This window comes from Streptomyces sp. NPDC052301, assembly GCF_044593395.1.
Taxonomy (GTDB): domain Bacteria; phylum Actinomycetota; class Actinomycetes; order Streptomycetales; family Streptomycetaceae; genus Streptomyces.
In genome coordinates this window covers 474,484-584,369 of record NZ_JBIUBE010000006.1, presented here as the reverse complement: position 1 = coordinate 584,369, position 109,886 = coordinate 474,484, and the positions used below count along the sequence as shown (strand labels likewise).

Below are 109,886 nucleotides of genomic sequence, written 5' to 3'. Positions count from 1 at the left end.
TGCCGCTCATCGCGCGGCCGATGTAGCCGTCGTCCCCGGCATGGATCGTCTTGGTGACATGCATGTGGTTGGAGATCTGAGCGCACGCGTCCAGCAACGATGTCAGCTGGTCGTCCCAACGCTGGGCCACGTGCTTGAGGCCCTTGCCCAGCGTGAATCCCTGCTTCGAGAGATCGCCCGCGGCTGACTCGCTCGAGGACTGCGCGACCCGGGCCTTGTTCCACAGCTGGTCGTAGAGCGAGTGGGCCTCTTTGCCGATCTCGGCCAGGTCGCCGTTGCTGACCTTGAGGTCACCGTACGTGCTACTGCCTCCGCCGCCCGGATCGGCCAAGTGGTTGAGCTGCATGTGCGCGGAGCCGCGAGCTGCCGCGTCGGCTTTGAGTTGGTCCCACTCTGCCCAAGACATCTGCTCTGCTTCCCCCGTCCTGCGGAGTGCCACTCCGGCACGCCGCCGTTGCGGGTGCCAATGGTAGGGGCATGACAGATTCGTAGGGTGGCGTGTTCGCCATCCTCGTGGGCCGGCCGGTCGGCTCCTACACTGCTGTCCGTAAACGGGCATGCGCTGAGGGGCGGTTGACGGTGCGTAAGGCGTGGATCGTCGGTGGCGCCCTGGTGGGGGGCGGGCTGAGCTTCGTCATGGTGCTCGTCGTCGGTGTCTACGTCGTCGCCGGAAACCTTCTCAACGGGGTGAGCTCGGAGGGCCGGGCCCTCGCCAAGGGGGCTGTGCCGGCTGCCTACACGTCGCTCGTGCAGAAGTGGGGCAATCTGTGCCCGGCACTCAGTCCGGCCCTGTTGGCCGCGCAGTTGTACCAGGAGAGCGGTTGGAACCCGACCGTCGTCAGCCCGGCCGACGCGCGCGGGATCGCGCAGTTCATCCCGAGCACCTGGGCGACGCACGGCATCGACGGCAACGGGGACGGGAAGCGGGACATCTGGGACCCCGATGACGCGATTCCGTCGGCCGCTTCGTACGACTGCGAACTGGCGAAGTATGTGAAGGACGTGCCCGGGAACGTCTCCGACAACATGCTCGCCGCCTACAACGCCGGCGCCTATCGGGTGATCAGGGCCGGCGGTGTTCCGGCCATCAGTGAGACGCAGAACTACGTGCAGCGGATCCGCAGTCTCTCGAAGAGCTTCGCCGCACCCGTCAGCCGGATCGACCCCACCCAGCAAGCCGCCGGTGCCATCGCGTTCGCTCAGCGGAAGCTCGGTACGCCCTATCTGTGGGGTGGGGAGGGGACCGCCGCGCAGGGTGGGCGGTTCGACTGTTCGGGGCTGACGCAGGCCGCGTACTCGAACGTCGGGATCACGCTGCCGCGTGTCGCCAACGACCAGTACAACGCCGGGCCGCACCCCTCGCGGGACCAGCTGCTCCCGGGTGACCTCGTCTTCTTCTCCGACGATCTCACCGATTCGCGGGCCATCCGGCACGTGGGGATCTACGTCGGGGGCGGGTACATGATCGACGCTCCGCGGACCGGCGCCGTGATCCGGTTCGACCCGATCGACACCCCGGACTACTTCGGGGCCACCCGGGTCACCGAAGATGGCGCAAAAGCATTGCCCACGACCGTGTGACCTAGCGTGAACCGACCCCCTGAGCTGGGGGAATGAGTCTCTCTTCGATAACGTCTGCGTGATCATTCCGTGGAGAGTGGAACGTATCAATGGGGGCTGTGCGTTCCTGTTGACGTAGCCGAGCGGACGTCAGTGCGGCAGTGCAGCGGAAGCGGATCTACGCATTACGGGGGGCAGGAGCGACGCACACGAGGTGCGTCCGGGACACCGACGAAGGGGCCGCAGCACCATGGCTGTACTCGCCGAATCCGGATCGAACCCCGACGTCGAGCTGCTCTACGACATCAACGGCCTGGCGAAGGACGCGCCGCACTGGTTCGACCGGGTCATGGAGTTCGTCGGGGAGTACGGGCTGCTGCTCGCCATGGTGCTGCTCGTGCTGTGGTGCTGGTGGTCCGTGCGGCGGCGGGACGGAGAGGACGCGGCGCCCTCGGTGGCCGCACTGGTCTGGGCGCCGTTGGCCGCGGGGATCGCGGTGCTGGTGAACGTGCCGATCCGGGGTTTCGTGGAGCGGCCCCGGCCGTTCGTGGACCATCAGGGCCTGGACGTCCTCGTCTCCGGCAAGAGCGACTTCTCCTTCGTCAGCGATCACGCGACGATCACCATGGCGCTGGGCGTGGGACTCTTCGTCGCCAACCGCCGCTTCGGGCTCGTGGGGATCGGACTGGCGCTGCTGGAAGGGTTCTGCCGGGTATACATGGGCGTCCACTATCCGACGGACGTCGTCGGCGGTTTCGCCCTGGGTACGGCGGTGGCGTTGCTGCTGTCGCCGCTGGCGATGGCACTGCTCACGCCGGTGATGCGGGCCGTGGAGCGGTCGCCGCGGGCGGGGTGGGTCGTGCGGCGGCGGTCGGTGCCGGGGGTGCCGGTCGTGCCGGGGGCCCGGCGCACGGCGGAGTCGGAGGAGAGGGACCTGGCGGCGTAGCCGTCCCGCGGAGTCCCTCCGGTTCCTCGGTTCCTCCAGGCCCGCCGGCTCCTGCTGCCTCGTCAGCCAACCCCCGGGCGGCCCGTCCCGGCCGGTCCCGGGGCGGGCGGGATTTCCTACAGCCCCTGAGCGTAGGAGAAGAACTTCTCCGGGTCGTACTGCTTCTTCACCTTCGTCAGGCGCGCCGACGCGTCGCCGTAGTACGCCGAACGCCAGTTCTTGAGGGTCGGGTCCGTGTAGTTCTGGTACGCCGCGCCGGAGGCGTACGGCTGCATCGCGTGGTGCGCCGCCGTGAGCCAGGACTGGGCCGAGGTGCCGGAGGCCCCCGCGCCCCAGGACGCGATGTACTGCGCCAGCATGCGGGAGCGGCGGTGGACGAAGGCCGTCGCCGTGGGGTTGACCCGGTTGACCGCGCCGCCGAGTGCCGTGAACGCGATGCTGCCCGCGCCGCCGTGCACCGAGCGGATCTGGTTCAGGACCGTCTGGATGCCCGCCGCGGACAGGGAGCGGTCGAAGAAGTCCGAGCGGGCCGCGTAGGTCTCGCGGCCGAGCCGGCCCTGCGATGAGCGGCCCGGGGTCGAGCCGGGCAGGTGGCACTGGGCGTCGGTGGAGAAGGAGGAGCAGCCGGCGTAGATCTCCATCGCCTCCTCGTAGCCGTGCCGGCGCAGGGAGACCGAGGTGGCGTCGGCGCCGGCCTGGTGGGCCAGGCGGTCCACCGCGTTCTGCAGTTCGCCGTACGTGCCCATGGAGAAGCAGGCCACGGAGATGGTCGGGGTCCGGCCCGGCGAGCACGCCAGGTGCAGGGAGGACCAGATCTCGTCGGGCTGGCTCGGGCCCCACGCCTGCCAGGCCTTGAGGACCGCGGCGGCCTTCGCCCACGGCCAGGTCATGTACGCGGTCACCGCCTGCGGTGCCGCGTGGGTCTTGAAGTGCAGTTCGGTGACGACGCCGAAGTTGCCGTTGCCCGCGCCGCGCAGCGCCCAGAAGAGGTCGGAGTGGTTCTTGGCGTCCGCGGTGACCTGGGTGCCGTCGGCGGTGATCAGGGTCGCCTGGGTGAGGCTGTCGCAGGTCAGGCCGTAGGCGCGGGAGGCGACGCCGTGGCCGCCGCCCAGGACCAGGCCGGAGACGCCGACCGTGGGGCAGGAGCCCGCGGGGATGGTCACGCCCTTGGCGCCCAGCGCGCGGTAGACGTCGATCAGCTTGGAGCCGGCGCCCACCACCGCCTGGCCGCCGCTCACCCGGATCCGGTTCAGCTTGGAGACGTCGAGGACGAGGCGGTTGTCGCCGGAGGAGTAGCCCGCGTAGGAGTGGCCGCCGTTGCGTATCGACACCCGTATCTTGTGGGCCCGGGCGTACGCCAGGGTCGTACGGATGTCGGCCGCGTGCGCCGCGTACGCCACCGCCGCCGGCTTCAGGCCGTCGAAGCGGGTGTTGTACAGCTGGTGGGCCGTCTTCCAGGAGGCGTCGCCGGGCCGCACCAGGGTGCCGTCCAGATCACGGGCGAGGGCCGCCCAGTCGGCGGCGGCCGCTGCGCTGGTGGTCTTCAGTGCCGTACCGGAGGATGAGAAGGCACGCCGTTGTGTCACGGACTCGGCGGACGTGCCCGAGCCCGCGCTGCACCCGGCGAGCGCGCTCGCCGCCAGGGCGGCCGCACCGCCCGAGATGAACGTACGCCGTTCCATGCTCATCGTCGTCTCGCCTTTCCTGGGATCTCCTGGAACGAGACGACACCACGCTCGCCGAGGTTCCCACGGGGGAGTGACGAACATCGAATATGTGTCCGCGTAACCCAGTCGCCGGAACCTCCACGTGCTCTCCCCGTGAGCATTCCGTGACCTCACCGGGCCGACGGCAGGGGTTCACCCGTCGTTCACTTCCGGCCATCGGCGGCTTCACCTGTTCTGCCTAATTTCGGCCGTGCACGGTGCGGGGCGGCCAGGTATGCGCCCGCCGCACCCCATGTCTTCGCACGCCGCCGACAGCGGCGGCTCCTGGAAGGAACTTCCGAACGTGATGCTTCAGCGCAAGAACCGGCTGCGGGCCCTCTCCCTCGGTGCTGTCGCCGTGACCGGCGCCCTGGCCCTGACGGCGTGCGGCTCCGACGACAACGGCGGCGGCAGCGCGTCGGGTGGTGCCTCCTCGACGGCCAAGGCCGGCTCGATCAAGTGTGACAACGCCAAGGGTCAGCTGCTCGCAGACGGCTCCTCCGCGCAGAAGAACGCGATCGACGCCTGGGTCAAGCAGTTCTCCCAGGCCTGTGGCGTGCAGATCAACTACAAGGGCGGCGGCTCCGGCGCCGGTGTGACCGCGTTCACCCAGGGCCAGGTCGCCTTCGCCGGCTCCGACTCCGCGCTGAAGCCCGAAGAGGTCACGGCCTCCAAGAAGGTCTGCAACGGCGGCCAGGGCATCGACCTCCCGATGGTCGGCGGCCCGATCGCCCTCGGTTACAACGTCCCGGGTGTCGACAACCTGGTCCTGGACGCCCCGACCATCGCCAAGATCTTCGACAGCAAGATCACCAAGTGGAACGACCCGGCGATCGCCGCGCTGAACAAGGGCGTGAAGCTCCCCGACCTGAAGATCCAGGCGTTCCACCGCTCGGACGAGTCCGGCACCACGGACAACTTCACCAAGTACCTGATCGCCACCACCCCGGCCAACTGGAAGTACTCCGGCGGCAAGGCCTGGCAGGCCAAGGGCGGCCAGTCCGCTCCGCAGTCCGCGGGTGTGGCCCAGCAGGTCAAGCAGACCTCCGGCGCCATCGGCTACTTCGAGCTGTCCTACGTCAAGGACGGCATGAAGGCCGTCTCCCTCAACACGGGTGCCAGCAAGCCGGTCGCCCCGAGCACCGACAGCGCCACCGCCGACATCGCCGCCGCGAAGGTCGTCGGCACCGGCAAGGACCTGTCCCTGAAGCTGGACTACAAGACCAAGGCCGAGGGTGCCTACCCGATCACCCTGGTCACGTACGAGATCGCCTGCGACAAGGGCAACAAGGCGGACACCCTGCCCGCCACCAAGGCCTTCCTCCGCTACATCGCGAGCGAGGACGGTCAGAAGGTTCTCTCCACGATCGACTACGCCCCCGTTCCCGACGCCATCATCAGCAAGGTCCGCACCACCATCGAGGGCCTGAGCTGACCTGATCCGAGTGCGCGGTCCGGGTCCCAGCCACCGCCGGGACCCGGCCGCACACCGTCCGGTGCACCGCCGCCACGAGTCGCCGCCCCCCTGGGCACGGCTCCGCAGACCGGAGAACCCGATGGACATATCGACGACGAAGACGACTGACGCACCTCCCCCCACGCCCCAGCCGACGCTCGGCCAGCAGAAGCGCAACGCCCGTGGCGCGACCCGCCCCGGTGACCGCATCTTCCTCGGCCTGTCCCGCGGCTCCGGCATCCTGCTTCTGGTGATCATGGCCGCGATCGCGGTCTTCCTCACCTACCGTGCGTGCCTCGCGATCAGCAAGGACCACGGCAACTTCCTGACCACCTTCGAGTGGAACACCAACCTCCAGCCGCCGACCTTCGGCATCGCGGTGCTGGCCTTCGGCACGATCGTCTCCTCGGTCATCGCCATGGCCATCGCTGTCCCGGTCGCGGTCGCCATCGCGCTGTTCATCACGCACTACGCCCCGCGCCGCATGTCCAGCCCCGTCGCGTACGTGATCGACCTGCTCGCCGCCGTGCCGTCCATCGTGTACGGCCTGTGGGGCGCCCTGGTCCTCGTACCGCACATGGACGGCCTGTACGGCTGGCTCAACGACTTCTTCGGCTGGACCGGGATCTTCTCCTGGGAGCAGGGCGCACCGCGCTCGATGCTCACCGTCGGCATCCTGCTCGCGATCATGATCCTGCCGATCATCACCAACGTGAGCCGCGAGGTCTTCCGCCAGGTCCCGCAGATGCACGAGGAGGCGGCCCTGGCTCTCGGCGCCACGCGCTGGGAGGTCGTCCGCATGTCCGTGCTGCCCTTCGGCCGCTCCGGCGTGATCTCGGCCTCCATGCTCGGTCTCGGCCGTGCGCTCGGCGAGACGATGGCCGTGGCCACCGTGCTCTCGCCGAACTTCGACATCCAGGCCAGCCTGCTCAACCCGGGCGGCGGCACCTTCGCCCAGAACATCGCCAGCAAGTTCAGCGAGGCGGACGAGTTCGGCCGTGACGCGCTCATCGCCTCCGGTCTGGTCCTGTTCGTCATCACGCTGGTGGTCAACGGCGCGGCCCGGCTGATCATCGCCCGCCGCGCGGAGTACTCGGGGGCCAACGCATGAGCACCGCAAGCCTGACCGACAAGCGCCCCAGCACGCTGCGTGCCGCCAGCCTGCCCAGGTGGACGCCGTGGGCGATCGCCGCGGGCTCCCTCGCCGTGGGCGTCGGCATCAGCGCGGCCGCCGGCCTGCACAGCAAGATCCAGTGGGCGTTGATCGCCGCGGTCCTGTTCGTGCTCGGTACGTACGTCGTCGCCGCGCGCGTCGAGGGGCCCCGCCAGGCCAAGGACCGCATCGCGACCAGCGTCGTCTGGGTCTCCTTCGTGCTCGCCGTGATCCCGCTGGTCTCCCTGATCTGGGTGACCGTCGCGCGCGGCGTGAAGGTCCTGAACCTCTACTTCCTGACCCACTCGATGGGTATCGTCGCCGACACCGAGCCCGGCGGTGGCATCTACCACGCCATCATCGGCAGCCTGGAGCAGGTCGGCCTGGCCACCCTGATCGGTGCCCCGATCGGCGTGCTCACCGCGATCTACCTCGTGGAGTACGGGCGCGGCCGGCTGGCCAAGTCGGTCACCTTCTTCGTCGACGTGATGACCGGTATCCCGTCGATCGTCGCCGGTCTGTTCATCCTCAGCCTGATGCTCATCTTCAAGATGCAGCCGTTCGGCTTCGCCGGTTCGCTGGCCCTGGCCATCCTGATGATGCCGGTCGTCGTCCGCTCCACCGAGGAGATGCTCAAGCTCGTCCCGAACGAGCTGCGCGAGGCGTCCCTGGCGCTCGGTGTGCCGAAGTGGCGCACCATCCTGAAGGTGGTCCTGCCGACCTCCATCGGTGGTATCACCACGGGCGTCATGCTCGCCGTGGCCCGTATCGCGGGCGAGACCGCGCCGGTGCTCCTGCTGGTGTTCGGCAACCCGTTCATCAACAACAACCCCTTCGAGGGTGCGCAGGCGTCGCTGCCGCTGTACATCTACCAGCAGTTCGCGAACAGCGCGGGTTCGGGTGCGGCGTACGACCGGGCCTGGGCGGCCTCGCTGACGCTGATCGCCTTTGTGATGATCCTCAACCTGGTGGCCCGCGGGATCGCCCGCTGGAAGGCCCCGAAGACCGGTCGCTGACGCGGCCAACAGCGACCGAGCCTGAATCTCTGGAAGTGAAGTAGAAGACATGGCCAAGCGAATCGACGTAAGCGGACTGACCGCCTACTACGGCTCCCACAAGGCGATCGAGGACATCTCGATGACCGTCGAGCCGCGTTCGGTGACGGCGTTCATCGGGCCCTCCGGCTGCGGCAAGTCGACGTTCCTGCGCACGCTGAACCGTATGCACGAGGTCACCCCCGGTGGCCGCGTCGAGGGCAAGGTGCTGCTGGACGACGAGGACCTGTACGGCACCGGCGTCGACCCGGTGTCGGTGCGGCGCGAGGTGGGCATGGTCTTCCAGCGCCCGAACCCCTTCCCCACGATGTCGATCTTCGACAACGTGGCGGCCGGGCTGCGCCTGAACGGCAATTACAAGAAGAGCGAGCTGACCGACATCGTCGAGAAGTCGCTCAAGGGCGCGAACCTCTGGAACGAGGTGAAGGACCGCCTGAACAAGCCGGGCTCCGGTCTCTCGGGTGGTCAGCAGCAGCGGCTGTGCATCGCGCGGGCGATCGCGGTCGAGCCGAAGGTTCTCCTCATGGACGAGCCCTGCTCCGCGCTGGACCCGATCTCCACGCTCGCCATCGAGGACCTGATCGGTGAGCTGAAGGAACGGTTCACGATCGTCATCGTGACGCACAACATGCAGCAGGCCGCGCGTGTCTCGGACCGTACGGCGTTCTTCAACCTGGCGGCGGTCGGTCAGCCCGGCCGGCTGATCGAGATCGACGACACCGAGCGGATCTTCTCCAACCCGTCGGTCCAGGCGACGGAGGACTACATCTCCGGCCGCTTCGGCTGACGGACACTGCCGCTCCGGCTGAGCCGGGGTGGCGCCGGACCCCTCGCGGTGCTGCATGGCGGTGCCACCGTGAGGACGCAAGAGGGCCCGCCCCTGGCTCCCGGGGGCGGGCCCGTTGCGTTGCCCGCGGTGTCGCTGCGCTTGGCTTGGGCTGTCCGTGCGTCGCGCTGCGCCACGGGTGCGGTGTCGCTGCGCTTGGCTTGGGCCGGTTGCGTCGGGCTCCGCCATCGGTGCCGCGGTGCCGTTGGGTTCGGCTTCGGCTGTCCGTGCGTCGGGGCTGTGCCCTCGACCCCGTGGTGTGGCTGCGCTTGGCTGGGGCGCCGTATGTTTCGGGGCTCCGCCCTCGACCCCGCCGGGGCTTCGCCCCTGACCCCCTTCGCCCACCCACCCACTCGACTCGGTCGGCTGGGAGGGGGAGGGAGGGGGAGGGAGGGGGAGGGAGGGGGAGGGAGGGGGGAGGGGGCTCAGGCGGCTGGAAGCGGGCGGGCCGGCCCGGCCCGGGGCATCGTTCGAGGCGAGGGGCTTGACCGCGGCGGGGCCGGGGGCGTCGTCCGCGGCGGACTATCCCCGTGGGCCCGCCAGCCCGTGGGCCCGCCAGCTCGCTAGTCCGCTAGCCCCTCGGGCCGCCAGCCCCTCGGCCCGCCAGCCCCTCGGCCCGCCAGCCCCTCGGCCCGCCAGCCCCTCGGGCCGCCAGCCCGCTAGCCAGCTAGTCCGTCAGCCCCTCGGCCCGCTAGTCCGCCAGCCCCTCGGCCCGCTAGTGCGTCGGTTCCTCGGCCCGCTAGCCCGTGGGCCCGCCAGCCCGCCAGCCCGCCAGCCCGCTAGCCCGTGGGCCCGCCAGCCCGCTAGCCCGTGGGCCCGTTAGCCCGCCAGCCCGTGGGCCAGCTAGTCCGTCAGCCCCTCGGCCCGCTAGTGCGTCGGTTCCTCGGCCCGCCAGCCCGTGGGCCCGCCAGCCCGCCAACCCGTCGGCCCGCTAGTCCGTCAGTCCCTCGGCGCGCCAGCCCATGGGCCCGCCAGCCTGTTAGCCCGTCGGCCGCCAGCCCGTGAGCCCGTCAGCCCGCCGAACCTCCGGCCGAGCCCCCGCCGACCTTGCCTCCGGGGTCGTCTGCCGGTGCCGTCGCCGGAAAGCCGAGTGCCCACCCCCTCGGTTTGCCGTTCGGCTGTGCGAGGTGAGTGGGCGGGTGGGGGGAAGGGGAGGTCAGAGGACCGTCAGGTCGATGATTCCGAACGCTGCCGCTGCCACCAGGGCCGCTGCCGGCATCGTGATGAACCAGCCCAGGACGATGTTCTTGGCCACGCCCCAGCGGACCGCGTTGACGCGCTTCGTCGCGCCGACGCCCATGATCGCCGAGGTGATGACGTGGGTCGTGGAGATCGGCGCCTTGAAGAGGTACGCCGTGCCGAACATGATCGAAGCGCCGGTGGCCTCCGCGGCGAAGCCCTGCGGCGGGTCCAGTTCGATGATCTTGCGGCCCAGGGTGCGCATGATGCGCCAGCCGCCGGCGTAGGTGCCGAGGGAGAGCATCAGGGCGGAAACGATCTTCACCCAGACCGGGATCGGGTCGCCGAAGGTCTCGTGGCCGGAAATCACCAGGGCCATCACCACCACACCCATGGTCTTCTGGGCGTCCTGGAGGCCGTGACCGAGGGCCATGCCGGCCGCGGAGACCGTCTGCGCTATGCGGAAGCCCCGCTTGGCCTTGTGCGGGTTGGACCGGCGGAAGAGCCACATGATCGCCGTCATCACCAGGTAGCCGACGATCAGGCCGACCACCGGGGACAGGAACATCGGGATGATGATCTTGTCCACGACGCCGTTCCAGTGGACCGCCGTACCCCCCGCGAGGGCCGCGCCCACCAGGCCGCCGAACAGCGCGTGCGAGGACGAGGACGGCAGGCCGTAGTACCAGGTGATCAGGTTCCAGGTGATCGCGCCGAGCAGGGCGGCGAAGAGGATGCCCATGCCCGTCGAGCCGGAGGGCGTCTCGATCAGGCCCTCGCTGACGGTCTTGGCGACACCGGAGCCGAGGAAGGCACCGGCCAGGTTCATCACGGCCGCCATGGCGAGGGCGGCCCGCGGGGTCAGGGCACGGGTCGACACGGACGTCGCGATCGCGTTCGCCGAGTCGTGGAAGCCGTTCGTGTACGTGAAGAAGAGCGCGACCGCGATGGTCACGACCAGGGCGAAGGTGTCCATCGACGCCTCAGGACTCCTTGACGGCGATGGTCTCCACCGTGTTCGCCACGTGCTCGAACGCGTCCGCAGCCTCTTCGAGGACGTCCACGATCTGCTTGAGCTTGAGGACCTCGATCGCGTCGTACTTGCCGTTGAAGAGGTGCGCCAGCAGCTTGCGGTGGATCTGGTCGGCCTGGTTCTCGAGGCGGTTGACCTCGATCCAGTACTCGGTGAGGTTGTCCATCGTGCGCAGGTTGGGCATCGCCTCGGCCGTCAGGTCCGCCGCCCTGGCCAGTACCTCGATCTGCTGCTCGACGCCCTTCGGCAGCTCCTCGACGTTGTAGAGGACGACCAGGTCGACGGCCTCCTCCATGAAGTCCATGATGTCGTCGAGGGACGACGCGAGGGAGTAGATGTCCTCACGGTCGAACGGCGTGATGAACGAGGAGTTCAGCTGGTGGAAGATCGCGTGCGTGGCGTCGTCACCTGCGTGTTCCGCTGCCCGCATACGCTCTGCGATCTCGGCCCGGGCGGATGCGTCCGCCCCGAGCAGTTCCATCAGGAGTTTCGAGCCGGTGACGATGTTGTCCGCGGATGCGGCGAACATGTCGTAGAAGCTCGTCTCCCTGGGGGTCAGACGAAAGCGCACGTGGGGTCCTCGGGGTGCTTCGGTTTCGGTCAGGCTGATGCTAGGCGCATCATCCGGCCACGGCTATCGGGCCGCATCCCAGTGTCGCCCATCGGGCAGAGTGATCAGCACGGGGGCGTACCAAGGGCTCCTTACCCCGCAAAGTTGGTTACCATATACCCAGTAGGGGTATGTATCCCCGAATGTGTCCACAGCTCGTCCCGAGATGGAGGCCCGCGATGACGACGACCGAGGCCGGCGCCACCCACGGCTACCACAAGCAGAAGGACGAGCACCTCAAGCGGCTGCGCCGGATCGAGGGGCAGATCCGCGGGCTGCAGCGGATGGTGGACGAGGACACGTACTGCATCGACATACTCACGCAGGTCTCGGCCTCCACCAAGGCCCTGCAGTCCTTCGCGCTGCAGTTGCTGGAGGAGCACCTGCGGCACTGTGTCGCCGACGCGGCCCTCAAGGGCGGTGAAGAGATCGAGGCGAAGGTGGACGAGGCGACGAAGGCGATCGGGCGCCTGCTGCGCACCTGAGCGTCCGGTGCCTGCCGGCTCCGGATCTCCCGCCGGGTCGTAACGCTCCCGCCGGGTCGTAACGCTCCCGCGGGGTCGTAACGCTCCCGCCCGGTCCTAGTGGTCCGGCCCGGTCCTAGCGCTCCCGCTCCTCGGCCACCCGCAGCACCTCGTCGATGCTCTCCAGGCTGAGCCGGTCCTCGGCGGCCGAGGCGGCGATGATCAGCTCTCCGCACAGCTCGATCTCGGCGAGGGCCACGTGGTCCTGTACCGCCGTGCCGCCGACCGGAGCCACCTGTCTCACCCCTTCTCCGCCGTCTTCCCTGCCGTCACCGACTTCCTAGAGTAGGCAGGGCTCTACACACCGCGCATGGCACGGACGGGCTAGTTCAGGGGTGGCGCACCGGACTAGTGCACCGGTCCGCCCGTGCCCTCGGCCGTGCCCTCGGCCGTGCCCCCGCCGGCGTCCCCGTCCGCGGTGATCCGGCCCGCGTAGATGTCCTTCGAGCGCGGCAGGCGGACGTCCGCGGGTGCGCCGAAGTCGTACAGCAGCGTGGTGGAGGCGACCGCCACCGGTGTCTTCTGCCGCCCGTTGACGAAGCTGAAGCGCTGCCGGAGCTTGCGGATGCGGCCCTGGTCGTCGAGGTAGGCGTCGAACGGCACCTCGGCCGTGGCGAACCCTTTCGCCGCCGCGGCCAGGGGTGCCCGGTCGTCGGCGGCGGCGTACCGGGCCGCCTGGTTCAGATCCGCCGTGCCCCGGTAGTGCCGTACGGCGGTCCCGCCGACCTCGGTCCTGCCGACGAAGGTCGCCGTACGCGTCCCGCGCAGCACCTCGGCCGCCGTGTACGGGTCGGTCGCGCCGCCGGTGACCAGGTTGCCGTCGGAGAGCGAGGCGGCCTCCACCCGCACCCACTTGTCGGCGGGCACCCCGGCTCCCCGGTTCTTCATGAACAGGGCGCCGGGCGCGAGGAGTTCGGTGATGGGCCGGTGCTCGGCCGCGCCCGTCGGGTCCGCGGGGAGGACGACGGTGAGCCGGCCGAGGCGGTGCCGGTAGTCGTAGACGCCCCGGCCGCGGATGGTGACGCGGGTGCCGCCGGTGGCCATCTCCATGGAGGTGGTGGCCTTGGAGCTGCCCGCGCCGCGCAGGGTGTCGGCGGCCCGGTGCAGGGTGGTGACCGGGTCGCCCATGCCCTTGACGTCCTCGGCGGCGGCCCCGCTGCCGGAACAGCCGGTGCAGGCCGTCCCGAGGGCGACCACGATGCCGATCGCGACGACCGTCCTGCCCGCGCGCCTGTGCTGCCGCCGATCCATCGCCTGCCTACCCCCAAGCCGGTATGTCCGTCACGGGCCCCCTGTCGTGACGGTTAACGACGGGTAGGGGGTGCCGTCACGCGCCGCCGGGGGCGGAGAAAGCCATACGAACCCTTTAACCGCGGTGTCGGTAACGTTGTCAGCGTGGCGCAGCAGGGCGAACCGGAGCGGATCCGGCAGGGGCAGGGGCACCTCGTCTCGACGACGGAACAGGGCCGTTTCTGTGTGGCTCGCTGCAGTTGTGGCTGGCGCGGTCCGGCCCGCCGGGCCCGCAGCCAGGCCCGTACGGACGCGGAGGCTCACGCGGCCGAGCTGTGAAGGGCGTCCACCAGATCGCGGTCCCGGGGCTGGGTGAGGCGGCTGCGGGCGGCGGCGGGGGAGAGCCACAGGATGCGGTCCACCTCGTCGTTGGGCGTGAAGTGGCCGGAAACCGCCTCCGCCGCCCAGTAACGCACCTGTTTCGGGCGGCCGTTGGCCAGATAGCGCAGGCTCGGCAGCTCGACGCCGGGCACCGCCGTGTACCCGGTCTCCTCCGCGACCTCGCGCAGGGCGCCCGCGAGGGCGTCCTCACCCCGCTTGAGCTTGCCCTTGGGGTGGGACCAGTCGTCGTACTTCGGCCGGTGGACCAGGCATATCTCCAGGTCTCCGGCGACCGGTGAGCGGCGCCACAGCACGCAGCCGGCCGCCTGGACCAGGGTGTCGTTCACGCCGCCTCCTCGTGGCGCCTCAGGGGGTGCCGACCGTCTGCTTCTGCCAGGCCTGCTGGAAGGCGAACCTGGCCGCCTCCACCTCGTGCCGCTGGTCGGCGTGGAGCACGCCGAGGGCGTACGCGGTCGCGGGGGCGATGCGGGGGGTGCGGGCCGCCTGCGCCGCGGCGGCCGCGGCCTCCGAGGCGTCCCGGTGCCGGTTCAGGGCCTGACCGGCGGTCAGGAGGTCGACGTCCACGGGGCAGTCGTCCGCGTCCAGCACCTCGCGGGCGTACCGGTGCAGGCGCAGCAGCAGGCGGACCTGGTGCCAGGGGCCGTCCTGGGGGTGCGGGGACGGATCCGGGGACAGGCCGTGGATGAGGGCCTCGGCGTTGTAGGGGTGGCCGGCGACGATCAGGGGCAGGGCGGCGATGGCGTCCGTGAGGCGCTCCTCGGCGGCTCCGGCGAGCGGACGCAGGTCGGTGGCCGGGGCGGTGGGCGTGAGGGGGACCTCGCTGGCCAGTACGGCGACCCTGTCCGCCACGGCGTGGAAGCGGGAGGAGCCGAGGGCCTGCAGCGCCGTGGAGTGGGCCCTCGTCCGGGCGAGGGTGAGCTGGCGTTCGAGCAGGGCGCCCGCCTTGGCCGCGCCCACGGTGAGGGTGCCGCGTTCCGGTGTCGCCGGGGGGTGGGCCGGGCCGCCGGCGTTCTCCAGTGCAGCCGCGCCCAGCCGTGCCGCCCCGGCGGCCCGGCTGGGCGCGGCCACGGCGGCTGCCGCGTCGCCCGCGCCTGCGACCCCGGCCACCTCGACCGGAGCCGGCTGCCCCGGGAACGCCGTGGCCCCCGACAGCCGGTGCAGGGCCAGCAGCAGGCGTTGCAGACGGCCCTCGTACGCGTGTTCCAGGGCCAACGTGCCGGAGACCCAGGCGAGTTCGGGGCGCATCTCCTCGGACCAGGCGGGGTCGAGGAGCGGCCGGAAGGTGTGGAGGCTGGCGCTGATGCGGCGGGCCGAGCGGCGCAGGGCCCGGGCCGCGCCGACGGACTCCTCCGAGCCGTTCGCCGTGCCGTTCTCCCGGTGCAGGCGCAGCGCGCGGAGGAACTCCGTGGCCTGGGTGCGCAGATAACCGGCGAGGGCCTCGCCGGTCACCGCCGCCCCGGCGGTGGGGTCCGTCGGGTCAAGGTGTTGCTGTGCCACGCCGGCGCCTCCGGGCGTCTATGAGCATCTCCTGAACGTTGCGCAGTGGTTGACCGTCCGCGTCGGTCGCGTGTCGCGTCCACTCACCGTCCGGGCCGAGGTGCCAGGAGGCGGTGGTGTCGGACATGCCGGTGTCCAGCAGCCGGTTGAGGGCTGCGCGGTGGCCGGGGTCGACGACGCGGACCAGGGCCTCTATCCGGCGGTCGAGGTTGCGGTGCATCATGTCGGCGCTGCCGATCCACACCTCGGGCTCGCCGCCGTTGCCGAAGGCGAACACCCGCGAGTGTTCGAGGAAGCGGCCGAGTATGGAGCGGACGCGGATGTTCTCCGACAGGCCCGTGACGCCCGGGCGGACGGCGCAGATGCCGCGCACCCAGACGTCGACCGGCACGCCCGCCTGGGACGCCCGGTAGAGGGCGTCGATGACGGCCTCGTCGACCATCGAGTTGACCTTGATACGGGCGAAGGCAGGACGGCCCGCACGGTGGTGCTGGACCTCCTTGTCGATCCGCGCGATCAGGCCGTCCCGCAGGGACTTGGGGGCGACCAGCAGACGGCGGTAGGTCTCGCGGCGGGAGTAGCCGGAGAGGCGGTTGAAGAGGTCCGAGAGGTCCGCGCCGACCTGCGGGTCGGCCGTGAGCAGGCCGAGGTCCTCATACAGGCGGGCCGTCTTCGGGTGGTAGTTGCCGGTGCCGACGTGGCTGTAGCGGCGCAGGGTCTCGCCTTCCTGGCGGACCACCAGCGACAGCTTGCAGTGCGTCTTCAGGCCGACCAGGCCGTAGACGACGTGGCAGCCGGCCTCCTCCAGCTTGCGCGCCCACTTGATGTTGGCGTGCTCGTCGAAGCGGGCCTTGATCTCGACCAGGACGAGGACCTGCTTGCCGGACTCGGCGGCGTCGATGAGCGCGTCGACGATCGGGGAGTCGCCGGAGGTGCGGTACAGGGTCTGCTTGATCGCGAGGACGTCCGGGTCGCCGGCGGCCTGCTCCAGGAACGCCTGGACGGACGTGGAGAAGCTGTCGTACGGGTGGTGCAGCAGCACGTCCCGGGTGCGCAGGGCGGCGAAGATGTCCGGCGCGGACGCGGACTCCACCTCGGCGAGGTCGCGGTGGGTGCCGGCGACGAACTTCGGGTACTTCAGCTCGGGCCGGTCGAGGCTGTGGATGCGGAAGAGGCCGGTGAGGTCCAGCGGGCCGGGCAGCGGGTAGACCTCCGCCTCGGAGATCTTCAGCTCGCGGACCAGCAGGTCCAGCACCTCGCGGTCGATGGACTCCTCGACCTCCAGGCGCACCGGCGGGCCGAAGCGGCGCCGCATGAGCTCCTTCTCCAGGGCCTGGAGCAGGTTCTCGGCGTCGTCCTCCTCGACCTCGAGGTCCTCGTTGCGGGTGAGCCGGAAGGTGTGGTGCTCCAGCACCTCCATGCCCGGGAACAGCTCCTCCAGGTGCGCGGCGATGACGTCCTCGACGGGGACGTACCGGCCGGGGCTGCTCTCCAGGAAGCGGGACAGCAGCGGCGGCACCTTCACGCGCGCGAAGTGCTTGTGGCCGCTGACCGGGTTGCGTACGACGACGGCCAGGTTCAGCGACAGGCCGGAGATGTACGGGAAGGGGTGCGCCGGGTCGACGGCGAGGGGGGTCAGGACCGGGAAGATCTGGTGCCGGAAGAGGGTGAACAGGCGGGCCTGTTCCTTCTCGGTCAGCTCGTTCCAGCGGACCAGGTGGATGCCCTCCTCGGCGAGCGCGGGGGCGACGTCCTCGTGGTAGCAGGCGGCGTGCCGGGCCATGAGCTCGCGCGAGCGGGCCCAGATCATCTCCAGCACCTCGCGCGGCTGCAGCCCGGAGGCGGACCGGGTCGCCACGCCGGTGGCGATGCGGCGCTTCAGACCGGCCACCCGGACCATGAAGAACTCGTCCAGGTTGCTGGCGAAGATCGCGAGGAAGTTCGCGCGCTCCAGCAGGGGCGTGTTCGGGTCCTCGGCGAGCTCCAGGACGCGTTCGTTGAACGCCAGCCAGCTGCGCTCCCGGTCGAGGAAGCGCCCCTGCGGCAGAGGCGCACCGTCGGTGTGGGCCTCCTCGTACGCGTCGAGATCCGCGTCGATGTCGGGTTCCAGGTCGGAGACCGTAGCGGCCACGGTGTGCGGGCGGTGCGCGGCTATGGAGCCCACGGGGGGCTGTGCGTGCTGGACCGGTGCCTGGGCGTCTGGCTGACTCATGACCCCATTCTTCCGCGCCAGGGGCGTGACGGGCGCGTCGGAACGTGCGGGCGGGAGCGTCACGGCCCCGTTCCCCGCTGGCCCCTCGGGGGGCGGCGAAGGCTCTGGCACGGCGGGCTTCATTGGCCGAGCGTCGCAAGCCCGGCTGAATCAATGGTTACGGAGACATGACGTGTGGGATAGCGGGGGGCGGCTCCCGGGAGTCTGTGCCTCAGCCGGTGCGGCGGCGCAGGAGCGTGTAGGCGGCGGTGACGGCGAGCGCGGTGAGGACGAGGACGATACCGGTGGCCGCCAGGTGCAGGGACCAGAAGCCGGACAGGGCGGGACGCAGCGGTTTCCACAGGTCGCGCAGGTGCAGCCGCAGGACCAGGGTGGCGGCGACGGCCGTGGCCAGGGCGGGCAGGGCGCGGCGCAGGGCCAGCCCGGCCAGGGCGCCGGCGGCGAGCGCGAACAGCACGAGCGCGGGCAGCAGCGGGCCGCGCGGCACGAAGACCTGGTCCCAGGTCCAGTGGGTGACCAGGACGTCCCGGTCCGTGGCCCAGACCCGGCCGAAGGCCACGGCGAGGACGGCGGCACCGCCGAGCAGTGGCAGCGCGGCCGTGGCCAGCTTCGTGGTCAGCCAGCGGACCGGGGTGACGGCCTGGGTCCAGATCAGCTGTGCGGTGCCGGACTCCAGCTCGCCGCCGATGAGTGCGGCCCCGGCCCAGGCGGCCACCGCGCAGGGGGCGTAGGAGAGGACCTCGCCGAGGCTGTTCATGACGTTGTTGGTGTCGGTGAACGCGGTGTACGAGCACCAGTGCCCGGCCTGCACGCAGGCCCGGTCCCGGGGCGCGGCGGAGAAGTGGATCCACAGCAGCTCACCCACCGCGAGCAGGACGAACGCGGTCCAGACGAGCAGCGCCGGGCGGTGCAGCCGCAGCAGGGTGCGGCGGGTGGTGGGGCGGGCGGCGGCGAGGGCGGTGGTCATGCGGTGGCCTTTCCGGTGGGCCGGGCGGCGCCCGTCATGCGGCGCAGCACCAGGAAGGAGCCCAGCACCAGCAGTCCGGCGACGGCCAGGATCAGCGCACTGGTGGTGAGCTGGAGCGGCCAGTAGTGGGATTCGGGGTGGTAGGTGTTGAAGTAGCCGACGGCCTTGGAGTAGGCCGCGCCGCATGCGGCGGTGGAGCCGCAGTGCGGGATCGGCAGATGGGCGCCGGTGCTGCTCACCAGGCCCTGTTCGACGATGACGCCCGATCCCGGCGCCCCCGTCTTGAGGTTGCCGACGGTGGTGACCGTCGGCCACAGGTAGGGCATCAGCTCCGCGGCCAGGCCCGCGACACCCAGGGTGATCACCGTGCCGAGGACCAGCGCGGGCAGCGTCCGGCGCAGCAGCAGGCCCGCCAGGGTGCCGGCCGCGAGTCCGGCGAGGGGCAGGGCGACGGTGGTGGGGCCGTTGGCGTGGAAGGTCGTGAGGTCGTACCAGCGCGGGGCGGTGTCGATGCGGTCCACGCCCGCGGACCAGGCGAGCCGGTGCAGCCAGAACAGCAGGCCGGTCCCGGCGGCGAGGGCGACCGCGGGCACGGCGAGCCGTATCGCCAGCCAACGGGCCGGGGAGGTGCTCTGCGTCCAGGCCAGCCGGGCGGTGCCGGACTCCAGCTCCCGGCCGACGAGGGCGGCGCCCGTCCATCCGGCCACGAGGAAGGGCAGGGCGTTCAGGGTGAGGGTGGTGTAGCTGTAGCAGGTCTTGTAACGCAGGATCGCGGGCTGGTCGTACGCGCACTTCATCGGGTGCGTGCAGGCGTCGAACTGCCGCCAGCCCTCGGCCGCCGCGTCGGCGAGCGGACCGTGCAGGGCGAGCTGCAGGGCGGCGAGGACGATCACGAGCCCGGCCCATGCGTACAGCGTGGGCCGGTGCAGGCGCAGGACCCAGCGGGTCAGCCGCGGCCGGCCGGCGGCCGGGGTGGTCAGGGCGGCGGCGGTCATGCGGCGCGCTCCTCGGTCAGGCTCGGTGCGGCGGGGTTGCGCAGGTGGGCGAGGAGCAGTTCCTCCAGGGAGGGCGTCGCGGTGCGTCCGGCGCCGGGGACGGGTCCGGCGGGGCGGATCAGCGCGGTGAGCTGGCGGCCGGTGACGCGGGACTCGACGACGGTGTGCGGGCCGAGGTCGGTGGTGTCGGCGGGGCCGGTGACCCGCAGGTGGGCGGCGAGCAGGTCGTCGATCTCGCCGGCCAGCCGGATCCGGCCGCCGCCGACCAGCAGCAGATGGTCGCAGGAGTCCTCCAGCTCGGCGACGACGTGCGAGGACATCACGATCGTGGTGCCGCACCGGGCGGCCTCGGCCATCAGCGTGCCCATCAGCTCGTGCCGGGCCAGCGGGTCGAGGTCGGCCATCGGCTCGTCCAGGAGCAGCAGTTCGGGCCGCTTGCCGAGGGCGAGGGCGAGCGCGACCCGGGTGCGCTGACCGCCGGACAGGGAGCGGACGCGGGAGCGGGGGTCCAGGTCGCCGGCCGTGACGACGTGCCCGGCGACGGCCTGGTCCCAGCGCTCGGGGTTGAGGTCGGCGCCCATGCGGAGCGTCTCGGCGACCGTGAGCTGCGGGTAGAGCGGCTTGTCCTGGGCGACGAAGCCGACCCGGGGGCGGGCCTGGGCCGGTGCGGTGCCGAGCACCCGCACCTGGCCCTCGGTGGGCGGCAGCAGGCCGGCGGCGAGGGCGAGCAGGGTCGACTTGCCGGCGCCGTTGGGCCCGACGACGGCGCACACCCGGCCGGTGGGCAGCCGGAAGTCGCAGTCGCGCAGCGCCCAGCCTCCCCTGCGCCCGAAGCGCCTGCCGAGGCCGACGGCCTCGATCGCCGTGTCGCTCATGAACGTTCTCCCTGGAAGTGCTGGTCGAGTACGGCAGTGAAGAGTGCGGCCACGTCGTCCCGCTCCAGACCGGAGGCGCGGGCCCGCACGGCCCAGGCCTCCAGCTCGGTGCGCAGCGACGTGTCGACGGGGGCGGTGGCCAGCGAGCGGCGCACGAAGGTGCCGAGCCCGCGCCGGGCCTCCACCAGCCCCTCGCGCTCCAGCTCCCGGTAGGCCTTCAGGACGGTGTTGGGGTTGATGGCGGTGGCCTCCACGACCTCGCGGGCCGTGGGCAGCCGGTCGCCCGGCTCCAGCAGGCCCATGCGCAGCGCCTGTTTGGTCTGCTGGACGATCTGGACGTAAGTGGCGACCCCGCTGTGCCGGTCGATGCGGTACTCGACCACGCCTAGAACCACCCTTTCACTAATTGAGTAGTGAAAGGGTGGTGTAAGAGAGGGGCGGCCGTCAAGCCGGGCCGCCCCTCGCGTCGTGCCGAGCCGGACCGGTCAGGTCTCGGTGCGGTACATCAGGTCCGTCTCGTGCGTGGTGAATCCCAGCCGCTCGTACACCGCCACCGCCGCCTTGTTGTCGGCGTCGACGTAGAGCATCGCGGTCGGCAGGCCGAGCCCGGCGAGATGGCGCAGCCCGATCGTGGTCAGGGACTTGCCGAGGCCGCCGCCCTGCTCGCCGGGCCGCACGCCGAGCACGTACACCTCGCCGAGCCCCTCCGTCGCGTGCACCTTGGTCCAGTGGAAGCCGACCAGTTCCCCGCGCCGCTCGGCGAGGAAGAACCCGGCCGGGTCGAACCACGCCTCGGCCTTGCGGTCGTCCAGGTCCCGCTGGGTCAGCGAGCCCTGCTCCGGGTGGTGCGCGAAGGCGGCGGCGTTCACCGCGAGCCAGGCCGCGTCGTCCTTGCCGGGCACGAAGGCACGGACCGTCACACCCTCCGGCAGCACCGGGTCCGGCAGCGCCAGGCCGGCCAACGGCCGCCGCATCTGGCGCAGTTCACGGAAGAGCGTGAGGCCGAGCACCTGGGCGAGGTGCCGTGCGGCGGCGTGCCCGCCGTGCGCCCACACGCGCAGCCGCTTGCCGGAGGCGGCGAGCAGGGCGGCGCCGAGCGCCCGGCCGTGTCCGTGTCCGCGGTGCGCCGGGTGCACGACCAGTTCGGCGGCCGGCGCCTCCACCGGATCGGTGTCCTCCAGCTGGGCGTAGCCGAGGAGTTCGCCGTCGGTGGTCAGCAGCAGGTGCGAGACGCCCTCGCGGGCACCCCCGCGCAGCTGCAGCCGGCCCTGCTCGGACACCGGTTGCTGGCCGTCGATCCGGGCGGCCTCGGCGAGCAGTGCGAGCACGGCCTCGGCCTGGTCCGGGGCGAGCGCGGAGTAGGTCTCGATGGAGCGGGAGCCGGGAATCCGTTCGGTGTCGTCGCTGGTCATGCGTATGAGGGTACGGCGGGCGGGCCGCCCAGGGGCGGTACGTCACAGGTCGGACGCCGGGCCGCGGGACGGCCTCCCCCGGGCCGACCGGGACCCCTAGATCCTGTCTGAATACGAAACCGGTTCCCGAAACTCCCTGAAAACAACCTCGGTTGCATTTAATCGAGGTCTCACCGAAATCGACCTTTTATCGCTTCTCGCTGCCTTGATGTTTTCCATGTCGAAAGCGAACGGGAGTGACCGGGAGTGATCGGCGCAGGAATTCACAGAAAAGCAGATGCAATTCACAGGAAGAGGAGTACTTCCCTGTCTTTCCATAAGGTCGCCCCCGTCAAGAAGCACCACAAGCCCGCCCCGGCCCCGAGGAAGCCCGCTGCCGAGAAGCCCGCGCCGAAGCGCCGACCGGTCGCGGACAAGGGCTGCTCTGGCTGCGCCGGGACCTGGCGCTCGCCACCTTCGTCCTCGCACCCCTGTTCCTGCTCGCCGCCCGCCGCTTCTCCGGCCGCATCGAGCAGGCGTCCCGGGAGGGCCGGGCCGCCGACGCACAACCGGCAGCGGGACGAGGAACGGCGCCTGGACCGCGAAGCCCGCCCCTGGATGCGGGCCAGTGCGCGCGGGGCGCGGCTGAGCGATGTACGAGCAGCTCGTCGAGGTCGTCGAGGCGCTGTGCGTACTCGCGGTGATCGGCCTGGGCGTCTGGGAGATCTCCGCCGACCGGATGACCCTGGGCGGGCTCCTCGCCTTCGCGGCCTTCCTGGGCTACCTCTATCCCCCGATCCGCACCCTGGGCCGACTGGGCCTGACGGTCACCGCCGCCACGGCGGGCGCCCACCGCATCGGCGAGATCCTCGACGCCGAACCGTCCGTCACCGATCCCGCCGCCCCGGTCGCCCCCTGGGCCGTGCACGGCCGGATCGGCTTCCACGACGTCTCCTTCAGCTCCCCGTCCCCTCCCGCACCTCCCCCCACCCCTCCCTCCGGGAGGTGACCTTCACGGCGGCCCCCGGCGAACTGATCCTGATCACGGGCGCGAGCGGCGCGGGCAAGTCCACCCTCGCCACCCTCCTCGCCCGCTTCTACGACCCGTCGGCCGGCACGATCACCCTGGACGGCGTACCGCTGACCGACGTCCCCCTGCACCTCCTGCGCGAACAGATCACCCTGCTGCCCCGGCAGACGCTCGTCCTCAACGGCACCATCCGCGAGAACATCGCCTGCGGCCGCCCCGGCGCCACGGACCCCGAGATCGAACAGGCGGCCCGCGACGCAGCCGCCCACGAGTTCATCACCGCCCTGCCCGACGGCTACGACACCCTCATCGCCCCCGGCACCGCCGCCCTCTCCGGCGGTCAGCTCCAGCGCATCGCCATCGCCCGCGCGCTACTGCGCTCGGCCCCGGTCCTGGTCCTGGACGAGCCCACGGCCGGCCTAACGCCGTGGCGGCCCGTCAGGTCGTCCGGCCGCTGCGCCGCCCGATGCGGGGCCGGACGACGATCGTGATCACCCACGATCTGACCCTTGCCCCCGACGCCGACCGCATCCTGGTCATCGACAACGGCCGGCTCACGGAGACGGGCACACACCGCGAACTCCTCGCCCGCCGCGGCACCTACGCCCACCTGGCGGCACCGCTCCCGGAAGTGATCGCGGCACCGCCTCCGGCGCCCGAGAACACGATGCTCCTGCGCCGGTAGCAGGCCCCTGACCCGACAGGTCGAAACGCGCCACAGCCCCTCAACCTCGTTGCAGCAGCAACCGGTTGTGCGAGAGGATGTTCGAGTACGCGTGAGCTGTGGGTAGTAAGTGACGCACGGGGGTGCACCGATGAAGTTCGACATGGGGGCGACGACACTCGCCACGCTCGGTAACAGCACGGTCGGGTCCGTCGATGACCTGGGGACCCTGATCCGGCTGCTGATCCAGGCGGCCGAGCCGTTGGAGGGAAAGTTCAACGGTGAGGGAAAGGCGGCGTTCGACGACTTCAAGGCACATGCCGACGAGATCACAGCCGCTCTGAACGGCTCCCTCACCGCGATCCTGGGGGGCCAGTCCGGCATGGACACCGCCTTCGGCTCGGGTGACGTCGAGTTGGGGGACAACGCTCACCAGAACATGGGTGCGGCCAACTTCGACGCGGCTCGCTTCGGCGCACGTCGAGCGCCACGGGTGTAGCAGACTTCGTCACCTTTCTCTGTTCTCAGTTCTCAAGGGGGAATCCGGCCATGGGGCAGAACCTGGACCGCCGCTCGTACGACACCGGTGCCTCTGCCGAGGTGCAGTCCAACATTGCAAGCATCATCGGTCAGTTGGAGCGCGTACTCGGCGACCGCGACCGCGCGGTGAAGGCCGCGATGGCCGACTTCACCGCGGACGGCGTCGCCGACGAGTACCACGGCAAAGAGGTCCGCTGGCACCGCGCCGCCGGCGAGGTCCGCGACATCATCCGGCTGGTGCGGACGACGCTGGAGCAGAACGACGGAACGGCGCAGTCGACGCTGGCCAAGGCGCGGGCGGCGGTCGACGCCATCGGCTGACGACCTGGTCGGAGCAGGCAGCTGATGAGCGAATGAACGGAGTTGCACGGGGGGTGCAGTGAAGGGCTGGGACATCGTTCCGTCCGGCGTCGCCACGGTGGTCTCTCACGTGGGCGATGTCATGAAGGCCATGGAAAGCGTCGTCGAGGCGTACTCCGGCGATGTACAGGGTGCGGCTACGTCGGCCGGAACGCTCGCCCCCGGCGGGGCGAGCGGCGAGCACAAGGGCCAGGCCGGGCTGGTGGGCGCCGCCCTCGCGGAATTCGTCGAAGGCACGGCGAGTGACGTGCAGTTCATCGGCGTCCGGGTCGGCAAGTCGGTCACCGGGGCGGTGGACGCCACTCTGGCGTACAAGGCGGGCGACGTGGAGATGGCCGCCGAAGCGCAGCGTCGGGCCGCCGGCGTCGTGAAACCGGACATGCCGCACGGGTGGACGCCGGCATCGGCAGGGTGGAAGGCGGATCGCCCGTGATCAAGCCGGAGTCCATTCCGCTGTTCACCGGTGACCTGGGGCAGTTGGAGGAGCACGTTCGCGCCCTGCGGCGGGAGGCGGACGGCATACGACAGGCCGGTGGCGAGGCGCACCGGCAGTTCCAGGGCCTGTCGGCCTTCTACAAGGCGCCGGAGGCGGAGGACCTGTTCGCCTCGACCGCACCGGCGCGGGATGCCGCCGACGCCTTCGCGGACAAGGTCGACAAGGTGGCCGACGCGTTGGTGGATTACGCCATCGAAGTCGGGCCCATCGCCAAACGGCTCGAACACCTGAAGAGCAAGGCGACCACGTTCGTCGCCGGGCTCAAGACCAGTACCGGGGAGTTCGACAAGAGCTGGAACAACGACGCGGACAAGGTTGAAGAACATCAGGCCCTGATGCACGACGTGGATGCGGCCCAGGCGGCGTTCTGGGCGGCCGAGGTCACCTGCAGCAACAAGATCACGGCGCTCGTCGGCGGCACCAAGTACGCCGTCAACACCGACGGGAAGCAGCATGCTTCGCCGGGCACCGAACTCTATGGATACGGTGCCGACGTACTGGACCACACCAAGGAGCTTCCGTGGGGCACCCCGGTGGCCCAGCACTATGACTGGTGGGACCCGCACGACTTCAACCACTACTTCAAGAGCTTCGTCTGGGACGGCCTGATCGTCGACAACGTCTGGGGCAGCATCAAGGGACTCGGCTCCATGGTGGGCCTCAACGGATCGCAGGCGTTCAAGGACACCTGGAGTGGTCTGGGCCGGGTGTTCATCGGCGCCGACACCTACCTGCACGAGATGGGCGGCAAGAAGCCGAGCGGTTTCTACGCCTCGGACTACGCCCAGGGCAGCAAGGCGTACGCGAAGGAGTTCGCCAAGTCCTTCGTGGCCTGGGACGAGTGGAAGGAGAACCCCGCCCGGGCGTCGGCGACGGTGCTCTTCAACGGCCTCACTCTGGGCGCGGGCCCCCTGGGCGTCGCGGCCAAGGCCGGCAAGTTCGGCGCGGTCGCCCGGGGGGCCGGTGTCGCCGCGAAGATCGGTGAAGTGATCGACCCCGTATCGGGCGGCCTCAAGGCGGCGGGCGCGGTCGTGCGCAGAATGCCGAAGGTGTCCGAGGTGACGTCGAGGATCCTCGCCGGTGTGGACACCTCTGTCGACGTGACACGCGTGCACAGCGTGATCGAGCTGGCCGACGGCTCCAAGGTCGTCATCCGGGACGGAGAGTTCGTCGCCTACGACAAGCACGGCCATGCGGTGAACGAAGCGCCGATGCAGGAACGATCCGCCGCGAGGTCGCCCGCGCACCAGCAGGCACCGGTGCCGGAGCGGGAGCCTGCCGGAGTCGGAGGACGCGGCGCCGGGCAGGCGACTGGCGTCGGTGATGGCGCAGATCACGTGGCACCTGCACGGGGCGGTTCGTCCGGGGCGGGGGGCAGCGGTGCGCACCACGGGGGAGCCGGCGGTGGCCGAAGTCCGCTCGATGCCGAGCGCGAGATCATGCGCAGGCAGGTGGAGCGGGCCAACAACGACCCGAAGTGGTTCAAGAAGCACTATCGGTCCAATGGCTACCGGCGGTCCACGACGGCGCAGGGTGGCTACGGCCAAGCCGTGCCGCAGCTCGTCGCCGACCCCTTCCACCCGGGCAAGTGGATCGCGAAGAGCGACATGCCGCCGGCGATCAAGGAACACTTCGTCCACGACGATCCCGTGCTGGGCAAGCGCTCTGACGTTCACCCTGGCGTGCTGCACGAGCTGGACAAGCAGGCCGCCGCGCGGCACGAGGCCATCAAGGCCGACAAGGCCGCCGAGGATGAGTTGGAGAAGGCGGAGAAGGCGTACGCGGCCAACCCGACGGACGAGTTGGCCGGCGAGGTGGACAAGGCTGACGCCAAGCACTCGCCGCTGCACGGGGATGCGAACCGGCAGAGCGAGCTGTTCGGCGAGGATGTCGCTGAGCGCCATGCGATACCGGAGCACTATCGCGGCGCGGTTCGCGTGGACGACGGGGCGTTCGGAAACAACCGGTTCGATCAGGTCTACAAGACGCCTGATGGGCGTTATGTCGTAGTTGAGGCGAAGGGGTCCACAAAAGCTAGGCTAGGCGTGCGAAAGGGGCATAGTGGCCGATTGGTGACGCAAGGGTCACGTGAGTATTTTGAAACAATTCTTGCGGAGATGAAGAAGAGGGCCACGGTCTATCAGAGGAAAGGGATGCTTGACCAAGCGCGGGCCGAGAAGCGTTTGGCTGGCGAGCTCCAAACCGCCCTCGATGACAACAATGTCGACTATGTCCTGGTGCAGGCGAAGGCAGACGGGACTCGCTACGCTGGCTATGAAATGAAACAGTTCGACATCGCAGAATGAGGGAAGCTTCCATGGCGACGGTCATTTCCCGGCCTCCTTTCCAGGGCAGCCATCCGGATCCGGCTGCGCTGCGAGAGGAGCTCGTCGAGGACACTGTCGAGGAAATCGAGCGGTTGGAGCGGTATCCCAGCAGTTTCGGTCTGGTCTTCAGCAGCGCGTTGCACACCGCCAAGACGCAGTGCTCCATCGACCCCAAGGCTGAACTTCTCGAAACCTGGGAATCCTGGGTCATGGCCATGCAGGTCGGCTCCGCGCTCTTCTCCTCCGCGACCGCGCCTCAGGGTTCCACGGCCGAGTGCATGATCGCCCACAAGGTCCGTGCCATCCCCGCCGTCGGTCCCAAGCACTTCACGGACGCCGGCACGTGGCTTGAGGCCTTCTGGCTGGCGGTTGTCTGTCGTGATCAGGCGCGGATGACGCAGCTGTGCCAGGTGCCGATCGAGACGCTGCGGGCCTCGGGCGCGGTGTTCGAGGAGTACATCTACGACTGGGTGGACGTGCTGCAGACGTACTGGCTGGAGCGTCCGGGGCTGGGAGAGAAGCTGGTTGCGGCGTTCGACGGAACCGACCCCGACCGGCTGCGGGTCATCGATCGCGAGATGATGCTGAAGGTCCTCTATCCGCCGATCAACCTCTTCTACCGCTTCATCAGCCAGGACCCCGGCAAGTTCAACGAGGCTCTCGTGCAGGCGCTGGAGCTTCACAAGGAGTACTGGACGGCTGATCCCGAGCGAGAGGAGTCGGGAGACGGTGACATCCCGCTCGCCGTCCTCGGCGTGACGTGCCTCGCCTACGATGCCGGCCGCCCCATCGAGGTGGAGTCCGAGTACCTGCCCGAGCACCTGCTGAAGCGCAGTTGGCTCGGTGAGTTCCCGACGTGACGGCTCAGGACTACGACAGTCAGCTCCTGGAGTCCGTCTCCGTCCGGCGGCGTCGGCTCCGGGACGCGCTGCTCTTCGGGGCGCAGCGGCAGCGGCGGACCCTGGACGAGCGGCTGGGGAAGGCGTTCGCGGGGATCGTCCTCGCCGCCGTCGCGTGTGCCGGATGCGTGGGATGGTCGTTCCTCTCGCATCACGTCATCGGGAAGACTCCCTACGCCTCCACGCCCTCCTCACTCCCCAGTCCCGCAACGCCTTCCGGCGCTCCGAACACCCGGTGATAGGTTCGAACACGTGATAACCACGGGGTCCTTGAGGCGTTCCGCGGCCCGGGGTCGTACGGCGCTCAGCCGCGTGACGCTGATCGGAGAGCGACGCCGGGTGGACCTGGTGCTGCCCTCGCGGGAACCGGTCGGTGTGCTGTTGCCGGAGGCCATGCGACTCCTGGACGATCGCGTGGGCGCGCGGCCGGAGTCCCGGCATCTGGTGACCGCGGACGGTTCGGCCCTCGCGCACGACGCCACCTTGGAGTCGGCCGGTGTGCCCGACGGTGCGGTGCTGCGGCTGGTGCGCGTCGAGGAATCCCCCTCGGCGCCCGTCATCCACGATGTCAGTGACGAAGTCGCCGACGATCTCGACCTGCGTGCCTGGCGGTGGCGGCCTGCCGCGCGGCGCGTCGTCGCCGGAAGTGCGACCGCTTTCTGGGCGCTTGCCGCCGGTGTACTGGCCCGCGGCCACTTCGCGCTGTCCGGCGTTGCCGACGCCCTCCTCCTCGTCGCGGCCGTGGCCGCGGTCGGTGGTGTGCTCTGCGGGCGGCTGGACAGGCGTGGACTCGCCGTCACGCTCCTCACCACCGCCGGGGCGCTGGGCGCACTCGGGGCTTGGACCGCTGCCGACGCCTCCGACCGGTCCGGCGCCGTGCGGCTCGCCGCCGTCACGGGGGCCGTCGCCGTCACCCTCGCGCTCGCCGGATGGTTCACGCCGCTCGGGCGCGGGGCACTGATCGGGGCCGGGAGTCTAGCCGCCTGCCTTGGGCTGTGGGAAATGGTCCTCGCCTTCCAGGACGGCGCAGGCACCGCCACCCAGCAGACCAGGAGCGGCGCACTGCTCGCCGTCGTCTCCGTCGTCGTGCTCGGTCTGCTGCCACGGCTCGCGCTGACGGGAGCCGGGCTGACCCGACTCGACGACCAGCGCACCGGTGGCGCCTCGGTGAGCCGCTACCAGGTGGGGACGGCTCTCGCGGCCGCCCACCGCGGGCTGCTGATCGCCACCGTCGTCCTCGGCGTGTCCGCCGCTGCGGGGGGCTGGCTGCTGCTGCGGACAGCGACCGTATGGACCGTTCCGCTGGCCGTCGTCGTCATGCTCGCGCTCGCCCTGCGCACCCGGGCCTTTCCGCTGACCGCCGAGGTCGTGACGCTGTTCGCCGCGTCCGCCGCGGTGGCGCTGAGAGCCGTCGGCCTGTGGCTCGGGCACGCCCGGGCGGCTTTCGGGCCCGTCGTCGTGCTCGCCCTGCTCGCCGTCGTACCCCTCGCGGTGCTGACCGTGGATCCCGCCGAGCACGTACGCGTGCGGCTGCGCAAGCTCGGTGACGTGGTGGAGTCCGTTGCTGTGGTCGCGCTGTTTCCGCTGACCATCGGTGTGTTCGGGGTGTACGGGCGGCTGCTCGGCACCTTCGCGTAGGCGCGGGTTCGAGGGGGACGATCGGCATGACCGGGGGCGGGGACTGGCAGCACGACGTGCTCAAGCAGTTGACCGAAACGGGGGCGAGGGGAGGGGACTCCGCGCCGGCCGTGCGTCAGGAGTCCCGGGCCGCACAGGAGCCCCCCACCCCTCGACAGGATTCCCAGTCGGCACCGGCGTCCCCGGACCTCCGCCAGGATTCCCAGCCCGCACCGGCGTCCCCGGACCTCCGCCACGCTCGGCCCGCGACCGGGGCGCGGTCCGCCCACCCGGCACCCACCGGTTCTTCTCACCCGGCGCCGGGCGATCCCCGCGTCCCCGCGGCCCCCGCCCTTCCGACACCCCAGTCCCTTCCCACAGTCGACCCACGCCTTGCCCTCGCCCTCGGTCGCCCGCAGCACGGCGACTCTCTCGCCCACCGGGCAGGCCGGTCCCTGCGCAGGCTGGCCACCTCGCCCGGTCAGGAAGTCGCCGAACAGACCCGGTACGCCCGTGAAGTGCAGCAGCCGGTCACCACCGGACGGGTCATCGCGGTGACGTCGATCCGCGGTGGCGTCGGCAAGTCGACCGTCTCGGCGCTGCTCGGCCGTACCTTCAACCACTTCCGGCACGACCCCGTCCTCACCCTGGAAGCCGACGCCGCCCTCGGCACCCTGCCGGTGCGCATGGGCGCCGAGACGGTGCGGTGGTCCTGCGCCGACCTCGCTCGGATCCTCACCCCTGCCATGCAACTCACCGACGTGACCGGGTACCTGGTGCCGGTGACCGACGGCGGATGGCTGCTTCCGGCAAGCCAGGGCAGGGTCGGCGCCCCGCTGGACGTGCGCACCTACCGCACCGTGACGCTCGCCCTGCGCCGGTACTTCGCCGTGACCGTCGTCGACTGCGAGACGCTGCCCGGCGAGGTGGCACGTACCGCGATGGACACCGCGCACGCGCGCGTGGTCGTCGCGCCGATGACCGCCGAGGGAATCCACGGCACCCGTCAGGTACTCGACTGGCTGGGGCAGTTGCCGCACTCGGCACTCGCCACCACCGTCGTCGCCCTCAGTGCCGCCTCGCCGGATGCCACGCTCGACGCCAAGGCCGCTGCGGCACATCTGCGGGAGCCCGGTGTGCCCGTCGTACTGCTGCCCTACGACCGCCACCTCGCTCAGGGAGGTCCCATCCACACCGCCATGCTGAGCCAGGCCACCCGGGACGCCACCGTCCGGCTCACCGCCGAGGCGATGCGGCGGGCGGTGCCGGTGCGATGACCCAGCGAATCGTGCACCGGCCGGCCCGTAGCACCCCGCCCCTGCAGCCCGCCCCCGCACGCACGGTCGAGGCGCCGCCCAACCTGCCCGAGGGCAAGGTCGGCAACGCGGCGACCGCGCTCCTGCCCATGGCCGGCGTCGTCAGCTCCGTCGTGATGATGACCATCATCCGCAACAGCCAGTTCGCGGCGCTCGGCGCGATGGTGCTGGTCGTGGCCCTGCTCGGGGCGGTCACCCTGTTCCTCTCACAGCGGGGCAAGGCACAGCGCACCCGTCGCGTGCAGCGGGAGCGCTACCTCGAACACCTGGAGCACCTCAGGGCGGAGCTGGGCGCTGCCGAACGGGAGCGGCGCACCCGGGCCCGCCTTCTCGACCCACCACCGGAGGCACTGTACGACCTCGTCCGCGACCCGGCCCGGCTGTGGGAGCGGCGACGCCAGGATCCCGACTTCCTGCATCCGCGACTCGGCGTCGGCCAGGTGCCGGTGCAGGACCTGACCATCGCCCAGAGCGCCGCCGGCGGGGCCCTCACGCCCCCGGACCCGTTCATGCTCAACGAAGCCCGGGCGCTGCAGCGACGCTTCACCACCGCCACCGGCTTCCCGCTCACCGTGCCGCTGGACCGGGCCGGGAACGTGAGCGTCATAGGTGACCGGGGCGACGTACTCGCTGTCGCCCGCGCCCTGCTCGTCCAGACGGTGGTCACCCACGCTCCGGACGACGTCTCCGTCGCCCTGGCCACGCCGGACGAGCAGGCCTGGGAGTGGGCCAAGTGGCTGCCGCACCTCCTCGATCCGCAGGTGTACGACGGACCCGTCGCCGCTCGCCGGATCGCCCCCGACCTGGACCGGCTGGCCCTGCTGTGCGGGTCCGCCCTGCGGCGGCGCGCCGGATACGCGGCCGAGGTGCGGCGCGGACTGTCCGACCGTGAGGCGCTGCGGTCGATCGACCGGCTGTTCGTGGTCAGCGACACTCATGGGACTCCTGCGGCCGACCTGCCGCTGCCCGACTCGACCGTCGGACTGCCGGAGATGGGTGTGACCGTGTTGCACCTGCTCCGGGAGCAGGTGCACGAGCCGGACCAGGTGAGCGTACGCATCACCGTCGACGGGGACCGGGTGGTCGTCGACGACCTGCGTGGCACCGTCGGCGAAGGAACGGCCGACGTGGTGAGCGCCGCAGGCGCCGAGGGCATCGCCCGTATGCTGGCGCCGCTGCGGCTGTCGGCGGAGTCCGCGGCCGACGGCACGCCGGTGTCCGGACCGGTGGGCTTCCCCGCGCTGCTCGGCATCGAGGATCCGGCCGCTCTCGACCTGAAACGGCTGTGGGAACCGCGCAGCGAGCGCGACTTCCTGCGCGTGCCGATCGGCCTGACGGACCGGCACGAGCCCGTGCTGCTCGACCTGAAAGAGTCCTCCCAGCTGGGAATGGGTCCGCACGGGCTGTGCGTGGGCGCGACCGGCTCCGGCAAGAGCGAGCTGCTGCGCACGCTGGTCCTGGCTCTGACCGCAACGCACTCACCGGAGGATCTCGCCCTCGTTCTGGTCGACTACAAGGGTGGCGCCACCTTCGCCCCCTTCGCCACGCTTCCGCACGTCGCCGGGGTCATCACCAACCTGGAGAACCAGGCCGGGCTGGTGGAGCGCGTCCACACGTCCCTGGCCGGTGAGGTCAAGCGCCGTCAGCAGGTCCTGAAGGACGCCGGGGACGTCGCCGACATCGGGCACTACGCGGTGCTCCGGGCCACCGAACGGCCGGACCTCGAACCGCTGCCCCACCTCTTCGTCGTGATCGACGAGTTCGGTGAACTCATCACTGCCAAGCCCGACTTCATCGACCTCTTTCTGTCGATCGGCCGCATCGGCCGCTCCATCGGCGTGCATCTGCTGCTGTCCAGCCAGCGCATCGAGGGCGGCAAGCTCCGCGGACTCGACACCTACCTGTCGTACCGACTGGGTCTGCGCACCTTCTCCGCCGACGAATCCCGCACCGTCCTCGACACCGCTGACGCCTTCCACCTGCCGCCGCTGCCCGGCTTCGGCTATCTGAAGGTCGACACCTCCACCTACGAGCGATTCAAGGCGGGTTACGTCTCCGGCAGCCATCACGGGCCTGCCGCATGGGAGCAAGGCGACGCCGCGCCGCGCGCCCTGCTCTACCCGACGTACAGTGCACCCCAGGAGGCCGGGACGGCCGATGAGGGGCCGTCGGCCACGCGCCGCGAAACGGGTCCGACCGTGCTGTCCGTGATGGTCGGGCAACTCGCCACCGCTGCCCCTCCGGTGCGGCGCATCTGGCTGCCGCCGCTGCCGGACGCCGTCACCCTCGACCGGGCCGCGGGGCCCGTACAGGCCTCCGAGCGCGGACTGCACCTGGAGGGGCGTGCGGGCGCGATGCGGATACCTCTCGGCATCCTGGACGACCCGGCCCGCCAGCGGCAGAGCCGGTGGCTGCTGGACCTGACGCTGGCCGGCGGTCACGCGGCGGTCATCGGCGGCCCGCAGTCCGGCAAGACGACCCTGCTGCGCACGCTGGTCCTCTCCCTTGCTCTCACCCACACGCCGTACGACGTCGCCGTCTACGGCCTCGACCTCGCCGGTGGCGGTCTCGCGGCCCTCGCCGGCCTGCCGCACGTCGGCGGGGTCGCCGGACGCGCCGACCACGAGCGGGCCGCCCGCACGGTCGCCGAGGTGCGGACCATGCTCGCCGAGCGTGAGGACCTCTTCCGCCGGCACGGCATCGACTCGGTGGAACAACTGCGCACGCTGCGGTCCCGAGGTGCCCTGCCGGAGCTGGGCGCCACCGACATCGTCCTCGTCGTCGACGGCTTCGGCGCGCTGCGGGACGAGTACGCCGAACTGGACGATCCCGTCGCCGACCTGCTCAAGCGCGGTGGCGGCTACGGCATCCACGTCGTCGCAGGCCTGCTGCGCTGGAACGACGTGCGGATCGCCGCCCAGTCCCTGTTCGGCACCCGGGTCGAACTGCGCCTGAACGACCCGGCCGACTCCTCCGTCGACCGCAAGCTGTCACAGACGCTCACGCCGGACACCCCCGGCCGGGCACTCACTGACGGCAAACTGTTCGCGCAGGTGGCACTGCCCCGGATGGACGGCCGGCCCGCCACGGACGATCTGGGGCCCGCACTCGAACAGGCCGCGCGTACCGTCCGGGCCTCCTGGCACGGCGAGGTGGCCCCGCCGGTGCGGGTCCTGCCCACCCGGCTGCCGGCCGTCCGTCTTCCCGCTCCGGCGGCCGAGCCGGGGCGCATCCCGATCGGTGTGGACCAGGATGCTCTCGCGCCGGTCCTGCTCGACCTGTTCGGCAGCGACCAGCACATGCTGATCCTCGGCGACAACGAGTGCGGCAAGACCAACCTGCTCGAATTGATCGCGGCACAGCTCGTCGAGCGGTACACGGACGAGGAACTCGTCTTCGGTGTCTACGATCCACGCCGCGGCCTGCGCGGTGTCGTCCCCGAGTCGTACCGCGGCGGATACGCGCACAACGCCAAACTTGCAGCGGTCCTGTCCACGGGCATCGCCACGGAGTTGGAGAAGCGCCTGCCGGAGACGGCGGAACCGGACGACCGAGGGAGCGAGCCGGCCTTTCGCGGACCGCGGATCGTCATCCTCGTGGACGACTACGACATCCTCACCACCGCCGGCCAGCAGCCGCTCGCCCCCTTCCTGCCGTATCTGTCCTGCGCACAGGACATCGGCCTGCATTTCGTCCTGGCTCGCCGCGCGGCAGGAGCCTCCCGAGCCCTCTACGAGCCACTGCTCACCAGCCTGCGCGAGACCGGGACCGCCGTGCTGGTCATGGCCGGCGAGCGCGGCGAGGGCCAGCTCCTGCCCGGCCTGTACGCCTCCCAGCAGCCGCCCGGGCGAGGCACCCTCGTCCGCCGCGGCCGCCCCCACCAGCTGATCCAGACCGCCCTGACCAAGCAGAAGACCCCGGAAGAGGCCCCGTGACGAAGGATGTCATCGCGCTCACTCCGAAGATGCCGGAGATTCGCACGCTGCTCGCCGGCCTCTTCGCGGGCGGCCCCGACCTCGGTGTGAATGCCCTGCGCGACGGTGCCGTGGTCCAGCTGTGCGCAGCCGACGGCCGACCGCTCGTCTCCGTGGAGGCACCGGTTCTCGTGCAGGTCCCCGGCGAGGTCGACCGGCTCCTGCCGGGTGCCGCACCCCCTGGGCCGGTCTGGTGGACGGAGGCGCGCGCCTCCACCGCCGTCACCGAGGCCGGCCGGCTCGCGGGCTCCTTCGCCGGACGTCTGACGACCGTACTGGGGGGCACGGTCTGGCCCGCGGACGCCGCCACGACCGAGGTCGTCCCCCTCACCACGGACATCTCCGCGAACCCCGTCGCGGACACCATCGCGCCGGCGATCGACGTCCTCACGGAGACGACCGCCGTCGTCATCCAGGACAAGCCGGTCGTCGCCCTGACCGGCTGGCTGTCGGACGCCTTCCACACAGCCTCCGGCACCGGCCGCAGCGTGCAGATCGTCACGCCGCCCACGGCGCGCCTCACCCTGCCCGCCCGCACCGCCCTGCACGGCCTGCCCAATCGCTGGGTCGTACAGGATCCCGAGCACGGCTACTACGACGGACTGTCCGGCGCTGTACTCCACTGGCACAGCGGAAGCTTCACGCCGGTCCGCGACCGCCAGGGCACCACCTCGGTGGCGACACCGTTCACGTCGGCCGCCGACAGCGGTGACCGCCAGTTCCTCGTCGCTCTGCGTACCCGGCACCGGGCGGCGGAGGGCCTGGTCCTCGGCCGTGCCCTGGAGACCACGTGGCGGCACCTGACCGGCACCCCACCTGCCGGCTGGAGCACGGCCGAACCCGTCAATCTGCCCTGGTCCACCCGGGAGATCACCGACCTCGCCCGTGCCCGGGCGCCCCGGCCCACGCTGCTCGTCGCGGTCGGGCGGCCCGAACGCCCCGCCCTGGCCACCGTCCGGGTACTGCGCACTCCAGCGGGTGTCGAGGAGGACGTCACACTCGCGCTCGGCTACGGCAGGGACGAGGAACCACCGCTGGCGGCGATCGAGGCCCTGGCCTCGGCGCTCGACGCCGAGCACGGCCTGGTCACGCTGCTGACCTCACTCCGAGCGGCCCGTCGCGACCTGGCGGTTCCGCCGCACATCGAGGCCCCGCCGGCCCCGGTGGCGGTCACGCTCGGCGGCATCGAGGCGGACGCCGTGGGCCGGCGACGGGCCGAGAACCCCCCGACCGGTACGCCCCCGCTGCGTCTGGGCCGTGCCCTGCACTATCCCCTGGGTGACGGCACCGATGCCGCCGCCTGGGCGGGGTTGAAGCAGCTCATGGAGTGGTGGAAGCGGAGCTGACGAGAACCCCACCCCTCAGGAAGCCGAAGGGCTCCAGTCCCTCAGCCAGTCGGCCGTCTCCTGGGCGGAAGCCCGGGTGCCGGGCTGCACCGGGATCACCACGCGCGAGGGGTTGTTCGCCGGGACGGTGTCCACCGCCGCCTGCACGGTGCTGTACCGGCCCGAGCCGAAGGCGCCGTAGGTGAACGCGAGGGCTCCGGTGGTCGCCAGGGCGAGGGGTACGCCGAGGGAGACGGCGGTACGGCGGCGACGGTGGGTACGAGGGGGGTGGGGGCTCATGGCTGTTCCGGTCCCGTTGGACGTGTGGCCGACCTGGAGTTGCCGTGGGGCGCCGAAGGTTGCCCCGCCTCCGGCTGCACCTGCGCCTAGACCGGCACCGTGTCCGGCGGAGGCGTGGCCGCCCCGGGAAGCCGTACCGTCGCCACCGTGCCGCCGCCCTCCGCGTGCGTCAGGGTGACCTCGCCGCCCGCCTGCTGGACCGTGCGGGCCACGATGGACAGGCCCAGGCCCGAGCCGGGCAGCGCGCGGGCGCTGGGGGAGCGCCAGAAGCGGTCGAAGACGTGCGGGAGTTCGTCCGCGGGGATGCCGGGACCGTGGTCGCGGACGGTCAGGACGCCCTCGGTGAGCTGCACGTCGATCGTGCCGCCCCCGGGACTGAACTTCACCGCGTTGTCCAGGATGTTGACGACCGCCCGCTCCAGCGCGGAGGGCTCCGCCCGGACGAACCACGGCTCCACGTCCGCCGTGATGGTCAGTTCGGGCCCGCGCAGCCGTGCCCGGCGCAGGGCCGCCTCGACGGTGTCCTGGAAGGCGACGACCTGGACGCGCTCGCCGCGCTCGCCCTCCGAACGGGACAGCTCCTGCAGGTCGCCGATGAGCGCGGCCAGCTCGGTCATCTGCGCCTTCACCGAGGCGAGCAGGGCCTTGCGGTCCTCCGGCGGGATCGGGCGGCCGGTCTCCTCGCTGCGGGTGAGGAGTTCGATGTTCGTCCGCAGCGATGTGAGCGGGGTACGCAGCTCGTGGCCGGCGTCCGCGATCAGCTGCTGCTGGGTCTCGCGGGAGCTGGCCAGCGAGGCCGTCATCGAGTTGAAGGAGCGGGAGAGCCGGGCCACCTCGTCCTCGCTGTCGTCCTCCACGGGGATACGGATGGTCAGGTCCTCGGTGCGGGCCACGTGTTCCACGGCCTCGGTGAGCTTGTCGACGGGGCGCAGGCCGGCCCGGGCGACCGCGAGACCCGCGGCGCCTGCTCCCACCACCCCGATCCCGGAGACCAGCAGCAGGATGAGGGCCAGGTCCTTGAGGGTGTCCTGGGTGGCCTTGAGCGGGGTGGCCACCAGCAGCGCCGTGTTCGGGTACAGCTGCGGCGGGGTGCCCAGGTCGTCGGTGACCACCAGGGGCGAGGTCAGCACGCGGACGGCGTTGCCGTTGCCGTCCGTACCGTTGCGCAGCAGACCGCCCTCGCGCGACTGGGCCGTCTTCGCCACCTCCCGGTCGCTGGCGACGGTCTGCACCGTGCCCGCCGAGTTGGAGAAGACGCAGGCGGTGCCGTCCGCCCTGACCAGCTCGCCGTAATAGGTGCCGCGCGCCCGGAAACCGGAGTTCGACTCCGAGGCGGCCTGCGGGCAGGTATCCAGCGCCGCGTTGACGTCGGCAGCCGCCTGGGGCCGGACCGCCTTCTGCAGATCGGCGTCGACCTGCTGGTAGAGCTTCCCCTGCACGATGAACCAGGCCGTCACCGAGACCGCCGCCACCGCGAACGCCACCGCCGCCGCGACCAGTACCGCGAGGCGGGCCCGGAGCGGCAGCGAACGGTAGCGCCGTGCCAGATTGCTCACTCGGCGCCGCCCTGCCGCAGGACGTACCCGACCCCGCGCACGGTGTGCACCAGTCGCGGCTCGCCGCCCGCCTCGGTCTTGCGGCGCAGGTACATGACGTAGACGTCGAGGGAGTTGGACGAGGGCTCGAAGTCGAAGCCCCACACCGCCTTCAGGATCTGCTCCCGGGTGAGCACCTGGCGCGGGTGGGCCATGAACATCTCCAGCAGGGTGAACTCCGTGCGGGTCAGTTCGACCTGGCGGCCGGCCCGGGTGACCTCCCGTGTCGCGAGGTCCATGCGCAGGTCGCCGAAGGTGAGGGCCTCGTCCTCCTGGGCCTCGGCCGACACCGCCGCCGCGTAGGAGCTGCGCCGCAGCAGCGCGCGGATACGGGCGAACAGCTCGTCCAGTTCGAACGGCTTGACCAGGTAGTCGTCCGCTCCCGCGTCCAGCCCCGTCACCCGGTCGCCGACCGTGTCGCGGGCGGTGAGCATCAGGATCGGGGTGGTGTCGCCCGCGCCCCGGATCCGACGGGCCGCCGTCAGGCCGTCCATGCGCGGCATCTGGATGTCCAGCACCACCAGGTCCGGCTTGTAGGCGGTGGCCTTCTCCAGCGCGTCCGCGCCGTCCACGGCGACCTCGGTGTCGTACCCGTCGAAGGCGAGGCTGCGCTGGAGCGCCTCGCGGACGGCGGGCTCGTCGTCGACGATCAGGATGCGCTGGGGGTCACGGTCGCCTTCGGCGGGGCTCATCGCTCGCGGTTCCTCGGGGTGCGAAGGGTCGGGTGGTCGGGGTGGTGGGAGCGGTCGGGTGCTCGGGACGGTCGGGGCGTGTCTCAGCGTCGCATGTTTACCCGCCCTGGGAGGCGCATGCCGGGTTCAGGCGCTCAGCACGGCCAGCCCACGCATCGCGTTCAGGCGGTGCAGCGGCACCTTGCGGCGGTGCGGGCGGGCGGCGGAGGTGCGCAGACCCATCAGCTCGGGGACCGACACGACCTCGGCGGCGCGCGGGGGAGCGGCCGGGGCGTGCAGTTCCTGCGCCACCTCGAGGGCCAGGGTGATACCGGCCGGGCCGCCTACGGGGACATCGTGGAAAACCTTCGTGATCATGACGTACTCCCTGCTGCCTGCTGGAGGCTGACTGGTGGATCCCCCCGCTGGATCCCTGTGCCGGATCCGTGTGCTGAATCCCCCTGGTGAAACCGGTCAGCTGCCGGAGCCCGCCCGCAACTTGGCCAGGTCGGACTTGACGGCGTCGACGGGGATGGCGAAGCCGAGGCCGACGCTGCCCGCGTCCGAGGAGGACGAGGACTGCTCGCTCGACGAGTACATCGCCGAGTTGATGCCGATCACATGGCCGCTCGCGTCGATCAGTGCGCCGCCGGAGTTGCCCGGGTTCAGCGAGGCGTCGGTCTGGATGGCCTTGTACGTGGTGGTGGACGAGCCGGTGTCGCCGTTGAACTGACGGCCGCCGAACTGGAACGGCCACTGGCCGTCGCCGCCCTGGTCCTGCCCCTGGCCCTCGTCCGTGGAGACGGTCACGTCCCGGTCGAGGGCGGAGACGATGCCGCTGGTGACGGTGCCGGTCAGGCCCTCGGGGGAGCCGATCGCGACGACCGAGTCACCGACCTGGACGTCGGAGGAGTCGCCGAGCGCGGCCGGCTTCAGCCCCGAAGCGCCCTGAAGTCTGATCAGCGCGAGGTCCTTGGAGCTGTCGGTGCCGACGATTTCGGCGGTGTAGCTCTTGCCGTCGCTGGTGCGCACCTTGATCGACTGCGCACCGGAGACGACGTGGTTGTTGGTGACGATCTCGCCGCTGGACGAGATGATCACGCCGGAGCCGGTGGAGGAGCCGTTGCCGAGGGTCGCGTTTATCTCCACCACGCTCGGGCTGACGGCGGCCGCGATCGCGGCGACGTCGCCCTTCTTGCCGACGGGCACCACAGTGGTGGTGGTGCCGGCGGAGGCGACCGTGTCCGTACCGGTGAGTTCCTGGAAGCCGTACGCCGTGGCGCCGCCGACCGCCGCCGCGACGATCGCGACCGCCGCCAGCAGGGCGACGGGGCCCCGGGGACGCTTCCGCTTCGGCCCGGGTGCGGGCGCGGGGGTCATGGCCGTCGGGGGCTCGTACGGCGGCGGCCATTCGGGGTTCACGGGAGCGGAGTGGTACTGCTGCTGGGGGTATGCGCCCTGGCTCTCGGTCATGACAAGAGAGTCCCCCGCGACCATGAGAGCTTCCTGAGTGCTGACTGAGAAGCCCGGCAGAACCTCGTTTGCCCGATATGAGGAGGCTTCTCGGATGTGAGGACCAGGCTCTCACCCGGCCCTCATGAAGGGTTCAGCCGTTGCACCCGCAGCTGGTGCGCACCACCAGCCGCGACGGGAACGTCTTCAGCCGCTCCCGCCGCGACCCCGCGACCCGCAGCCCGTCGTCCAGGACCAGGTCGACCGCCGCCCGGGCCATCGCCGAGCGGTCCGAGGCGACCGTGGTGAGCGGCGGGTCGGCGAGCGCGGCCTCCTTGATGTCGTCGAAGGCGGCCACCGCCAGTTCCCCGGGCACGTCGATGCGCAGCTCGCGCGCGGCCCGCAGCAGGCCGATCGCCTGGTCGTCGGTGGAGCAGAAGACCGCCGGCGGGCGGTTCGGGCGGGACAGGATCTCCAGGGCCACCTTGTAGGCGTCGTAGCGGTTGTACGGCGCCTCGAACAGCCGGCCCTCGGTGGACAGGCCCGCCTCGGCCATGGCCCGCTTCCATCCCTCGACGTGGTCGGAGACCGGGTCGCCGACGGCCGGGGTCTCGGCCGTGCCGCCCACACAGGCGACGTACTCGTAGCCGTGCTCCAGCAGGTGGCGCACGGCGAGCTGGGCGCCGCCCAGGTCGTCCGTCACGACGGCCACGTCGTCGATGGCCTCGGGGCGCTCGTGCAGCAGCACCACGCGGGCGTCCCAGGCGTCGATCTCGGCGGCGGCCAGGTCGTTCAGGGCGTGACTGACCAGGATCAGTCCGGAGACGCGCATGCCCAGGAAGGCGCGCAGATAGTGGACCTCGCGTTCGCCGATGTAATCGGTGTTCCCGACGAGGACCATCTTTCCGCGCTCGGAGGCGGCCTGCTCCACCGCATGCGCCATCTCGCCGAAGAAGGGCTGACGGGCGTCCGGGATGATCAGGCCTATGAGGTCGGTGCGGCGCGAGGCCATCGCCTGGGCGACCCGGTCGGGCCGGTACCCCAGTTCCTTGATCGCGGCGAGGACACGCTCGCGCGTGGCCGGGGCGACCGGCCGGGGTCCGTTGTTGATGACATAACTGACGACGGCGGTGGAGGTTCCAGCCAGCCGTGCCACATCATCCCGAGTCACCTTGGCCACGCGCGGAGTCTACGCGGATGGACCCGCCCTGGGCAGGGCATATCAAGGGTTGGATGTGCGGAAGCAATGCCCCGCACGAGTGGTCTTCCCGCGGTGCGTCAGGCGTCGGCGTGGATCTCGGTGCCGTCCAGCACGGTGGATGCGGACGAAGTGTCCGCATTCTTCGCCTTCGCCCGGTCCGCCTTCGCCTTTGCGTCCTCGCCGGACCGGTCGGGCTTCTCGGGCGTAACGAATCGATAACCGACGTTCCGGACGGTGCCGATCAGCGACTCGTGCTCCGGGCCGAGCTTGGCCCGCAGCCGCCGCACGTGCACGTCCACCGTGCGGGTGCCACCGAAGTAGTCGTAGCCCCACACCTCCTGCAGCAGCTGGGCCCGGGTGAAGACCCGCCCCGGATGCTGGGCGAGGTACTTCAGCAGCTCGAACTCCTTGAAGGTCAGGTCCAGGACCCGCCCCTTGAGCTTCGCGCTGTACGTCGCCTCGTCCACCGACAGATCGCCGTTGCGGATCTCCATCGGCGAGTCGTCGGCCCCGATCTGCTGCCGGCCCATGGCCAGCCGCAGCCGCGCCTCGACCTCCGCGGGACCCGCGGTGTCGAGGAGGACGTCGTCGACGCCCCAGTCGGCCGTGACGGCGGCGAGGCCGCCCTCGGTGACCACGAGGAGCAGCGGACATCCGGGACCCGTGGAGCGCAGCAGCTGGCAGAGACTGCGGACCTGGGGCAGGTCGCGGCGGCCGTCGACGAGGATGACGTCGGCGCCGGGGGTGTCGACGAGGGCGGGGCCCTCCGCCGGGGCCACCCGCACGTTGTGCAGCAGCAGGCCGAGGGCGGGCAGCACCTCCGTCGACGGCTGGAGGGCGTTGGTCAGGAGCAGCAGAGAACTCATACGTCTGGTTCCTCCTCGGTCCCTGCGAGGCTGTGCGGACGGGCACTGCTCTGCGATCCCGGGGGCCCGTACACCGGCGGTCACCTGAGGTTTCCCGCTTCGTATACAACGCTTCCGAAAGCACAAAAGGACCCGGGGGCTACGCTGCCCGAGTCCTCTGCCCAGCAGAATAGCCCACATGAGCAACCGTTCGGCAGGTCATGTGGCACGTTCCACCGTTCGTCCGAATCCCGAGACAGGCGGACGGGCCCCTATCCGGACGTTCCTGCACAGTACCGACGGAATCCCGATCGATTCCGTATACGATCCGCCCGCTGTTGTATACGAAACCGCATCCGACGCCTCCCGGCCACTCGCCGGCGACCTGGTGTTCGTGATCGCCCACGGCTTCACCGGGGACGTGGACCGCCCGCACGTACGAAGGGTGGCGGGCGTGCTGCGCGGTCACGGCGCCGTCGTCACCTTCTCCTTCCGCGGCCACGGACGCTCGGGCGGCCGGTCCACGGTCGGCGACAAGGAGGTCCTGGACCTCGCCGCCGCCGTCGACTGGGCCCGCGGCTTCGGGCACGCGCGCGTGGTCAGCGTCGGCTTCTCCATGGGCGGCTCGGTCGTCCTGCGGCACGCGGCCCTGCACCCCCGCACGGTCGACGCGGTGGTCTCGGTCAGCGCCCCGGCCCGCTGGTACTACCGGGGTACCGCCCCCATGCGCCGTCTGCACTGGCTGGTCACCCGTCCCGAGGGCCGCCTGGTCGGCCGCTACGGCCTGCGCACCCGCATCCACCACCGCGAATGGGACCCGGTGCCCCTGTCCCCGGTGGAGTCGGTTCCCCGGATCGCCCCCACCCCCCTGCTCGTCGTCCACGGCGACCGCGACGGCTACTTCCCCCTCGACCACCCCCGGATGCTCGTCGAAGCGGCCGGTGACCACGGCGAACTCTGGGTCGAACCGGGCATGGGCCACGCGGAGCACGCGACGGACGAAGCCCTCCTCACCCGGATCGCGGACTGGGCGCGGGGCGCGGCGGGCTAGCCTGACACCATCTGTCTTTGTTGTTATCCGCCGCCGATTGAGGAACGAGATGCCCAAGGTCACGGTGCGCTACTGGGCCGCCGCGAAGGCCGCCGCCGGTGTCGCCGAGGAGCCGTACGACGCGGACACGCTCGCCGACGCGCTGGCCGCCGTCCGCGCGCGGCACCCCGGCGAACTGACGCGCGTGCTGCAGCGATGCTCCTTCCTCGTCGACGGTGACCCCGTCGGGACACGCGCGCATGAGACGGTACGGCTGGCCGAGGGCGGCACGGTCGAGGTGCTCCCGCCGTTCGCAGGAGGGTGAGGCGATGAGCGACCAGCCGTATCAGGGCGGCCCGTACGAGGGCTACGACCCCTACCAGCAGCAGCCCGCGCCACAGAACTGGCCCGGCCACGACCCGTACGCCCAGCCCGGCTACGACCCCCAGGCGACCCAGCAGTGGCAGGGCCGGACGTGGGAGACGCAGACGCACGCGCCGGTGCAGGCGCAGGGGGCCGAGACGGCGTACCTGCCGCAGCACCAGTACCAGCAGCCCCCGCAGGCACAGCAGTACGCCGAGCCGCAGCAGGCGCAGTACGCACCGCAGCCGCAGCCGGAACCGGCGATGGCCCGGGCCCAGGGTCCGGCACCGGCCCAGACGCCGGAATCCGAGTCCGGGCCGGCCTACGGCCCCGCCACACTCGGCGGCAACGCCCGGATCACCGACGCACAGCGGGCGCGCCTGGAGGGCCGCTCGCCGATCATCGATCCCGGAATGCAGCCGGCGCTGCTCACCGCGCTCCTGGGCCTGCTGCTGGCCGCCACGGCGCCCGTCGCCTCGTACGCCCTCGTCGTCCCGCTGGTGCTGCTCCAGGCGGTCACCGCGGCGGGCTGGTTCCGGCTCAACGGCATGTGGCCGGCCCGGCAGGGCATCGCGCTGGCCTTCGCTGGCGGCCTGACGGCCGACGTGGCCGTCCTGGCCGCCGGCCGCGACCACGCCCCGGTCGCGATCCTCGGCCCGCTCGGCGTCTGGGTCCTGCTGTCCCTGGTGCTGCAGCTGCGCTCGCACGCGTCGCCGGACGAGCGGATGTACGGCCTGATGGCCACGGTCGCCTCGGCGGCGCTGACGGTCCTGGCGACCGGGTACCTGGCCGCGGACACCCACGCGGTGTCGGTCGGCGCGGCGGCGGTGGCGGTGGCCGTCCTGGCCCGCGCCCTGCCGCTGCCCACCCCGGCGTCGGTGGTCGTCGCGGTTCTGGCGGCGGCCGGCGCGGGGATCGCCGTGGGTGGGATGACGGGGCTGGGCGCGAAGGGCGCCCTGCTCGGCGGAGCCGCCGGCGTCTGCGCGCTGATCGGCCACCGGGTGGCCGCCTACGACTACCCGTCCCGCTTCGTCCACTTCACAGCGGGCGTGGCCCTGCCCCTGTCGGCAGCGGCACCGGTGGTGTGGGTACTGGGACGCACGCTGGGCTAGGCGCAACGCCGGCCGCGGGGCTGGTCGTGCTCACGACCAGCCCGCCACCCCACCGAGCCGCAGCCGCCCCCTACGGCTCGACCACGGTCTCCTGCGCCGCCGCCGTCTCTCCGGCCAGGAGCCTGGCGTCGGTCGGGACGTTCCGCTTCACCAGTGCCAGGGCCACCGGTCCCAGTTCGTGGTGGCGCACGGACGTGGTCACGAAACCGATCTTGCGGCCGTCGGGCCCCTCGTCCGCGAGCCGGATCTCCGTGCCCGCCACCGGCAGGTGCACCTCGCTGCCGTCCAGGTGCAGGAAGACCAGGCGCCGGGGCGGCTTGCCGAGGTTCTGCACCCGGGCCACGGTCTCCTGCCCCCGGTAGCACCCCTTCTGCAGATGCACGGCCGTACCGATCCAGCCCAGCTCGTGCGGGATCGTGCGGTGGTCGGTCTCGAAACCGAGCCGCGGCCGGTGGTGCTCGACGCGCAGCGCCTCGTAGGCGAGCAGGCCCGCGGCGGGCCCGTGCGTGGCCGCGAAGGACTCCAGGTCCTCCCGGGGCAGGAACAGATCACGCCCGTACGCCGTCTCGCGCACGACGACGCCCTGCGGTACCTCGGCGATGGACCCGGCGGGCAGGTGGACGACCGCGAAGTCGGCGGTCCGGTCGGCGACCTCGACCCGGTAGAAGAACTTCATCGACTCCAGGTACGCGATCAGCGCGTCCTGGGTGCCGGGCTCCACGTGCGCCCAGACGGTCGTCCCGTCGTCCACCAGGTACAGGGCGTGCTCGATGTGCCCGTGCGCGGACAGGATCAGCGCCTCGGTGGCCTGGCCGACGGGCAGTTCGCTGACGTGCTGGGTGAGCAGCAGGTGCAGCCAGCTGAGGCGGTCGTCGCCGGTGACGGCGACGACACCGCGGTGCGAGAGATCGACGAAGCCGGTGCCGTCGGCGAGGGCACGCTGCTCACGGAACAGGTCGCCGTAGTGGGCGGCGACACCTTCGTCCACACCCTCGGCAGGGACGGCGCCGGGCAGGGACAGCAGAGGGCTCTTCATACCGTCAGCCTACGACGTGGTAGTTGAGCTCCTCGGCGCACAGTCCTTGCACCGCCCGAAGATCGCGAAGTGCTTCATGTCGGTGTCGAACCCGAACTGCTGCCGCAGCTTGGCGGTGAACTCGGCGGCCACGTCCACGTCGGCCTCGACCACGTTCTCGCAGTCCCGGCACACCAGGTGCAGATGGTGGTGGCGGTCGGCGAGGTGGTAGGTGGGCGCACCATGGCCGAGATGGGCGTGGCTGACCAGGCCCAGCTCCTCCAGCAGCTCCAACGTGCGGTAGACGGTGGAAATGTTGACCCCCGACGCCGTCTTCCTCACTTCCACGAGGATGTCGTCGGGGGTCGCGTGCTCAAGGGTGTCCACGGCTTCGAGGACAAGCTGCCGCTGCGGCGTCAGCCGGTAGCCACGCTGCCTGAGGTCGCTCTTCCAGTCGGTGCTCACCACACCGACGAGTGTATGGCTACTTGAAGAATGCGATGCCGTCGTCCGGCATGTCGTCCGGAAGGGCCTTGGCCCAGCGCTCGACGTCCTCGGGGGTGACGACCTTCTTCAGCTGGGCCGACATGTACGGGCGCAGCGGAACCTCGGGGGTCTGCTTCTCGCCCACCCACATGAGGTCGCTCTTGACGTAGCCGTAGAGGCGCTTGCCCCCGTTGTACGGCTGCGAGGCGGCCGTACGGGCGACGGCGTCCGTCACCAGGTCGATCTGCGGCTTCTTGTCGGCCATCTCGCCGTACCAGATCTCGATGACACCGTCGTCGCGGGTCATCGTGACCTCGACCTTGCGATTCGCGTCGATGCGCCAGAAGCCGTGCTCGGTCTCCAGCGGGCGGACCTTGTTGCCGTCCTGGTCCAGCACCCAGGTCTGCGAGTGGTACTCGAGGAAGTCCCGGCCGTCGTGGCTGAAACTGACCTCCTGCCCGAAGTTGCACTTCTCCGAGCCGGGGAAGTCGTGCACGCCGGCGCCGGCCCAGTTGCCGAGCAGGAAGGCGAGCGGGACCAGGTCCTTGTGCAGGTCGGACGGGATCTCGATCATGAGTGGCAGCTTTCCTGGGAGAGGGTCAGCGCTGACCCTGGTACAGCTTCTTCACGGTCAGACCGGCGAAGGCGAGCACGCCGACGCAGACCAGGACCAGCAGGATTTCGAAGAAGGCTTCCACGGGTGCTCCTTGAGCGAGGGTGGGCGGACGACAGAGCCGGGCCCCAGCTTACGCGGCCGGAGCCCGGCCCTCCTGACGAGGTCCCTCGGGCGAGCAGCTCGCTCCGCAGGGTCACGGTCTGCCGGAACGGCACGGGATTCGCGCCTCCCCGGCGGGACTGTGTGATCACCGCGATGGTGTCCCCGGCCCCGACATAGGCCTGCCGGACCTGCTCGGCACCGTACGGCTCGACCTCGGCGTAGGGGGTGAGCGTGAGGTCCTTGATCCGCGCCTTGTACGGGAACATCACGTCTAGGTCGTAGGCGTCGGCGCCGCGCACCGGGTGGACGGGGGCCGCGGACCCGGCCGGCCCGCCGCTCATCAGGTCGTCGACGACGGCGGCCGTGGCGAACTGAAGCAGCTGGATCCGCGTCCGCGTCCCGTCCGGGGTGGTCCAGCCGCGGGCCGCGATGTGGCGCAGGCCGTAGTCGGTGAGTTTCTGTCCCAGCCGCCGCCGGTCGTCCTCGTCCGGGAACCGGGCGAGGAAGTCCCGGACCTTCAGCCACCCGTCGTCACCGCGCAGCGCCTTGTCCTCGCCGGCTCCCTTCGGCGCGCGCAGCACCGGGGCGCGCGCCGGACTTGGCCGGACTTGAAGGGGGCCTGCCGCGCGCCGCTCGGCTTCTTCAGCAGCAGCTTGCGCAGGTCACCGTCGACCTCGACCCGGCGGTCCTGGGACGCGGAGAGGGGTTCCGGCGCGCCGCCCCGGGCCCGGGCGAGGTGCGGCTGCGACAGCGGGGGCAGCCCGGTGGGCTTGCGGTCGGCCCGGACGAGGTATCCGGCGCAGGTGAACGGCGATCAGTCCGAGCACGGCGGCACCGGCGAGAAACAGGGGCGTACGGCCCCGCCGCCGCACCGGCGGCGCGGCCGGCGCCCCGGCGCTCGACGGTTCCGGCTCGGCCTCCGGCTCCGCCTCCGGCGTGGTGGTTCTCTCGGGCACTTCCAAGGATCGGTCTCCCCCCAGGCAACGGGAACCGCGGATTCCTCGACCCGCGCGTTCACAGGACGCTCGTGGCATGCGCATGAAGTTGTAGCCGAGCGGATTACGATTCAGCCATGGCGAAGAAGCTCGTGATCAAGGTGACCGCAGGGGCCGACGCACCCGAGCGTTGCTCGCAGGCGTTCACGGTGGCGGCGGTGGCCGTGGCCAGCGGGGTCGAGGTCTCGCTGTGGCTGACCGGGGAGTCGTCGTGGTTCGCGCTGCCGGGGCGGGCGGCCGAGTTCGAGCTGCCGCACGCGGCCCCGCTGCCGGACCTGCTCGACTCGGTCCTCGCGGCCGGCCGCATCACCCTGTGCACCCAGTGCGCGGCCCGGCGCGAGATCACCGAGAAGGACGTCATCGAGGGCGTACGGATCGCGGGCGCCCAGGTCTTCGTCCAGGAAGCCCTGGCGGACGACGCCCAGGCCCTCGTCTACTGAGCCCCCCGGGACAGCCGGACCCGGCGGGCCTCCTCGGACTCGGTGAGAGCCCGGCCAAGGGGCGGGTTTCCTACTGCCGCGGACGCTTCTTGCCGTCCAGTTCGTCCCACCACTCGTCCGACTGGGGGTCCCCGGACGGGTCGTCCCACCAGCGGTCCTCCGGGCCCCGGCGGTTGGCGATCATCGCGGCGACCGGCGGGATGACCATGGCGACGACACACATACCGACGGCCGCGGGGACGGACCAGATGCGCACGACCCCCCACGCCAGGACGAAGAGACCGATGCAGATCCCCATCATGGCGAAGTAGATGTGACGACGCCGGGCGTACATGGTTCCAGAGTAGGGCGAGCGGCCCCTGTCACAACCGATCGACAAAGACCGTGCGGCCGCACCGGGCAGGGTTACCGTGGCGTACGCCGTACCGCTTCGTACACCGCCGCCGACCCGGGGGAAACACCACATGCGTGCCCTGCGAATACTGCTGATCCTCGTCGTGATCCTGGGCGTGCTGTTCGTGATCGTGGACAGAGTCGCCGTGCACTTCGCCGAGGGCGAGGCCGCCGACAAACTGAAGTCGTCGCAGAACCTGGCCTCCACCCCGGACGTGGACATCACGGGCTTCCCCTTCCTCACCCAGGTCGCGGGCGGCTCGCTGGACGACGTCCAGGTGGGGATCAAGGACTACGAGGCGACCACCGGCACCGCCGGCAAGACGATCCGGATCGCCGACCTGAAGGCCGACATGAAGGGCGTCTCCTTCTCCGGTGACTACAGCTCCGCCACCGCGGCCGACGCGTCCGGTACCGCGACGATCGCGTACGACCAGCTGCTGGGCGCGGTCAAGGACGAGCCGGTCGAGCTGCCCCTGGGCGCCACCGGCAAGGTGACCGGCCTCGCCTACGGCGGCAACGGCAAGGTCAGGGCCACGGTCGAGGTCGCCGGTGTGCCGCTCCCGGTGCTCGGCACGGTCACGGTCAAGGGCGACACCGTGAAGGTGCACGCCGACGGGCTGCCCAAGTTCGGCAACCGGGCGCTCGACGTCTCCGAGGTGAAGATCGGCGCCCTTCCCGGCGGCATCAGGCTGGACAAGGTGCAGGCCGCCCAGGACGGCGTGGAGATCACCGTGAAGGGTTCGGACGTCAAGCTGGCGGGGTAGGACCAGGGCCGGTGGACAGGAACCGTCCGACTGGCGAGACGATCAGGTCCGCGGCGCAGCCGCGGTGACCCCCACGAGCGCCCGGTGGCCGTGCGAAGACGCCCCGGGCGCTCTTCGCATCCCGCTATTCGGACGATCGCGTCTCGCGATATGACACGCCGGTGACATGTCCGCCCGGACGTCCCTACGATCGAGCCCATGAAGCGACAGGCGGATCTCACGAAGCGGCGGGCAGTGGACCTGTGCCGCGTTGCCGCCATGCTCTGTCGCCCCTTCTGAGCGAAAGTCCCCGACTTCCGCATCACACCCCCCGCCCTGCTGGAAGGGCACCCGTGCGCCCCGAAGCGCGCACCCCTCTTACTCGCACGCCCCGCCGCAACTGCCCCGGAGGAGAAAGAGCATGAGCCGCACCGACGTCCTGGTCGATGCCGACTGGCTGCAGGAGCACCTGGACGACCCGGCCATCGCCATCGTCGAGGTGGACGAGGACACGTCCGCCTACGAGAAGAACCACATCAAGAACGCGATCCGCATCGACTGGACGAAGGACCTCCAGGACCCGGTGCGCCGTGACTTCATCGACCAGGAGGGCTTCGAGAAGCTCCTGTCGAAGAAGGGCATCGCCAACGACACCCTGGTGATCCTCTACGGCGGCAACAACAACTGGTTCGCGTCCTACGCCTACTGGTACTTCAAGCTGTACGGCCACGAGAACGTCAAGCTCCTCGACGGCGGCCGCAAGAAGTGGGAGCTGGACGCCCGCGAGCTCGTCGCCGGCGACGACGTCCCCGAGCGCCCGGCCACCGACTACAAGGCCAAGGCCCAGGACACCTCCATCCGCGCCTTCCGTGACGACGTCGTCGCCGCGATCGGCTCGCAGAACCTCGTCGACGTCCGCTCGCCCGACGAGTTCTCCGGCAAGCTGCTCGCCCCGGCCCACCTCCCGCAGGAGCAGTCGCAGCGTCCGGGCCACGTCCCGAGCGCCCGCAACATCCCGTGGTCGAAGAACGCCAACGACGACGGCACCTTCAAGTCGGACGAGGAGCTGAAGGCCCTCTACGCCGACGAGAACGTGGACCTCGCCAAGGACACGATCGCCTACTGCCGCATCGGTGAGCGCTCGGCCCTGACCTGGTTCGTGCTGCACGAGCTGCTCGGTGTGGAGAACGTCAAGAACTACGACGGCTCCTGGACCGAGTACGGCTCCCTCGTCGGCGTGCCGATCGAGCTCGGCGCCAACAAGTAAGCCCCGCAGGTACCCATCCCGACCGACCTCCCGGTCAGACCCCTCTGGAGAAACAGCATGTGTGGAGCGAAGGCCGGCGGCCCGGACGCCTCGACGATCAAGCCCGGTGAGACCACGATCCAGGGTCAGGTGACCCGCGACGGCGAGCCGGTGACCGGCTACGTCCGTCTGCTGGACTCGACCGGCGAGTTCACCGCGGAGGTGCCGACCTCCGCCACGGGGCAGTTCCGTTTCTACGCGGCCGAGGGCACGTGGACCGTTCGCGCGCTGGTGCCGGGCGGCACCGCGGACCGCACGGTTGTGGCCCAGCAGGGCGGACTCGCCGAGGTCGCGATCGCGGTCTGAGTGCATCGAGGGCACCGAGTGCTCTGAGTGACGGCTGAGGGCCGCATCTCCCTCCGGGTTGGACGCCGGGGAGGTGCGGCCCTTCGGCATGTCGGCGTGCGGTCAGGGCCGCGGCCCGGGTACGGGAGGCCGGTGGTCCCGCGCGCCGTGCACCCCGGGACGGAACGGCGGTAACGCGTAGGCCGGCCACGGGGTCGCCCGGTCTTGTGGCGCCGCCCGCTCCTGCTGCCGCCTGCACTCCTCGTACGGCAGGCCCTGTCCGGTGCTCATGCGCGGTGCTCCTTCCGCTGGTGCTGGCGCAGCAGGACGTTCGCGTCGGTCTCGGCGCTGTGGTCGTACGCCGCCCGCGCGGCCTCCCGGCGTCCCGCCAGGTCCGCGCACGTGCCGCAGCCCGGGACGGCTCGCGGCGGCCGGCCGATCCGGTCCAGGGGCGGGGACAGCGACGGCACGGTTCCGCTGCGGTGGTTGACGGCCCGGACGCTCGCGCCGAGCCGCTCCTGGTCCGTGGCCGGCCGCAGCGTCCTCGGATCGGCCTCCCACTCCCGCCCGCCTCCGACGGGGCGGAGCAGCACATAGGGACCGGCCCGGTCGCGGTACTCGCCGACCTTGGCCGTCGCCGGGTCGTAGCAGAGGGACCCGGGTTCGAGGGGTTCCGACGCCGTTGTCATCAGGCTCCGCTCCTTTCCGTGAACGCCTGTGCGCAGAGCGAGCACAGGACTACGCTACGTGTTCGTGGCGTTACGAGCATGACGTACGGCGAGGGCGTTCGGGCCGTTGAGCGGCCCAAATTCAACGTCGGCGCCGCCAAATTCAACAAATTCAACAGGAGCGGTGCGATGCCACAGCGGCTGGTGATCACGGGGCGGAGCCAGGAGCCGAGGGGGCGGTTCGCCGAGGAACTGCGGCGCCTGAGGACCGAGCGCGGCCTGAGCCTGCGGGACCTCGCGAAGGAGGTGGGCTGGGACGCGTCCCAGTTCAGCAAGATGGAGAGCGGGCGGACGCTGGGCGGTCCCGAGGTCGTCCAGGCGCTGGACCAGTTCTACGGGACTCCGGGGCTGCTGGTGACGCTGTGGGAGCTGGCGGTGGCCGACCCGACGCAATTCAAGGAGCAGTACCGGCGGTACATGATCCTGGAGTCCGAGGCGGTGAACCTGTGGCACTACGCCGTGAGCAGGCCCCCTGGCCTTCTGCAGACCGACGGCTACGCGCGTGAGGCGCTTGCGGCGGGCGGCCTCATGGGGCCGGAGCTGGACCAGCAGGTCGAAGCGCGCGTCGGCCGACGGGAGTTGCTGAAGGGCGGCGACGCACCGACGTTCCGGAGCATCCTTTCCGAGGCGGTGCTGCGGACTCCGCTGCGCGAGGCGCGGGGTTGGCAGGAGCAGCTGGAGTACTTGGTGGAGGCTTCGGAGCGCCCGAACGTCACGGTCCAGGTGCTGCCGTTCGGTGCAGGCTCTCACGGTTTGGCGAGCACCGACCTGATGTTCCTCCGGCTGCTGGACAGTCGTACCGTGGCTTACGCCGAGAACGACGCACACGGTGAACTGATCGAAGAACCAAGCAGGGTTGAGCGTTTCCAGCGAACCTATGATGCGGTGCGTGACATGGCCCTGCCCCCGGCCGAGTCGCGGAAGTTCATCCTGAGGATGGTGGAGGAAGCGTGACGTGGCGTAAGAGCAGCTACAGCAACTCGGACGGCGGTCAGTGCCTCGAAGTCGCCGACGGCAACCCCTCCGTCGTCCCCGTCCGCGACAGCAAGGACCCCGCCCGCGGAACCCTTCTCTTCCGGGCCACCGCCTGGGCCGCCTTCGTGGACGGGGTCAAGCGGGAGGGCTAGATCTCCAGCAGCACCGTGAAGGGCCCGTCGTTCGTCAGGGACACCCGCATCCGGGCGCCGAAGCGGCCCGTCGCCACCGTCGCGCCGAGTGCCCGCAGCTGGGCCACCACCTCGTCCACGAGAGGCTCGGCGACATCGCCGGGGGCCGCCGCGTTCCAGGTCGGCCGGCGGCCCTTGCGGGCGTCGCCGTAGAGCGTGAACTGGCTGATCACCAGCAGCGGGGCGTCGATGTCGCTGCACGACCGCTCGTCGGCCAGCATCCGGATCGACCAGAGCTTGCGGGCCAGCTGGGCCGCCTTCTCCTTGGTGTCCTCGTGGGTCACCCCGACGAGGACGCACAGCCCCTCGCCCTCGATCGCGCCCACCGTCTCGCCGTCCACGACGACGCTCGCGCCGTCCACCCTCTGCACCACCGCTCGCATGCGGACCATGATGCCGGGTTCCCCGGGCGCCCTCACAGGGGGCTCAATATGGATCTCTTACCGCCCATCTGGGGCTGTTCGGGGGCACTCGGTCACATAGCGGCCACTTGGGGTGGCACGATGCTTGCACACGCGGGTCGAGGGGACGGTCAGAAGCACATGAGCACACCGAGTACCAGCGGGCAGCTGGGGACGCAGGGGTCGTACCGGCCGCCCGCCCAGCGCGCCGACGGCCCCGGGGGCCCGGCGCTGCCCGCGGAGCCTCCCGAGCACGATCTGGCCCGGCTGAGCCTGCCCGAGCTGCGCGTCCTGCGCCGTGACGCCCAGCGCGACGAGGCCGACCTCAGCTATGTGCGGCGGCTGCTGCAGGGCCGGATCGACATCCTGCGCGCCGAGCTGTGCCGGCGCGGGCGGGCCTCCGTGCCGGCGCCCGCGGACGGTTCCATGGTGGACCGGCTCCCGGAGATCCTGAGGGACGCCCCGGCCCGGCACCGTTCCTCGGCCCGCCATGTCACGCTCGGCACCCCGCACAACGAGGAGTACCGGCAGCTGGCCGCCGAGATGCTCGGCGAGGTCGAGCTGAGCGATCTCGAGGCGCGTACCGATCTCGAACTGAACAGTGCGATGGGGCGGCTGGTGCGCTACGAGCAGGAGGTGTCCCGGTGCCGCCAGCGGCTGCAGCACACGGCCGACGACTGCAGCGGCGAGATCGCGCGCCGGTACCGGGAGGGTGAGGCGCAGGTCGACGACCTGCTGGCCTGACCCGCGGGAAAACGGGGCGACACTCGTCGGGCCGGGTGTCTATCGTGGCCCGATGAGCGACGTACGCACGGTCACCGAGGCCGACTTCGAGGACTGGCACCGCGCCCTGAACACCGGTTTCCTGCAGCCTCCCGTGTTCACGCCCGAGCAGATCGAGGCCCGCCGCAGGCAGTTCGTCCCGGGTCGGCTGCTCGGCGCCTTCGACAACGGCCGGTGCGTGGCCACCTTTCGCTCCTTCGCGCAGGAACTGACCGCGGTGGGCGGTGCGCCGGTCCCCGCCGACGCCATCTCCAACGTCACCGTGAGTCCCACCCACCGCCGCCGCGGCCTGCTGAGCCGCATGATGGGGCAGGACCTCGCGGCGGCGAAGGAGCGCGGTGATGTCGTCGCCACCCTGATCGCCGCCGAGTACCCGATCTACGGGCGGTACGGCTTCGGGCCCGCGACCTGGACGACCCGGTGGGCCGTCGAGGTCACCCGGGCCGGCCTCGACCCGCGCTGGTCGGGCCCGGTGGACGGCGGGCGGATCGACCTGGTGGACGGCGAGGACGTGCGCAAGCTCGGCCCCGAGCTGTACGAGCGCTTCCGCCGCGCCCAGCCCGGCGCGGTCAGCCGCGACGAGCTGTGGTGGCAGGTGCACACCGGAGCGGTCCGCTTCCACGACACGTGGACCGAGCCTTTCTACGCCGTCCACCGGGCGGCCGACGGCGAGGTCCAGGGTCTGGTGTCGTACAAGTCCGACGAGACCTGGAACGGCAAGCAGCCGGAACAGACCGCCACCGTGCAGAAGCTCATCGCGACCACTCCGGCGGCCGAGCGGGCGCTGTGGCACTACCTGTGCTCGATCGACTGGATCACCAAGGTCGACAGCGGTTACCGCGGCCCCGACGACCTGCTGCCCCACTACCTCCCCGACCCGCGCGCGGCCCGGGTCACCGAGCAGGCGGACTGGCTGTGGGTGCGGATCCTGGACGTCGTACGGGCCCTGGAGGCGCGGACGTACGAGGGTGAGGGCTCGCTGGTGCTGGAGGTCGTCGACGCCGCCGGTCTCGCCGGGGGCCGGTTCCGGCTGGAGGCGGGTCCGGACGGGGCGTCGTGCACGCCGGCGGGCGGTGCGAGCGCGGATCTCACGCTGGACGTGGCCGAGTTGGCGTCGGTGTGGCTCGGCGGTCAGTCGCCGCTGCGGCTCGCCGCGCTCGGCCGGGTCCAGGAACAGCGAGAGGGCGCCGCCCGTAAGGCCGACGCCCTGTTCCGCTCGCCCGGGCGGCCGTGGTGCCCGGACATCTTCTGACCACCCTTCCGCCGACGACACGCTGACTGTTCATCCGTAGCGAGCTGTTCAGTTGTGGCTGTGCTCTGCGGTGTTCAGTTGTGGCTGTGCCATGTCGTGTTCAGTTGTGACTGTGCGCTCCGGTGGCCGTCCCCTGTCCGGGCTCCCGGCTCCCCTCCGGATGGGAGCCCGGTCGGCCAACCACTGGGAAGCTCGACCATGTCCTGCAAGTTGGCAGCCAACTTCACTGTTCTTATCTCCGCGCTGAACCGTCTCATAACCAGCTGCCGGTGAACTGCCTAAAGATGGCGGGAAGTTGTAGTGTTTGTCCGTGGACCCGGAGCACGCCTCCGTCAGTGGACGGACGAGGCCACAGCGGTCACGCTCGTCCCACCAGGAGATCGCCGACGAACTGCGCAACCGGATCAGGTCCGGTGAGCTGCGGCCGGGTCAGCGCATGCCCACGCAGGCCGAGCTGGCCGACGAGTTCGGCGTGGAGCGCGGGCGGGTGCGGCAGGCGCTGCGCGTCCTGCAGTCGGAGCATCTGCTCACCAACGTTTCCAAGGGCAGCCCGGCCACGGTGGCCGGGGTCCCGGGGCCGGCGCGCCCCTTCGCCGGGCCGGCCGCGCCGCCCCAGCCCACCACGGTGGGCCTGGCGCCGCGCATCGCGGCGGCCTTCGCCGCGCCCCATGTGGAGATCGACGCGCTCTGTCTGACCTCGGTCTCGCTGACGCTGGCCGTCGGCGAGCCGCTGCGGGAGATCCACGCGGGCCGTTTGAAACCGGCCAAGATCGACGTCCGGGTGCTGCTCCCCAGCCGGGACATCGAGCTGGCCTTCCCGACTCCGGTGGACGCCGACGACGGTGGTCTGCTGCACCGGCGCTGGCTGGCCCAGCGCAACGCCCAGGGGCAGGTGCTGCAGCAGAACCTGCTGGCCCTGCGGACCACGCACGGCATCGACGTGCGGGTCTCCTTCCGCGCCCTGCCGTTCACCCCGCCGGTCAAGCTGTACCTGCTCAACGGGGCCGAGGCGCTGTTCGCGTACTACACGCTGCGGCGCCGGGAGCGGGAGATCGAGCACGAGCAGCTGAAGCTGTACGACGCCGACGGCACGCGCTCGATGCTGTTCGCCTTCGAGGAGCGGGCCGGGCAGCGGGACGCGGCGTTCGTGGAGCAGTCGCGCCTGTGGTTCGACGCGCTGTGGGGGACGATCAGCTCGGAGCTAATGCTCACTTCCTGAAGGCCGCCCCGCACGGCCCGGATCCCGGTACCGCACATCCGGTCGCACGTCAAGTCGTGAAGATCTCCGACTGGTTGAAAAGTGACGTGCGACGAAAGATCGACACGGCAGCGCATCCGGATCCAGGGGGTAATTCGCATGAGCGAAAAAAGGGGCGGGCAGCATTACGGCTGCGTCGGCGTCGGCGTCGGTCCGGCGAATCTGAGCCTCGCCTCCCTCCTGCACGGCGACACCACGGTGCCGAACCTGTTTCTGGACCGGAAGACGTCGTTCAGCTGGCACGACGGGCAGCAGATGCCGGACACCACGCTCCAGGTGTCGATGCTGAAGGACCTGGTGAGCCTGGCGGACCCCACCAACAGGTTCTCGTTCCTGGCGTATCTGCATGCGCAAGGCAAGATGTACCACTTCATCAACGCGCAGTTCGACGCCATGCCGCGGCAGGAGTTCCGCAACTACCTGACCTGGGCCGCCGAGCAGAACGAGAACGTCGTGTTCGGCGAGCGGGTCCTCTCCGTCGACTTCGACACCACCTTCGTGGTGCGGACGGATCGCCGCACCCTGACCGCCGACAACCTCTCGATCGGTGTCGGCACCGCCCCCTGGTACCCGGACGTGGCGAGGGACCTGCCGGGTGACGATCACTTCCACGTCAGCGACTTCGTCACGAAGGCGAGCGACCTCGCCGGCCGGCGCGTGTGCGTGGTGGGCGGCGGCCAGTCAGGAGCCGAGGCGTTCCTCGACCTCATCTCACGGCCGGTCGCCGAGCGGCCGCGCCGAGTGACCTGGGTCACGCGCCGTCGCAACTACTTCCCGATGGACGACTCGCCGTTCACCAACGACTTCTACACCCCGAGCTACTCGGACTACTTCGCGCGGCTCAGCAGCGAGACGCGCGGACAGCTCAACGAGGCCCACGTCCTGACCAGCGACGGCATATCCGAGGCGACGCTGCGCCAGATCTACCAGCGCGTCTATGTGCAGCGCTTCCTGGAGGAGGGGCCGGACCTCGTCGCGCTCCACCCCCACAGCGAGGTGGTCCGCGTCGGCCGCGGCGCCACCGGCGACTGGTGCGTGGACCTCCGCAACAGCGATCACGGGGGCCGGGTCACGAGCCTCGAGACCGACGTCGTCGTCTGGGCGACCGGCTTCCGCCCTGCCGCGATGAAGTTCCTCGAGCCCATCGCTCACCGCCTGGAGCGCGAGCGCGACGAACTCAGCATCGACGACAGCTTCGCCGTGCGCTGGGACGGCCCGACCGACCGGAACATCTTCGTGCACAACGCCGCACCCCACCAACGCGGTCTGGCGGACCGCAATCTGAGTCTCATCGCCTGGCGGAGCCGGCGCATCGCCGACCGCATGCGCAAAGTCCGCAGCGACGAGCCGCTGGGCTCCTTCATGGAGTGGTCCGCCAAGGAGGACCGGTCTCCCCTGCTGCCGGGAGCCCTCCGATGACCGACGCCGACATCACCGTGGTGGGCGGAGGCATCATCGGGTGTCTCGTGGCCCGCACCATCCTCGCCGAAGCACCTGGTGCGCGCGTGGTGGTGGTCGACCGGGACGTCGTGGCGTCGGGTGCCAGCCGACGGTCGGCCGGACTGCACTTCCCCCGAGGGGCCACCGAGCGGCTGCGCGCCATGACGGACTTCAGCCAGTCCTGCTACGCGGACCTCGTGGCCGGCGACCCGCTTCTTCCCGTCCACCCGCTCGACATGCACGTGCTCTCGGCGGACGCGGCCCACGTGGAGCGCGCCTACCTCACCACCGCCGGACTGACCCGGGCGGCAGAGGTGCCGGGAGGGCTGGTCGAGGTACCGGCCAGCACCCGGGTGTGGCGGGGCCGCGGCTGTCAGTACGCCGATGTCGGCGCGCTGGCGGAGGCCCTGACGCACAGGCTCCGGCCCCACGTCCGTTTCCTGGAGGGAACCAGAGTCACCTCGGTCGAGCCGGGCCCGCGAGGCGTGACGCTGACCCTGTCGACCGGCCGCAGGCTGACGGCGTCGCAGACGGTGCTCGCGCCGGGACCGTGGCTCGCCGATCCGGCGTGGCGGACGCTGGTGGCACCGCTGGGCGCCCGCGTCAAGAAGATCGTCGCGCTGCACATCGACCGGCGGCCCGCGGAACACGACGGCGCCGTCGTCCTCGAGGACGAGGACGCCTTCCTCCTGCCGCTGCGGCACCGGGGCCACTGGCTGTTCAGCTACACCTGCCGCGAGTGGGACGTGGACCCCGACCACCTCACGGACGGCATCTCGGCCGCCCACCTGGACGAGGCGCGCGCCCTCCTGGCCGCCTACGCGCCGGCCCTGGTCGAGCACGCCACGTCGGGCCGGGTCTTCTGTGACGCCTACAGCCCCACCCTGGAGCCTCTCGTGCGGGCACTGGACGGCGGCCGCATCGTCTTCGCCGGTGCCGCGGGCGGATCCGGGTACCGACTGGCACCCGCGATCGCCGCCGAGGCCGTCGGCCTGCTGGACCTCACCCCGGTACAAAGGAACGCAGCGTGAAAACAAGCCGCTTCACCCCGACGGAGCTGTCCGCAGCCTTCGGCATCGACATGGCCTCGGTCCCGGGAATCGGTCCCGGAGCAGGCTGGGGACGGATCGTCCCCGGCGCCCGCAGCGACGCCCACCAGCACGACGAGACGGAGGTCTTCGTCATCGTGCAGGGCACGGGCGAAGTCGTGGTGGACGGGGAGCGCACCCCGGTCGCCACCGGCACGGTCGCGGTCTTCGAGCCGTTCGAGACACATGTCATCGAGAACACCGGCACGGAAGACCTCGTCTTCTTCGACCTGTACTGGCGCGACCCCGCCCGCGCGGCCGAACAGGCCGACGCGGCGCCGGCCGATCGCCGCCGGTTCGGGAAGCGGCCGGTGTTCGTCTTCTCCACTCCGCCGACCCCCAACGGCGACCTTCACCTCGGGCACCTCTCCGGCCCCTACCTGGGGGCCGACGCGTTCGTCCGCTTCCAGCGGATGAACGGCGTCGAGGCCTGGCACCTGACCGGCAGCGACGACTACCAGAGCTACGTGGCCGACCGCGCACGGTCCGACGGCCGCACGCCGGCCGAGACGGCCGCGCACTTCTCCGCGGAGATCGCCGCGACGCTCGCGTCGATGGACGTGCGGCCCGACCAGTACACGGTCACCGGTGCCGACGCCGCCTACCCGGAGGGCCTGCGGGCGTTCTTCTCCCGCCTGGCCGCGTCCGGGGCCGTGGACGTGCGCAGCACCCCCGCGCTCTTCGACGCCCGGACCGGCGACTACCTCTACGAGGCCGCCGTCTTCGGCGGTTGCCCCGGTTGCGGCGAACAGACCAGCGGCAACATCTGTGAGGAGTGCGGCGAGCCCAACCTGTGCGCGGACCTCACCGACCCGCGCACCCGCAGCTCGCAGGAGCCGCCCCGGCACGGCACCAGCGCCCGCCACTGCCTGCCCCTCCACGAGTTCCAGGACGCGGTCGCCGCCCACCACCGCCTGGGACGGGTACCGGCCCGACTGCGGGAACTGGCCCACCGCGTGTTCTCCCGCTCGCCGCTCGACCTGCCCCTGACCCACCCGTCGGACTGGGGCGTACAGCCCCGGGAGTCCGCGACGGAGGGACAGGTCATCTGGGTCTGGCCGGAAATGGCGTACGGATTCCTGCACGGCATCGAGGCACTGGGCCGGGCCCAGGGCCGTGACTGGCAGGCCGAAGCGCCCCAGCAGGACTGGAAGATCGTGCACTTCTTCGGGTACGACAACAGCTTCTACCACTCACTGCTGTACCCCGTCCTGTACAAGCTGGCCTTCCCCGACTGGGAACCGGACATCGACTACCACGTCAACGAGTTCTACCTGCTGGAGCACCAGAAGTTCTCCACCAGCCGACGGCACGCGATCTGGGGCCGGGACATCCTCGACGCCGACAGCGTCGACGCCGTCCGTTTCCACCTCGCCCGCACCCGCCCCGAGACCCGGCGCACCAACTTCGCCCCCACGGCGTACCAGGCGGTACTGCAGGACACTCTGATCGGCACCTGGCAGAAGTGGCTGACCGACCTCGGTACCCGCCTCGACGCGCACTACGCCGGGCACGTCCCCGACGCCGGGGTGTGGACGCCGGAGCACACCGCCTTCCTCGGCCGTCTCGGCACCAGGCTGGCCGCGATCACCCGGAGCCTGGGCCAGGACGACTTCTCGCTGAACCGGGCCGCGGAGGAACTCGACGGCATCGTGCGGGACACCGTCGCGTTCGCCGATCGCGAGCGCCAGGTGGCCGGTCTCGGCCAGTGGGCGGACGAGACGCGCACCGCCGTCGCGCTGGAGCTCGCGGCGGCACGGCTGCTGGCTCGGTGCGCGGTTCCGGTCATGCCCCGGTTCGGGCAGAGGCTGTCGTCCGCGCTGGGCCTGGAGGGCCCGGCCACCTGGCCCTCCACCGTCGAACTGGTCCCGGCCGGCACGGAGGTCTCGCTCGCCGACACCGTGTTCTTCCCCGGCGACGACGCCAAGCAGGCCGGCGAGGAGGAAGAACACTGATGGCCGCCTTGTTCGCAGGAGAGGACCACGAGGGCACGCCCGTCGTCGACGTCGTCAACACGCTGGCGCTCACGGCCTGCACCGACAGCCGGCACCGCATCCACTACCGCGTCGGCGACGAGGTGCGCTCCCTGCCCCTGGCCGACCTGGACGCCCGGGCGAGGGGCGTGGCACGGCACCTGCACGCCCTGGGGGTCAGGCCGCGCGACCGTGTCGGGATCCTCGCGCCCAACAGCATCGAGTGGGTCCTGCTCGACCTCGCCGCCATCAAACTCGGCGCCGTCACCGCCGGCTTCGAACCCGGCTGTTTCGAACCCGGGCAGGTCGTCAAGGACTACGACCTGACGGTGCTCTTCACCGACGACGCTTCCGTCGAAGGCCCCGTGCACGACATCGAGTCCGTCACGGCCTGGGCGCAGGACGCCGCTGCGGTGCCGGAACCGGACTGGCACGGGGGGTACGACCCCGCGGACGTCCTGGCGGTCAAGTTCACCTCGGGCAGCACCGGCGCCCCCAAGGGCCTCGAGGCCACGGTCGCCAGCGTCAACAGCTCCCTGCACGAGGTGCAGCGGATGTTCGCCCACGGCGAGGGGGACAATCTGCTCGTCTTCCTCGGCAACTACCTGCTCCAGCAGCGCTATTGGATCTATTCCGCACTCGTCCACGGCCATGACGTGACGCTCGCCCGCAAGGTCGACGCGCTCGACATGGCACGGCGTACGCGGCCCACGGTCGTCATGGGCGTTCCCGGCTTCTACGAGGAGGTGCGGGCCCGCCTGGAGGCCGGGGACCGGCCGGCCGATGCGGACCGGTGGCGGGAGACCGTCGCGGCCGAGTTCGGCGGCCGGGTCCGCTATCTGTGGACCGGGTCCGCACCGGCGAGCCGCGCGACGCTGGAGTTCTTCAACGGTGCCGGGGTGCCGCTGTACGAGGGCTACGGCCTCAACGAGACCTGCATCGTGGCCAAGAACCACCCGGACGCCTTCCGTCTGGGAAGCGTCGGCAAGGTTCTCCCGAACAAGACCGTCCGTTTCGACCGGGACGGGATCCTGATCGTCGGCAGCCGGCATCCCGTCAACCACCGCTACACCTGGTGCGGCCCCGGGGCCAACGAGAAGATGTTCCTGGCCACCGGAGAGGTGAGGACGCACGACATCGGCCACCTCGATGAGGACGGCTACCTCTTCATCCACGGCCGGGTCGACGACGTCATCACCCTCAGCAGCGGCTACAACGTGCTGGCCCCGCCGATCGAGGAGCGGCTGCGCACGCTCCCCGGGGTCCAGCACTGCGTCCTGTTCGGCGCAGGCGAGAAGTTCCTCTCCGCCGTGGTCTCACCGGCGGGTACCGCGGTGAGCGACGGCGCGCTGAGCCGTCACGTGGCCGCGCTCAACAAGGAACTCCTGCCGGAGCAGCGCGTCCACGCCCTCGTGGTGGCACCGGCGTCCTTCTCTGCCGAGAACGGCCTGCTGACCGGCCAGTTCAAGCCGAAGCGACGGGTCATACACGAGCGGTACGAACCGGAGCTGTCGCGTCTCTACCGAGGGCGCCACAGCCCCGGGACCGAGCCGACCGCCGACCGCCCCCGGGTCGTCGCTGCGAACCGGCCTTGAACACGCCCCGCAGTGGGCACTGCGAGCACCCGAAGGAGCACTGCATGAGCTGGGACAACCTGCCGGACACCGTCCTCACCAACGAAAGGGTCGAACTGCGCCGTATCCGTGTCACGGACCGCTCCCAGTTCGAGCGCATCGTGTACGACGAGGCGATCTGGCGCCACTTCGTGACCAGGATCGAGACACCGGACGACCTCGACGCCTTCATGGAGACAGCGATCAAGGACACGCTCACCGGCGTACGCAACGTGTTCGCCATCGTCGACCGGCAGACCGGGCAGATCGCCGGCAGCAGTGCGTACGGCAACCTGGCCGAGGCGGACCGGAGGCTGGAGATCGGCTGGTCGTGGGTGGCCACCGCCCTGCGCGGCAGCGGGGTCAACCGGGCCGCCAAGCTCGCCCTCCTGGACCATGCCTTCGACGTTCTCGACTGCGAGCGCGTCGAGTTCAAGACGGATGTGCTCAACACCGTGGCGCGCAAGGGCCTCACCGGGCTGGGTGCCCACGAGGAGGGTGTCCTGCGCAGCTTCAACTACATGCCGGGCGGCCGCCGCCGCGATGTCGTGTACTACAGCATCCTGCGCGACGAGTGGCCCGCCCTGCGGGCAGAGCGGTTCGCCCTGACCACCGCCGCGACGGGGGCGTCGGCATGACCCGGACCGAACAGGCGGCGACGGCGGGTGGCGGGCTGCCGCGACAGGAGGACGCCGACGGCTTCCGCCCGCGCGTCGAGGACGTCTTCTTCGACGTCGCTGAACACCGGCTGGCCGCGTCCACGGTGTACGCGGCCGACGGCTCCGCGCCCAGCGTCATCCATCTGCACGGCCTCGGCCCCACCGCGACCCGGCACGGCGTCCGCTATCTGCTGGACGACCTGGCGGCGCACGGGCACTCGTCGGTGACCTTCGAGTTCTCGGGCAACGGGGAGAGCACAGGCGTCCTGCAGGAATCGACCCTGCGGCGGCGCCGGGCAGAGTCCCTGGCGGCGGCACGGCTGCTGGCCGAAGACGTGCGCCCCGTCGTGATGGGGACCAGCATGGGCGCGCACCTCGCCGCCAGTACCGTGCCCGTCCTCGACCCACGGGCCCTGGTGCTGTTCTGCCCGGCGGCCTACCCCGAACATGCAGCCGATCTCCCCTTCGACGGAAGCCTCTCCCGCCCCGGCCGGTACGCCGATTCGCCGGCCTACGCGGGCATCGGCGAGTTCACCGGCGATCTGCTGATCGTCGGTGCCCGAAGCGACCAGGTGGTGCCCGCGGCCGTCGTCGACGGCTACCTCTCCCATGCCCGGAAAGCCAGGTCACAGCAGGTGATGTGGATCGACGGCGACCACTTCCTGCACCGCCGGCTGCCCGAGCTGCAGGAGCCGCGCCACACCCTGCTGAGGACGCTCCGCACCTTCCTTGCCGACAGCAGCAGCTGAAGCCGACCAGAGGAGCACTCGTGCACACGGAACCCAACATCCTGCGGCGCCACGATCTGGACAGCTTGACGGCGGTGGAGCGCGCTTTCCACGCCGGACCGCTCGCCGAGGCGCTCGAGTCCGCGCCGTCCGTGGAGCGGCGCAGCGGTCTGACCGCAGAGGAATTCGAGAGCGAATACCGGCACCGGATGCGGCCCGTGGTGCTGGAGGACCACGTCGCCGACTGGCCGTCGGTCAAGACCTGGTCCTTCGACCACCTGGCGGAGCGGTGCGGCTCGGTGCGGGTGGTCGTCGACAGCTACAACACCAAGGCGGCCCGCGAGGCGACCCTCGCCGAGTTCGTCCGAATGCTGCACGACCACCGGGACGCCGACACGGCCCCGATCTACCTCCAGGAGTGGTACTACCAGACGACCGCTCCCGAACTCGCGGCGGACATGCCGGAGATGGACATCGCCCAGTACGACTTCCGCAGGAATCTGTACGGGGAGACCGCGTCCACCAACCACCAGCTGTGGCTCGGCCAGAAGGGCGGAGTCACCCGCCTGCACCAGGACTCCTACTCCGTCGACGTGATGCACGCGCAGATCGTCGGCGAGAAGCTCTGGTACGTCATGGGGCCCGAGGCCGAGCTGCACGGCACCACCGAGGCGGACTGGCAGAAACTGTCCGACGCTCCCGGTACCCGTCTCATGCGGTGTGTGATCAAACCCGGTGACGTCCTCTACCTGCCGGCCAACTGGTACCACCGGATCGAGCTGCTGACCGACTCGATCGGTCTGGGCCGCAAGTGCCTCGACGAGTCGAACCTGCAGACGCACATGCGCCAGCGCATGACCGAACTGCTGAGCCTGCTCCTGAACCAGGACGAAGTCAGGCGGACCCACCCCGAACTCGTCGACGTCGTCCTCATGCGCGCGCGGTCCTTGGCGACCCGTATGAACATCGATCTCTCCCGGCTGAGGCCCTGATGGACGGCAAGCCGCAGCACATCGGACGGGGGAGCGGGACAGCGGTGACGCAGAAGCACGTGTTGCTGGTCGGCGGCCCCGGGAGCGAACTCGACAAGCTGGACGGGCTCGGTGTCCGGTACTCCATGATGCAGCTGCCGGAGAGGGCGAGCGCGCATCACCGGGCCCGCGCGGCACGCTACGCCGTCATGGACTACCGGGAGCTGGACGAGGTGCTGGCCCTGGCGAGGGACTGGCACTCGGCCGATCCGTTCGACGCCGTCGCGTCCTTCACGGAGTACGGGCTGTACCCGGCCTCACAGTGTGCCCGTGCCCTGGGCATCCCCGGGGACAACCTGAGAGCGGTGGAACTGACCCGGGACAAGTCGAAGTGCCGTGAGCTGCTGGACCGGCACGGCCTGAGCCCCGTACGGCACCGGCTGTGCGAGAACGTCGAGGACGCACGCCGGTTCATGCGTGAACTCGGTCCGGCCCCCGTGGTGCTGAAGCCGAGGGACGGCGGGCTCAGCGAGGGCGTCTGCCTGGCCGAGACGGAGCTGCAGCTGCAGGAGCGCTGGGAGTTCACCCGCCGCGCCACCCAGGGGCCGGTCCTCGCCGAGGAGTTCCTGGTGGGCCCGGAGTTCAGCGTGGAGTCCCTGTCACTGGGCGGCCGGCACGAGATCGTGGCCGTCACCGAGAAGGAGACCACGCAGCTGCCCCGTTTCGTCGAGGTGGGACACCGGATTCCCGCCCGGCTGGACGACGCGTCCCGCACCGCGATCGAGGAACTGATCACCGACTTCCTGACGCTCATCGATCAGAAGGACGGCCCGGTGCACACGGAGCTGCGCCTCACCGCCTCCGGCCCGAGGATCGTCGAGGCACAGACCAGGGTCGGTGGCGACCAGATCTGGGAACTGTGCGAGCTCGTCAGCGGAGCCGACCTGATGACGGAGACGTTCACCGCCCTGCTGGGCCTGCCCCGTCCCGAGCGCCGGCCGACGGCGCCCGCGGCGGCGATCCGGTTCTTCGCGTACGAGGAGGTGAGCGTCGTCGGAGTCGACGGCATCCCTCAGGCCGAGAGCGCGCCGGGCGTCGTCCGCCTCGACTGCCGCCTCGGGGCCGGACAGACACTCGGACCGCTCGCCTCGTCCACCGACCGCCAGGGCTACGTGCTGTGCACCGGGGAGAACACCGGCGCGGCCGTCGCCCGTGCCGAACGGGCCCACGATCTCGTGCGGGTCGAGGTCGCGCAGTTCCAGGAGGCGGCACCGTGACCGGGTTCCGGCTGCACCGCCCGGCGGCCATGCCGGGTGGTGCCAGCCTGCTGACCGTGGGGCTGGTCGACGCCACCGGTACCGGCCTCTACCTGGCGGGTGCGGCGCTGTTCTTCACCAAGATCGTCGGACTGGGCACCGCGCAGGTCGGGACCGGTCTCTCGGTCGCGGGCCTGCTCGGCCTGCTCGGGCCCGTCCCCTTCGGCAAGCTCGCCGACAGATGGTCACCGCGCGTCGTCCTGATGGCGCTCCATCTGTGCAGCGCAGTGGGATTCGCCGCCTACGTCTTCGTGGACGACTTCGCCTCCTTCCTCCTCATCGCGACTGTGCTGGGCGTGTCCGAGCAGGCCGCGCGCCCGCTGAACCAGGCCCTGCTGGAGCAGGTCGTCGGCGAGGAACACCGCACCGGCATGGCGGCGAGACTCCGGGTCGTGTACAACGTCGGCTACACCGGCGGCGCCCTGCTGGCCGCGCTCGCCGTCCAGGTGGGAACGCGGACCTCGTTCCTCGTCATCATGCTGGGCGACGCGCTCTCGTTCCTGCTGTCCGCGACGCTGCTGGCCCTGCTGCGCACCCCCCACGACAGCCGGCCCGCACACGTACCGCCGGCCGCGACCGGCCCGAGGTTCCCGGCGCTGCGCGACCGCTGGTACACGGCCGCCTCCGGCATCAACGCGGTGCTCATGCTCCACATGACCCTGCTCAGCGTGGGGGCGCCCCTGTGGATCGCCACGCGCACGAGCGCGCCGGACTGGGTCGTGGCAGGCCTGCTGGTCGTCAATACCGTGCTGGCGGTGCTGCTCCAGGTGCGGGTCGCCAGGGGCACCGAGAAGGTTCGCGAAGGCGCGGGCGCGATGCGCAGGGCGAGCGTGGCGTTGGCGCTGTGCTGCGGGTGTTTCGCCGCAGCGGCTCATGTCGGTTCCACGCCCGCTGCGGTCCTCGTCCTCCTGGCCGGCATCGTCCTGCTCACCTGGGGTGAGATGCTCCAGTCCGCCGGCCAGTGGAGTCTGTCCTTCGGTCTCGCCCCTGCCCGCTCGCGCGTGGAGTACCTGGCCACCTTCCATCTCGGCTCCAGCCTGCAGGCGGCGGCCGGACCGCTGCTGGTGACCGTGGGCGTGATCGCCCACGGCTCGGCGGGCTGGGCGGGACTGGCCGCGATATTCCTCGTCACAGGGCTGCTGGCCCCGGTCGTGGCGGCGAAGGCGGCACGCCGGCCCCAGCTCATGGAAGAGGGCCGGGACGACTGCCGCCTTCAGCCCACCTCCGGCTGAGGCGCTTTCAGCGCGAGGAGGGAAGCCAGCCGTCCTGAACGGCGTGCACCCCGGCCTCGAAGCGGCTGCGGGCTTCCAGACGTTCCATGAGGTCGGCTGCGATACGGCGAGCGGTGCGGGGGGAGACTCCCAGCCGCTTCGCGATCGCTTCGTCGGTGTAGCCCTGGGCGAGCATCCTCAGCGCGGCGCGTTCCTGGGGAGGCATCTCGTTCGTACCGGGTTTCGGCGCGGTGCCCAGGGGAAGCGCGCTGCCCCATACGCTTTCGAACAGGGCGCACAGGGCGGCGACGGTGCCGGCGCCGTGCAGGACGACCGCTCCGGCCCGGGCGTCGGCTGCGTCGATGGGCAGTACGGCCTGCCTCCGGTCGGAGATGATCATCCGGATGGGCAGCGTGGGCGCGGTGCGGACCTGTCCGCCGTGCGCGTTCAGCCAGGTGACATGGTCCAGGGTCGGCTGGTGCCTGCGGACGCTGGCCAGATAGACGGTCCGCATGCGTACGCCGCGCTCCAGAAGGGCCGCGTTCGGGACCCGGCTTGCCTGAAGGTCCTCGGCCGAGTGGGCGCCGCCCGGAGCGAATGTCGCGATCTCCTGTCGGGTCTCCTCGGCCAGTCGTGCCAGCCTGTCGCGGATGGCATCGGGACCGATGAGCCGCTCGGAGTCCTCGTCGACGGTGCGCGGGCGCAGGGCGGAGCACTCGGCGATCAGCTGGGCGGCGGCGGCACGCGAGGCCTCCACGCGCATGTGCTGGGCGGCTAACTCCGCCTGCTGGCGGGCCAGCAGGGCTTCCATGGCCGTTTCCGGACTGACGGTCCTGAAGCCGACTCCTTCCTGAGCCGAGGGGCGGATCAGGACCAGCTCGCTGAGCCGGTCCAGGCCGGCGCGGATCCGTTGTTCCGAAAGCTGCAGCCGGGCCGCCAGCTCGGTCACTCCGTCGTGTGGGTGGCCGAGCATGGCCCGGTAGATCGCTTCTGCCTCCGCGTCCAGTCCCAGGACCTCGAGCACTTGCGGCCTCCCCCTGGTCGCGTTAGTCGTGTACATGCTCCAGATCGACTGTATGGCAGGAAGGATCACGGTGCACGGCTGACCTGTTTGTGCCCTGTCATGAAGAGGCCTGCTCGGGCGGTTGCGTGCTATACGTGGAGGTCGAACCCTGAATTCATGTATCTCATTCACGTCCCCCTGAGAGCTCCGGCCTTTACTGTGCTGCCTTCCGATGCGGCAGGAATATTCGCTTCATTCAAGGAAAATGGCGATGGCATAGAGCACGTCGCGGCTCATCCCGATGCGCCCGGGGGGCCCACGCTGGGCTTCTTCGTCGTCTCCTGCGACCTGGCCACCGCCGAGCAGGCCGTCTTCCGGCTCTCCCGCCGGGCCGTCGCCGAGCACGCCGCCCTGCAGGGCTTCACCGTTGTGTCCGGTAACACAGCTTTTGTGCCGGAATCGTGGTGGGACGGGAAATGAACCGACGACGGGTGGACGGCTTATGCCACTGCATGTTCCGTCCACTTCCCATCCGTTCCCTCAGGCCCGGCAGTCGATCAGAGTGGAGGCATCGGCAGGTTTTGCCGAAGCGGAGAGCCAGGAAAACAGCCTTCAGCTGATTCGCTTCTGAGAGGAATTCTGTGATGGTCGAACGTGTCGCACGGGTTGCCGCAGCGGTTCTCATCGCCTTCGGCGGGATCGCGACGGTGCTGACCATCACGACCAGCGGCTCAGCGTCCGAGCGAGCCGCCGGCACGAGCCGGACCCGTACCGTGGCCGCCGGGGCGGGGGACGTCACCTGGGGCGGCTGAGCCGCCCTGCCGCAGGCGCTGTCCCGTCGTCGAGGGGAATGCGCGAATTTCTTTATGCCCGGTGTCGGCTGAGATCGTTTGTCAACGGAGGAAGATATGGCGACAGTTGTCTCCCCTCACAACCGTATGGAGCGGCCGGCGGACAACGCCGGGCTATCCCCACGCGAGCTGCAGGTTCTTCGCCACATAGCCCTGGGGCACACCAGCCAGCAGACATCTCGGCGCCTGGGAATCAGCCCCAGCACCGTCGAGACGTACCTGATCCGGCTGCGGGCAAAACTTGACGCTCCCACTCGGGCCCACCTCATCCGAGCCGCAGTCCACCTGGGTCTCTGACCGGCCCGGCACCGACCCCCGATGGCAACTTGCTGCCATTCACAGGGCCGGGCCCGCGACGAGCAGGGCGAGCAGGACCGCGCCGGCCGAGAGGGCCCTGTGGCTCCTGGTCTCGAAACCGACGGAGATCAGGAGCAGGCCGACGGCGCCGGCGACGCCGTATCTCCACTGGACGAGCTGTTCGACGAAGAGAGCGAGAACGGGCACGGTGGTTCTCCCTTCAGAAGAGTGACCAACTAGGCAAAGTTGGTGACCAACTCTGTCTATGTTGTCCCCACTTGGTCAGAGTCCATAAACAACTTCTCGGCAACTCCCCAAAGCTGGATCAGAGTTGTAGCGTTTGGTCGTGACTCAGGAGCATGTGGCAGTGAACGGCAGCAGCAGGCTCACGCCCCGGCAGATCGCCGACACCCTGCGCGAACGCATCCGCACCGGCGTACTGCGGCGTGGCGAGCGGCTGCCCACCCAGGCCGTGCTGGCCGAGGAGTTCGGGGTCGAGCGCGGTGCCGTGCGCCAGGCCCTGCGGGTGCTGCAGGAGGACGGGCTGCTCAGCAACGTCAGCAAGGGCAGCCCGCCGCGCGTCGCCGAGCCGCAGCCCACCCGGGAGAAGCCCCAGCCGACCATGGTGGCCCTGGCTCCCCGGCTGACCGCGGCCTTCTCGGCCCCGCACGTGCGCATCGACGCCGTCTGCCTGACCGCGCAGAGCCTGATGCCCGCCCTCGGCGAGCCGCTGCGGCTGATCCACGAGGGCCGGCTGCGCCCCGACCGGATCGACGCCCGCATCCTGCTGCCCTCCCGGGACATCAACCTCGCCTTCCCGGTCTCCGTGGACGCCGGGAGCGAGGAGGACGACGCCGTCCACCAGCGCTGGCTGGCGATGCGCAACGCCCAGGGGCAGGTGCTCCAGTACAACCTCCAGGCCCTGCGCGGCACCCACGACATCGACGTGCACGTCACCTTCCGGGCGCTGCCGTTCACTCCGCCGGCGAAGCTGTACCTGCTCAACGGGGCGGAGGCGCTGTACGCGTACTACATGATCACGCGCCGCGAGGAGCCCACCGACACCGGAACGCTGGAGATGTACGACGCCCTCGGCTCCGAGTCCCTGCTGTTCTCCTTCGAGAAGCGGGCCGGTCAGCGGGACGCGGCATTCGTGGAGCAATCGCAGAAGTGGTTCGACGCCCTCTGGGAAACCATCACCACGGACCTGACACTCTCCTAGTGACCTCTGATGCGACTTCTGATGCGACTTCTGGTGCGACATCTGATGCGAACGAGTTCGAGAAGCTTCGGGAACTGATCACACCGGCCCGGGTCGTGCTGTGGGACCTCGACGGGCCGATCTGCCGGCTGTTCGCCGGACACAAGGCGGAGCGGGTCGCCGCGGACCTGGTGGAGTGGCTGGAGCGGCAGGGCCTGCGCGGACTGCTCACCGCGTCCGAACGGGACTCGCTGGACCCGCAGGTCGTCCTGCGCGCCGTCGGCCGCCGACGCCCGGGCAGCGACCTCGTCGCCGGACTGGAGGAGCGGCTCACCCAGGAGGAGCTGCGGGCCGCCGCCTCCGCGCTGCCGACCGCCTACGCCGACCCGCTGATCCGCACATGGTCGGCCGTCGGCGTCCGGCTGGCCGTCACCACCAACAACTCGCCCCTGGCCGCCCGCACCTATCTCGACACCCGCGGCCTCACCGGCTGCTTCGCCCCGCACCTGTACGGCCGCACCGGGGAACTGCACCACCTCAAGCCGCACCCGCACTGCCTGCGCCGCGCCCTGAGCGCGATGGGCGCCGCGCCCTCGGCCGCCCTGATGATCGGCGACGCCGCGACGGACCTGGCCGCGGCGCTGGAGGCAGGCGTTCCGTTCCTGGGTTACGCGCGTAACGAGGCGAAGGCGAAGCTGCTGCGTGCGGCCGGTGCCGAGCGGGTCGTCCGGTCGTTGGAGCCGTTGCTGAGGTTGCTCCGGAGCGGGCGCGTGGTCGGCTAGCATGCCGACACGTCCGAGTCATCGCTCGGAATCCTGCGTACTCGTACGCAGAGACGCGTACACGCGCGCAGGGAACGGCGACGAGCCGGACCACGGCCGCGGGCCTGGCACAGACGAGTGGCGGACCACCCGCCCGGCCGCTCGACCGTGCCGTGCGGTCGTACCGGCCACGAGCCGGGAATAGCGTGTCTCCCGCCCTTCCTTTTCGCGCGATCGACCCCGGAGCGGCCAGTGGGCGCACCGCCTGTTCCCCGTGCCGCGGCCGGGGGACACGCCGGCAGAGTTCGGACGGACGCCGTCCTGAAGGCGTTCCTGGCCCGTGCGGTGGCGGCGGGTGAGCCGAGTGCCGGCTTCCACCACGCCGACTACGTGCTGCCGCTGACCGAGCCGCTGGCCCGGGTGCTCGGCCGGGAGCCCGGCACCCTGGTGACCGTACGGGTGCGGCGGGACGACGTGGTGCCGGTGGTGATCCGCACCTGGCCGAGCGAGCCGGAGATCCTGCGGGCGGTGCGGGCGGTTCTGCCCCGGGTGCCCGAGTGCCTGGTCGAGGGCGAGGGCTTCGCCGTGCACAGCCATGTGGAGGGCACCTCCCTGGCGGAGCTGTGCGGGCCCGGCAAACCGGTCTCCGGACCCCTGCTGAAGGAGCTGGCCGAGCTGCTCGCCGCCGTCGTCCAGGTGCGCGGGACGGCGCTGCCGCCGCTGCCGCCCGGCCGGCCGAGCAACCACACCGACTCCCAGGGGTTCCTGCGCACCCTCGCCCACCTCGCCGACCGGCAGATCCGGCGGCCCAACTGGAGCCGCTACGGCGGGCTGTTCGTCGCGCTCGGCGTGCCCGAGGACGCGCTGCTGCGGTTCGCCGACCGGGTGCCGGCGATGACCCGCAGGCCGTACGGCCTGCTCCACGGAGACCTGCACCGCGGCAATGTGGTGGTCCCGGCCGCCGGTGAGCCGCTGCACTGCGTGGACTGGGAGTTGGCGGGTTACGGCGACCCGTTGCACGACCTCGCCGTCCACCTGGTGCGCATGCGCTACCCGGCCCACCAGTGGGACGAGGCCGTCGACGCCTGGGCCGGCGCGGTGCGCCCCGTCGCCGTGGCCGGACTGGCCAGGGACCTGCGGCACTACGTCGCCTTCGAGCACGCGCAGTCCCTCTACGCCGAGCTGATCCGCGCGGCCCGCAGGCTGGAGGAGACCTTCGACCGCCCGAGCCTGGACCGAGCGGTGACAGCCGTCCACACGGCCTTCCAGCACGCCGCCAAGCCCTTGTGCCTGGGCCGCGTCCCCGAGAAACCGGAGATCGAGCGGGTGCTGTTCCGCCGGGGGGTGTCCGCGAGTGCGCGCGCGGAAGGGCGGGGCCGGCGGGTGCCGGGCGGGCCGGCGGGTGCCGGCAAGCCGCCCACGCCTTCCGCCGCGCGGACGGCGACCGGGGCACCCGTGAGCACCCCGGCCGGGGCCCCCGGCGGGCTCCTGGCTGCGGCACCGGTGGGGGTCTCTGGCGGGCCTGTCGACTCCTCGGCCGTGGGGGTGTCCGCGGGGTGCGGCGGCTCGACGGTCGTGGGGGTGCCTTCCGGGGTCGTCGGCCGCTCGGGCGTGGGGGTGTCCGCGGGGTGCGGCGGCTCCCCGGTCGTGGGGGTGCCTTCCGGGGTCGTCGGCCCTTCGGGCGTGGGGGTGTCTGAGGGGCCCGCCGGCTCCCCGGTCGTGGGGGCTTCTGTCCGGCCGGCCGACTCCTCGGGCGTGGGGGTGTCTGCGGGGGCCGCCGGCTCGACGGTCGTGGGGGTGTCTGCCCGTGCCGGCGCGTTGTCGGTCGGGAGGGTGCTTGCGGAGCCCGCCGACTCCCCGGTCGTGGGGGTGCCTTCCGGGGTCGTCGGCTCCTCGGGCGTGGGGGTGTCTGCGGGGGCCGCCGGCTCCCCGGTCGTGGGGGTGTCTGCCCGTGCCGGCGCGTTGTCGGTCGGGAGGGTGCTTGCGGAGCCCGCCGACTCCCCGGTCGTGGGGGTGCTTGCGGAGCCCGCCGACTCCCCGGTCGTGGGGGTGCTTGCGGAGCCCGGCGGCTCCCCGGTCGTGGGGGTGCCTTCCGGGGTCGTCGGCTCCTCGGGCGTGGGGGTGTCTGCGGGGGCCGCCGGCTCCCCGGTCGTGGGGGCTTCTGTCCGGCCGGCCGACTCCTCGGTCGTGGGGGTGGCTGCTGGGCTCGCCGGTCCCTCGGTCGTCGGGGTGTCGGCCGGGGATGCCGGTCCCTTCGTCGTCGGCGTGGCTGCCCGGTCCACAGGGCCGGCGGTTGCCGGGGTGTTCGAGCGGGGCGGGGTCGGCTGGGTCGTGGATCGGCGGGTGCCCGAGCATGCGGAGTTTCCGCGTTCCGCCGTCGTCGACGCGCTGCTGCTGGAAGGTGCCGCGCCCGCCGAGCGGGTGTTCAAGGGGGCCGCGCATCTCACCACCGTGCTGCACGTCCCCGGCACCCGCTTCCCCGTGGTCGTCCGCCGTGAGGCGACCGTCGTACTGCGGCGGGAGCCGAGTTTCCTCAGTGAGCACGCCGTCCTGCGGGCGATCGAGCGGTCCGGGGTGCCGGTGGCCGCGCCCCGGGTCCTGGCGCTGGGCACGAGCCACGCCACCGACCCCGCGTACCGCTACCAGGGCGACCGCTTCACCGTCCACACCTACGAGGGCGCCCGCGACCTCGGCCGCAGACCCCAGCACCCGGTGCACGGGCTGCTGCCGCACGAGGCGGACTGCCTGGTCGACCAGCTGGCCGCGCTGACCGCCGTCGACTACGCCCCGATCGACCCCGTGGCCGACCGCCCCCGCTTCCACGACTGGCTCTGCGAGCAACTCGTGGCGCTGGTCGCCGGACTGCCCAAGGAGTCCCAGCAACTGGCCCGCTTCCTCGGCCTGCCCGACGCCCCCCGGCTGCGCGAGATCCTCGCCCGGCACCGCGTCACCGACCGAGCCCCCGCCCTGCTGCACGGCGACCTCAACCCCTGGAACCTGGTGCGCCGGGACGACGGTCCTCCCCTCACCCTCATCGACTGGGAGCTGGCCCTCGTCGGCGACCCGCTGTACGACCTGGTCCGGCACATGCACCTCACCCCGACCCGGCCGGAGATCCGGGACCGCATGTTCCGCCGCTGGGAGACCCGGCTGGCCGAGCGGTTCACCCGGAACTGGCAGCAGGACTGGCCGGTGTACCGCTGGATCGAGACGGTCCGCTCGGCCTACGTCGACCTCGACCGCCTGGTCACCGGAGCGAGCCTGGACGCCCCCAACGTCCGCCGTGCCGTGGAGTCGTACGCCATGACCCTGGCCGCGGCCACCGCCTCCCTGGGCCTGTCCTCCCGCCGACGGCGCGCCCCCCAGCTGACCCGCGCCCTGGCCTGGCCGCCCGGTCCGGCGGGGTCCGCGGCGCCGTTCTGAGAGGGAGCCGCGCGGGTAGCGTGCCCGTCATGACGGAGACCGACGCCTTCACCGCCTTCCGGGACACCCCCACCACCACCCTCGCCGACCTCCTCGGCCGTGCGCAGGTCATGGACATCGGGATACGGCCGCTGTGGGGACCCGTCCCGCGGGTCGCCGGACCGGCGTTCACCGTGAGCTGCTCGCCCGGCGACAACCTCATGCTGCACGCGGCCATCCACCGCGCCGCCCCCGGCTCGGTGATCGTGGTCGAGTCCGGTGACCTCGACCATGCGCTGGCCGGTGGCAACGTGTGCGCGGTCGCCCGGCGCCGCGGAGTGGCGGCGTTCGTCGCCGACGGCCTGATCCGCGACCTCGCCGAGGTCCGCGAGCTGGGCTTCCCTGTCTTCGCCCGCGGTGTCGTCCCGATCCCCGGCGCCAAGAAGGCGGTCCGTCCCCTGGGCCGCCCGGTCCGCTGCGGGGGCGTGCGGATCGAGGCGGCGGACGTGGTGGTGGCCGACGAGGAGGGCGTGGTCGTGGTCCCGTCCGCCCGCGCGGAGGAGGTGCTCCGGGCAGCGCAGGCCAAGCTCGCCGAGGAGGCGGCGGAGACCCTGGACGACTGGGAGAAGGCGCACCGGGCACGGATCGACGAGATCCTCGCCGCGCAGGGGTTCCAGGGTTGATCCTGGACGGTGATGCTGCTCTTCCTCGATGTCGACGGTCCGCTGATTCCGTTCGGGGCGGCGGACCTCGACTATCCGCGTTACCCGGGGCCGGTGGAGGCCGCCGCCGGGCACCCGTTGCTGACCCGGGCCGACCCCGCGCTGGGCGCCCGGCTCGTCGCGCTGGGCTGTGAGCTGGTGTGGGCCACGACCTGGATGGACGACGCCAACGCCGTTCTCGCCCCCTGGCTCGGCCTGCCCGCACTGCCCGTCGTGGAGTGGCCGGACGAGGAGGATGCGCCGCCGGGGCCGCTGCACTGGAAGACCCGGACCCTGGTCGCCCGGGCGGCCGGACGGCCCTTCATCTGGGTGGACGACGAACTGACCGGGGCCGACCGCGCCTGGACCGCCGCCCATCACCCAGGCCCGGCCCTCCTGCACCGCGTCGACCACCGGTACGGGCTGACGGTGGCCGACTTCGCGGTGCTGGAGGAGTGGGTGGGGGCGGTCGGGCGCTGAGCGGCGGCCGTTCGACGGGCGATCGGACTCGTCGGCGTCGAGTGCGGGCGCCCCGGCCGAGCCCCGCCGCGTCCCGGCCCCGGCCACGATGCTCGGTGCCGACCGGACCGGGGCGGGCCCGGACGCCGTTCCGGACCCGCGGACAGCCGTCGCCCGTGGTCGGTGTGCGGGCTGCCGGCGCCGGTCCGGCGGAGCCCTATGCTCCGACGTACTCCGCCAGGTGCCGGCCGGTGAGCGTCGAGCGGGCGGCGACGAGGTCGGCGGGGGTGCCCTCGAAGACGATCTGACCGCCGTCGTGGCCGGCGCCGGGGCCGAGGTCGATGATCCAGTCGGCGTGGGCCATGACCGCCTGGTGGTGCTCGATGACGATGACCGACTTGCCCGCGTCGACCAACCGGTCCAGCAGGCCCAGCAGTTGCTCGACGTCGGCGAGGTGAAGACCGGTGGTCGGCTCGTCCAGGACGTAGACACCGCCCTTGTCCGCCATGCGCGTGGCCAGCTTCAGCCGCTGCCGTTCACCGCCCGACAGCGTCGTCAGCGGCTGGCCCAGCGTCAGGTAGCCCAGGCCCACGTCGGCCATCCGCTCGAGGATCTTGTGGGCGGCCGGGGTGCGCGCCTCACCGGTGGAGAAGAACTCCGCCGCCTCCGTGACCGGCATGGCGAGGACCTCGCTGATGTCCCGGCCCCCGAGGTGGTACTCCAGGACCGACGCGTCGAACCGCTTCCCGTCGCACTCCTCGCAGGTCGTGGCGACCCCGGCCATGATCGCCAGGTCGGTGTAGATCACGCCGGCGCCGTTGCAGGTGGGGCAGGCGCCCTCGGAGTTGGCGCTGAACAGGGCCGGCTTGACGCCGTTGGCCTTGGCGAAGGCCTTGCGGATCGGGTCGAGCAGCCCGGTGTACGTCGCCGGGTTGCTGCGCCGGGAGCCGCGGATCGGGCTCTGGTCGATCGACACCACGTCCGCGCCCGCGGGCACCGACCCGTGGATCAGGGAGCTCTTGCCGGAACCCGCGACCCCGGTGACGACACACAGCACGCCGAGCGGCACGTCCACGTCGACGTTGCGCAGGTTGTGCGCCGTGGCCCCGCGGATCTCCAGTGTGCCGCTCGCCTTGCGCACCGTCTCCTTGAGCTTGGCCCGGTCGTCCAGATGACGGCCGGTGAGGGTGTCGCCGCCGCGCAGCCCCTCGACGGTGCCCTCGAAGCAGACGGTGCCGCCCGCCGTACCGGCGCCGGGACCGAGGTCCACGACATGGTCGGCGATCGCGATCACCTCCGGCTTGTGCTCCACGACCAGCACCGTGTTGCCCTTGTCCCGCAGCCGCAGCAGCAGCCCGTTCATCCGCTGGATGTCGTGCGAGTGCAGGCCGGTGGTGGGCTCGTCGAAGACGTAGGTGACGTCGGTGAGCGAGGAGCCGAGGTGCCGGATCATCTTCACCCGCTGCGCCTCACCGCCCGACAGCGTGCCGGCCGAGCGGTCCAGCGAGAGATAACCGAGGCCGATCTCCACGAACGAGTCCAGCGTGTGCCGCAGCGAGCCGAGCAGCGGCGCCACCGACGGCTCGTCCAGGCCGCCCACCCACTCGGCCAGGTCGCTGATCTGCATCGCGCACGCGTCGGCGATACTGATCTTCCCGATCTTCGAGGACCGCGCCGCCTCGCTCAGCCGGGTGCCCTCGCACTCGGGACAGGTGGCGAAGGTGACCGCCCGGTCCACGAACTCGCGGATGTGCGGCTGCATCCCCTCCCGGTCCTTGGAGAGCATCGACTTCTGGATCCGCGGGACCAGACCCTCGTAGGTCATGTTGATGCCCGCGATCTTCATCCTGGTCGCCTCGCGGTACAGGAAGTCGTGCAGCTGCTTCTTGGTGAAGGAGCGGATCGGCTTGTCGGCGGGGTAGAGGCCCGACTCGGTGTAGAGCCGGTAGTTCCAGCCGCCCGTCTTGTAGCCGGGCACGGAGAGCGCGCCCTCGGCGAGGGACTTGTTCTCGTCGTAGAGCTGGGTGAGGTCCATGTCGGTGACCGAGCCCCGGCCCTCGCAGCGCGGGCACATGCCGCCGGTGATGCTGAAGCTGCGCCGCTCCTTCACCGTCTGCCCGCCCCGCTCCACGGTGATCGCGCCCGCACCGCTGACCGAGGCGACGTTGAAGGAGTACGCCTTGGGCGGGCCGATGTGCGGCCGGCCGAGCCTGCTGAAGAGGATGCGCAGCATGGCGTTGGCGTCGGTGGCGGTGCCGACCGTGGAGCGCGGGTCGGCGCCCATCCGCTGCTGGTCGACGATGATCGCGGTGGTGATCCCGTCGAGGACGTCGACCTCGGGCCGCGCCAGCGTCTGCATGAAGCCTTGCACGAACGCGCTGTAGGTCTCGTTGATCAGCCGTTGCGACTCGGCGGCGATCGTGTCGAAGACCAGCGAGCTCTTGCCCGAGCCGGAGACACCGGTGAACACTGTCAGCCGCCGCTTGGGGATCTCGACGCTGACGTCCTTGAGGTTGTTCTCCCGGGCGCCGTGCACCCGGATCAGGTCGTGGCTGTCGGCTGCGTGCGGTGCGGTGAGGTCCATGCCGGCCACGCTAGCGGGGGCGCGGGACGGATGCTTCTCTGATTCTGTCCATTCCCTCTCTTCCTCTCCCCCTATTCCTGACCCACGGCCAGGGAGACCGCGAGGGCGCCGAGCACCGTGCCCATCAGATACCGCTGCACCTTGAGCCAGGAGGGGCGGCGGGCGAGGAACACGGCGATCGTGCCGGCGGCCAGGACGATGCCGAGGTTGACCGCGATGCTGACGACGATCTGCACCGAGCCGAGGACGAGGCCCTGGAGCAGGACGTGCCCGCGGTCCAGGTCGATGAACTGGGGGATGAGCGACACGTACATGACGGCGATCTTCGGGTTGAGCAGGTTCGTCATCAGGCCCATCGTGAACAGCCTGCGGGGCGAGTCGTGCGGCACGTCCTGCGGGGCGAAGACGGAGACGCCGCCCGGCTTCAGGGCGCTCCAGGCGAGATGGGCGAGGTAGGCGGCGCCGGCCAGCTTCACCGTGAGGTAGAGCTCGGGTACGGCGGTGAAGACCACCGACAGGCCCAGGTTCGCGGCGACCAGGTACACCATGAAGCCCAGCGCCACACCGCCGAGGGAGATCATCCCGGCCCGCCTGCCCTGGGTGATGCTGCGGGAGACGAGGTAGATCATGTTCGGGCCGGGGGTGAGCACCATGCCGAGTGCCACCGCCGCCACGCCCAGGATGCCGCTCGCTTCGACCATCAGGACCCCTTGTTCGCTCGGTGTGTGGCGCGCCCGGCCTCCGCGAGGTCGTGCGCGATGTCATGGACCAGGTGGCGGGTGAGGAACTCGACGGTGAGCCGCGGGTCGGCCAGGCGCGGATCGTGGCGGTCCCAGTCGTCGGCGGTGAGCGTGGCGAGACGGTCGGCCAGCGCGGCGGCGGCCCGCCCCAGCTCCCCCGCCACCCGCAGTGGCTCCTCGTCCCGGTAGCGCACCTCCGGACCGGCCGCCGACGGCATCGGTGCAATCGGAGGGGCCCCGAGAATTGCATCGAGGCGGAGCGGGAACAACAGGCACATGTCCCGGACGTGACAGCCGCGCTCCAGGGGCGACCAGGCGGGCACGCCCGTGCGTCGGCTGCCCAGCCCCGGGTCTCGCAGCAGCCGCTGCCAGCCTGCGGCGTACTCGCGCAGCGAGTCGGCGAGGGAGTCCCTCGTGTGCGTCGTCGTGTTCACCGGCCCTGGACCCCCTTCCCGATCTCGGGCGGTGGGCGGAGCCTATTGCCTGCCGCCGATCGATGCAATCCACATCGATTCGCTCTCATTGCACTCGGTGCAATGCTGTGGTTGGGTGGGCGCGTGAAGGACTACCAGAGCGTCGCCGACACGGTGGCCGAGGAGATCGCGGCCGGTGCCCTCCGGCCCGGCGACCGGCTTCCCCCGCAGCGTGAGTTCGCGCGGCGGCACGGCATCGCCGGCTCCACGGCCACGCGCGTGTACCGGGAACTGGCCCGCCGCGGCCTGACCGTGGGCGAGGTGGGGCGCGGCACCTTCGTCCGCGCGGTGTCCGCGGGGCCCGCGCCCGGCGCCTCCGCGCTCACCGAACCCGCCGACGGCCGGATCGACCTGGAGCTCAACTATCCGGTCGTACCCGAGCAGAGTGCCCTCCTCGCCGACGGTCTCGGCGAGCTGCTGCGGCCCGACGCCCTGGGCGCGGTCCTGCGGCCGGTCGGCGCGTCGGGCCCGGAGGCCGTTCAGGAATCCTCCGCCGACCTCCTCGCCGCAGGTCACTGGCGCCCCGACCCCGCGCGGATCCTGTTCGCGAGCGGAGGCCGGCAGGCGCTCAACGCCGTCGTCTCGGCCCTGGTGCCGCCGGGCGCGCGGCTCGGCGTCGAGGAGCTGACGTACCCGGTCGTCAAGGCCGTCGCCGCCCGGCTCGGCATCACCCTGGTCCCGCTGGCCATGGACGGTGCCGGGCTGATCCCGGAGGCCGTCGAGGAGGCCCACGCCGCCGCCCCGCTGCACGCCGTCTACGTCCAGCCGAGGCTGCACAACCCGCTCTCGCTCTCGATGCCCGCGCAGCGCCTGGAGCGGCTGGCCGACGTGCTGCTGAGGCTCGGGATCCCCGCGGTCGAGGACGCCGTGTGGTCCTTCCTGCGCGACGAACTGCCCCCGCTCGCCGCGTACGCCCCCGAGCGGACCGTCCTGATCGACAGCCTGAGCAAGCGCGTCGCCCCCGGTCTGAACCTCGGCTTCGTGGTGGCGCCCGAGGCCCTGGCGGGCGAGATCGTCGCCGCCCTGCGCTCGGGTGGCTGGGTCCCCGCGCGGTTCGCCCTGGAGGCAGCCCACCGCTGGCAGCGGGCCGGCACCGTGCGCAGGCTCGTCGAGGCCAAGCAGCGGGACGCGGCCGTGCGGCAGGAGACGGCGGCGGCACACCTCGCCGGGTTCGCCGTGCAGAGCGACCCGCGCTCGTACCACTGCTGGTGGCGGCTGCCCCGCCCGTGGCGCGCGGACACCTTCGTCGCCGCCGCCGCGCGGCACGGCGTCGGCGTGGCGCCCGCCGCCGGGTTCACGGTCGGCGCCCACCACGCCCCGAACGCCGTCCGCCTCGGTCTCGGCTCCCCCCGCCCGGAGGCCCTCTCCCGGGCCCTCGCCACTCTCGCCCGACTCGCCCGCTCCGCACCGGAGGACCTCGTCACCGACTGACCCCGCCCCGGTCCCCGGTAGCGTCCCGTACGGCAAGGAAGTCCACTGGCCGACCCGGAGGTGCCATGTCCCCGCAGATGGAACTGGTCGCGATCACGCTCGACTGCCCCGACCCGGCGGCCCTGGCGGCGTTCTACCAGCAGGCCACCGGCTTCGAACCGCACCCGAAGTCGGACGCCGACTTCGCCGGTCTCACCCGCGCGGACGGGCTCTTCATCGGCTTCCAGCGGGTCGAGGACTACCGGGCGCCGAGCTGGCCCGACCAGGTCGTCCCCCAGCAGTTGCACCTCTGCTTCGCGGTCGGGGAGGACCTGGACGAGGCCGAGGCCCGGTTGCTGGAGCTCGGCGCGGGCAAGCCGGATCTCCAGGCGGGCGGGGACAAGTGGCGGGTTCTCACCGATCCCGCTGGGCACCCGTTCTGCATCACCACGCGCTGAGCCGGACGCGACACACTCTTGCAAGCGGATGCTTGCAATTGTTAGCGGCGGTGGGGCAAGGTGGAGGCATGGCATCGCTGAACGTCGGCAACCTCGGTGACTACCTGCGCGAGCAGCGGCGGAACGCCCAGCTCTCGCTGCGGCAACTCGCCGACGCCGCCGGCGTGTCCAATCCGTACCTGAGCCAGATCGAGCGCGGGCTGCGCAAGCCCAGCGCGGAGGTGCTCCAGCAGGTCGCCAAGGCCCTGCGCATCTCCGCCGAGACGCTGTACGTCCGCGCCGGGATCCTCGACGCCGAACGGGACCGGGACGAGGTGGAGACCCGCGCGGTCATCCTCGCCGATCCTTCGCTGAACGAGCGGCAGAAGCAGGTGCTGCTGCAGATCTACGAGTCCTTCCGGAAAGAGAACGGATTCGGGGGCGGCGAACCGGCGGCGGACGAGGACGGCGCACCGGTCACGGAGGCCGCGGCCGGCGACAGCGCCGTGCGCGGCACCCGCACGGCCGGCGTGGACGATGCCGATACAGGCCCGCGGCGGACGGCCGGATGAGCCGGACCAGGGCTCCGGCCGCCGCGCCGCGGACCACACCAACCTCAGCCGAACGCGAATCCGGGAGGACCTGATCACCATGGCCATCACCGACGACCTGCGCAAGACCCTCAGCGACCCGACTCCGCTCTACTTCGCCGCCGGCACCGCCGACCTCGCCCTCCAGCAGGCCAAGAAGGTGCCCGCCCTGGTCGAGCAGCTGCGAGCCGAGGCCCCGGCCCGCATCGAGGCCGTGCGCAACACCGACCCGAAGGCCGTCCAGGAGCGGGCCGCGGCCCGGGCCAAGGAGGCGCAGGAGACCCTGCAGACCAAGGTCACCGAGTTCATCGGCACCCTCGACGTGGACCTGAAGAAGCTCGGCGAGAGCGCCCAGGACCTGGCCCTGCGCGGGGTCGGCGTCGCCGCCGAGTACGCGGTCAAGGCCCGCGAGGCCTACGAGAAGGTCGCCGAGCACGGTGAGCAGGCCGTGAAGGGCTGGCGCGGCGAGGCCGCCGAGGAGATCGAGGACCTGGCGATCGCCGTCGAGGGCAAGCCCGAGCCGGTCCAGGCCGAGCCGAAGCCGGCCGACGACGAGGCCGAGACGGCCGCGGACAAGAAGGCCGCCGCGAAGAAGGCTCCGGCCCCCCGCAAGGCCACCGCCACGAAGAAGACGACGCCGCCGGCGAAGTGACCGGCAGAGCCGCCGACGGGCCGGGCACCACTGGGGTGTCCGGCCCGTTCTACGGGTACGGTTGCCGCGTACGGCGCGTACGGCGGGCAGGGATCGGGAGACAACGGGCGGTGGGCAGCATGCTGATGTTGGGCTTCGACGGGTTCATGGGGCTGTTGAAGATCGTCCTCATGGCCCTGGCCGCGTTCGGCCTCTTCGACGCCGCGTTCCGGCGCGAGGACGCCTTCCGCGCGGCCGACAAGCAGAACAAGGTGTTCTGGCTGATCATCCTCGGCATCGCGCTCGTGGTCAGCGCGATGTTCTCGATCCTCGGCATACTGCCGGTCGCCGGCCTGGTCGCGAGCATCGTCTACATCGTCGACGTACGCCCCGCGCTCAGGCAGGTCTCCGGCGGCAACGGCTGGCGCCGCCGCCGCGGAAGCAGCAGCGACGGCCCCTACGGCCCGTGGAACGGCGGGCGCTGACAGCTCCCCGGCGGTCGGTGGGCCACCCCTTGCGGCGAGCGCCTACGGCGCCCGGTCCAGCAGCACCACGGCGACATCGTCCGTCAGCTCACCGCCGTTGAGATCCCGCACCTCACTCACCGCGGCCCGCAGCAGCGCCTCCCCGCGCAGCCCCTCGGACAGCTGCCGACGGATCATCTGCACCATGCCGTCCTGACCCAGCCGCTCCCCGTCCGTGCCGACGCGGCCCTCGATCAGCCCGTCGGTGTACAGCATCAGGCTCCACTCGGCGCCCAGCTCCACCTGCATCCGCGGCCAGCGGGCGCCGGGCAGCAGCCCGAGGGCGGGGCCGTTGTTGTCGTACGGCAGCAGCCGGGCCGTCCGGCCCGGGCGGGCGAGCAGCGGGGCCGGGTGACCGGCCAGGCACAGGCCCGCGCGGCGGCCGTCGGGGGCGATGTCCACCGTGCACAGCGTCGCGAAGATCTCGTCGTCGGCGCGCTCGTGCTCCAGCACCTCCTGCAGCGTGCTCAGCAGCTCGTCCCCGCACAGCCCGGCCAGCGTCAGTGCGCGCCAGGCGATGCGCAGCTCCACGCCGAGCGCGGCCTCGTCCGGGCCGTGGCCGCAGACGTCGCCGATCATGGCGTGCACGGTGCCGTCGGGCGTGCGGACGGCGTCGTAGAAGTCGCCGCCGAGCAGGGCCCGGGAGCGGCCGGGGCGGTAGCGGGCGGCGAAGCGCAGCGCGGAGCCGTCCAGCAGCGGGGTGGGCAGCAGCCCACGCTCCAGCCGGCGGTTCTCCTGCGCGCGCAGCCGGCCCTCCGCCAGCCGCCGCTCGGCGCTGTCGGACCGCTTCCGCTCCACCGCGTAGCGAATGGCACGGCTGAGCAGCCGGCCGTCCAGCTCGTCCCGGAACAGATAGTCCTGGGCGCCGACGCGCACGGCCTCGGCGCCGCGCTCGGCGTCGCCGGAGGCGGTCAGCGCCAGCACGGCGTGCCGGGGCGCGAGCTGCAGCACGTGCTTGAGCACGGCCAGCTCGTCGTCGGCGTCGCTGCCCCCGGGCGCCGGGAGCGCGAGGTCCAGCAGGATGCAGTGGACGTCGTCGGTGAGCAGCCGCTCGGCCTCGGTGAGGTTCCGGGCGGTACGGACACGGATCGGCTTGCCGGACGAGTCCAGCAGGTCGGGCACGATCGGCGAGGCCGCCGGGTCGTCCTCGATCAGCAGCAGGGTGAGAGTGGCGCCGGTGCCGCTGGTGGGCGTGGCGTCGCGGTGGGCCTCTTCCTTGAGGGGGCCGCCGACTGCGGTGGCGGCCTGCGCCTGACCACTCTCCACGGCCGGGATCGCTCTCTGCCGCGGTACGGGTACGGGCATCGTGTTGGGTTCCTTCCCTCCCCCCGAGGGCACGGCGGCGTCGAGGGGTCTCGAGCCACCGACCGGGACCATAGCGGGTGCTCCCACCCCGATGGAATGGTGTGAGCCGCGTCGCTCGCGCGCAGGCCGTTGTCATATGCCGCGTTCCATACCGCAGTTGGACACCCCGCCCGACGAGCGGGGATGACGAAGCTCACGTCGGCCCCCGGTTTTGCGGGAGGTTGGTGGTGGACTGGGTCACATGGCGCACATCACGGGGACATGTCGGGAGATGACCTGGCTCACGCGTCGGGCCGTACGACCCCCAGGATCGGCATCGAACCGGCGCCCGCGACCGTCACGGTCCGCCCCGGGCGCGGGGCGTGGATGATCGCGCCGTCGCCTACGTACATCGCGACATGGCTGGCGTCGTCGAAGTAGATGATCAGGTCGCCGGGGCGCATGTCCTTCACGTCGACGTGCTTGAGCTGCTTCCACTGCTCCTGCGAGGTGCGCGGGATGGGGTGGCCGGCCGCGGCCCAGGCCTGTGAGGTCAGGCCGGAGCAGTCGAAGGAGTCCGGCCCCTCGGCGCCCCACACGTACGGCTTGCCGAGCTGGCCCGTGGCGAACGTGACCGCCTTCTCGCCCTGCGCGGAGGCCTTGCCGTGGATCCTGTCGAGGATGCCGGTGTCCAGCCACTTCGTCTGTGCCTTCAGGGCGGCCTGCTGCTCCAGCTGGTCGAGCCGCTCCTTCTCCTTCTTCTCCAGCTTCGATTCCAGCTTCTGCGCGGCCTCGATCTGCTGCTGGATCTTCTTCTTGGCCGTGGCCTTGGCCTTGCGCTCCGCGTCCAGCTTCTTCCACTGCGCGGAGGCGTCGTCGGCGTAGTCCTGCAACTCCTGCTGGGTGCCGGTCACTTCGGTGATCAGCTTGTTCGTCGCCCGCTGGCCCTGGAGCGTCAGGCCGGCCCCGTCCAGGAACTGGCCCGGGTCGTTGCTGAGCAGGAACTGGGCGGTGGGCGGCAGTCCGCCGGTGCGGTACTGGGACCGGGCCGCCGCGCCCGCCTGGTCCTTGAGCCGGGCCAGCTTCCGCTGCCCGGCGTCGATCTTCTTCGCCAGCTCGACGATCTCGGCGGACTGCTTCTTCGCCTTCTCCTCGGCCGCGTTGTAGGCGTCGGTGGCGACGGCCGCGTCGTGGTAGAGCCCGTCGAGCTTCGCGCGGACCTGTTCGAGGTCCTTGCTCTGCGGGGGAGTTGCCGACCCGCTCGGCGTGGGTGTGGGTGTGCGCGCCGACGCGAACGCCGTGCCGGGCGCCGCGAGCACGGTCACCGCGCAGACCACGGTCAGGGCAGCCGTGAGCAGGCCGCGCTCGCCCGTACGCATACCTCGTCCCCCAAACTGATTTACCGTCAGTAACTTGCGGTCGCCTGAGGGATCGTGCCACGGCCGCGCGCAAAGCGACAGAGGTCGTCCGAAGTCGGATTTCCCCCTTCACCCGCCCGTACGAACGATCTCCTCGCCGATGTGACGAACGACGCACGGAGATCGTTCCGTTCGCGGCGCACGGCGCACGGCGGTGCACATCCCGGGAGCCCCGGGAGGGAAAGGCGGCTGCACATCGGCCGGGTCGCCTCCCGGCCCCGGCCCCGGACCGCCTCAGCCGACGCCCGGCGCCAACGCTTCCCAGGACACGGTCAGTTCGCCCTGCCGCCAGCGGGCCGGGGAGTCCGTCACCGGCCAGTCGGCCGTCAGGTCCCGTACCGTGCGCAGCCAGCGCTGCCGGGCGCCGTAGGCGGCGTAGGGCGCGGCGGCGGCCCAGGCGCGGTCGAAGTCGCGCAGGAAGGCGTGCACCGGCTCACCCGGCACGTTCCGGTGGATCAGCGCCTTCGGCAGCCGCTCGGCGAGGTCCGAGGGGCGGTCCAGGGAGCCCAGCCGGGTGGCGAAGGTGACCGTCCGCGGGCCCTCCGGGCCGAGCGCCACCCACACGTGCCGCCGACCGATCTCGTCGCACGTGCCCTCGACCAGCAGCCCGCCGCGCGACCCGCCGCCCCCCGGGGCGAGCCGCGCGCACAGCCGCTCCCACACGGCGGCCACCTGCTCCTCGTCGTACTGGCGCAGCACATTGGCGGCCCGGATGAGCAGCGGGCGCCCGGGGACGGGGACCTCGAAGCCGCCGTGCCGGAAGTCCAGCCCCTCCCGCTCGTAGGGCCGGGCCGTCGCCACCCGCTCCGGTTCGATCTCGATGCCGACCACGCGCGCGCGGGGTGCGACGGTACGCAGCCGCCCGAGCAGCTCGACCGCGGTCCAGGGCGCGGCGCCGTAGCCGAGGTCGACCGCCACCGGGTCGGCGGCGCGCCGCAGCTCGGCGCCGTGCGTGGCCGCGATCCAGCGGTCCATGCGGCGCAGCCGGTTGGGGTTGGTCGTCCCGCGGGTCACCGTTCCCACGACGGGGGTCCCCGCGCTCGGGCGAAGCCGAGGGTGGGGGAGGGATGCGGCGCGGGCTCTCATGCCTACGAGGGTAAGCGGGGCACGGAGGCCGGCGACGGGCTCAGCGGGAGCCGTGGGCCGCCTTGCGACGCAGCGCGACGACGATGCCGGCACCGGCCGCCACCAGCGCGGCCGCCCCACCGGCGATCACCGGGGTGGTGCCGGAGGCGCCGGTCTCCGCGAGGTGGGTGCCGCCGCCCGCGGGCGACGGGGCGCTCGACGGGGCGCCGCTCACCACGGGAGACGCGGCGGCGCTGCTGCTGCTCCGCGCCGGGCTCGGGGTGGCGGACGGCACCGAGGAGGAGTCGTCGGACGGCGACGCCGACGCCGAGGGGGAGGAGCTCTCGGCGGGCTCGCAGCTGAAGTCGTCCGGGACGACCACCGGCGGCTCGAGGTCCTCGTCGACCCGGTCACCGGCCTTGACGTGGACCACGAAGGTCTCACCGGCGTACCAGTCCAGCGGGTGCAGGTCGACGTCCACGCCCTGCGCGGTCGGGTGGCCGATCGTCGCGGAGTCGACGTCGCGCTCCCCGCCGGGCATGCTCAGCTCCACCTTCAGGGTGACGGTGGCCGGGGTGCCGGAGCCGTCCTTGTCGGTGACGCGGATGACGGGCTTGCCGGTGCTGTCGCAGGCGGGGGCGGCGGAGAAGTCGGCGATGCTGCAGGCGAGCGCGGTCTGGGCGGCGGCGACGGAGAGCGCGGCCGCGGCGGCGGACGTGGCTGCGACGCGGGCGGCCCGGGCGGCGCGGTGGGAGAGAGGCACGCTTGTCCTTCAGGTACGAGGGGGACAGTCGACAGGGAAGCGTCTATCGGGCCTGTACGTGTCCTGTCAAAGGTTGTATCGCCGCAGGTCAAAGCTGACTCAAAGGCCCCTCCGGGTCGGGTCAAGCACGGGCCTTGCCGGTCGTGGGCCTGCCGGTCGTGGCCGTCCGGCGACCGTGCGCACCCCCCGCGTATCGAACGGTTGAGCGTATGGCGGTCATGATTGGGTAAAGCCGCTTGATCGGGGCTCGATCAGGAATGGCAGGGCACCCGCTCACTGTTGCACCCCGTCGGAGGGCGAGGTCGGTCCTCCGTTCGGCATGCCCGCAGCAAGGAGGACAGCCAGGTGAGCCAGTACGTCAGCAGGCTCGGGCGACGCTCCCCGTCAGTCGCCCCCCGGCTCCGGCTGCTCCGCAGGCCCCGCCGGGTCGCCATGCTCTCCGTGCACACCTCGCCGCTCCACCAGCCCGGTACCGGCGACGCCGGCGGCATGAACGTCTACATCGTGGAGCTGGCCCAGCGGCTGGCCGCGCACGGCATCGAGGTGGAGATCTTCACCCGGTCCACGGCCGGCGGGCTCCCCCCGTCCGTCGAACTGTCCCCCGGCGTCCTCGTCCGGCACGTCGACGCGGGCCCCTACGAGGGCCTCGCCAAGGAGGAGCTCCCGGCCCAGCTGTGCGCCTTCACGCACGGCGTGATGCAGGCCTGGGCCGGCCACCGCCCCGGCCACTACGACCTCGTCCACTCCCACTACTGGCTCTCCGGCCACGTCGGCTGGCTCGCCGCCCAGCGCTGGGGCGTCCCTCTGGTGCACGCCATGCACACCATGGCCAAGGTCAAGAACGCCAACCTGGCCGACGGCGACACCCCCGAACCCGCCGCCCGGGTCATCGGCGAGACGCAGATCGTCGCCGCGGCCGACCGTCTGATCGCCAACACCACCGAGGAGGCCGACGAACTCGTACGGCACTACGCGGCCGACCCCGCCAAGGTCGCCGTCGTGCACCCCGGGGTGAACCTGGACCGCTTCCGCCCCGCCGACGGCCGTGCGGCGGCCCGCGCCCGGCTCGGCCTGCCCCAGGACGCCCTGGTCCCCCTCTTCGCGGGCCGCATACAGCCCCTGAAGGCCCCGGACGTCCTGCTGCGCGCGGTCGCCGTCCTCCTCGACGAGCGCCCGGAGCTGCGCTCCCGCATCGTCGTCCCCGTCGTCGGCGGCCCCAGTGGCAGCGGCCTCGCCAAGCCGGAGGGACTGCAGAAGCTCGCCGCCCGGCTCGGCATCGCCGATGTCGTCCGCTTCCGTCCGCCGGTCGGCCAGGAACAGCTCGCTGACTGGTTCCGCGCCGCGTCCGTCCTGGTCATGCCCTCCTACAGCGAGTCCTTCGGGCTGGTCGCGATAGAGGCGCAGGCCGCCGGCACCCCGGTGCTCGCGGCCTCGGTCGGCGGCCTCCCGGTGGCCGTGCGCGACGGCGCGACCGGCTTCCTGGTCGAGGGCCACGATCCGGCCGACTACGCGCGCGTGCTGCGCCGGTTCGCCGACGAACCGGCCCTCGCGGCGACCATGGGGGAGGCCGCCGCCCGGCACGCCCGGTCCTTCGGCTGGGACGCGGCCGCCGCCACCACCGCCGAGGTCTACACGGCCGCGACCCAGGCCCACCGCCGTCGCGTACGCTCCCCGCATGGGTGATGTCGAGAAGGCCGGGCAGGTGCTGGAAGGCGTCTTCAAGGACGCCGAACTGGAGTGGGAGAGCCCCGAGCCCGGGACCTACGTGGTCAAGCTCCCCGGGACACGCAAGCTGTCCACGACGGTCTCCTTCCTCGTCGGCCGCCACTCCCTCTCGCTCAACGCCTTCGTCATCCGCCACCCCGACGAGAACGAGCCGGGCGTCCACCGCTGGCTCCTGGAACGCAACCTCAAGCTGTACGGCGTGAGTTACGCCGTGGACCGGCTCGGCGACATCTACGTCACCGCCCGCCTGCCCCTGGCCGCCGTCACCGCGGATGCGATCGACCGCCTCCTCGGCCAGGTCCTGGAGGCAGCCGACGGCGCCTTCAACACCCTTCTGGAGCTGGGCTTCGCCTCCTCCATCCGCAAGGAGTACGCCTGGCGGGTCTCCCGCGGCGAGTCCACGCGGAACCTGGAGGCGTTCATGCACCTGATCGACCGCCCGGCGGACTGATCACGCCGCACCTCTTCCCACCCCCCTCCTGGCAGTGGCATGCTCACCGCCAACGCATTCCTGAACGTTGTTCATATACATGACTGTGATGGGGTGGCTGGACATGATTCACGGGCACATCGGCAGGCGGACGCTCCTCGCCGGCGCCACGGCAGTGGCCCTCGGCGCGGCGACCGGCGCGACGGCCGGCACCGCGCAGGCGGCCGAAGTCGCCTCCCTGTGGCGCGAGTTCACCCGCAACCCCGACACCCACCCGCAGATCCCGTGCATCGGCCGGTCCGGCTACCGCGGCGGAGCGACCCGCTTCCCCCGCCCCCGCGTCGTCGCCGACGTCACCGACCACGGCGCCGTCCCCGACGGCAGCACCGACTGCGCCCCCGCGATCAACCGTGCCATCGCCGCCGCCGGACGGGCCGGCGGTGGCACGGTCACCATCCCGCCCGGCACCTACCGCATCGACGACCTGATCCGCATCGGCGACTCGAACGTCGTCCTGCGCGGCGCCGGCAGCGGCCGTACGACCCTGTACGCGACGAAGAACCTCACCGAACTGATCGGCCCCTACGGCTCCCGCTACGGCGGCGACAAGTCCTCCTGGTCGTGGGCAGGCGGACTCATCTGGCTGGCCCCGAGGGCGCGTTGGGACTCCCTGGTGGCCGCCGTCCGGTCCCGCGCCTGGCCCTTCGAAGGCTGGACCGGCAACAAGCGCGACGAGTGGACCACCCTCACCGCCGTCGCACCGGCCCGCCGGGGCGACCGCACGATCACCGTCACCGACCCCTCCGGACTGCGCCCGGGCCGGCTGGTCCTGCTCCGCCTCGCCGACGACGCCACCCACACCCTCCTGCAGCACATGGCGGGCGGCGGCCCCGGCCCGGAGTCGTACGTCTGGGACGACAAGACCAAGCTGCTGTCCTACGTCCCCTACGAATGGCCGGTCCGCATCACCCGCGTCCACGGCCGGCGTGTCACCCTCGAACGGCCACTCCCGCTCGACGTACGCCCCGAGTGGGACCCCCGGCTGACCACGCACGTACCGGAGCTGACCGGCTCGGGCGTCGAAGGTCTGACCCTGGAGGCGGTGGAGACGCCGCAGTCCCCGCACCTCCTCGACAAGGGCTACAACGGGGTCGTCCTGCAGTGCGCCTACGACTGCTGGGTGGACGACGTCACGGTCCGCCACGTCGACAACGGCTTCGGCCTGGTCGCAGCCTCCGCCTGCACCCTGCGCGGCACCCGGGTCGCCGGCCGCGGCTCGCACCACCCGTACTTCTGCCGCGAGGGCTCCCACGACAACCTGGTCGAGGACTTCACGATCGAGGAGCGCACGGTCCCCGCACCCCCCGGGACCCAGCTGCACGGCATCAACGTCGAAGGCCTCTCCTCCCACAACGTCTGGTCACGCGGCGACATGCGGATGGGCACCTTCGACAGCCACCGCGGCCTGCCCTTCGCGAACGTCCGCACCGACATCACGGTGGACAACGACGGCCGCCACGGCGGGGACGCGAGCGCGGGCCCGCTGTTCGGCGCCCGCTTCACGCACTGGAACATCCGCGTGACCAACGGCCGCGCCGGACTGATGAAGATCGACGGGCTGGCCCCCTGGTCGGCGACCGTCGGCCTGAACACGGTCACGGAGTTCGACCAGACCGACGTGCCCGACTTCACCGGCGACCTGCACTCCCGCCTGGAGCTGTACGGCACCACGGACGCCGTACGCCCGCGCAACCTGTACGAGGCTCAGCGGGCGCTGCTGCGGTAGCGCCCCGGGGTCACCCCGACCAACTTCTTGAAGTGCCGGGTGAGATGGGCCTGGTCGTAGAACCCGGTGGCCGGGGCCACCTCGCCCGGCGCCAGCCCGTCCAGCAGCAGCCGCCGGGCCCGCCCGACCCGCCGCGACATCAGGTACTGGTGCGGGGCGATGCCGTACGCGCCGCTGAACGCCCGCACCAGATGGGCGGGATGGGCGTGCAGCAGCCGTGCGGCCTCCTCCAGCGAGACCCCGTCGACGACCCGGGTGTCCAGCAGCTCCCGCAGCCGGCGGCCGAGCGCGGGGTCCCGGCGCGGGGTCACCGGCTCGGCCCGCCGCCGCAGATGGTCCCGCAGCCGCTCCCCGACGAGGACCAGCCTGCTCTCCGCCTCCAGCTCGTCCCCGGGCCGGGCGAGCGCGGAGTGCAGCTGTCCGACCCGCAGCCGCAGCACCGGGTCCCGCAGATCGGGCCCGTCCACGGCCGGGCCGATGAACTCGTCCCCGAGCCGGCTGCTGTCGAGGTACACGACCCGCTTGCGGAAGCCGTCCGGGGTGGCCGGCGAGCCGTTGTGCGGCACGTGCGGCGGGAGCAGGCTGACCGTGTCGTGCGGGGTGCCGTGCTCGTGCCGGTCCAGGTCGTACCGTACGGCGCCGTCGTCCACGATCAGCAGCGTCCACGCGTCGTGGACGTGCATCGGATAGGCGTACTCGGTGAAATGAGCGTGGAAGACCTCGACGACACCCGGGACGCGCGGGCGCCAGGCGGTGACTTCTCGCTGGTCGGCGGCCACGCAAAAAACGTACAAGACCCGCTGCCCGGCCGCCCGGCAGTCTCACTGCATGAACACCGAACCGACCCGCCCCGAGCCCGTCCGCTTCGACACGAAGATCGCCGTGCTGCTGCGCGAGGACCTGGAGCCTTGGCAGCGTCTCAACGTCACCGCGTTCCTGGTCAGTGGCCTGGGCAGCCAGGTCCCCGAGGTGATCGGCGAGCCCTACGAGGACGCGGACGGCGTCGGCTACCTGCCGATGTTCCGCCAGCCCGTGCTGGTCTTCGAGGGCGGCAAGGAGACTCTGAGGGCGGCGCACGACCGGGCACTGAGCCGGTCCCTGCCCCGCGCCGTCTTCACCGCCGACCTGTTCGCCACGGGCAACGACCGCGACAACCGCGCGGCGGTGCGTGCGGTCCCCACGGCCGACCTGGACCTGGTCGGGCTGGCGGTGTACGGGCCGCGGAACGGGGTGGACAAGGTGCTGAAGGGGTCACGCATGCACCCGTGACACGCATGCACCCGTGACCCCTCGCTGCCCGTCGTCCCGGTCCGTCAGCCGAACATGCCGGGCACGTAGTCACCGGCGGGCTGCTGCACGATGACGTTCGCGCGGTTGTAGGCGTTGATCAGGGCGATGAGGGCGACCAGCGCGGCGAGCTGGTCCTCGTCGTAGTGCTTGGCCGCGTCCGCCCAGGCCTCGTCCGTGACCCCGCCCGCAGCGTCGGCGATCCGGGTGCCCTGCTCGGTCAGCTCCAGGGCGGCCCGCTCGGCGTCGGTGAACACCGTCGCCTCCCGCCAGGCCGCGACCAGGTGCAGCCGGGTGGCGGACTCGCCGGCCGCGGTGGCGTCCTTGGTGTGCATGTCGGTGCAGAACGCGCACCCGTTGATCTGACTGGCCCGGATCTTCACCAGTTCCTGCGTGGCAGGGGGCAGCGCGGAGTCCCCGATGACCTTGCCCGCCGCGTTGAAGTGCTTGAAGAGCCGGCCGGTGACGGAGTTGGTGTGGAGGTTCAGGCGAGCGTCCATGGTCTGCTCCTGTGTGGTTGCCGCTGCTTACACCTCTCTGACGGGAGGGAGCGCGCAGATGTGACACGGCTGGGTGTGACGCGCGCCACGTCTCAGGTGGGGGCGGTCGACCGAAGGGGTGGACATCCCCTTCACTCGGCCCAAGCCCGTCGGCGTCTCCCCGGACGCGAGGCCGCCTGCCGCCACATTGGCGGTCAGCGCCATCGCATCGAACGGGAGGCAAAGGTGCGCTGACCCCCTTCTCGAAGCCACTGGGCCGTACGGATCTCGCTCGCCCTGGCGGCCGTCCTCGGCCTTCTCTCCGCGACCACGGCGCACGGGGCGGAAAGCAGGCCGGCCATGCCGAACCGCTCGGCCAGGGCGGCCGGCTCCGGGGACGAGGAGTCGTCGAGCACGTACGCCCCTGCCCGGACCGCGCTCGGTGAGGCGCCGCACATGCGTCCAGGTGTTCCGCAGCACGTCGACGGGCTCTCCGCACACCGGCAACAGCACGGCGACCGAGGGATACACCGTCGGACGCCGGCTCTCCACCTGCCGGCGGTGGGCCGCCAGGTCGAAGTCCCGGGTGAAGCCGGACCGTCCCCGCTCCGGCGTCGGGGAGATCAAGGCTCACGGTGGTGCTCCTCCTCGGCTGGGGTGGGACTCGGCTGGGCGGGGATCACCTCCCGCCCCAGTCAGTCGGCCCGTGAGAAGCGCGCGGGAGTGGGCCGCCTGCTGCACGGGCCACCCGGAGGAAGGAAGCGCCGAGGGGCGCGAACGGGTCCGTGAACGGAATCTGCACAGCCTGTCCGCATCCGCGGGCCGGGAGGGTTCCATTGGTGCGGGGTTGTCCCGGTCGTCGCGGCGGTGGCCGTACCCGCGGTGCCCCGGCGGGGCCCGGCATGTGGAGAAACTGGCCCCGGCGCGTGACCGAGTCCGCACGGATGGGTCACCGGTCGTCACCAACGGGCCGGGTGCGGAAGGCGGTTGACTGGATGCCCGGTGCGCTCCGTGGTTTGATCGCTCGCGCCGTCGGCATCGCGCCACCGTGGCCTGAAAGGGCGGCGCACGCCTGCGGCCGAAGCCCCCGCCCGTCCCCGGCGGGGTCGCTTCCCCTTGTGGACCACCCATGCGAAGGGCAGTTGTCATGAACTCCGCTCACCAGGTACAGACCCGCGAGATCGCGGACGCCGAACTCGACGGCGTCTCCGGCGGCCTGAGCCCCGAATTCGGTCTCACCGTCGACTCCGTGACCCTCGGCAGCGCCGACGCGCTGTCCCAGCTCGACGCCGTCAAGGGCGAGGCGCTGGGCGCCCTCGGCCAGCCCCACCAGATCGGCGTGAACGCCGCCTTCTGATCGCCGCACCGAGCCCCCTGCCCGCGCGTTCGCCGGCGGCAGGGGGCTCGGCCGCTCAGCCGGCGCGGACCTCGGCCCCGGCCTCGGCCTTCGGGTCGGCCACGGCCGGACGCCGCGGCGGCAGCCGCCGCATCAGCACCCCGTACCCGACCCCCGCGACCGTCCCCACCGCCGCGCACGTCGCCCACAGCCATGCCGCGCCGAGCCGGTCGATGACCGCGCCCGACATCAAGGGCGCGACCAGCGAGGCGACGGCCCAGGACAGGGTGTACATGCCCTGGTAGCGCCCGCGCCCGTGGACCGGTGACAGCAGGACCACCAGCCCGGTCTGGGTCGGCGCGTTGACGATCTCGGCGAGGGTCCACACGCACACCGTGAGCATGAAGACGCCGACCGACCCGGCGAAGGCGGTGAGCCCGAAGCCGTAGCCCGCGAGGAGCGAGGAGACGACCAGCAGGGTGCGTGGGTCGCGGTGCTCGATGAACCGGGTGACGGGGATCTGCAGGGCGACGATCAGGATGCCGTTGACGGCGATGGCCAGGCCGTAGTCGGCGGGCGAGAAGCCGGCCCGCCCCATGGCCACCGGCAGTCCGACGGACCCCTGCTGGAAGACCAGCGCGACCAGGAAGGACAGCCCGACGACGGCCATGTACCGCCCGTCGCGCAGCACTGTCCCGAGGCTGACCTCGGCATCGTCCTGCCTGGCCGTGGCCGCGGGCCGCGACTCGGGCAGCTTGGCGAAGACGACGAGGGCGCAGGCCAGGGTCATCCCGGCCTCGATCAGGAACCCGGCGAGATAGCTGAACTCGGCGATGAACCCGGCGGCCGTGGAGGAGACTGCGAAGCCGAGGTTGATGGCCCAGTAGTTGAGCGAGAAGGCCCGCACCCGGTCCTCGGGCCGGACGATGTCCGCCATCATCGCCTGCACGGCCGGCCGCGAGGCGTTGGTGGCCATGCCGACGGCGAAGGCGACGGCCGCGATGGCGGCCGGGTCGGTCATGAACCCGAGCAGCGCGACGGAGCCGGCGGTGGTGGTCTGCGCGATGAGAAGGGTCGGCCGCCTGCCCAGCCGGTCGGCCATCACCCCGGCCCCCAGCGAGGAGACGACCCCGCCGAGCCCGTACAGCGAGGCGACGAGACCGGCGTAGGAGGCGGAGTACCCGCGGTCGAGGGTGAGGTAGAGGGCCATGAACGTGGCCACGAACGCGCCCAGCCGGTTGATCAGGGTGCTGGTCCACAGCCACCAGAACTCACGGGGGAGCCCCGAGACGGTCTCCCGGGCGGCACGTCTGAGACCGGCGGCGGACATGACAGAACCCCCATGAAGACACAGCACCCCGATAGGGCGCTGTAAGTGACTGACGCGGTAGGCACAACTTACCCGCACCGGTCGGCCGTCGGCCCCCCGATTAACAGAGGCCGTCAATCGTCCACCCACCGGCCGGTCCGGGCAGCGCCCCGAACACGTGGATTACGCTCTGACCCATGGCCGACGCACCGTACAAGCTGATCCTCCTCCGCCACGGCGAGAGCGAGTGGAACGCGAAGAACCTGTTCACCGGCTGGGTGGACGTCAACCTGAACGAGAAGGGCGAGAAGGAGGCGGTCCGCGGCGGCGAGCTGCTGAAGGACGCCGGACTCCTGCCCGACGTGGTCCACACGTCCCTCCAGAAGCGCGCGATCCGCACGGCCCAGCTGGCCCTGGAGGCCGCGGACCGCCACTGGATCCCGGTCCACCGCAGCTGGCGCCTGAACGAGCGCCACTACGGCGCCCTGCAGGGCAAGGACAAGGCGGCGACGCTGGCCGAGTTCGGCGAGGAGCAGTTCATGCTCTGGCGCCGTTCCTACGACACCCCGCCCCCGCCGCTCGCCGACGACTCCGAGTTCTCCCAGTTCGACGACGCGCGCTACGCCACGCTCCCGCCGGAGCTGCGCCCGCGGACGGAGTGCCTGAAGGACGTCGTCCACCGGATGCTGCCGTACTGGTTCGACGACATCGTGCCCGACCTGCTGACCGGCCGCACGGTTCTGATCGCGGCCCACGGCAACTCGCTGCGCGCCCTGGTCAAGCACCTGGACGGCATCTCCGACGCCGACATCGCGGGTCTGAACATCCCGACGGGCATCCCGCTGTACTACGAGCTGGACGCCGAGTTCAAGCCGGTCACCCCCGGCGGCAAGTACCTCGACCCGGAGGCCGCCGCGGCGGCGATCGAGGCGGTCAAGAACCAGGGCAAGAAGAAGTAAGTTTTTTGATCATGCCCCTGAGCTGCGCTTTCGGCGCGGATCAGGGGCATTTTCGCGGTCTGGGACCTCTCTGGGACCTCAGCCCGTGTGATCTTGCGGGCGGAGAGCCTGGCCGAGAGCCTTCCGGGCCCGCTCCCCGGGAGCGCCCCGCGGCGCGCGTGGCTGCGGGGCGCCTTGTGGGGTTCAGTCAACCGCCTCCCCGTCGTGCGTACCGCCCTTGCAGACGTTGTCCGCCAGGTCGGCCATTCCGCCGCCCTGCTTGCACTCGGAAGGGGTGACGGAGGAGGGCGCACCATGTGTGGCGGCGGTGGCGGTGGCTGCGCCTGAGAGGCCGAGTCCGGCGAGGGCTGCCGTGGCGACGACGGCGGCGACGATTCGTCCGATGCGCATGTGGTTCCCCTTTCACGGATTGCCTCGGTTGGGGCACTAGCCAGCTTGATCTTCACCCATGTGGGTGGCACGTCCTGTTGCGCCATTCGGGTGACATCGCCGACGGGCGCGGGGTCGGTGACGCGACCCGTCGGACAGGCCCGCAGGGGGCGGCGTCCGCAACCGGCCCTCTGCTGAGAGCCGTGTTGACCTGCGGAAACGTGCCCTTGGTCGCGGAGTGGCCGGACGCTGCGGACGCTATTTTTGCGCGCTCACACCCGGTTCGCCGGGGTGATCTCGTCGAGCAGGACGCGGATGCGCCTTTCGATCTCGTCGCGTATGGGGCGGACGGCGTCGACGCCCTGTCCGGCCGGGTCGGGAAGCGTCCAGTCGAGGTAGCGCTTGCCGGGGAAGACGGGGCAGGCGTCGCCGCAGCCCATCGTGATGACCACGTCGGACGCCTGGACCGTCTCGACCGTGAGCACCTTGGGCACCTCGGCGGAGATGTCGATGCCTGCCTCCGACATCGCTTCGACGACGGAGGGGTTGACGGCGTCGGCGGGCGCGGAGCCGGCGGAGCGGACCTGTACGCGGTCGCCCGCGAGGTGCGTGAGGAACGCGGCGGCCATCTGAGAGCGCCCGGCGTTGTGGACGCAGACGAAGAGCACGGAGGGACGGGTGGCGGGGGTGTTCATGGCCGGTGTCTTTCTGGCGGGCCGGTCAGGGGAGTGTGGGGGCGAGTTCGGGTTCGCCGTGAAGAGGGGCGGGAGCGGTCTGTGGGGGTGCTGGGCGGCCGAAGACGGCGAGCACCAGTCCCAGCCCCACTCCGGCACCCACCAGCTGGGCGGCGATGAACGGGGCGAGCGAGCCGGGGGCGATGCCGGCGAAGGTGTCGGTGAAGGCGCGGCCGATGGTGACCGCCGGGTTCGCGAACGAGGTGGAGGACGTGAACCAGTAGGCCGCGCCGATGTACGACGCCACGGTCACCGGGCCGAAGCGGGCGCGGCCCGTGCGGGCCGAGCCGAAGATCAGCAGAATCAGCCCGGCGGTCGCGACCACCTCGCCCAGCCACAGGTGACCGGCGGAGCGGTCATGGGTGGACCACCGGACGAGCGGCTTGCCGAACATGGCGTCGGCCAGGAGGGCACCGGCGACGGCTCCCGCGATCTGGGCCGGGATGTAGGCGGCGACGTCCCGTGCGCTCGGTCCGTCCGCGCTGCGGCGGCCGGTGAACCAGGCCGCGAGCGTGACGGCGGGATTGAAGTGCGCACCGGAGACCGGCCCCAGGAGCACGATGAGCACGCCCAGGCCGAAGACCGTGGCCAGCGAGTCGGCCAGCAGCTGCACGCCGGCGTCCCGGGTCAGCTCGGTGGCCTGGATGCCGGCGCCCACGACCACCGCGACCAGGGCGGCCGTTCCCACGGCTTCGGCGACGGCCCGGCGGCCGAGCGGGGCGCTCACGCGGTCGCCTCGGCCGTCTGTGACGCCTTCAGGAAGGCGGCGAGCCGGTCGAGGGTGGCGGGCAGTGCCCAGTAGTGGACCCATGTGCCGCGCCGCTCGCAGTCGATCAGACCGGCCTGCCGCAGCAGCTTGAGGTGGTGGGAGATCGTCGGCTGGGACAGGTCGAAGGCCGGGGTCAGATCGCAGACGCAGATCTCACCGCCCGCTCGCGAGGCGATCATCGACAGCAGACGCAGCCGTACCGGGTCGCCCAGCGCCTTGAACAGCTTCGCCAGCTCCACCGCCTGGTCCTCGTCCAGGGGAGCGGTCACCAGCCCCGGGCAGCACGCGCCGTCCTCGTCGCTCTGTCCGAGCACCACAAGCTTTTGCTTCGACATGCGTCTATGTTGACATCCTTCGATTCAAGTCACAAGCTTGATTCGACAGACATCAATGCAAGCAGATGGGTGCCCTGCCATGTCCCGTGCTCAGCTCGCCCTGCGTGTCAGCGACCTCGAAGCGTCGATCACCTTCTACTCGAAGCTGTTCGGCACCGAACCGGCCAAGCGGCGCCAGGGCTACGCCAACTTCGCCATCGCCGAGCCCCCGCTCAAGCTCGTGCTCATCGAGGGCGAGCCCGGTCAGGAGACCCGGCTCGACCACCTCGGTGTCGAGGTCGAGTCCACCGCCCAGGTCGACGTCGCCACCAGCCGGCTCAGGGACGCCGGCCTGGCGACCTTCGAGGAGAACGACACCTCCTGCTGCTACGCCCTCCAGGACAAGGTCTGGGTCCACGGCCCCGGCAAGGAGCCGTGGGAGGTGTACGTCGTGAAGGCCGACGCGGACACCCTCGGCAAGAGCGCCGACCCGCACGCCACCGGCGACGGCTGCTGCACCGGCCAGGCCGCCGGTGACGTCTCCGCGTCAGCCGGCTGCGGCTGAGTCCACGGATCGGTGGGCCGGCTCTCCGCCCTGTCAGCCGGTGCAGCCCGGCACGGCGATGGGGCTGCCGGCGCAGTTGGTGGGCGTGTTGCCCTTGACCCGGGACGACGGGATGGTGACCGCGCCGCCGTCTTGAGGACGCCGCCCGGGGCGGCGGCCGTGTTGTTGTTGACGTTGCTGGACATGACGGTCGTCGTGCCGCCTCCGAAGTCGGCGACGCCTCCGGCCCGCCCGGCCCTGTTCTCGTTGAGGTTGGTGTCGACGATGCGCAGGACTCCGTCGTCGGCCGCGCCGCCTCCGGCACCGCCGGCCGTGTTGTCGATGATGCGGCGCACGGCAGTTACGGGCCGCAGAGGGATGTCCGCCCGGACGGTGTAGCCGTTTCCGCCCGACGGCGGACAGGGGGACACCCGGCACTCAGCCGCACGGCCCATTCCGGCGTCCCGCCACCGGCGACGGGGTGCGACCAGGTCTGTTGCCTCATCACCTTGCGGGGCCGGAAGTACTCGACCGGCATCGCTGCGCCCTCCAGGACGGGACCATGCCCGAGTCCAGTCGGCCGGATCGCTCCCTGCCGCCGGCCTCGGACGCCGTAGACCGGAGCCGGGCCGGCAACGGTCTCCGCGCTGCCCGTGGGAGCTCATGTCGGCGGGCGGGTGCTCGGCCGGTAGCCGTTCGGCGTCTTCCTCCTCCTCGACGGCGTGCCGAATATGGTCGGCCCTGCCGAGATCACCGCCATGCCTCACCGGCCGGTCCCGTCAGCCGCGATCAAGCCCCCTGCCGGCGGTTCGCCGCAGTCAGGGGGCTTGTCGCTTCACAGGCTGCGGGCGGTGATGTCGCCGTGGGAGGTGGTCGCCTGGATGGTCAGAGCCGCGGCGACGCCGTCGGTGTTCTTGAGCGAGTTCTGGATCCGGCCGTAGCTGGTGCCGGCGTCCAGGGTGGCGGAGGCTCCGTGAGCGACGCCGACCGAGATCTCGCCGTGCTCGGTGCGCAGCACGACCCTGCCCCGCACGGCCTCGGCGATGCGGAGGTCGCCCTTCTGGGTGCTGATCTCAGCGGCGCCGCCCAGGCGGCCGACCGACACGTCACCGGCTTGAAGGGTGAGACGGGCGCTCGCGGTCTCGTCGAGGTCGACGGTGGCCTGCGCGGCCTCGAAGACGACGTCGCCGAGCCGGCCGAGGCTCCGGAACTCGGCGGCGGCCGCCTTCGCCTCGACCCGGGAACCGGCGGGCAGTTCGACCGTCACCTCGACGGCTCCCGAATGACCGAGGAGCCGGTTCTTCGCCGGCGCGGCCTCGATCCGCAGGACGCCGTCGCCGTAGACGACCTCGATCTGCTCCGCCGCCTTCACGTCGCGGCCCTTGGAGGCGTCCGCCGGCAGAACCTCGACCGTGGTGTCGGCCCGGTCGGCGGCGACGAACCGGATGCGTCCCACGGGGATGTCGAGGACGGTCGAGACCGGGGCGGGGGTGTCGAACTTCTGCATCGTGCGCTCCTTCGGGTCATCGCTGTTTCTGACGAGGGAAACGCTACGTTGCTTTCCATATGGTGGCAACTAGATCGTTGCGCAATAATTTCAAAACTGCAGCTCAGTGGATAGAAATCGTTGCAACGAGTCGGATTCTAACGCAACGGGCCCTGCCTCCTTCATTGCAATGAGTGGGGTGTGAACGCTACAGGGCGGCATGAGGACGCGGCATGAGGACACAGAAAAAGGGCCGGCGTGCGTTGATCGCACACCGGCCCTCGTCCGTCGGTTCGTCAGGTCAGCACTGGCACGGGCTGCCCGACTGGCACCCGCAGCCGCAGCCCGAGCCGCAGCCGCACGCGCCGACCAGCGGCAGGCTCCTGATCTCGGCGGGCTGCTCGGTCTCGCGCTCCTGCGTGGGGTCGGGCGTGGTGCGGGGGGAATCGGCCATGGGACCCTCCTAGACGCTGGGGCAGGGGTGCCCTCGTCCATTTCATGCCCGCTCCCCTGGGCGCATCAACGGCGCACGGAGGCGTACGCGCGCCCCGTTCGGCGACCTCGCACCACCGCGCCCGACCCCCGGAGGGTCACGCGCCCTGGGTCCCCGTCGCCGGCTGGATGTCCGGCTGCAGCTCGTCCGCGTGCTCGCCCGTGACCAGGAAGACCACGCGCTTGGCCACGGCCACGGCGTGGTCGGCGTACCGCTCGTAGTAGCGGCCGAGCAGGGTGACGTCCACGGCCGTCTCGATGCCGTGCTTCCAGCGCTCGTCGATCAGGTGCTGGAAGAGGGTGCGGTGCAGGAGGTCCATCTCGTCGTCGTCCTGCTCCAGCTGCAGCGCGAGGTCGACGTCCTTGGTGATGATCACCTCGGCCGCCTTCGCCATCAGGCGCTGCGCGAGCTGGCCCATCTCCAGGATCGTGGCGTGCAGGTCGCGGGGCACCGCGCGCTCGGGGAAGCGCAGCCGGGCCAGCTTCGCCACGTGCTGGGCGAGGTCACCGGACCGCTCCAGGTCGGCGGACATGCGCAGCGAGGTGACGACGATCCGCAGGTCGGTCGCCACCGGCTGCTGCCGGGCGAGCAGGGCTATGGCCCGGGCCTCCAGGTCGTGCTGGAGCTCGTCGACCTTCTGGTCGGCCTCGATCACGCTCTCGGCCAGCTTCAGGTCGGCGTCCAGCATGGCGGTGGTGGCGCGTCCGATCGCCGACCCGACCAGCCGGGCCATCTCCACCAGACCGTCGCCGATCGAGTCCAGTTCCTCGTGGTACGCGTCCCGCATCAGGGTTCCCTCTCATAGGTGTGCTTGGTCCCCACGCTCCCACGTTCTGCCCCGCACGCGTCCGTTTCCGCCACCCCAAATGAACCAATCCTGGCCCCAAGGTGAACTCTGGGCGACGAGTGACGGTGCTCGCACCTCGACGGCTGTGGTCATGTCGTACGCCCTGCTTAACCTGGAGGCATGGACGTGAACGCGGCGGTCGCCGCAGCGGCAGCGATCGCCGGGGTGCTCACCGGTGTCATCGCCATGCTGGCGTTCCGCTGGAGCGAACGCGACCAGAAGCGACCGACCAGGACTTCCTTGCACACCGATCCCGTACTCCCGCCCGGCGTGGACACCGTGTTGTCCGTGCTCCGCTCCTCGGCCGTCGTCCTCGACGAGGCCGACGCCGTCGTCAAGGCCAGCTCCGCCGCCTACGCCCTCGGGCTGGTCCGCGGCGGCAAGCTCGCCGTCGAGCCCATGCTCCAGATGGCCAGAGACACCAGACGCGACGGGGAGATACGGCAGGTCGAGCTGGACCTGCCCCGGCGTGGCACCGGACGCGGTGAGGCCCTCGCCGTCTCCGCGAGGGTGGCCCCGCTCGGCTCCCGCCTGGTCCTGCTGCTGGTCGAAGACCTGACCGAGGCAAGGAGGATCGAAGCCGTACGGCGTGACTTCGTGGCCAATGTGAGCCACGAGCTGAAGACGCCGGTAGGCGCCCTCTCCCTGCTCTCGGAGGCCGTCATGGACGCCTCCGACGACCCCGAGGCGGTCCAGCGCTTCGCCGGCCGCATGCAGATCGAGGCGACCCGGCTGACCAACCTGGTCCAGGAGCTCATCGACCTCTCCCGGGTGCAGAACGACGACCCCCTCGAGGACGCCGAGCCCGTCCGGGTGGACGAGCTGGTCGCCGAGGCCGTCGACCGCTGCCGCCACCAGGCGGGGGCCAAGCAGATCACCATGGCCGCCGGCGGCACGGCCGACCTGCATGTCTGGGGCAACCGGGGCCAGCTGGCCGCCGCCCTCGGCAACCTGGTCGAGAACGCCGTGAACTACTCCCCGGCCCGCACCCGCGTCGGCATAGCGGCCCGCCGGGTCTCCGCGCCCGGGGGCGACATGATCGAGCTTGCCGTGACCGACCAGGGCATCGGCATCTCCGACAAGGACAAGGAGCGCATCTTCGAGCGCTTCTACCGCGTCGACCCGGCCCGCTCCCGGGCGACCGGCGGCACCGGCCTGGGTCTCGCGATCGTCAAGCACGTGGTCGCCTCGCACGGCGGGGAGGTCACGGTCTGGAGCGCCGAGGGTCAGGGCTCCACGTTCACTCTCAGGCTGCCGGAGGCGGGCGCGGCCCGCGACCGCGCACAACAGCACCCGGACCTCGAAGAAGAGGCCGGCGGCCCCGACTCATCCCCGTACGAACCGCTTCCCGCCCCGGAGGTCCTTCCGTGACCCGAGTGCTCGTCGTCGAGGACGAGGAGTCCTTCTCCGACGCCCTGTCGTACATGCTCCGCAAGGAGGGCTTCGAGGTCGCCGTGGCGGCGACCGGCCCCGACGGACTCGACGAGTTCGAGCGCAACGGCGCCGACCTCGTCCTCCTCGACCTGATGCTGCCGGGCCTGCCCGGCACCGAGGTCTGCCGCCAGCTGCGCGGCCGGTCCAACGTCCCCGTCATCATGGTGACGGCCAAGGACAGCGAGATCGACAAGGTGGTCGGCCTCGAAATAGGAGCCGACGACTACGTCACCAAGCCCTTCTCCTCGCGTGAGCTGGTGGCCCGTATCCGTGCCGTCCTGCGCCGCCGCGGCGAGCCGGAGGAGGTCACCCCGGCCGCGCTGGAGGCGGGCCCGGTCCGCATGGACGTCGACCGTCACGTGGTGACGGTCGCCGGTTCCAAGGTCGACCTCCCCCTGAAGGAGTTCGACCTCCTGGAGATGCTCCTGCGCAACGCGGGGCGCGTGCTCACCCGCATGCAGCTCATCGACCGCGTCTGGGGCGCCGACTACGTGGGCGACACCAAGACCCTCGACGTCCACGTCAAGCGCCTCCGCGCCAAGATCGAGCCGGACCCGGGCGCCCCGCGTTACCTGGTGACGGTCCGCGGCCTGGGTTACAAGTTCGAGCCGTAAACCCGGGCGGCGCATGCCATGGGCCGGTGGTTCGCGGTTCCACGACGAAGGGCGGCACCCCGGCCGGGGTGCCGCCCTTCGTGCGTGTACGGCTGCTCAGTTGCCGGCGGTCGACTGGGAGGCCGAGCCGCTCGGGGTCGCGCCCGTGCTCGCCGTGTCGCTCGCGGAGCTCGACGGGGTGGTCCTGCCGCGCTTCGCGGGCTTGCCGCTGCCGGAGGCGGACGCACCCGGGGCAGGGGAGGCCGTCGCCGGGCCGGACGGGATCTGGCTCGGGCCCCACTTGTCGAAGTAGCTGGTGGCCGGGACCACGAAGGCCTGCAGGCTCACGTCGCCGGTCTTGCTGAACGTGAAGGTGATCTTCTGCGCGCTGCCGTCCTGGACGGACTCGTGGCCGTTGGGGATCTCGGCGGAGGCGTTGTCCTTGCCGCCGAGGACCAGGGAGCCCTGCGCCGGAACGGTCAGGCTCTGGCCCTTCGCGGGGGTCAGCTTGACCGTCTCGCTGCTGCCCGGGACGGTGATGGACTGCAGCGTCTGCGGGTGCGTGTCCGAGTTGAACACCGTCGCGGAGATGACGGCCGGACCGGTGGACTTCAGGTCGGGCTGGGTGATGATCGTGGCGTTCTGGACCTTGATGGCCCCGACGCTGGTCGCCGCGTTGTCCGGCTTGACCTCCAGGGTCTGCGAGTTGTTGCCGGCGCCACAGGCGGCGAGCGAGGCGATCGAGAAGACGATGGCGGAGGCGGCGAGGGCGCCGCGTCGAAGGCTGCTGCTCACGGCGGCGGCAACTCCTTGAACGCGCGGGCGGCTCCCCTTATAAAGCCGCCCTAAGTGTCTGTCAGCGGCCTCAGGTTACCGAGCCGTTCCTCCGCCGCCGCACCCGACCCTCCCCCAAGCAACCGGCTTCCCTCCTGCTGGGGGTACCGCCGGCCCTTCGCCCCTGGGGGCTCGACCGACCCTCCCGTCGCTTTGCCGGAGGGCTCGTCCGTCATTCACATAACCGCTCGCAAAATTTCCGTGAAGGAATGCGTGACCACCCTTGATATTGATCAGGGACCAGATCGGCGAGCACATCAACGAGCGGATGACGGAGCACAACACGGAGCAGAACACGGCCCTCATCGGGGACGTCATCACAGGCCGCATCACGAACAGATCACGGACCCCCGTCCGGCCGTCGTTGATCAATTCCGGATTCGGCGCGCATCCCCCTCCGGTCACCGAACGGAGTAGCGGAAGTCGTACGCTTGGAACCGGACAAAACGGGACGTTCGTCCACTTGGAGAGGGCTTCCGAGGTCGATGACGAACGTGTTTCGCCCCGCCCGAACAGCCCCTCCGACCTGCGAATACCCGGTTCCGCAGGCCTCTCGCAGCACGTTCCTGTTGCTGTTGTCAAGCCCCGAGATATGCCCTGACCTGCGAAAACGCCATTCAGAACCGCCGGTTTCCGTGTTACCCTGGATAGCCACGGAAGGGGTACCTGTCACATGACGTTCAAGGTTGGCGACACCGTGGTCTATCCCCATCACGGGGCCGCGCTGATCGAGGCCATCGAAACTCGCCAGATCAAAGGCGTGGACAAGACCTACTTGGTGCTGAAGGTCGCCCAGGGTGACCTGACGGTACGTGTGCCAGCGGACAATGCGGAGTTCGTCGGCGTGCGTGATGTGGTCGGTCAGGACGGGCTGGACCGGGTCTTCGAGGTGCTGCGCGCGCCGTACGCCGAGGAGCCCACGAACTGGTCCCGTCGTTACAAGGCAAACCTGGAGAAGCTCGCCTCCGGCGATGTCATCAAGGTCGCGGAAGTCGTGCGTGACCTGTGGCGTCGCGAGCGCGAGCGCGGTCTCTCCGCCGGTGAGAAGCGCATGCTCGCCAAGGCCCGCCAGATCCTGGTGAGCGAGCTGGCGCTCGCGGAGAACACGAACGAGGACAAGGCCGAGGCCCTGCTCGACGAGGTGCTCGCCTCCTGACGCGCCCGGGCAGCGGTTCCCCGCTGCCGGCCCGCTCAGCACAGTGAAATGCCGCGGTGCCCGATGACACTGATCCTGTCGCCGGGCGCTGCGGCATGTTCGTCCCCGCAACGTGTTTCTCGGGGCAGCCGGTGATCAACCCCCCGATACTTGAGGTGCCGGGCCCGGGCGGTCGGCTCGACCAGGGTCACGGAAAGGGTCCGGTCAAGGCGTCGCGCCCGGCACTCCTCAGGCCATACCCACCTGAGTCGAGCACACAAACCTGACAGGAACCGATGTCTGACGAATCGCGCCCTTCACCCGCGCAGAACCCCGTCGCCGCCGTGATTCCCGCCGCCGGACGGGGCGTACGCCTCGGTCCGGGCGCCCCCAAGGCGCTCCGCGCGCTGAACGGCACGCCCATGCTGATCCACGCGGTCCGCGCCCTCGCCGCGTCCCGCCATGTCGCCCTGGTGATCGTCGTGGCGCCGCCGGACGGCGCCGCCGAGGTCAAGTCCCTGCTCGACGCGCACGCGCTGCCGGACCGCACCGACTTCCTGGTCGTCCCCGGCGGGGACAGCCGGCAGGAATCGGTCCGGCTCGGCCTGGACGCCCTGCCGCCGGAGTACGGCATCGTCCTCGTCCACGACGCGGCCCGCCCGCTCGTCCCCGTGGACACGGTCGACGCGGTGATCGAGGCCGTGCGCGACGGCGCGCCCGCGGTCGTCCCCGCGCTCCCGCTGGCCGACACGGTCAAGGAAGTCGAACCCGCGGCCACCCCGGGCGACCCGGAGCCGGTCGTCGCCACGCCCGAGCGGGGCCGACTGCGCGCCGTCCAGACACCTCAGGGTTTCGAGCGCGCGACCCTGGTCCGGGCGCACGAGACGGTCACCGAGAACGTCACCGACGACGCGAGCATGGTGGAGCAGCTCGGCCTGACGGTCGTCGCCGTCCCCGGCCACGAGGAGGCCTTCAAGGTCACCCGCCCGCTCGACCTGGTCCTCGCCGAGGCGGTCCTGGCCCGCAGGAGGCTCAACGATGGCTTCTGAGGCACCGCTGCTTCCCCAGGTCGGGATCGGCACCGACATCCACGCCTTCGAGGAGGGCCGCGAGCTGTGGTGCGCCGGCCTGAAGTGGGAGGGCGAGGGTCCCGGACTGGCCGGCCACTCCGACGCCGACGTCGTCGCCCACGCGGCCTGCAACGCCCTGTTCTCCGCCGCCGGACTCGGTGACCTGGGGCAGCACTTCGGCACCGGCCGCCCCGAGTGGTCCGGCGCCTCCGGCGTGACCCTGCTCACCGAGGCGGCCCGGATCGTCCGCGAGGCCGGCTTCACCGTCGGCAACGTCGCCGTCCAGGTGATCGGACCCCGCCCGAAGATCGGCAAGCGGCGCGACGAGGCCCAGAAGATCCTCTCCGAGGCGGCCGGCGCGCCCGTCTCCGTCTCCGGCGCGACGACGGACGGCCTCGGCTTCCCGGGCCGCGAGGAGGGCCTGATGGCGGTGGCGACGGCCCTGGTGGTCCGTACCGGCTGAGCGCGCCGAAGCCCGGGCCGCGCTCGTGGTGCGGGTGAGCCGAGAGCGTGCGAGGGTACCCGGAGAGTCACTGCAGCGTGACCGTGACCGTCGCGTCACCGCTGACCACGGCTTTCCGGAGGTACCCATGCCCGCCGCCCTGTCCGACCAGCTCAAGTCCGTGCTCGACGGCAAGGTGTTCATCGTCGTCGGCACCGTCCAGCCCGACGGCAGCACGCAGATGTCCCCGGTGTGGGTGAAGCGGGACGGTGAGCAGCTCCTCTTCTCGACGACGGTCGACCGCCGCAAGAAGAAGAACCTGGACCGCGATCCCCGGGTGACGGTCGTCGTCGTGAACCCCGAGCAGCCCTACGAGTACGCCGAGATCCGCGGCACCGCCGAGCTGACGACGGAGGGCGGCCCGGAACTCATCGACGAACTGAGCGAGAAGTACACGGGCCAGAAGTACGCCGACTTCAACCCGGCCGCCGGCCAGGACGCCGAGCGGGTGGTCGTGCGGATCACGCCCCGGAAGGTCGTCGGGAGGCTGTGAGGGCGGTCCTGCGGATCACGCCCCGGAAGGCCGCCGGGAGGCTGTGGGGCCGGGAATTCCCGGGGTGAAGTGACCGGGCACTGGTCCGCGCCCACTACCCTGGAGTCGTGACGATTCGCCTGTACGACACCAGCGCCCGGCAGATCCGTGACTTCTCCCCGCTCAAGCCGGGCTGCGTCTCGATCTACCTGTGTGGCGCCACCGTGCAGGCGGCCCCGCACATCGGCCACATCCGCTCGGGCCTGAACTTCGACATCATGCGCCGATGGTTCGAGTACCGCGGCTACGAGGTGACGTTCATCAGGAACGTCACGGACATCGATGACAAGATCATCGCCAAGGCCCACGAGCAGGGCCGGCCGTGGTGGTCGATCGGGTACGAGAACGAGCGGGCCTTCAACGACGGCTACACCGCCCTCGGCTGCCTCCCGCCGACCTACGAGCCGCGTGCCACCGGGCACGTGACCGAGATGGTCGAGATGATGCAGCGTCTCATCGAGCGCGGACACGCCTACGCCGCCGACGGCAACGTCTACTTCGACGTACGGTCCCTCCCGCAGTACCTCGAGCTGTCCCGGCAGGAGCTGGACAACCTGCTCCAGCCGTCCGCCGAGGGCGAGACCGGCAAGCGGGACCCGCGCGACTTCGCCATGTGGAAG

The 109,886-nt window shown here is 71.2% G+C and carries 115 protein-coding genes and 1 pseudogene (2 of these 116 only partly in view); 68 read left to right on the top strand and 48 right to left on the bottom strand.

Annotation, left to right across the window (positions count from 1 at the left end; all coding sequences use genetic code 11):
* On the bottom strand, nt 1-406 hold the 5' portion of the coding sequence (locus ACIHEJ_RS20450; protein ID WP_400137433.1) for a hypothetical protein. It extends 89 nt beyond the left edge of the window; the window shows 406 of its 495 coding nt (coding positions 1-406); it begins with the start codon at nt 404-406; the stop codon falls past the left edge of the window.
* 167 nt (nt 407-573) lie between these two features.
* Between ACIHEJ_RS20450 and ACIHEJ_RS20445 the strand changes: the two genes are divergently transcribed.
* Together ACIHEJ_RS20445 and ACIHEJ_RS20440 are read left to right on the top strand one after the other, a co-directional pair.
* On the top strand, nt 574-1,581 hold the full coding sequence (locus ACIHEJ_RS20445; protein WP_400137430.1) for an NlpC/P60 family protein: 1,008 nt from the start codon (nt 574-576) through the stop codon (nt 1,579-1,581).
* A gap of 229 nt (nt 1,582-1,810) precedes the next feature.
* Nucleotides 1,811-2,506 carry a phosphatase PAP2 family protein gene (locus tag ACIHEJ_RS20440; RefSeq protein ID WP_400137427.1) on the top strand — a complete coding sequence of 232 codons (696 nt, stop codon included), beginning with the start codon at nt 1,811-1,813 and terminating at the stop codon, nt 2,504-2,506.
* A 116-nt stretch (nt 2,507-2,622) separates the two neighbouring features.
* On the opposite strand, the gene ACIHEJ_RS20435 is transcribed toward ACIHEJ_RS20440, so the two are convergent.
* On the bottom strand, nt 2,623-4,188 hold the full coding sequence (locus ACIHEJ_RS20435; RefSeq protein ID WP_400137531.1) for an FAD-binding oxidoreductase: 1,566 nt from the start codon (nt 4,186-4,188) through the stop codon (nt 2,623-2,625).
* 328 nt (nt 4,189-4,516) lie between these two features.
* Here ACIHEJ_RS20435 and pstS point away from each other — a divergent pair, with 328 nt between their 5' ends.
* From pstS to pstB, 4 genes are all read left to right on the top strand, one after another.
* Nucleotides 4,517-5,647, top strand: a complete 1,131-nt coding sequence (gene pstS / locus ACIHEJ_RS20430) for a phosphate ABC transporter substrate-binding protein PstS (protein WP_400137528.1) — start codon at nt 4,517-4,519, stop codon at nt 5,645-5,647.
* A 121-nt stretch (nt 5,648-5,768) separates the two neighbouring features.
* Complete coding sequence (pstC, locus tag ACIHEJ_RS20425; protein ID WP_400137424.1) at nt 5,769-6,779, top strand: phosphate ABC transporter permease subunit PstC; 1,011 nt, start codon at nt 5,769-5,771, stop codon at nt 6,777-6,779.
* Entirely contained in the window at nt 6,776-7,837 is a 1,062-nt protein-coding gene (gene pstA, locus ACIHEJ_RS20420) for a phosphate ABC transporter permease PstA (protein ID WP_400137421.1), read from the top strand. The genes pstC and pstA overlap by 4 nt, the downstream gene beginning before the upstream one ends.
* A 49-nt stretch (nt 7,838-7,886) precedes the next feature.
* A complete protein-coding gene (gene pstB / locus ACIHEJ_RS20415; RefSeq protein WP_400137419.1) occupies nt 7,887-8,663 on the top strand; it encodes a phosphate ABC transporter ATP-binding protein PstB in 777 nt (258 codons plus the stop codon).
* A gap of 1,195 nt (nt 8,664-9,858) precedes the next feature.
* Here pstB and ACIHEJ_RS20410 read toward each other — a convergent pair.
* Both ACIHEJ_RS20410 and ACIHEJ_RS20405 read right to left on the bottom strand, forming a co-directional pair.
* Nucleotides 9,859-10,857 (bottom strand): anion permease, encoded by a 999-nt coding sequence (locus ACIHEJ_RS20410; protein ID WP_400137416.1) that lies wholly within the window; start codon nt 10,855-10,857, stop codon nt 9,859-9,861.
* Between the two features lie 7 nt (nt 10,858-10,864).
* A complete protein-coding gene (locus ACIHEJ_RS20405; protein ID WP_123975966.1) occupies nt 10,865-11,485 on the bottom strand; it encodes a DUF47 domain-containing protein in 621 nt (206 codons plus the stop codon).
* Nucleotides 11,486-11,703: 218 nt separating this feature from the next.
* Between ACIHEJ_RS20405 and ACIHEJ_RS20400 the strand changes: the two genes are divergently transcribed.
* On the top strand, nt 11,704-12,009 hold the full coding sequence (locus tag ACIHEJ_RS20400; RefSeq protein WP_199211084.1) for a metal-sensing transcriptional repressor: 306 nt from the start codon (nt 11,704-11,706) through the stop codon (nt 12,007-12,009).
* Nucleotides 12,010-12,124: 115 nt separating this feature from the next.
* On the opposite strand, the gene ACIHEJ_RS20395 is transcribed toward ACIHEJ_RS20400, so the two are convergent.
* On the bottom strand, nt 12,125-12,292 hold the full coding sequence (locus ACIHEJ_RS20395; RefSeq protein ID WP_400137412.1) for a hypothetical protein: 168 nt from the start codon (nt 12,290-12,292) through the stop codon (nt 12,125-12,127).
* Between the two features lie 104 nt (nt 12,293-12,396).
* On the bottom strand, nt 12,397-13,299 hold the full coding sequence (locus ACIHEJ_RS20390) for a hypothetical protein (protein ID WP_400137409.1): 903 nt from the start codon (nt 13,297-13,299) through the stop codon (nt 12,397-12,399).
* A 144-nt stretch (nt 13,300-13,443) separates the two neighbouring features.
* Here ACIHEJ_RS20390 and ACIHEJ_RS20385 point away from each other — a divergent pair, with 144 nt between their 5' ends.
* The gene (locus ACIHEJ_RS20385; protein WP_400137406.1) at nt 13,444-13,617 is read left to right on the top strand and encodes a hypothetical protein; all 174 of its coding nucleotides are present in this window, start codon (nt 13,444-13,446) and stop codon (nt 13,615-13,617) included.
* Here the strand turns inward: ACIHEJ_RS20385 and ACIHEJ_RS20380 are convergent.
* The 8 genes from ACIHEJ_RS20380 to mshD form a co-directional block, all read right to left on the bottom strand.
* Entirely contained in the window at nt 13,599-14,006 is a 408-nt protein-coding gene (locus tag ACIHEJ_RS20380) for an NUDIX hydrolase (RefSeq protein ID WP_400137404.1), read from the bottom strand. The genes ACIHEJ_RS20385 and ACIHEJ_RS20380 overlap by 19 nt on opposite strands.
* Nucleotides 14,007-14,025: 19 nt before the next feature.
* Nucleotides 14,026-15,177 (bottom strand): CHAD domain-containing protein, encoded by a 1,152-nt coding sequence (locus ACIHEJ_RS20375; RefSeq protein ID WP_400137402.1) that lies wholly within the window; start codon nt 15,175-15,177, stop codon nt 14,026-14,028.
* The gene (locus ACIHEJ_RS20370) at nt 15,158-17,512 is read right to left on the bottom strand and encodes an RNA degradosome polyphosphate kinase (protein WP_400137399.1); all 2,355 of its coding nucleotides are present in this window, start codon (nt 17,510-17,512) and stop codon (nt 15,158-15,160) included. Before ACIHEJ_RS20370 ends, ACIHEJ_RS20375 begins: the two co-directional genes overlap by 20 nt.
* 88 nt (nt 17,513-17,600) lie before the next feature.
* On the bottom strand, nt 17,601-18,356 hold the full coding sequence (locus tag ACIHEJ_RS20365) for a hypothetical protein (protein ID WP_400137396.1): 756 nt from the start codon (nt 18,354-18,356) through the stop codon (nt 17,601-17,603).
* Complete coding sequence (locus tag ACIHEJ_RS20360) at nt 18,353-19,351, bottom strand: ABC transporter permease (protein ID WP_400137393.1); 999 nt, start codon at nt 19,349-19,351, stop codon at nt 18,353-18,355. Before ACIHEJ_RS20360 ends, ACIHEJ_RS20365 begins: the two co-directional genes overlap by 4 nt.
* Complete coding sequence (locus ACIHEJ_RS20355) at nt 19,348-20,226, bottom strand: ABC transporter ATP-binding protein (RefSeq protein WP_400137390.1); 879 nt, start codon at nt 20,224-20,226, stop codon at nt 19,348-19,350. Before ACIHEJ_RS20355 ends, ACIHEJ_RS20360 begins: the two co-directional genes overlap by 4 nt.
* On the bottom strand, nt 20,223-20,609 hold the full coding sequence (locus ACIHEJ_RS20350; protein ID WP_400137387.1) for a GntR family transcriptional regulator: 387 nt from the start codon (nt 20,607-20,609) through the stop codon (nt 20,223-20,225). The genes ACIHEJ_RS20355 and ACIHEJ_RS20350 overlap by 4 nt, the downstream gene beginning before the upstream one ends.
* Before the next feature lie 102 nt (nt 20,610-20,711).
* Nucleotides 20,712-21,638, bottom strand: a complete 927-nt coding sequence (gene mshD / locus ACIHEJ_RS20345; RefSeq protein WP_400137385.1) for a mycothiol synthase — start codon at nt 21,636-21,638, stop codon at nt 20,712-20,714.
* A 425-nt stretch (nt 21,639-22,063) separates the two neighbouring features.
* Here mshD and ACIHEJ_RS20340 point away from each other — a divergent pair.
* The 11 genes and pseudogenes from ACIHEJ_RS20340 to ACIHEJ_RS20290 all read left to right on the top strand — a co-directional run.
* Nucleotides 22,064-23,332 (top strand): annotated as a pseudogene (locus ACIHEJ_RS20340) (ABC transporter ATP-binding protein); the annotation flags it as partial.
* A 130-nt stretch (nt 23,333-23,462) separates the two neighbouring features.
* Nucleotides 23,463-23,810: a hypothetical protein gene (locus ACIHEJ_RS20335; protein ID WP_400137383.1), complete on the top strand. Its 348-nt coding sequence runs from the start codon at nt 23,463-23,465 to the stop codon at nt 23,808-23,810.
* A gap of 50 nt (nt 23,811-23,860) precedes the next feature.
* Nucleotides 23,861-24,172 (top strand): pore-forming ESAT-6 family protein, encoded by a 312-nt coding sequence (locus ACIHEJ_RS20330; protein ID WP_400137381.1) that lies wholly within the window; start codon nt 23,861-23,863, stop codon nt 24,170-24,172.
* Between the two features lie 58 nt (nt 24,173-24,230).
* Complete coding sequence (locus ACIHEJ_RS20325) at nt 24,231-24,644, top strand: DUF6507 family protein (protein ID WP_400137379.1); 414 nt, start codon at nt 24,231-24,233, stop codon at nt 24,642-24,644.
* On the top strand, nt 24,641-27,013 hold the full coding sequence (locus ACIHEJ_RS20320; RefSeq protein WP_400137376.1) for a hypothetical protein: 2,373 nt from the start codon (nt 24,641-24,643) through the stop codon (nt 27,011-27,013). The genes ACIHEJ_RS20325 and ACIHEJ_RS20320 overlap by 4 nt, the downstream gene beginning before the upstream one ends.
* Before the next feature lie 11 nt (nt 27,014-27,024).
* Nucleotides 27,025-27,894 carry an immunity 49 family protein gene (locus tag ACIHEJ_RS20315; protein ID WP_400137373.1) on the top strand — a complete coding sequence of 290 codons (870 nt, stop codon included), beginning with the start codon at nt 27,025-27,027 and terminating at the stop codon, nt 27,892-27,894.
* The gene (locus ACIHEJ_RS20310) at nt 27,891-28,172 is read left to right on the top strand and encodes a hypothetical protein (RefSeq protein WP_400137371.1); all 282 of its coding nucleotides are present in this window, start codon (nt 27,891-27,893) and stop codon (nt 28,170-28,172) included. Before ACIHEJ_RS20315 ends, ACIHEJ_RS20310 begins: the two co-directional genes overlap by 4 nt.
* A gap of 73 nt (nt 28,173-28,245) precedes the next feature.
* On the top strand, nt 28,246-29,571 hold the full coding sequence (gene eccD, locus ACIHEJ_RS20305; RefSeq protein WP_400137368.1) for a type VII secretion integral membrane protein EccD: 1,326 nt from the start codon (nt 28,246-28,248) through the stop codon (nt 29,569-29,571).
* 497 nt (nt 29,572-30,068) lie between these two features.
* Entirely contained in the window at nt 30,069-30,827 is a 759-nt protein-coding gene (locus ACIHEJ_RS20300; RefSeq protein WP_400137365.1) for a type VII secretion protein, read from the top strand.
* On the top strand, nt 30,824-34,801 hold the full coding sequence (gene eccCa, locus ACIHEJ_RS20295; RefSeq protein ID WP_400137362.1) for a type VII secretion protein EccCa: 3,978 nt from the start codon (nt 30,824-30,826) through the stop codon (nt 34,799-34,801). Before ACIHEJ_RS20300 ends, eccCa begins: the two co-directional genes overlap by 4 nt.
* Entirely contained in the window at nt 34,798-36,186 is a 1,389-nt protein-coding gene (locus ACIHEJ_RS20290; RefSeq protein WP_400137359.1) for a DUF6177 family protein, read from the top strand. Before eccCa ends, ACIHEJ_RS20290 begins: the two co-directional genes overlap by 4 nt.
* Before the next feature lie 15 nt (nt 36,187-36,201).
* On the opposite strand, the gene ACIHEJ_RS20285 is transcribed toward ACIHEJ_RS20290, so the two are convergent.
* From ACIHEJ_RS20285 to ACIHEJ_RS20255, 7 genes are all read right to left on the bottom strand, one after another.
* On the bottom strand, nt 36,202-36,465 hold the full coding sequence (locus ACIHEJ_RS20285) for a hypothetical protein (RefSeq protein WP_400137357.1): 264 nt from the start codon (nt 36,463-36,465) through the stop codon (nt 36,202-36,204).
* Nucleotides 36,466-36,551: 86 nt separating this feature from the next.
* The gene (locus ACIHEJ_RS20280; RefSeq protein WP_400137526.1) at nt 36,552-38,012 is read right to left on the bottom strand and encodes a sensor histidine kinase; all 1,461 of its coding nucleotides are present in this window, start codon (nt 38,010-38,012) and stop codon (nt 36,552-36,554) included.
* A 5-nt stretch (nt 38,013-38,017) separates the two neighbouring features.
* Nucleotides 38,018-38,752, bottom strand: a complete 735-nt coding sequence (locus ACIHEJ_RS20275) for a response regulator transcription factor (protein ID WP_400137355.1) — start codon at nt 38,750-38,752, stop codon at nt 38,018-38,020.
* 126 nt (nt 38,753-38,878) lie between these two features.
* Nucleotides 38,879-39,109, bottom strand: a complete 231-nt coding sequence (locus ACIHEJ_RS20270; RefSeq protein WP_400137352.1) for a hypothetical protein — start codon at nt 39,107-39,109, stop codon at nt 38,879-38,881.
* Between the two features lie 96 nt (nt 39,110-39,205).
* Nucleotides 39,206-40,204 carry a S1C family serine protease gene (locus ACIHEJ_RS20265; protein ID WP_400137349.1) on the bottom strand — a complete coding sequence of 333 codons (999 nt, stop codon included), beginning with the start codon at nt 40,202-40,204 and terminating at the stop codon, nt 39,206-39,208.
* 133 nt (nt 40,205-40,337) lie between these two features.
* Nucleotides 40,338-41,363, bottom strand: a complete 1,026-nt coding sequence (locus ACIHEJ_RS20260) for a LacI family DNA-binding transcriptional regulator (RefSeq protein ID WP_400137346.1) — start codon at nt 41,361-41,363, stop codon at nt 40,338-40,340.
* Nucleotides 41,364-41,461: 98 nt separating this feature from the next.
* Nucleotides 41,462-42,250, bottom strand: coding sequence for a response regulator transcription factor (locus tag ACIHEJ_RS20255; protein ID WP_400137344.1), 789 nt, complete (start codon nt 42,248-42,250; stop codon nt 41,462-41,464).
* A gap of 178 nt (nt 42,251-42,428) precedes the next feature.
* Between ACIHEJ_RS20255 and ACIHEJ_RS20250 the strand changes: the two genes are divergently transcribed.
* Genes ACIHEJ_RS20250 through ACIHEJ_RS20240 form a run of 3 tightly spaced genes read left to right on the top strand, consistent with a single transcriptional unit; the run spans nt 42,429 to nt 44,734 of the window.
* Nucleotides 42,429-43,280, top strand: a complete 852-nt coding sequence (locus ACIHEJ_RS20250) for an alpha/beta hydrolase (protein WP_400137341.1) — start codon at nt 42,429-42,431, stop codon at nt 43,278-43,280.
* 49 nt (nt 43,281-43,329) lie between these two features.
* A complete protein-coding gene (locus ACIHEJ_RS20245) occupies nt 43,330-43,584 on the top strand; it encodes a MoaD/ThiS family protein (protein ID WP_153543445.1) in 255 nt (84 codons plus the stop codon).
* Between the two features lie 4 nt (nt 43,585-43,588).
* Nucleotides 43,589-44,734, top strand: coding sequence for a hypothetical protein (locus tag ACIHEJ_RS20240; RefSeq protein WP_400137338.1), 1,146 nt, complete (start codon nt 43,589-43,591; stop codon nt 44,732-44,734).
* 70 nt (nt 44,735-44,804) lie between these two features.
* Here the strand turns inward: ACIHEJ_RS20240 and ACIHEJ_RS20235 are convergent, their stop codons facing one another.
* From ACIHEJ_RS20235 to ACIHEJ_RS20225, 3 genes are read right to left on the bottom strand one after another with little or no spacing between them, the layout of a single operon-like run.
* Nucleotides 44,805-45,770: a YgfZ/GcvT domain-containing protein gene (locus ACIHEJ_RS20235; RefSeq protein WP_400137336.1), complete on the bottom strand. Its 966-nt coding sequence runs from the start codon at nt 45,768-45,770 to the stop codon at nt 44,805-44,807.
* Between the two features lie 9 nt (nt 45,771-45,779).
* Nucleotides 45,780-46,217 (bottom strand): Fur family transcriptional regulator, encoded by a 438-nt coding sequence (locus ACIHEJ_RS20230; protein WP_400137334.1) that lies wholly within the window; start codon nt 46,215-46,217, stop codon nt 45,780-45,782.
* Between the two features lie 16 nt (nt 46,218-46,233).
* Entirely contained in the window at nt 46,234-46,809 is a 576-nt protein-coding gene (locus tag ACIHEJ_RS20225) for an FABP family protein (protein WP_400137331.1), read from the bottom strand.
* A 1,216-nt stretch (nt 46,810-48,025) separates the two neighbouring features.
* Here ACIHEJ_RS20225 and ACIHEJ_RS20220 point away from each other — a divergent pair.
* Nucleotides 48,026-48,388 (top strand): DsrE family protein, encoded by a 363-nt coding sequence (locus tag ACIHEJ_RS20220; RefSeq protein WP_366014517.1) that lies wholly within the window; start codon nt 48,026-48,028, stop codon nt 48,386-48,388.
* 70 nt (nt 48,389-48,458) lie between these two features.
* Here ACIHEJ_RS20220 and ACIHEJ_RS20215 read toward each other — a convergent pair whose 3' ends face one another.
* On the bottom strand, nt 48,459-48,722 hold the full coding sequence (locus tag ACIHEJ_RS20215) for a DUF3099 domain-containing protein (RefSeq protein WP_366014519.1): 264 nt from the start codon (nt 48,720-48,722) through the stop codon (nt 48,459-48,461).
* A gap of 130 nt (nt 48,723-48,852) precedes the next feature.
* Between ACIHEJ_RS20215 and ACIHEJ_RS20210 the strand changes: the two genes are divergently transcribed.
* The 4 genes from ACIHEJ_RS20210 to ACIHEJ_RS20195 all read left to right on the top strand — a co-directional run bounded on the left by ACIHEJ_RS20210 (nt 48,853) and on the right by ACIHEJ_RS20195 (nt 51,139).
* On the top strand, nt 48,853-49,548 hold the full coding sequence (locus ACIHEJ_RS20210) for a DUF2993 domain-containing protein (RefSeq protein WP_400137327.1): 696 nt from the start codon (nt 48,853-48,855) through the stop codon (nt 49,546-49,548).
* A 198-nt stretch (nt 49,549-49,746) separates the two neighbouring features.
* A complete protein-coding gene (locus ACIHEJ_RS20205; protein ID WP_350751515.1) occupies nt 49,747-49,827 on the top strand; it encodes an Ms5788A family Cys-rich leader peptide in 81 nt (26 codons plus the stop codon).
* Nucleotides 49,828-49,948: 121 nt separating this feature from the next.
* Complete coding sequence (locus ACIHEJ_RS20200) at nt 49,949-50,794, top strand: sulfurtransferase (protein WP_400137324.1); 846 nt, start codon at nt 49,949-49,951, stop codon at nt 50,792-50,794.
* A 57-nt stretch (nt 50,795-50,851) separates the two neighbouring features.
* Nucleotides 50,852-51,139, top strand: coding sequence for a DUF1416 domain-containing protein (locus tag ACIHEJ_RS20195; RefSeq protein ID WP_004986406.1), 288 nt, complete (start codon nt 50,852-50,854; stop codon nt 51,137-51,139).
* 102 nt (nt 51,140-51,241) lie between these two features.
* On the opposite strand, the gene ACIHEJ_RS20190 is transcribed toward ACIHEJ_RS20195, so the two are convergent.
* Entirely contained in the window at nt 51,242-51,409 is a 168-nt protein-coding gene (locus tag ACIHEJ_RS20190; RefSeq protein ID WP_400137322.1) for a hypothetical protein, read from the bottom strand.
* On the bottom strand, nt 51,406-51,807 hold the full coding sequence (locus ACIHEJ_RS20185; protein ID WP_400137319.1) for a hypothetical protein: 402 nt from the start codon (nt 51,805-51,807) through the stop codon (nt 51,406-51,408). Before ACIHEJ_RS20185 ends, ACIHEJ_RS20190 begins: the two co-directional genes overlap by 4 nt.
* A 168-nt stretch (nt 51,808-51,975) precedes the next feature.
* On the opposite strand from ACIHEJ_RS20185, the gene ACIHEJ_RS20180 reads away from it, so the two are divergent.
* Complete coding sequence (locus tag ACIHEJ_RS20180; RefSeq protein ID WP_400137524.1) at nt 51,976-52,800, top strand: helix-turn-helix domain-containing protein; 825 nt, start codon at nt 51,976-51,978, stop codon at nt 52,798-52,800.
* Nucleotides 52,797-52,973, top strand: a complete 177-nt coding sequence (locus ACIHEJ_RS20175) for a DUF397 domain-containing protein (protein ID WP_400137317.1) — start codon at nt 52,797-52,799, stop codon at nt 52,971-52,973. Before ACIHEJ_RS20180 ends, ACIHEJ_RS20175 begins: the two co-directional genes overlap by 4 nt.
* Here ACIHEJ_RS20175 and dtd read toward each other — a convergent pair.
* A complete protein-coding gene (dtd, locus tag ACIHEJ_RS20170; protein ID WP_400137521.1) occupies nt 52,970-53,395 on the bottom strand; it encodes a D-aminoacyl-tRNA deacylase in 426 nt (141 codons plus the stop codon). The genes ACIHEJ_RS20175 and dtd overlap by 4 nt on opposite strands.
* 159 nt (nt 53,396-53,554) lie before the next feature.
* On the opposite strand from dtd, the gene ACIHEJ_RS20165 reads away from it, so the two are divergent.
* The 12 genes from ACIHEJ_RS20165 (at nt 53,555) to ACIHEJ_RS20110 (ending at nt 67,726) form a co-directional block, all read left to right on the top strand.
* Nucleotides 53,555-54,157 (top strand): aerial mycelium formation protein, encoded by a 603-nt coding sequence (locus ACIHEJ_RS20165; protein ID WP_400137313.1) that lies wholly within the window; start codon nt 53,555-53,557, stop codon nt 54,155-54,157.
* Between the two features lie 52 nt (nt 54,158-54,209).
* Nucleotides 54,210-55,448, top strand: a complete 1,239-nt coding sequence (locus ACIHEJ_RS20160) for a GNAT family N-acetyltransferase (RefSeq protein WP_400137311.1) — start codon at nt 54,210-54,212, stop codon at nt 55,446-55,448.
* A gap of 304 nt (nt 55,449-55,752) precedes the next feature.
* Nucleotides 55,753-56,667 carry a winged helix-turn-helix domain-containing protein gene (locus ACIHEJ_RS20155; protein WP_400137310.1) on the top strand — a complete coding sequence of 305 codons (915 nt, stop codon included), beginning with the start codon at nt 55,753-55,755 and terminating at the stop codon, nt 56,665-56,667.
* Nucleotides 56,668-56,805: 138 nt separating this feature from the next.
* Nucleotides 56,806-58,125 (top strand): lysine N(6)-hydroxylase/L-ornithine N(5)-oxygenase family protein, encoded by a 1,320-nt coding sequence (locus tag ACIHEJ_RS20150; RefSeq protein WP_400137308.1) that lies wholly within the window; start codon nt 56,806-56,808, stop codon nt 58,123-58,125.
* Complete coding sequence (locus ACIHEJ_RS20145; protein ID WP_400137306.1) at nt 58,122-59,177, top strand: FAD-dependent oxidoreductase; 1,056 nt, start codon at nt 58,122-58,124, stop codon at nt 59,175-59,177. Before ACIHEJ_RS20150 ends, ACIHEJ_RS20145 begins: the two co-directional genes overlap by 4 nt.
* The gene (locus ACIHEJ_RS20140) at nt 59,174-61,189 is read left to right on the top strand and encodes a class I tRNA ligase family protein (protein WP_400137303.1); all 2,016 of its coding nucleotides are present in this window, start codon (nt 59,174-59,176) and stop codon (nt 61,187-61,189) included. The genes ACIHEJ_RS20145 and ACIHEJ_RS20140 overlap by 4 nt, the downstream gene beginning before the upstream one ends.
* On the top strand, nt 61,189-62,802 hold the full coding sequence (locus ACIHEJ_RS20135) for an AMP-binding protein (RefSeq protein ID WP_400137300.1): 1,614 nt from the start codon (nt 61,189-61,191) through the stop codon (nt 62,800-62,802). Before ACIHEJ_RS20140 ends, ACIHEJ_RS20135 begins: the two co-directional genes overlap by 1 nt.
* Nucleotides 62,803-62,846: 44 nt before the next feature.
* On the top strand, nt 62,847-63,458 hold the full coding sequence (locus tag ACIHEJ_RS20130) for a GNAT family N-acetyltransferase (RefSeq protein ID WP_400137297.1): 612 nt from the start codon (nt 62,847-62,849) through the stop codon (nt 63,456-63,458).
* Entirely contained in the window at nt 63,455-64,228 is a 774-nt protein-coding gene (locus tag ACIHEJ_RS20125; RefSeq protein ID WP_400137294.1) for an alpha/beta hydrolase, read from the top strand. Before ACIHEJ_RS20130 ends, ACIHEJ_RS20125 begins: the two co-directional genes overlap by 4 nt.
* Nucleotides 64,229-64,248: 20 nt before the next feature.
* A complete protein-coding gene (locus ACIHEJ_RS20120; protein ID WP_400137291.1) occupies nt 64,249-65,199 on the top strand; it encodes a cupin-like domain-containing protein in 951 nt (316 codons plus the stop codon).
* A 44-nt stretch (nt 65,200-65,243) separates the two neighbouring features.
* The gene (locus ACIHEJ_RS20115; protein WP_400137288.1) at nt 65,244-66,455 is read left to right on the top strand and encodes an ATP-grasp domain-containing protein; all 1,212 of its coding nucleotides are present in this window, start codon (nt 65,244-65,246) and stop codon (nt 66,453-66,455) included.
* Nucleotides 66,452-67,726, top strand: coding sequence for an MFS transporter (locus tag ACIHEJ_RS20110; protein WP_400137285.1), 1,275 nt, complete (start codon nt 66,452-66,454; stop codon nt 67,724-67,726). The genes ACIHEJ_RS20115 and ACIHEJ_RS20110 overlap by 4 nt, the downstream gene beginning before the upstream one ends.
* 7 nt (nt 67,727-67,733) lie before the next feature.
* Here the strand turns inward: ACIHEJ_RS20110 and ACIHEJ_RS20105 are convergent, their stop codons facing one another.
* The gene (locus ACIHEJ_RS20105) at nt 67,734-68,729 is read right to left on the bottom strand and encodes a LuxR C-terminal-related transcriptional regulator (RefSeq protein WP_400137282.1); all 996 of its coding nucleotides are present in this window, start codon (nt 68,727-68,729) and stop codon (nt 67,734-67,736) included.
* Between the two features lie 156 nt (nt 68,730-68,885).
* Between ACIHEJ_RS20105 and ACIHEJ_RS20100 the strand changes: the two genes are divergently transcribed.
* From ACIHEJ_RS20100 to ACIHEJ_RS20090, 3 genes are all read left to right on the top strand, one after another.
* A complete protein-coding gene (locus tag ACIHEJ_RS20100; protein WP_400137279.1) occupies nt 68,886-69,188 on the top strand; it encodes a hypothetical protein in 303 nt (100 codons plus the stop codon).
* Between the two features lie 164 nt (nt 69,189-69,352).
* On the top strand, nt 69,353-69,520 hold the full coding sequence (locus ACIHEJ_RS20095) for a hypothetical protein (protein ID WP_400137277.1): 168 nt from the start codon (nt 69,353-69,355) through the stop codon (nt 69,518-69,520).
* Nucleotides 69,521-69,616: 96 nt separating this feature from the next.
* Nucleotides 69,617-69,856, top strand: coding sequence for a response regulator transcription factor (locus tag ACIHEJ_RS20090; protein ID WP_400137274.1), 240 nt, complete (start codon nt 69,617-69,619; stop codon nt 69,854-69,856).
* A gap of 39 nt (nt 69,857-69,895) precedes the next feature.
* Here the strand turns inward: ACIHEJ_RS20090 and ACIHEJ_RS20085 are convergent, their stop codons facing one another.
* Nucleotides 69,896-70,063 (bottom strand): hypothetical protein, encoded by a 168-nt coding sequence (locus ACIHEJ_RS20085; protein ID WP_400137272.1) that lies wholly within the window; start codon nt 70,061-70,063, stop codon nt 69,896-69,898.
* Nucleotides 70,064-70,196: 133 nt separating this feature from the next.
* Between ACIHEJ_RS20085 and ACIHEJ_RS20080 the strand changes: the two genes are divergently transcribed.
* The 5 genes from ACIHEJ_RS20080 (at nt 70,197) to ACIHEJ_RS20060 (ending at nt 76,401) form a co-directional block, all read left to right on the top strand.
* Nucleotides 70,197-71,078: a GntR family transcriptional regulator gene (locus ACIHEJ_RS20080; RefSeq protein WP_400137269.1), complete on the top strand. Its 882-nt coding sequence runs from the start codon at nt 70,197-70,199 to the stop codon at nt 71,076-71,078.
* Nucleotides 71,078-71,839, top strand: a complete 762-nt coding sequence (locus ACIHEJ_RS20075) for an HAD family hydrolase (protein WP_400137266.1) — start codon at nt 71,078-71,080, stop codon at nt 71,837-71,839. The genes ACIHEJ_RS20080 and ACIHEJ_RS20075 overlap by 1 nt, the downstream gene beginning before the upstream one ends.
* A 231-nt stretch (nt 71,840-72,070) precedes the next feature.
* Entirely contained in the window at nt 72,071-75,241 is a 3,171-nt protein-coding gene (locus ACIHEJ_RS20070) for a phosphotransferase (RefSeq protein WP_400137264.1), read from the top strand.
* A gap of 29 nt (nt 75,242-75,270) precedes the next feature.
* Nucleotides 75,271-75,903, top strand: coding sequence for an RraA family protein (locus tag ACIHEJ_RS20065; RefSeq protein WP_400137262.1), 633 nt, complete (start codon nt 75,271-75,273; stop codon nt 75,901-75,903).
* 12 nt (nt 75,904-75,915) lie between these two features.
* Nucleotides 75,916-76,401: a hypothetical protein gene (locus ACIHEJ_RS20060; RefSeq protein ID WP_400137259.1), complete on the top strand. Its 486-nt coding sequence runs from the start codon at nt 75,916-75,918 to the stop codon at nt 76,399-76,401.
* A 196-nt stretch (nt 76,402-76,597) separates the two neighbouring features.
* On the opposite strand, the gene ACIHEJ_RS20055 is transcribed toward ACIHEJ_RS20060, so the two are convergent.
* From ACIHEJ_RS20055 to ACIHEJ_RS20045, 3 genes are all read right to left on the bottom strand, one after another.
* Nucleotides 76,598-78,964 (bottom strand): ATP-binding cassette domain-containing protein, encoded by a 2,367-nt coding sequence (locus ACIHEJ_RS20055; RefSeq protein WP_400137256.1) that lies wholly within the window; start codon nt 78,962-78,964, stop codon nt 76,598-76,600.
* A gap of 71 nt (nt 78,965-79,035) precedes the next feature.
* A complete protein-coding gene (locus tag ACIHEJ_RS20050) occupies nt 79,036-79,665 on the bottom strand; it encodes a LysE family translocator (protein ID WP_400137253.1) in 630 nt (209 codons plus the stop codon).
* Nucleotides 79,665-80,138, bottom strand: coding sequence for a hypothetical protein (locus ACIHEJ_RS20045; protein ID WP_400137250.1), 474 nt, complete (start codon nt 80,136-80,138; stop codon nt 79,665-79,667). The genes ACIHEJ_RS20050 and ACIHEJ_RS20045 overlap by 1 nt, the downstream gene beginning before the upstream one ends.
* Nucleotides 80,139-80,261: 123 nt before the next feature.
* Between ACIHEJ_RS20045 and ACIHEJ_RS20040 the strand changes: the two genes are divergently transcribed.
* From ACIHEJ_RS20040 to ACIHEJ_RS20020, 5 genes are all read left to right on the top strand, one after another.
* On the top strand, nt 80,262-81,608 hold the full coding sequence (locus ACIHEJ_RS20040; RefSeq protein WP_400137248.1) for a PLP-dependent aminotransferase family protein: 1,347 nt from the start codon (nt 80,262-80,264) through the stop codon (nt 81,606-81,608).
* A gap of 65 nt (nt 81,609-81,673) precedes the next feature.
* Nucleotides 81,674-82,045 (top strand): VOC family protein, encoded by a 372-nt coding sequence (locus ACIHEJ_RS20035; protein ID WP_400137245.1) that lies wholly within the window; start codon nt 81,674-81,676, stop codon nt 82,043-82,045.
* A 68-nt stretch (nt 82,046-82,113) separates the two neighbouring features.
* Nucleotides 82,114-82,596 (top strand): helix-turn-helix domain-containing protein, encoded by a 483-nt coding sequence (locus ACIHEJ_RS20030; protein WP_400137242.1) that lies wholly within the window; start codon nt 82,114-82,116, stop codon nt 82,594-82,596.
* A 79-nt stretch (nt 82,597-82,675) separates the two neighbouring features.
* The gene (locus ACIHEJ_RS20025) at nt 82,676-83,266 is read left to right on the top strand and encodes a hypothetical protein (protein ID WP_400137239.1); all 591 of its coding nucleotides are present in this window, start codon (nt 82,676-82,678) and stop codon (nt 83,264-83,266) included.
* Nucleotides 83,267-83,385: 119 nt separating this feature from the next.
* Entirely contained in the window at nt 83,386-83,730 is a 345-nt protein-coding gene (locus ACIHEJ_RS20020; RefSeq protein WP_400137236.1) for a DUF2516 family protein, read from the top strand.
* Nucleotides 83,731-83,772: 42 nt separating this feature from the next.
* Here ACIHEJ_RS20020 and ACIHEJ_RS20015 read toward each other — a convergent pair whose 3' ends face one another.
* The 4 genes from ACIHEJ_RS20015 to ACIHEJ_RS20000 form a co-directional block, all read right to left on the bottom strand.
* Nucleotides 83,773-85,074 (bottom strand): PP2C family protein-serine/threonine phosphatase, encoded by a 1,302-nt coding sequence (locus tag ACIHEJ_RS20015; RefSeq protein WP_400137233.1) that lies wholly within the window; start codon nt 85,072-85,074, stop codon nt 83,773-83,775.
* Between the two features lie 281 nt (nt 85,075-85,355).
* Nucleotides 85,356-86,432: a C40 family peptidase gene (locus tag ACIHEJ_RS20010; RefSeq protein WP_400137230.1), complete on the bottom strand. Its 1,077-nt coding sequence runs from the start codon at nt 86,430-86,432 to the stop codon at nt 85,356-85,358.
* A gap of 273 nt (nt 86,433-86,705) precedes the next feature.
* On the bottom strand, nt 86,706-87,494 hold the full coding sequence (locus ACIHEJ_RS20005; RefSeq protein WP_400137227.1) for a class I SAM-dependent methyltransferase: 789 nt from the start codon (nt 87,492-87,494) through the stop codon (nt 86,706-86,708).
* A 103-nt stretch (nt 87,495-87,597) separates the two neighbouring features.
* A complete protein-coding gene (locus ACIHEJ_RS20000) occupies nt 87,598-88,299 on the bottom strand; it encodes an LAETG motif-containing sortase-dependent surface protein (RefSeq protein WP_400137225.1) in 702 nt (233 codons plus the stop codon).
* Between the two features lie 345 nt (nt 88,300-88,644).
* Between ACIHEJ_RS20000 and mshA the strand changes: the two genes are divergently transcribed.
* The 3 genes from mshA (at nt 88,645) to ACIHEJ_RS19985 (ending at nt 92,240) form a co-directional block, all read left to right on the top strand.
* Nucleotides 88,645-89,982, top strand: a complete 1,338-nt coding sequence (gene mshA, locus ACIHEJ_RS19995) for a D-inositol-3-phosphate glycosyltransferase (RefSeq protein WP_400137222.1) — start codon at nt 88,645-88,647, stop codon at nt 89,980-89,982.
* Nucleotides 89,975-90,475 (top strand): YbjN domain-containing protein, encoded by a 501-nt coding sequence (locus ACIHEJ_RS19990; RefSeq protein ID WP_400137219.1) that lies wholly within the window; start codon nt 89,975-89,977, stop codon nt 90,473-90,475. The genes mshA and ACIHEJ_RS19990 overlap by 8 nt, the downstream gene beginning before the upstream one ends.
* Before the next feature lie 103 nt (nt 90,476-90,578).
* Nucleotides 90,579-92,240, top strand: a complete 1,662-nt coding sequence (locus tag ACIHEJ_RS19985) for a glycosyl hydrolase family 28-related protein (protein WP_400137216.1) — start codon at nt 90,579-90,581, stop codon at nt 92,238-92,240.
* Here ACIHEJ_RS19985 and ACIHEJ_RS19980 read toward each other — a convergent pair.
* Nucleotides 92,219-93,019 carry an AraC family transcriptional regulator gene (locus ACIHEJ_RS19980; protein WP_400137213.1) on the bottom strand — a complete coding sequence of 267 codons (801 nt, stop codon included), beginning with the start codon at nt 93,017-93,019 and terminating at the stop codon, nt 92,219-92,221. The genes ACIHEJ_RS19985 and ACIHEJ_RS19980 overlap by 22 nt on opposite strands.
* A gap of 49 nt (nt 93,020-93,068) precedes the next feature.
* Here ACIHEJ_RS19980 and ACIHEJ_RS19975 point away from each other — a divergent pair, with 49 nt between their 5' ends.
* The gene (locus ACIHEJ_RS19975; protein WP_400137210.1) at nt 93,069-93,509 is read left to right on the top strand and encodes a DUF2000 family protein; all 441 of its coding nucleotides are present in this window, start codon (nt 93,069-93,071) and stop codon (nt 93,507-93,509) included.
* A 44-nt stretch (nt 93,510-93,553) separates the two neighbouring features.
* Here the strand turns inward: ACIHEJ_RS19975 and ACIHEJ_RS19970 are convergent, their stop codons facing one another.
* Nucleotides 93,554-94,027 carry a carboxymuconolactone decarboxylase family protein gene (locus ACIHEJ_RS19970; protein ID WP_400137207.1) on the bottom strand — a complete coding sequence of 158 codons (474 nt, stop codon included), beginning with the start codon at nt 94,025-94,027 and terminating at the stop codon, nt 93,554-93,556.
* Nucleotides 94,028-95,153: 1,126 nt separating this feature from the next.
* Between ACIHEJ_RS19970 and ACIHEJ_RS19965 the strand changes: the two genes are divergently transcribed.
* Complete coding sequence (locus ACIHEJ_RS19965; RefSeq protein WP_400137205.1) at nt 95,154-95,363, top strand: hypothetical protein; 210 nt, start codon at nt 95,154-95,156, stop codon at nt 95,361-95,363.
* Between the two features lie 55 nt (nt 95,364-95,418).
* Here the strand turns inward: ACIHEJ_RS19965 and ACIHEJ_RS19960 are convergent, their stop codons facing one another.
* A complete protein-coding gene (locus tag ACIHEJ_RS19960) occupies nt 95,419-96,672 on the bottom strand; it encodes an MDR family MFS transporter (RefSeq protein ID WP_400137202.1) in 1,254 nt (417 codons plus the stop codon).
* A 176-nt stretch (nt 96,673-96,848) separates the two neighbouring features.
* On the opposite strand from ACIHEJ_RS19960, the gene ACIHEJ_RS19955 reads away from it, so the two are divergent.
* Nucleotides 96,849-97,610: a phosphoglyceromutase gene (locus ACIHEJ_RS19955; RefSeq protein WP_400137199.1), complete on the top strand. Its 762-nt coding sequence runs from the start codon at nt 96,849-96,851 to the stop codon at nt 97,608-97,610.
* A 183-nt stretch (nt 97,611-97,793) separates the two neighbouring features.
* Here ACIHEJ_RS19955 and ACIHEJ_RS19950 read toward each other — a convergent pair whose 3' ends face one another.
* From ACIHEJ_RS19950 to ACIHEJ_RS19935, 4 genes are all read right to left on the bottom strand, one after another.
* Entirely contained in the window at nt 97,794-98,000 is a 207-nt protein-coding gene (locus ACIHEJ_RS19950) for a hypothetical protein (RefSeq protein WP_400137197.1), read from the bottom strand.
* Nucleotides 98,001-98,251: 251 nt separating this feature from the next.
* Nucleotides 98,252-98,674, bottom strand: coding sequence for an arsenate reductase ArsC (locus ACIHEJ_RS19945; protein WP_400137194.1), 423 nt, complete (start codon nt 98,672-98,674; stop codon nt 98,252-98,254).
* 25 nt (nt 98,675-98,699) lie between these two features.
* Complete coding sequence (locus ACIHEJ_RS19940) at nt 98,700-99,524, bottom strand: aquaporin (RefSeq protein WP_400137191.1); 825 nt, start codon at nt 99,522-99,524, stop codon at nt 98,700-98,702.
* Nucleotides 99,437-99,817 carry an ArsR/SmtB family transcription factor gene (locus ACIHEJ_RS19935; RefSeq protein WP_400137188.1) on the bottom strand — a complete coding sequence of 127 codons (381 nt, stop codon included), beginning with the start codon at nt 99,815-99,817 and terminating at the stop codon, nt 99,437-99,439. Before ACIHEJ_RS19935 ends, ACIHEJ_RS19940 begins: the two co-directional genes overlap by 88 nt.
* 79 nt (nt 99,818-99,896) lie before the next feature.
* On the opposite strand from ACIHEJ_RS19935, the gene ACIHEJ_RS19930 reads away from it, so the two are divergent.
* The gene (locus ACIHEJ_RS19930; RefSeq protein WP_400137185.1) at nt 99,897-100,361 is read left to right on the top strand and encodes an ArsI/CadI family heavy metal resistance metalloenzyme; all 465 of its coding nucleotides are present in this window, start codon (nt 99,897-99,899) and stop codon (nt 100,359-100,361) included.
* Nucleotides 100,362-101,175: 814 nt separating this feature from the next.
* On the opposite strand, the gene ACIHEJ_RS19925 is transcribed toward ACIHEJ_RS19930, so the two are convergent.
* The 3 genes from ACIHEJ_RS19925 to phoU all read right to left on the bottom strand — a co-directional run bounded on the left by ACIHEJ_RS19925 (nt 101,176) and on the right by phoU (nt 103,106).
* On the bottom strand, nt 101,176-101,847 hold the full coding sequence (locus tag ACIHEJ_RS19925; protein ID WP_400137183.1) for a DUF4097 family beta strand repeat-containing protein: 672 nt from the start codon (nt 101,845-101,847) through the stop codon (nt 101,176-101,178).
* A 280-nt stretch (nt 101,848-102,127) separates the two neighbouring features.
* Nucleotides 102,128-102,280, bottom strand: a complete 153-nt coding sequence (locus ACIHEJ_RS19920; protein WP_400137181.1) for a hypothetical protein — start codon at nt 102,278-102,280, stop codon at nt 102,128-102,130.
* A gap of 136 nt (nt 102,281-102,416) precedes the next feature.
* Nucleotides 102,417-103,106 carry a phosphate signaling complex protein PhoU gene (gene phoU / locus ACIHEJ_RS19915; RefSeq protein WP_400137178.1) on the bottom strand — a complete coding sequence of 230 codons (690 nt, stop codon included), beginning with the start codon at nt 103,104-103,106 and terminating at the stop codon, nt 102,417-102,419.
* A gap of 180 nt (nt 103,107-103,286) precedes the next feature.
* On the opposite strand from phoU, the gene ACIHEJ_RS19910 reads away from it, so the two are divergent.
* A complete protein-coding gene (locus ACIHEJ_RS19910) occupies nt 103,287-104,537 on the top strand; it encodes a sensor histidine kinase (RefSeq protein WP_400137176.1) in 1,251 nt (416 codons plus the stop codon).
* Nucleotides 104,534-105,214: a response regulator transcription factor gene (locus tag ACIHEJ_RS19905; protein ID WP_030342036.1), complete on the top strand. Its 681-nt coding sequence runs from the start codon at nt 104,534-104,536 to the stop codon at nt 105,212-105,214. Before ACIHEJ_RS19910 ends, ACIHEJ_RS19905 begins: the two co-directional genes overlap by 4 nt.
* A 96-nt stretch (nt 105,215-105,310) precedes the next feature.
* Here ACIHEJ_RS19905 and ACIHEJ_RS19900 read toward each other — a convergent pair whose 3' ends face one another.
* Nucleotides 105,311-105,988 carry a DUF461 domain-containing protein gene (locus tag ACIHEJ_RS19900; RefSeq protein WP_400137173.1) on the bottom strand — a complete coding sequence of 226 codons (678 nt, stop codon included), beginning with the start codon at nt 105,986-105,988 and terminating at the stop codon, nt 105,311-105,313.
* Between the two features lie 712 nt (nt 105,989-106,700).
* Between ACIHEJ_RS19900 and ACIHEJ_RS19895 the strand changes: the two genes are divergently transcribed.
* The 5 genes from ACIHEJ_RS19895 to cysS all read left to right on the top strand — a co-directional run.
* Complete coding sequence (locus ACIHEJ_RS19895) at nt 106,701-107,183, top strand: CarD family transcriptional regulator (protein ID WP_003953493.1); 483 nt, start codon at nt 106,701-106,703, stop codon at nt 107,181-107,183.
* Nucleotides 107,184-107,458: 275 nt separating this feature from the next.
* On the top strand, nt 107,459-108,211 hold the full coding sequence (gene ispD, locus ACIHEJ_RS19890) for a 2-C-methyl-D-erythritol 4-phosphate cytidylyltransferase (RefSeq protein ID WP_400137171.1): 753 nt from the start codon (nt 107,459-107,461) through the stop codon (nt 108,209-108,211).
* Nucleotides 108,201-108,695: a 2-C-methyl-D-erythritol 2,4-cyclodiphosphate synthase gene (gene ispF / locus ACIHEJ_RS19885; RefSeq protein WP_400137169.1), complete on the top strand. Its 495-nt coding sequence runs from the start codon at nt 108,201-108,203 to the stop codon at nt 108,693-108,695. Before ispD ends, ispF begins: the two co-directional genes overlap by 11 nt.
* Before the next feature lie 127 nt (nt 108,696-108,822).
* Nucleotides 108,823-109,227, top strand: coding sequence for a PPOX class F420-dependent oxidoreductase (locus tag ACIHEJ_RS19880; protein WP_400137167.1), 405 nt, complete (start codon nt 108,823-108,825; stop codon nt 109,225-109,227).
* Nucleotides 109,228-109,334: 107 nt separating this feature from the next.
* Nucleotides 109,335-109,886: the 5' portion of a cysteine--tRNA ligase gene (gene cysS, locus ACIHEJ_RS19875; RefSeq protein WP_400137164.1), read on the top strand. 864 nt of this gene lie beyond the right edge of the window; the window shows 552 of its 1,416 coding nt (coding positions 1-552); its start codon is at nt 109,335-109,337; its stop codon lies off the right edge, out of view.

What these genes read in the sequence shown, in the direction of transcription:
- ACIHEJ_RS20440 (WP_400137427.1), top strand. Translation starts at nt 1,811, where the DNA reads ATGGCTGTACTCGCCGAATCCGGATCGAACCCCGACGTCGAGCTGCTC.
- ACIHEJ_RS20435 (WP_400137531.1), bottom strand. Translation starts at nt 4,188, where the DNA reads ATGGAACGGCGTACGTTCATCTCGGGCGGTGCGGCCGCCCTGGCGGCG.
- pstC (WP_400137424.1), top strand. Translation starts at nt 5,769, where the DNA reads ATGGACATATCGACGACGAAGACGACTGACGCACCTCCCCCCACGCCC.
- pstA (WP_400137421.1), top strand. Translation starts at nt 6,776, where the DNA reads ATGAGCACCGCAAGCCTGACCGACAAGCGCCCCAGCACGCTGCGTGCC.
- pstB (WP_400137419.1), top strand. Translation starts at nt 7,887, where the DNA reads ATGGCCAAGCGAATCGACGTAAGCGGACTGACCGCCTACTACGGCTCC.
- ACIHEJ_RS20410 (WP_400137416.1), bottom strand. Translation starts at nt 10,857, where the DNA reads ATGGACACCTTCGCCCTGGTCGTGACCATCGCGGTCGCGCTCTTCTTC.
- ACIHEJ_RS20400 (WP_199211084.1), top strand. Translation starts at nt 11,704, where the DNA reads ATGACGACGACCGAGGCCGGCGCCACCCACGGCTACCACAAGCAGAAG.
- ACIHEJ_RS20390 (WP_400137409.1), bottom strand. Translation starts at nt 13,299, where the DNA reads ATGGATCGGCGGCAGCACAGGCGCGCGGGCAGGACGGTCGTCGCGATC.
- ACIHEJ_RS20370 (WP_400137399.1), bottom strand. Translation starts at nt 17,512, where the DNA reads ATGAAGCCCGCCGTGCCAGAGCCTTCGCCGCCCCCCGAGGGGCCAGCG.
- ACIHEJ_RS20365 (WP_400137396.1), bottom strand. Translation starts at nt 18,356, where the DNA reads ATGACCACCGCCCTCGCCGCCGCCCGCCCCACCACCCGCCGCACCCTG.
- ACIHEJ_RS20360 (WP_400137393.1), bottom strand. Translation starts at nt 19,351, where the DNA reads ATGACCGCCGCCGCCCTGACCACCCCGGCCGCCGGCCGGCCGCGGCTG.
- ACIHEJ_RS20355 (WP_400137390.1), bottom strand. Translation starts at nt 20,226, where the DNA reads ATGAGCGACACGGCGATCGAGGCCGTCGGCCTCGGCAGGCGCTTCGGG.
- mshD (WP_400137385.1), bottom strand. Translation starts at nt 21,638, where the DNA reads ATGACCAGCGACGACACCGAACGGATTCCCGGCTCCCGCTCCATCGAG.
- ACIHEJ_RS20335 (WP_400137383.1), top strand. Translation starts at nt 23,463, where the DNA reads ATGAAGTTCGACATGGGGGCGACGACACTCGCCACGCTCGGTAACAGC.
- ACIHEJ_RS20330 (WP_400137381.1), top strand. Translation starts at nt 23,861, where the DNA reads ATGGGGCAGAACCTGGACCGCCGCTCGTACGACACCGGTGCCTCTGCC.
- ACIHEJ_RS20315 (WP_400137373.1), top strand. Translation starts at nt 27,025, where the DNA reads ATGGCGACGGTCATTTCCCGGCCTCCTTTCCAGGGCAGCCATCCGGAT.
- eccCa (WP_400137362.1), top strand. Translation starts at nt 30,824, where the DNA reads ATGACCCAGCGAATCGTGCACCGGCCGGCCCGTAGCACCCCGCCCCTG.
- ACIHEJ_RS20285 (WP_400137357.1), bottom strand. Translation starts at nt 36,465, where the DNA reads ATGAGCCCCCACCCCCCTCGTACCCACCGTCGCCGCCGTACCGCCGTC.
- ACIHEJ_RS20275 (WP_400137355.1), bottom strand. Translation starts at nt 38,752, where the DNA reads ATGAGCCCCGCCGAAGGCGACCGTGACCCCCAGCGCATCCTGATCGTC.
- ACIHEJ_RS20270 (WP_400137352.1), bottom strand. Translation starts at nt 39,109, where the DNA reads ATGATCACGAAGGTTTTCCACGATGTCCCCGTAGGCGGCCCGGCCGGT.
- ACIHEJ_RS20265 (WP_400137349.1), bottom strand. Translation starts at nt 40,204, where the DNA reads ATGACCGAGAGCCAGGGCGCATACCCCCAGCAGCAGTACCACTCCGCT.
- ACIHEJ_RS20255 (WP_400137344.1), bottom strand. Translation starts at nt 42,250, where the DNA reads ATGAGTTCTCTGCTGCTCCTGACCAACGCCCTCCAGCCGTCGACGGAG.
- ACIHEJ_RS20250 (WP_400137341.1), top strand. Translation starts at nt 42,429, where the DNA reads ATGAGCAACCGTTCGGCAGGTCATGTGGCACGTTCCACCGTTCGTCCG.
- ACIHEJ_RS20245 (WP_153543445.1), top strand. Translation starts at nt 43,330, where the DNA reads ATGCCCAAGGTCACGGTGCGCTACTGGGCCGCCGCGAAGGCCGCCGCC.
- ACIHEJ_RS20240 (WP_400137338.1), top strand. Translation starts at nt 43,589, where the DNA reads ATGAGCGACCAGCCGTATCAGGGCGGCCCGTACGAGGGCTACGACCCC.
- ACIHEJ_RS20235 (WP_400137336.1), bottom strand. Translation starts at nt 45,770, where the DNA reads ATGAAGAGCCCTCTGCTGTCCCTGCCCGGCGCCGTCCCTGCCGAGGGT.
- ACIHEJ_RS20225 (WP_400137331.1), bottom strand. Translation starts at nt 46,809, where the DNA reads ATGATCGAGATCCCGTCCGACCTGCACAAGGACCTGGTCCCGCTCGCC.
- ACIHEJ_RS20220 (WP_366014517.1), top strand. Translation starts at nt 48,026, where the DNA reads ATGGCGAAGAAGCTCGTGATCAAGGTGACCGCAGGGGCCGACGCACCC.
- ACIHEJ_RS20215 (WP_366014519.1), bottom strand. Translation starts at nt 48,722, where the DNA reads ATGTACGCCCGGCGTCGTCACATCTACTTCGCCATGATGGGGATCTGC.
- ACIHEJ_RS20210 (WP_400137327.1), top strand. Translation starts at nt 48,853, where the DNA reads ATGCGTGCCCTGCGAATACTGCTGATCCTCGTCGTGATCCTGGGCGTG.
- ACIHEJ_RS20205 (WP_350751515.1), top strand. Translation starts at nt 49,747, where the DNA reads ATGAAGCGACAGGCGGATCTCACGAAGCGGCGGGCAGTGGACCTGTGC.
- ACIHEJ_RS20200 (WP_400137324.1), top strand. Translation starts at nt 49,949, where the DNA reads ATGAGCCGCACCGACGTCCTGGTCGATGCCGACTGGCTGCAGGAGCAC.
- ACIHEJ_RS20195 (WP_004986406.1), top strand. Translation starts at nt 50,852, where the DNA reads ATGTGTGGAGCGAAGGCCGGCGGCCCGGACGCCTCGACGATCAAGCCC.
- ACIHEJ_RS20190 (WP_400137322.1), bottom strand. Translation starts at nt 51,409, where the DNA reads ATGAGCACCGGACAGGGCCTGCCGTACGAGGAGTGCAGGCGGCAGCAG.
- ACIHEJ_RS20185 (WP_400137319.1), bottom strand. Translation starts at nt 51,807, where the DNA reads ATGACAACGGCGTCGGAACCCCTCGAACCCGGGTCCCTCTGCTACGAC.
- ACIHEJ_RS20180 (WP_400137524.1), top strand. Translation starts at nt 51,976, where the DNA reads ATGCCACAGCGGCTGGTGATCACGGGGCGGAGCCAGGAGCCGAGGGGG.
- dtd (WP_400137521.1), bottom strand. Translation starts at nt 53,395, where the DNA reads ATGCGAGCGGTGGTGCAGAGGGTGGACGGCGCGAGCGTCGTCGTGGAC.
- ACIHEJ_RS20165 (WP_400137313.1), top strand. Translation starts at nt 53,555, where the DNA reads ATGAGCACACCGAGTACCAGCGGGCAGCTGGGGACGCAGGGGTCGTAC.
- ACIHEJ_RS20160 (WP_400137311.1), top strand. Translation starts at nt 54,210, where the DNA reads ATGAGCGACGTACGCACGGTCACCGAGGCCGACTTCGAGGACTGGCAC.
- ACIHEJ_RS20150 (WP_400137308.1), top strand. Translation starts at nt 56,806, where the DNA reads ATGAGCGAAAAAAGGGGCGGGCAGCATTACGGCTGCGTCGGCGTCGGC.
- ACIHEJ_RS20145 (WP_400137306.1), top strand. Translation starts at nt 58,122, where the DNA reads ATGACCGACGCCGACATCACCGTGGTGGGCGGAGGCATCATCGGGTGT.
- ACIHEJ_RS20135 (WP_400137300.1), top strand. Translation starts at nt 61,189, where the DNA reads ATGGCCGCCTTGTTCGCAGGAGAGGACCACGAGGGCACGCCCGTCGTC.
- ACIHEJ_RS20130 (WP_400137297.1), top strand. Translation starts at nt 62,847, where the DNA reads ATGAGCTGGGACAACCTGCCGGACACCGTCCTCACCAACGAAAGGGTC.
- ACIHEJ_RS20125 (WP_400137294.1), top strand. Translation starts at nt 63,455, where the DNA reads ATGACCCGGACCGAACAGGCGGCGACGGCGGGTGGCGGGCTGCCGCGA.
- ACIHEJ_RS20100 (WP_400137279.1), top strand. Translation starts at nt 68,886, where the DNA reads ATGTATCTCATTCACGTCCCCCTGAGAGCTCCGGCCTTTACTGTGCTG.
- ACIHEJ_RS20095 (WP_400137277.1), top strand. Translation starts at nt 69,353, where the DNA reads ATGGTCGAACGTGTCGCACGGGTTGCCGCAGCGGTTCTCATCGCCTTC.
- ACIHEJ_RS20090 (WP_400137274.1), top strand. Translation starts at nt 69,617, where the DNA reads ATGGCGACAGTTGTCTCCCCTCACAACCGTATGGAGCGGCCGGCGGAC.
- ACIHEJ_RS20065 (WP_400137262.1), top strand. Translation starts at nt 75,271, where the DNA reads ATGACGGAGACCGACGCCTTCACCGCCTTCCGGGACACCCCCACCACC.
- ACIHEJ_RS20060 (WP_400137259.1), top strand. Translation starts at nt 75,916, where the DNA reads ATGCTGCTCTTCCTCGATGTCGACGGTCCGCTGATTCCGTTCGGGGCG.
- ACIHEJ_RS20055 (WP_400137256.1), bottom strand. Translation starts at nt 78,964, where the DNA reads ATGGACCTCACCGCACCGCACGCAGCCGACAGCCACGACCTGATCCGG.
- ACIHEJ_RS20050 (WP_400137253.1), bottom strand. Translation starts at nt 79,665, where the DNA reads ATGGTCGAAGCGAGCGGCATCCTGGGCGTGGCGGCGGTGGCACTCGGC.
- ACIHEJ_RS20035 (WP_400137245.1), top strand. Translation starts at nt 81,674, where the DNA reads ATGTCCCCGCAGATGGAACTGGTCGCGATCACGCTCGACTGCCCCGAC.
- ACIHEJ_RS20030 (WP_400137242.1), top strand. Translation starts at nt 82,114, where the DNA reads ATGGCATCGCTGAACGTCGGCAACCTCGGTGACTACCTGCGCGAGCAG.
- ACIHEJ_RS20025 (WP_400137239.1), top strand. Translation starts at nt 82,676, where the DNA reads ATGGCCATCACCGACGACCTGCGCAAGACCCTCAGCGACCCGACTCCG.
- ACIHEJ_RS20020 (WP_400137236.1), top strand. Translation starts at nt 83,386, where the DNA reads ATGCTGATGTTGGGCTTCGACGGGTTCATGGGGCTGTTGAAGATCGTC.
- ACIHEJ_RS20015 (WP_400137233.1), bottom strand. Translation starts at nt 85,074, where the DNA reads ATGCCCGTACCCGTACCGCGGCAGAGAGCGATCCCGGCCGTGGAGAGT.
- ACIHEJ_RS20010 (WP_400137230.1), bottom strand. Translation starts at nt 86,432, where the DNA reads ATGCGTACGGGCGAGCGCGGCCTGCTCACGGCTGCCCTGACCGTGGTC.
- ACIHEJ_RS19990 (WP_400137219.1), top strand. Translation starts at nt 89,975, where the DNA reads ATGGGTGATGTCGAGAAGGCCGGGCAGGTGCTGGAAGGCGTCTTCAAG.
- ACIHEJ_RS19985 (WP_400137216.1), top strand. Translation starts at nt 90,579, where the DNA reads ATGATTCACGGGCACATCGGCAGGCGGACGCTCCTCGCCGGCGCCACG.
- ACIHEJ_RS19975 (WP_400137210.1), top strand. Translation starts at nt 93,069, where the DNA reads ATGAACACCGAACCGACCCGCCCCGAGCCCGTCCGCTTCGACACGAAG.
- ACIHEJ_RS19970 (WP_400137207.1), bottom strand. Translation starts at nt 94,027, where the DNA reads ATGGACGCTCGCCTGAACCTCCACACCAACTCCGTCACCGGCCGGCTC.
- ACIHEJ_RS19965 (WP_400137205.1), top strand. Translation starts at nt 95,154, where the DNA reads ATGAACTCCGCTCACCAGGTACAGACCCGCGAGATCGCGGACGCCGAA.
- ACIHEJ_RS19960 (WP_400137202.1), bottom strand. Translation starts at nt 96,672, where the DNA reads ATGTCCGCCGCCGGTCTCAGACGTGCCGCCCGGGAGACCGTCTCGGGG.
- ACIHEJ_RS19955 (WP_400137199.1), top strand. Translation starts at nt 96,849, where the DNA reads ATGGCCGACGCACCGTACAAGCTGATCCTCCTCCGCCACGGCGAGAGC.
- ACIHEJ_RS19950 (WP_400137197.1), bottom strand. Translation starts at nt 98,000, where the DNA reads ATGCGCATCGGACGAATCGTCGCCGCCGTCGTCGCCACGGCAGCCCTC.
- ACIHEJ_RS19945 (WP_400137194.1), bottom strand. Translation starts at nt 98,674, where the DNA reads ATGAACACCCCCGCCACCCGTCCCTCCGTGCTCTTCGTCTGCGTCCAC.
- ACIHEJ_RS19940 (WP_400137191.1), bottom strand. Translation starts at nt 99,524, where the DNA reads ATGGGTCCACTACTGGGCACTGCCCGCCACCCTCGACCGGCTCGCCGC.
- ACIHEJ_RS19935 (WP_400137188.1), bottom strand. Translation starts at nt 99,817, where the DNA reads ATGTCGAAGCAAAAGCTTGTGGTGCTCGGACAGAGCGACGAGGACGGC.
- ACIHEJ_RS19930 (WP_400137185.1), top strand. Translation starts at nt 99,897, where the DNA reads ATGTCCCGTGCTCAGCTCGCCCTGCGTGTCAGCGACCTCGAAGCGTCG.
- ACIHEJ_RS19925 (WP_400137183.1), bottom strand. Translation starts at nt 101,847, where the DNA reads ATGCAGAAGTTCGACACCCCCGCCCCGGTCTCGACCGTCCTCGACATC.
- ACIHEJ_RS19920 (WP_400137181.1), bottom strand. Translation starts at nt 102,280, where the DNA reads ATGGCCGATTCCCCCCGCACCACGCCCGACCCCACGCAGGAGCGCGAG.
- phoU (WP_400137178.1), bottom strand. Translation starts at nt 103,106, where the DNA reads ATGCGGGACGCGTACCACGAGGAACTGGACTCGATCGGCGACGGTCTG.
- ACIHEJ_RS19910 (WP_400137176.1), top strand. Translation starts at nt 103,287, where the DNA reads ATGGACGTGAACGCGGCGGTCGCCGCAGCGGCAGCGATCGCCGGGGTG.
- ACIHEJ_RS19895 (WP_003953493.1), top strand. Translation starts at nt 106,701, where the DNA reads ATGACGTTCAAGGTTGGCGACACCGTGGTCTATCCCCATCACGGGGCC.
- ispD (WP_400137171.1), top strand. Translation starts at nt 107,459, where the DNA reads ATGTCTGACGAATCGCGCCCTTCACCCGCGCAGAACCCCGTCGCCGCC.
- ispF (WP_400137169.1), top strand. Translation starts at nt 108,201, where the DNA reads ATGGCTTCTGAGGCACCGCTGCTTCCCCAGGTCGGGATCGGCACCGAC.
- ACIHEJ_RS19880 (WP_400137167.1), top strand. Translation starts at nt 108,823, where the DNA reads ATGCCCGCCGCCCTGTCCGACCAGCTCAAGTCCGTGCTCGACGGCAAG.